Here is a 115,343-nt window from a genome sequence, read left to right as displayed (position 1 = left end):
CATTTCCTCCAGAAATAGCAAATTGATGGTTGGTGGTAATCCCGCTTCTGTAAATCTGATCTTGCCAATCCGTATTTCCACCATTATCTGTAAACGCTACACCTTTATCTGCAATAGCACTTCTATATTGACTTGCAGAAAGTAGATTTAATTTGTTTGCTACTTCATCTATAGCTACATACGTATTGTATTCGATAGTGGTTTTTCCATCTTTACCTCTTTTTGTAGTGATGAAAATTACACCGTTTGCTCCATCTGCACCATAAATTGCGGTTGAAGCGGCATCTTTCAAAATATCATAAGATACAATGTCTTCAGGTGCTATAGCAGTAATATCTACACCTCTGACACCATCAACAACATAAAGAGGACCTCCGCCAGCTGCAAATCCAGCAGCTCCACGAATTCTAACATTGAATCCTGCATTTGGATCACCACCTTGTTTGGTGATAGTTACCCCAGCAGCTTTACCCTGCAATCCTTGAATTGGATCTACTAAAGTACCTTGATTCAAATTTTCGGCAGAAACTTTTGAAACAGCTCCGGTGTTGTCTTTCTTCCTCACAGATCCATATCCAATTACCACAACTTCATCCAATTCAGAAGAATCTTCTTCTAATGAAACCGCGATTTCAGATTGAGAATCATAAACGATGGAATAATCTTTAAATCCAACATAAGAAAAAACGATTTTATCGCCTTTTTTTACATTTGATAATTTAAATTTACCATCAAAATCTGTTGCAGAACCGTTTTGGGTTCCTTCAACACTTACATTTACTCCAGGAAGTGGTAGTCCGGAAGATTTTTCCGATACCGTTCCGCTTAATGTGCTTTGTGCTAGTACACTAAACGGGAGTAGTAGTAATAAAAGTAACAACTTTTTATAAATTGTTTTCATACATTTTGTTTAGGTTAAAAATTGAGTTTTGTTAGTTAAAAACGCCTATAAATCTACTTCGAATGTTAAATTTATGTAAATATTTGGAACTAAAAAATCGTTTTCGCGAAACAGCCTACCGAAAACGTTTTCGTGTTGAAAACTTTAATGAAAATGTAGATTTTCAGGCATTTAAATCAGATTAATAAAAAATAAATTTATCTTTATTCAGAAAACACCATTTAACGAAAATTAGAATGAGAAGAAAAGTAACTTTAAAGCAAATTGCAAAGGAATTGGATGTGTCCATTTCAACGGTTTCAAAATCGTTAAGAGACAGTCCGGAAATCAGTGAAGATACACGTCAAAAAGTGCAGGCTTTTGCCAAATTATACAATTATAAACCCAACTTAATTGCATTAAGCTTAAAGAATAAAAAAACCAAGACCATTGGAATTATTATTCCCGAAATTGTGCACCATTTTTTCGCAACCGTAATCAGCGGAATTGAGCATGTGGCCAATGAACACGGCTATAATGTTATTGTAACTTTATCGGATGAATCCTTTGATAAAGAAGTGATCAATATGGAGATGCTTGCCAACGGAACCATCGACGGTTTCATCATGTCCTTGTCTAAAGAAACCCAGCATAAAAAGGATTTCCATCATATAACGGAAGTTATCAATCAAGGAATGCCCGTTGTCATGTTTGATCGCGTGACGAACGATGTTTTGTGCGATAAAGTAATTATTGACGACAATTTAGCTGCCTTCGATGCGGTTCAAGCCTTGATAGACAAAGGTTTCAAGAGAATCGCCTTGATTACAACTGTAGATTATGTGAGTGTCGGGAAACTTCGAACCGATGGTTATATAAAAGCATTAAAAACCAATGACATCAAGGTTGATCAGGATTTGATTCTAAAAATTGAAGACATAGACAATTGTTCGGATCAAATTGAAAGCTTAATTTCAAATAATGAAATTGATGCTGTTTTTGCCGTAAACGAACTTTTTGCAGTAACCGCCATCAAAGCGGCAAAAGGTATCGGAATAAAAGTCCCTGAAGATTTAGCCATAATTGGTTTTACCGACGGAATTATCTCCAAATATTCGTCTCCAAGTATTACAACTGTAAGCCAGAACGGAATCAAAATGGGAGGGAAGGCTGCAAAAATGTTGATAGAACGATTAGAATCCGAAGAGGAGGAAGAAGAACATTACAAAACGGAAGTCATCGAAACGCATCTTGTGATCAGAGAATCTACGCCAACGTTGTAGTTTTTTATAATTACCTAGCATACAAATATTTAAATTTATTATTTTTTGAATGTTTGAAATGTTAAAGTGCAAAAAATCTGAAATCTGAAATCTAAAATCTAAAATCTTTTATATATTTACAGCAATTATCAAAGCTTATAATTTTACTTCGAAAACAAAATAAAGTTTTGATAAGCAATATCGCTTATCGTAAATCAATTCATTACGATAATGGAAAAGCGTAAATTAAGTTTCTGGGAAATTTGGAACATGAGTTTCGGTTTCTTGGGAATACAGTTTGGTTTTGCTCTGCAGAATGCAAATACTTCCCGAATATTCGAAACCTTAGGGGCAAAAGTCGATGAAATTCCAATTTTATGGATTGCAGCTCCGGTTACAGGTTTAGTTATTCAACCAATTATTGGTTATTTCAGCGACAGAACGTGGACAAGATTAGGAAGAAGAAGGCCTTATTTTTTAATAGGTGCAATTCTTTCCTCAATTGCATTGTTCATAATGCCAAATTCACCAACTCTTTGGATTGCCGCTGGAACCCTTTGGATTATGGATGCCTCCATCAACGTTTCGATGGAACCTTTCAGGGCTTTCGTGGGCGATAATTTGCCAACAAAACAACGAACGCTTGGTTTTGCGATGCAAAGTTTCTTTATTGGAACGGGTGCTGTTGTAGGTTCACTTCTTCCTTATTTATTTACCAATCTTTTTGGCGTTAGCAATACTGCCGCACCTGGAATTATTCCTGATTCTGTAAAATGGTCTTTTTACATCGGTGGAGTAGTTTTTTTACTAGCCGTTTTATGGACCGTTTTTAAATCGAAAGAATATTCTCCCGAAGAACTTCATGCATTTGAACAACAAGAAAAAGAAGCGTTGGGAAAAGTAGAAGTAGAGGATTTTGAAACCAAGAAAAATATCAACAAGCAAATTGGTTTGGGTTTTTTTATGACTTTTATTGGAGCACTTGTTTCTTTATATATTTATGAAGAAAACCTAACCAAGGAACTTTACATCCTCTTTATCGGTTTAATCGTCATCGGAATCCTATTTATTTCGAGTGCTGTAATGCGAAACAAAAAAGTCAAAAATGGTTTTACCATTATCATGACAGATTTGCTTAACATGCCAACAACGATGAAAAAGCTTGCATTGGTTCAATTTTTTTCTTGGTTTGCCTTGTTTTCAATGTGGATTTATACGACTCAAGCCGTTACAGGACATGTTTTTGGAACCACCGATACTACTTCAAAATTGTATAACGATGCAGCCGATTGGGTTTCGGTTTTATTCACTGTTTATAACGGTGTTGCGGCAGCTGTAGCATTTTTACTTCCTGTTGTTGCTAAAAAAGTCGGAATCAGAATGACACATTTATTAGCATTAATTGCTGGAGGAATAGGTTTAATTTCAATTTATTTTATCGGAGATAAAGGTGTTTTGTTACTTCCAATGATTGGAGTCGGAATCGCTTGGGCAAGTATTTTATCAATGCCTTATGCGATGCTTTCAGGATCACTTCCGGCAGCAAAAATGGGTTACTATATGGGTGTTTTTAATTTCTTCGTAGTAATTCCACAGATTGTAGCTGCAACAATTTTAGGGTTTATAGTAAAACAATTTTTTGATGATGAACCTATTTACGCCTTAATTATTGGTGGATTCTCAATGATAATCGCTGGATTACTTACTTTACGCGTTAACGAAAGAACAAAAATTACAATTAATGAATAAAAAAGCATTCATATTCGACCTTGACGGAGTTATTGTAGACACCGCAAAATACCATTATCTGGCGTGGCAGAAAATCGCCAACCAGCTCGGAATCGAATTTACCCCAGAACACAACGAAGAATTAAAAGGTGTCAGCCGTGTTCGATCGCTTGATATCATACTTGAATTAGGAAAAATTGAAGCCGATCAAGAACACAAAGACAAATGGCTGGTTCAAAAAAATGAAGATTATCTGTCGTATTTAGTAGATATGGACGAAAGCGAAATTTTAAGCGGTGTTGTTCCTGTTTTAAAATTTTTAAAAGAAAACAATCAGTTGATTGCTCTAGGTTCTGCTAGTAAGAATGCACGGCCAATTTTAGAAAAAACGGGAATCATCAGCTATTTCGATGCGATTGTGGACGGAAACGATGTTACAAATGCAAAACCTGATCCTGAAGTTTTTTTAAGAGCAGCTCAGCTTTTAAATGTTGCTCCAGAAAACGCCATTGTTTTTGAAGATTCTGTAGCAGGAGTTCAAGCGGCAAACATTGCCAGTATGACAAGCGTCGGAATTGGAGAAGTAAAAGTTTTGCACGAAGCAAAATTTATCTTTCCTGATTTCACACATATTGAAGAACAATTCATCGAATCATTAATCAAATAAATCACTGTTAAAGGTTTAAAGCTTAAGGTTTCAAGTTATGCAACCTTCCACTTTAAACATTAAACTTTAAACAAAAAACACAATGAATCAAGACTATATCATACCAAATAATTGGTCCGTCATAGAAGAAGGATTTGATGCCGAAAGAGTAAAATCGTCCGAAAGCTTGTTCAGCATCGGAAACGGAGCCATGGGACAACGTGCCAATTTTGAAGAAAATTATTCAGGCGAAACCTTTCAAGGAAGCTACATCGCCGGAATTTATTATCCTGATAAAACAAAAGTAGGCTGGTGGAAAAATGGCTATCCGGAATATTTTGCAAAAGTTCTAAATGCTCCAAATTGGATTGGAATTGAAATTGAAATCAATGGAGAAAATTTTGATTTGGCCAAATGCAAATCGGTTTCCAATTTCAAGCGTGAGTTGAACATGAAAGAAGGTGTTTATTACCGATCTTTTGAAGCTGTTTTGCAAAACGGAATTGAAATTTCAGCTAAAATTACCCGTTTTCTTTCGTTGGATAATGACGAATTAGGTGTTATTAATTATGAAATCACACCTTTAAATGCAGATGCAAACATGGTTTTTAAACCATATGTTGATGCTGGTGTTCATAATGAAGATGCCAACTGGGAAGAAAAATTCTGGGAACCACTTGATGTAAAATATTCAGAAAATGAGGCTTTTGTTACGACAAGAACATTCAAGACACATTTTACGGCAACGACTTTTATGCAAAATGCGATTTTGTTGAATGGAGTTGCAGAAAAGCAAAATCCATCAGAAGTTCAGATGACTTCAGATAAAATTCAGTTTTCTTATGAAACAAGGGTGGGAATTACAGAAACAGTTTCCTTTCAAAAATTTGGAGGTTACACGGTTTCTTTAAATCATGAAAATACCCAAACTGCTGCTCAAAACGTAATTGCCGAAGGTTTGAAAATAGGTTATACAACTCTATTGGAAAATCAAAAACAAGCTTGGTCGAAAATCTGGGAAATGTCAGACATTACCATCGATGGCGACGTGAAAGCGCAACAAGGAATTCGTTTCAATATCTTTCAATTAAACCAGACTTATTTGGGCAAAGATTCTCGCTTGAATATTGGTCCAAAAGGTTTCACAGGAGAAAAATATGGCGGTTCTACTTATTGGGATACCGAAGCCTATTGCATTCCGTTTTATATGGCGACAAAAGACCAGCAAGTTGCGAGAAATTTGTTGACTTACAGATACAATCATCTTGAAAAAGCTATAGAAAACGCCGGTAAATTAGGTTTTACAAATGGTGCTGCTTTGTATCCGATGGTGACGATGAACGGTGAAGAATGCCACAACGAATGGGAGATTACCTTTGAGGAAATCCACAGAAATGGTGCGATTGCTTTCGCGATTTTCAACTATTTCAGATTCACCGGCGATTACAGCTACATTCCAGAAAAAGGTTTGGAAGTCTTAATCGGGATTGCCCGTTTTTGGCACCAAAGAGCGACTTATTCTACCAATAAAGACCAATTTGTAATTCTTGGCGTTACAGGTCCGAACGAATATGAAAACAATGTAAACAACAATTTCTACACAAATTATTTGGCGAAATGGTGTATCGATTACACTTTAGAGCAAATTGAAAAAGTAGAAAAAGAATATGCTTCCGACCATTCAAGAATCATGTCTGAAGTCAATTTGGACAAAGGCGAATTGGCACAATGGAAGAAAGTGGCCGACAAAATGTACCTTCCTTTTTCAGAAGAACACGATGTTTATTTGCAACAGGACGGCTTCTTGGACAAGGAATTGGTGAAAGTGCATGATTTGGATAAAAGCCAACGACCAATCAACCAAAAATGGTCGTGGGACAGAATTCTTCGTTCGCCCTACATCAAGCAGGCTGATGTTTTACAAGGATTTTATTTCTTCGAAGATCATTTTTCAAAAGAACAATTGGAGAAACATTTTGATTTCTACGAACCCTTTACTGTTCACGAATCATCGCTTTCGCCTTGTGTTCACTCGATTCAAGCTTCGGTTTTGGGCAGAATGGAACAGGCCTACACCTTCTATTTGAGAACTTCCCGATTGGATTTGGACGATTACAACAAAGAAGTTGAAGAAGGTCTGCACATTACCTCGATGGCGGGAACTTGGATGAGTATTGTGGAAGGTTTTGGTGGAATGCGTGTCAAAGATGATGCCTTGCATTTCGAACCAAGAATCCCAGAACAATGGACGGGTTATTCGTTTAAAATCAATTTTAGAAATCAAATTCTGCAAGTTTCGGTAAAAGCAAATGAAACCCATTTTAATCTGGAAGGCACGAAAGAGCTTACTGTTTTTGTGAACGGAAAAGCTGTTTTGGTCGAGCCGAATACTTTGGTTACAGTTTAAGAAAATTCAACATTATACACCAAAATTAAACCATTAAGGGATTAAGAAAAATTAAGGCAATACTTAATGAAACTTAATTTCTTAATGGTTCAAAACAAGAAAAATTATGACCCAAAAAGAAGTAACGCAATTGTCGTATGAAATAACGGGATTAGCAATTCGAGTTCATAAAATTTTAGGTCCGGGTCTTTTAGAGAGTGTTTACGAACGCTGTTTAAAGTATGAATTAGAATCTAATGGCTACGATGTAAAACAACAATTGATTGTGAAAGTAAATTATGAAGATATTGAATTTGAAACCGATATGAAAATTGATTTACTTGTTAACGATTGCGTAGTTGTAGAATTGAAAACGGTAGAAAATATTTTACCAATTCACGAAGCACAACTATTGACTTATATGAAATTGCTCAGAAAACCGCAAGGTCTTTTAATTAATTTCAATACAACAAATATTACCAAATCAATGAAGCCTTTTGTCAATGAATATTTTTCACGGCTGTATTAAAATTTAAACCATTAAGGTATTAAGAAAAGTTAAGACAGAGCTTAATGAAACTTAATCTCTTAATGGTTCAAAAATTCTTTAAAATGGTTCAAAAACAACAACAATGAAAAAAACAATCCTACTTTTATTTCTATCCCTTTCAGCTTTCGCCCAAATCGATAAAGTAGAACCCCCTTTCTGGTATGCTGGAATGCATAATCCTGAACTACAAATCATGTTCTACGGAAAAAATATCGCACAATATGAAGCATCGGTTTCCAATAATGTCGTGATAAAAAACGTAGTCAAAACCGAAAATCCTAACTACATTTTCATTACCATCGACACGAAAAATCTCCCTGCTTCTGATTTTGTTTTCTCTTTCAAGAACAAAAACAAGGTAGCGTTTACAAAGAATTATTCCCTAAAACAAAGACGTGCCAATTCCGCAGAACGTAAAAGTTACGACTCATCGGATATGATGTACTTGATTATGCCCGACCGTTTTGCAAATGGGAATCCAAACAACGACAGCAACTCCGCTACAACCGAAAAAGCCAACAGAAGTTTACCTGGAGGTCGTCATGGTGGAGATATCGAAGGAATTATTAAAAACCTAGATTATCTTTCTGAACTTGGCGTTACGGCACTTTGGAGCACACCACTTTGTGAGGACAACGACAAGGGTTATTCCTATCATGGTTACGGACAATCGGATGTTTATAAGATTGACCCACGTTACGGAACCAACGAAGAATATTTGAAACTTTCATCTGAACTGAAAAAACGAGGAATGAAATTAATCAAAGATTATGTAACCAATCATTGGGGTGCCGAACATTGGATGTATAAAGATTTACCAACGTATGATTGGGTACACCAATTTCCAGGATATTCACAATCCAATTACCGAATGACGACTCAATTCGACCCGAACGCTTCTGCAATCGATGCTAAAAATTGCATGGACGGTTGGTTCGTTCCGTCAATGCCTGATTTGAATCAATCGAATCCATTGGTGTTGAATTACATCACTCAAAACGCAATCTGGTGGATCGAATATGCAGATTTGGATGGTTTCAGAGTCGATACTTATTCGTATAACGACAAAGTTGGAATCGCAAAATGGACAAAAGCGATCACGGATGAATATCCACATTTCAACATCGTTGGAGAAGTTTGGATGCACGACCAAGCCCAAATGTCCTACTGGCAAAAAGACAGCAAAATCGCTGAAATCCAAAGTTATAATTCCTATTGTCCGAGTGTGATGGATTTCACTTTGCACGATGCTTTCGGAAATGTTTTCAACGAAGACAAAGACGGTTGGAACGACGGGATGATTAAGGTGTACGATAATTTCACGAACGATTTCCTTTATCCAAATGTCAACAATCTTCTAATTTTTGCAGAAAACCACGACACAGGACGTTTCAACCAAAACTATAAAAACGACATCAAGAAATATACGATGGCAATGACTTTGTTGGCTACTGTTCGTGGAATTCCGCAGTTGTATTATGGTTCAGAAATCGGAATGGCGGGTGACAAAGGAAAAGGCGATGCCGATATCCGTCAGGATTTTCCTGGAGGCTGGGAAGGCGACAAAAATAATGCTTTCACAAAATTGGGTAGAACCGAAGAGCAGAATAAATTCTTTGATGTGACGTCAAAATTATTCCAATGGAGAAAAAATAAATCGGTCGTTCACTTCGGGAAGATGATGCATTACATTCCGCAAGAAAATGTTTATGTCTATTTCAGATACGACGAAAAAGAAACCGTGATGGTCGTGATGAACAATTCTGCGGAAGCGAAAACCATCAAAACCAATCGTTTTCAGGAAAGCATCAAAAATTTCAAATTAGGAAAAGATGTACTTTCAGGAAAAACCGTTGAGGTTTCAAATGAAATTTCTTTGGAGGGAAAATCGGTTTTAGTTTTGGAATTGAACTAGAAAAACATTTGAACCATTAAGAAATTAAGAAAAGTTAAGATTGAACTTAATGAAACTTAATACCTTAATGGTGTAAAAATAAAAAGCACAAATCTTCCCGGTTTGTGCTTTTTATTTTGCCGTTTTTTGTCATTCCGACGAAGGAGGAATCTCTTTGAAATAAGCAAATTGTTTTTTTTTGAAACAAAACAAAAGGTATTCTTTAATCCATGTTCCTGCCTTTCCTTCCAAATCTTTTATTTTTTTAAAGAAAAAAAATAAAAGGATTTTCCCTCCAGTCAGGGTTAGAAAAACAATCTTCAGGCTTCTTTTAATCTTTTTGGCCACCTTTGTCGAAAAATCCGTGCAAATTATACAATCCGTGCAAATCATATAATCCGTGGCAAAAAAATAAAAACATTACTTTTGCAAAAAATCTTCCCTTGAAAAAAACACTAAACATCGGACACCGAGGAGCCAAAGGTCACGAACCCGAAAATACTCTTCCTTCCTTCCAAAAAGCATTGGATTTCAATGTTGACGGAATTGAACTTGATGTGCACATTTGCAAAACAGGAGAATTAATTGTCATCCATGATTTCACCGTTGATAGAACTACGAATGGTTCGGGTGCTGTTTCAGAATTATCACTTTCAGAACTAAAAACATTACGAATAAATGATGAAATTGAAGTCCCAACGTTGGAAGAAGTTCTTGATTTGGTCGGAAAAAAATGTTTCATCAACATCGAATTAAAAGGACGACATACCGCAAAACCAGTTTCACATCTGATAGAAAAACACATTCTTGAAAAAGAATATTCCTATAATGATTTTATCGTTTCAAGTTTCCAACGAGAAGAATTAGAAATGATGTTCACGATAAACCCAAACATTCATCTCGGAATCCTGACTCAGGCAAGTGTCAATCAGGCATTGGAATGGGCGAGTACTTTTTCGGCGAAAGCCATACATCCACATTTCAGTCTTTTGACCGAAGAAAATGTCAAAAAAGCACAAGATGAAGGTTTCAAGGTTTATACTTGGACCATCAATGAAACGGAAGATATCGAACGAATAAAAACGTATGAAGTAAACGGAATCATCACCGATTTCCCAGAAAGAATATGAGCCAGAATTTCGACATAATCATCGTTGGCGGAGGAGCCGGAGGTTTTTTTACAGCAATAAATATTGCAGAAAAGAATCCAAAACTAAAAATTGCGATTTTGGAACGAGGTAAGGAAGTCTTGACAAAAGTCAGAATTTCTGGAGGTGGAAGATGCAATGTCACGCACGCTTGTTTCGAGCCAAACGAGTTGGTGAAATTTTACCCTCGAGGCGAAAAAGAACTCCGTGGTCCTTTTCATCAATTCTGTTCGGGTGACACAATCGAATGGTTCGAAAAACACGGTGTGGAATTAAAAATTGAAGAAGACGGACGAATGTTTCCTGTTTCGAATTCCTCCCAAACCATCATCGATTGTTTTACATCGGCTACAAAAAAACTGGGAATTCAAGTCTTGACAGGACAAAGCGTTCAATCGATTTATAAATCGGAAACTCCCGATGGAAATTTCTGGAAAATTGAAACCCAAAACGAACAATATAATTGTGAAAAGTTGGTTTTGGCAACTGGAAGCAACCCGAAAATGTGGGAAATGATTCAAGATTTCGGGCATACAATTGTGAGTCCGGTTCCGTCATTATTTACTTTCAATATCAAAGATTCTCGAATAAAAGAATTGCCTGGCGTTTCTGCACAAGTTTCTGTAAAAGTAAAAGACACGAAACTAACTTCAACCGGACCTTTGTTGGTGACGCATTGGGGAATGAGCGGACCTGCCATTTTGAAATTATCGGCTTGGGGAGCCAGAATTTTATTCGAAAAAAATTATCAATTTACCATTTTTGTAAACTGGCTGAATGATGTCGATTCAGAAGATGCTGAAAAAATTCTGAAGGATTTAAAACAAGAACATTCTAAGAAAACCGTTTCGAAGAAATCGCCTTTTGAATTCCCGAATCGTCTTTGGGAAAGTTTGGTTTTGGCTTCAGGAATTCAAGAAGAAACAAAATGGGCCGATTTGTCTAAAAATCAATTGCAAAATTTATCCAATCAACTTACAAACGGACAATTCCAAGTGAACGGAAAAAGCACCTTCAAAGAGGAATTTGTAACCGCTGGCGGAATCGATTTAAAGGAAATCAATTTCAAAACAATGGAAAGCAAAATCCATGAGAACTTGTTTTTTGCTGGAGAGATTGTAAACATTGATGCCATCACGGGAGGTTTCAACTTTCAGAATGCTTGGACAAGCGGGTTTATTGTGGCAAATTCGATTTAGTTCGATTTGGACTTGTAGGTATTTGAAAATCAATTATATTTGACGAAAATATCTATTTTATGAAAAAAACTTTACTTCATTTTTTTCTTCTTTTTAGTGTGATCAGTGGGTTTGGTCAATGTTTAAATCCTTCAAATCAAGAAGTGTCCAATATCACCAGTACTTCTGCACAAATTAGTTGGCAATCCAATCCAAATCAAACGCTTTGGGAAATTTTTTTGGTTCAAGCAGATAGTCAGCCTCCAACTCCAAACACATTAGGAATAATTACAAATACAAATCCCTATACATTAACAAATCTTCCTTGTAATTCAACCATAACTTTTTATTTAAGAGCTACTTGTAATATGCAAGAATCAGATTGGACGGGGCCTTTTGTTTTTCAAACAGCAAGTTGCGGAACGATGGTTTCGGTTGATACAAATTTTACTCCAACGGAGCTTGTTACTGATGTTTTGCTCAACAATGGCTGTGTTAATGTCAGTAACATTATCACCCAGGGAATTTGTGGCATTGGAGCTTTCGATAATAACGAAGGTAGTTTTCCTTTTGAAAAAGGTTTGGTTATTCGTTCGGGACAGGTTCATTTATCTGCAGGGACTTACACGGGAAACAATAATTCTTCTATCTGTTCAGAGCAGGGTGATGCAGAGTTAAATGCTATCATTGCCGCATCTGGACAACCAGGAACTGTAAATGATGTTTCGTCCATCAAATTTAATTTTACGGCTTTAAGCAATCAATTGAGTTTTAATTTTCTTTTTGCATCAAATGAATATGGATTGTACCAATGTGCCTATTCTGATGTTTTTGGGTTTATCCTAACAGATTTGGAAACGGGTTTAAAACAAAATCTAGCAATAGTTCCAGGTACATCAACGCCAGTTTCAACTACAACTATTAGAAATTCACTTTACAATACGAATTGTAGTGCTGTAAATCAGGAATATTTTGGAAGTTATAACGTAGATAATCCTGATAGTCACATCAATTTTATCGGACAAACTGTTTCAATGACAGCATCGGCTACATTAATCCCTAACAAAGAGTATTCGTTGAAATTTGCTGTTGGCGATTATCAAGACTTCCAATTTGATTCGGCGGTTTTTATTGAAGGAGGGAGCTTTTCTTTTACGAATCAATGTCAGAGTATTCAATTAGTAGCTTTTGTTGATGAAAACAATAATGGCATAAAAGATCCAAATGAAATAAATTACAATAGAGGAACATTCAATTATATCGTCAATGATTCGGAAGTAGAGATTGCAAGCCAAACTTCAAATGGTAATTTTTATATTTTCCCCGAAAATTTGAGTGATAGCTATATCCTAAGCTTCGTTGTCTTTCCTGAACTGCAAGAATATTTTAGCACTGACACTGCATTTGGAAATGTTGTCTATGATAGTGAAAGCACGAATATCTATTATTTTCCAATTGCCAATATCCAACCTTATACAGATGTTGAAGTTTCTATAGTTCCGATTGAAGGACCAGTTCCAGGATTTACGTATGGCAATATCATAAATTATAAAAATAATGGCGTTACAGCTGCTTCGGGAACACTGGAATTTAGTCATGATACGGCTTTAACGCTTTCCAATATTTCACAAGAAGGAACAACATTAACGCCAAATGGATTTACTTATACCTACACCGATCTTCAGCCGAATGAAAGTAGGTCAATAGTAGTAGATTTAACAGTAGTCACGATACCAACGATTAGTTTAGGTCAAGTAGTTTCAAACACAGTTCAATCTATAAATTCTAGCGACATTGAGCCAGACAATAATTCATTCGAGCTAAATCAAATTGTTGTAGGTTCTTATGATCCAAACGATAAATTAGAAGCACATGGTGGAAAAATTGAATTTGATACATTTGATGAAAATGATTACCTGTTTTATACCATCCGTTTTCAAAATACAGGAACTGCCAATGCACAGTTTGTTCGACTTGTTGATTATTTAGATCCACAATTAGACGAAACCACTTTACGAATGATTAACGCAAGCCATGAATATACCTTCACAAGGACTGATGCAAATTTGGTTTGGAAATTTGATGCCATCAATCTTCCTCCAGAAATGAATGATGAAGTTGGTAGTAATGGTTTTGTTCAATTTAAAATAAAACCAAAACCAGGCTTCGTGATTGGGGATATTATTCCAAATACAGCCGAAATTTATTTTGATTATAATCCGGCGATTATTACTAATACGTTCAATACAGAGTTTACACAAACTTTAAAAACACGACAATTTACTGTTGCTGATTTGCTGGTCTATCCCAATCCTTCAAACGGATTGGTTTATATCAATACCCAAAATACAACCGAAAATCTGAAGGGAATTAATTTGTATGATGTGTTGGGGAAACTGATTCTTTCTTCGAAAAACCTATCATCAAGACAAGCAAGTTTAAATGTTGCTCCATTGTCAAAAGGAGTTTATATGATAGAAATTACGACAGAAAATAATTTCAAGCAGACAAAAAAATTAGTGGTGAATTAAAAAAAATATGCAATTTCCAAAAAACCGATTATTACAAATAGTCGGTTTTTGTTTAAAAAAAATCTTACTATTTTAAACTAATATCTACTATACAGCTTATATTTGGCGAATTAAAGCTCCCTTAAAAATTTTTATGAAAAAACAATTACTTTTTTTTATTTTGCTTTTATGCATTGGTTTGCAAATAGGAAATGCAAAAGACAATCCGTTAGTCGTAGTTGAAACAAACCTCACTAACCCCCCAATTAATGATGAATGTGAAAATGCCATTAATGTTGCTATAAATCCCACTTCAGAAATTGTTTCTTTCGTTTCGGGCACTACCGTTGGAGCTACTTATTCAGCCACTTCTGGAAGCTGTGTTGCAAATCAAAATGATATTTGGTATAGTTTTGTAGCTACTTCTACAATGCACTTTTTCAAATTTTATAATGTGGTTTATTTTCAGCCCTCAAATCAATTGAGCTATCAAGTTTTTTCGGGATCTGATTGTGGTACTTTAACACCTGTTGTCTGTGGATATGGAGAAGAAAGTATGGTAAATAATCTAGTGGTGGGACAAGCCTACAAAGTACGTGTTTATTCTTCTATCCAAGTGGTTACTTTTGCGTTTGACTTTGCCATTTTTACTACAGATCCTCTGATAAATGATGAATGTAGCAATGCCATAAATATTCCGGTAAATCCAGATATGACTACTGACTTGTTTTTAAACACCACTGATTTAGGAGCTACTAATTCTGCAAATACTGGCAATTGTTATAACGAGAAAGATACTTGGTATCATTTTACAGCCTTAAGTCCAACTCATAGTGTACGTTTTTTTGATTTGGATAACAATCAAATTTTTAAAACATTTTCATTGTTTACAGGTGAAAATTGTAGCAGTTTAATTCCTGTTGCTTGCATTTCCAATGGCGTTTTAGAAAATCTTACAGTTGGAACAACATACACAATTAAATTGATTAAGAATACTATCCAAAGTCTTTCTCAATCTTCTTTCAAAATCATTATCAATTCCCTTGAAGCTCCTTTAAATGATGACTGCGAAAATGTAATTACGGTTCTTGCAAATCCAGATTTACAAAAAAACTTCTTTGTAGCAGGTTCAACAGCAGGGGCCACTCCATCAAATATGGACAGTACGGATCGAGATGTGTATTATCGATTTATAGCAACTTCAACACAGCATTTAATTTATTTTGACAATATAATCAATACTATTCAATTTGAAATTTTACAGGAAAACTCAAATTGTGCTAATTCCACTTTGCTCTATCCTTTCGAAGGTATGAATTCTACATTTGGGACAGTATATAGTAATTTCATTGTAGGGAATGCTTATGTTATTAGAGTAAAATCGTCTGCTGAAGATTTGTCGGCAGTGTTTGACCTTTCTATAAGAACACATCAACCAGTGACTAATGTAGGATGCTTAAATTCAATTGAAGTGCCTGTTAATCCTACAACGTCCTGTGATGAATTTATAATAACTAACACACAAGCTGGAACTTGGAATTTAAATGGAACTATGCTGCCAAGTGATGCTACGTGGTACCATTTTGTTGCCACTTCAAAAACACATACGATACAATTTGAAGATCTAGACGGTGTATTTTCAGGGCCTAATTTTGTACTTTATAATAATGATGCTTGTGATACGAATCAAGGTATCGGCTACTCTTATGTTCAAGGATTAAAAGGATATTATAATAATCTGATAATTGGAAATGAATATAAAATAAGATTAAATACAGAAAATTACCTAGCACCCGTTTCAGGACAAGTCAAAGTATGTATTACAACGATTCCTCAACCGGAACATGACGAATGTGCAAATGCAATATCACTTCAAGTCAATGCTGTCAATCAAACCGAGTATTTCGTTAATTCATCCACTTTTGGCGCTACAAATTCAGACGTTCCAAACACTTGTAACGATTCGGCCGATGATGATGTTTGGTTTAGCTTTGTGGCAACCTCGAAGTTTCATACCATAACATTGTCAAATGTTAATCCAATAGCCAATAATTTAAAACTTGCAGTTTATGAAGGTGCGGATTGTGCTAGTATGTTTCTCAAGAGATGTGGAAATAATTCAGTCCCCCTAAATACGTTAACTATTGGTCAAAGCTATAAAATTAGAGTATACACTGAAAGTCAAGGCGTAAATATGTTTGCTAGCTTTACGATTGCTGTTTCAACCAATGCATTAGCGGTAAACGACGAATGTTCAAATGCCATTTTGGTTCCCACAAGTACAATTTCAGATCTGAATGCAATTAATGCAAGTGTAAAAGGAGCTACTCAATCGAGCGAAGAAAATAATTGTGTTCCAGAAGCCGATGATGATGTATGGTATGAGTTTATAGCTACTGCAACTCGACATACTATTAATTTCGACTGGTCCAGTAGTTTTGCAATTTTAATAAATTTCGCTGTTTACACCGGTGATTGCGATAATTTGACACAAGTTTTTTGTAGTACTGTTGGAGTAAATACTCTAAACGATTTGATTATTGGTCAAGCGTATAAAATTAGAATTTGGTCAGCAGGTTCCAATCCTACAAATGCCACATATAAACTTATTATTACAAATCAAGATGAACCATTAATTGCCAATACAACTCAATTTACATCCCAAGAATTAATATCGGATATTTTGATTACTGATCCATGTATAGCGGTGTCCAACATTACATCAAGTACCGGGACAAATTTTGGATCGGTCAATGGTATTGGTTATTTTACAAATAACAACCCACTTTTTCCAATAAGTTCAGGAATTATACTGTCTACAGGAAATGCCGCAAATGCTGGAGGACCAAATCCATCCATATCCAGCGAAGGAAATTCATCTGCATGGGCTAATGCTGGTGATGAAGATTTAAATGCGACCATATTAGAGGCAACTGGAACGCCAATAGTTTCAAAAAATGCAACCAAATTAGAATTCGATTTTACAACTCAAAATGACTTTATGAGTTTCAACTTTTTGTTTGCTTCTGAAGACTATGGTGTTTACCAATGCATACCAGGAGATGCATTTGCATTTTTGCTAACAGATTTAACTACTGGAACCATAACCAATTTAGCGGTCGTGCCTGGTACTCAGTTTCCTATATCGGTCAATACAATTAGAGATATGCAATATAATACATCATGTCCCTCAACCAATGAAGGATTTTTTGGTTCTTTATATGGAGGTCTAAACGAAGGTTTGTTTTCTCCTATTAATTTTATTGGGCATACTGCTTTAATGACAGCCTCTGCCTCAATAGTGCCAAATAATCCCTATCATATTAAACTTGTGATTGCTGACCGAGGATTTATTACTTATGATTCAGCGGTATTTATTCAAGCCGGCAGTTTTACCTCAGGACAATCACAATGTTTAGATCGAATAGAATTGGTTGCTTTTATTGATGACAATAATAACGGGATTAAAGAAGACTCAGAAATTAATTTTACCAATGGTTCTTTTGCATACCAAATTAATGATGCTGTAGATAGCATTGAAGTTTCTTCTTCAAATGGCTTGCACACTATTTTTGGTGTGAATCCTTTAGATTCTTATGATATTACCTATAATATCCAATCTGAATTCACCCCCTATTATTCAGGTACGACTTCATTTGATAATATTACAATTCCTGAAGGTAGTGGCACTCAAACTTTGTATTTTCCTATTACTCAAATTGAAGCTTTTACTGATTTATCGGTTTCGATCATTCCTCTCGGACAACCCGTTGCAGGCTCGAGTTATGCGAATAAAGTAGTCTATCAGAATATGGGAAATATCGCTGCATCTGGAATAATAAATTATACTAAAGATGTATCGGTAACCGTTTCTACAGCCGAAAGTGGGGTGGTGCTAACGCCAACTGGTTTTACCTATAATTTTGAAAATCTTACTCCATTTGAAACCCGTTCTTTCATTATTCAAATGAATGTTCCCGCTGGAAGACAAATGATTGAAAGCACTCCTTTGTCAAGTAATATCTCCATTTCTTCCTCTTCCGGTGATATCGATTCAAGTAATAATTCATTTCAAATTTCGCAAGGACTTGTCAGTGAAGAGTCTTTTATTCATAAAACAGAATCGCACGGAAGTCTTTTGGACATCACAACATTTACAGAGGAATCGTATTTATATTATACCATTTACTTCCAAAATAAAGCCACCATAAGTGTGAACAATATTCGTATAGAAGATGTTTTGGATGCTCAATTAGATGAAGAAAGTATACAGACGGTAAGTGCAAGCCACTCCTTCACAATGAAAAGAATAGGAAATGAGGTGACTTGGAACTTTGACTATGTTTACTTGCCAAGTTATTTAGAAAATTCGGATTCTAGTAGCGGTTATGTGACGTTCAAAATTAAGTTAAAACCAGGCTTCGAAGCAGGTGATATCATCCCTAATTCGGCCGAAATTTATTTTGATAACAATCCGCCTATCATCACCAATACTTTTAATTCTACTTTCGAGGAGCAGTTGTCAACACCAGAATTCTCGTCTGGAAACCTCTTAATGTATCCGAATCCTTCAAACGGAATGGTGTACATCAATACCCAAAACACAACTGAAAATTTGAAGGAAATCAATTTGTATGATGTGTTGGGTAAAATAATTCTTTCCACAAAAGACCTTTCTTCAAAACAATCAACTCTGAATGTTGGATCATTAGTAAAAGGCGTTTATATGGTTGAAATTACCACCGAAAATAATTTCAAACAGACAAAAAAGCTCATCGTGAATTAAGCTTGATTAAAGAATCAATAACAAATAAAAAATCCCAATTGCAATAAAGCAGTTGGGATTTTTTCTGTATAAAAACCTATTTCCAATACACCGAAAGAGTTTCCCAATGCACCGAAAGAGCTTCCCAATGCACCGATGGAGTTTCCGATGCACCGAAAGAACTTCCCAATGCACCTAAAGAGTTTACCGATGTTCCGAAAATCCTTTATCGATAATAAGCCAAAAAAAAGCCACTCTTTCGAATGGCTATTGTTTAATAAGGTAAAAAATGTTTCTACATCAAGTCTAAAACCAAAGAAGGGAAAAGACCAATTATAATATTAATCACGATAGCAACTACTGCAACGGAGTAATAAAGGATTGGAGTACCCTTTTTTTTCTCGTTTGGTTCTTTCCCGTACATCGCCAAAATCAATTTGAAGTAATAGCCAATACTGATGATAGAATTCACTACAGCAACAATTACCAAAACAATATAACCCGCTTCAATTGTTTGATTGAACAAGAATAATTTAGCAAAGAAACCAGAAAAAATAGGAATACCACCCATCGATAGCAAGGCTCCGGTCAACACAGCCGCTAATAAAGGATTCGTTTTTCCAAGACCGTGAAAGTTCGTAATATCCTCGTTATCTCTGTTTTTACATACATATAAAATCACAGCAAATGCAGCAATACCCGAAATAGAATAAGCGGCAGCATAATACAATAAGGTAGAAGCCGAAGTGCTTAAAGTCAATAAGGTCATCAACATAAAACCTGCATGCGAAATACCCGAAAAGGCAAGCATTCTTTTTACATTCACTTGACGCAACGCCATAATGTTTCCAACTGTCATCGAAGCAATAGAAAGCACCACAATAACAATCTGGAACGATTCTGAAATGTCAGCATTTAAAACGCTTAAAAGCTTAAATAAAGTAGCCATTGCCACAACCTTTGCCAACGTACTCATTGTTGCAGTGGTTAGGGCAGGAGCACCTTCATAAACGTCTGGAGCCCAAAAGTGAAAAGGAACTACAGCAATCTTGAAAAGCATACCAATCGTCAGCATTATAATTCCGATAAAGAACCAATCGGGTAATTCTGCTGAACGGGATAATTCGCTGATTTCAACAACGTCGAAACTTCCCATTGCTCCGTAAACCAAGCAAATTCCAAAAAGAATAAAACCCGATGCAAAAGCTCCCATCAGGAAGTATTTCATTCCGGATTCATTGCTCTTTAAATTCAAACGGTTACTGGCACATAAAATATACAACGCAATCGATAAGATTTCAATTCCTAAAAAGAACATCGCCAGATTTCCGAAAGAAACCATTGCTACCGCTCCAGAAAGCATAAAAATCTTGATGCCAATAAAGTCGGATATTTTAGTAGCAACTTCGTTGTCATAGAAGTTATGACTCAAGGCAACCAAAAAGATGGTCAACACGATAAACAAACTCGAAAAAGTAACCGAGAAATTATTCACAACCACCATATTGTTATAGAAACTTGCAGTTGTTCCGTAATCGTTAATCGTCAAGGCAAGTGAAGCCAACAATCCAACAATCGTAAAAGGAATAATCCCTTTTCTTAAATTGAAAATTTCAAATAAAAGGCATAAAACACCTAATCCTGTTATAGCTATTAATGTATTCATTTTTTATTTGAGGGTTATCGATTTATTTGTGTTAAGATTTCTTGAAGACTTGGAGTAATCAAGTCAGTAATAGGTTTTGGATAAATTCCGAAGAACAATAAGAATGCTATGATACTAACCAAAACAACCGCTTCATTAGTAGTTACATCTTTAAAAAGTTTCGCATTGGTTTCGCCAAGCATTACGTGTTGGAACATTCTCAACATATAATAAGCTCCTAAAATGATGGTAGTTCCACCAAGGATAGCCCAGATGATTCCAATTTGCGATAAGCTATACAATACCGTAAATTCTCCTATAAAGTTGAATGTTGAGGGCAAAGCAACCGATGCTAGAACCAAAATCATAAACATTGATGTGAATTTTGGCGATTGGCTTCTGATGCCTCCCATTTCGGAGATTTCTCTGGTTTCATATCTTCTGTAGGTGATTTCAGCCACGAAGAATAAACCAACCACTACAAATCCGTGAGCGATCATTTGCAAGACAGCGCCACGAAGTCCGTCAAGGTTTAAGGTATACGTTCCTGCTGCAATCAATCCAACGTGAGCTAGAGAAGAATAAGCCAATAATTTTTTAAGGTCTTTTTGTCTCAAGGCTACAATCGAACCATAGATTACTCCGGCAATTCCCAAAGCAATAAAGATGGTCATGTATTCTTTAGCAGCTGATGGAGCAAGAGGCAATTGCCAACGGATAACGCTGTACAATCCCATTTTTAGCATAATCCCTGAAAGCAACATTGTGCCAACAGTTGGTGCTTTTTGATATACTTTTGCCTGCCAAGTATGAAATGGAATGATTGGAATCTTGATGGCATACGCCAAGAAAAAGGCAAGGAAAATCCAAAGTTGTTCTTGCGAAGAAAGTTCTAATTTGTATAAATCTTCGATCAAGAAGCTTCCCGCTTTTCCATACAAATAAATAAAAGCCGTCAACATAAACAACGAACCAGCCAATGTGTAGATGAAGAATTTTACTACTGCTTTTTTACGTTCTTCGGCATCTCCGTTACCCCAAATCAATGCGATGAAGTAAATCGGAATCAAGGCCAATTCCCAGAATATATAATATAAAAGTCCATCAGAAGCTAGGAAAGTTCCCGCCATTGCAAAGGACATAAATAAGATTAAAGCATAGAAGTTTTTTGCATTTCTGAATTCATTTCCAAAAGCTGAAAAAATAATCAAAGGTGTCAAGGCCGTGTTCAAAAGCAACATTGCCAACGACAATCCATCCGCTTTAAGCGAAAAAGAAATGCTAGGTTTTGTAATCCAAGCCGACATAAAATCAATATTTTGTCCGGCATTGAAGAGGCTCAACAAGTAAACGGAAAATCCTAAGGATACCAATCCGAAAAACAAGGCCACTTTTGGAGCTAGTTTATCTCCAGAAAAATAAGTTGCAAAAGCGCCAATTAAAAGTATAATTAGTATAAAAGATACATCCATTATGTTAGAATTTTTTTTGAGCTAAAATTAAATACGAAACAATGGCACAAAAGCCTATCACGAAAGCGAAAAGGTAAAAACCGATACTTCCATTCTGTAATTTTTTTCCTTGGAAACTTAGTTCGTTGGCCGCTTTTCCGAAACCAAAAACAACTGCAGCCAAAGCGGTTTCAATATAATCCCTAAAGAAACGAGATAGTAAGTTGATTGGTTTTACGATGATGGCATCATAAACTTCATCAACATAGTATTTGTTGTATAGCACTTTAGAGAAACCTGTAATTTTTTCGTCTTCTTCAGGAACTTGAGCCTGCTTTATATATTTCGCATATGCAATTCCAATTCCAACCAAGGCACCAACAGTTGCAATTCCCATAAGCATATATTCAGTTGTTCCCAAATGATGTGCTTCGCGGGCTTTAGCAAATAACGGCTCAAGGTAATGATTCAACCAGCTGTGTCCTGGAAGGCTCAACAATCCGCCAATTGCAGCCAAAATAGCCAAGACAATCAAAGGAAAAGTCAATAATGCTGGACTTTCGTGCAAATGGTGTTTTTGTTCTTCACTTCCGCGGAATTCTTTAAAGAACGTCAAGTACATCAATCGGAACATATAAAAAGCCGTCAAGATTGAAGCAATAGAACCGATTACCCAAAGAACTGGACTTTCGTGGAATGCCACCATCAAGATTTCGTCCTTAGACCAGAATCCAGATAATGGGAAAATACCAGCAATGGCCAAACTTGAAACCAACATTGTTATAAACGTGATTGGCATCGCTTTTCGCAAACCACCCATTTTTCGCATATCTTGCTCGTGGTGCAAAGCATGAATTACCGAACCTGAACCCAAGAACAAGCAAGCCTTGAAGAAAGCGTGCGTGATGACGTGGAAAACGGCAATTTCATAAGCTCCCAAACCTAAAGCCAAGAACATCAAACCTAATTGAGAAACGGTAGAGTAGGCCAATACTTTTTTAATATCATTCTGAACCAGACCGATTGTTGCAGCAACCAAAGCCGTTACAGCACCAATTACGGCAATTATGTCCTGAATTGCTGGAGCCAAATCAAACAAGAAGTTCAATCTTGTAATCATAAAGATACCAGCTGTTACCATCGTTGCCGCGTGAATCAAGGCTGAAACCGGAGTAGGTCCCGCCATCGCATCCGGCAACCAAGTGTATAACGGAATTTGTGCAGATTTTCCAGAAGCTCCAATAAACAAAGCCAATGCCGCAGCTGCAATCCAGTAAGCATCTAAATTATTCCCAGCTAAGATGGTAGCCTTCAAAGCAGCAAAATCCAAAGTATTGAACATGAAACCGATGATAAAAATACCAACAAGGAAACCTAAATCTCCAATTCGGTTCATAATGAAAGCCTTTTTTGCAGCATCATTATAGTTTTGATTTTTATACCAGAAGCCGATAAGCAGGTAAGAACAAAGTCCAACACCTTCCCAACCGATGAACATAATCAACAGGTTGCTACCAATTACAAGCGTAATCATGAAGAAGATAAACAAATTCAAATACGAAAAGAACTTATGCATATTTTCATCTTCATGCATATAGCTGATGGAATATAAGTGAATCAACGAACCGATTCCGGTTACAAACATCAACCAAAGCAACGACAATTGGTCTAATAAAAATCCGAATTCAATATTGAAATTACTGATGGCAATCCAATCAAACAAATGAATACTTATAGGTTGCCCTGTCTGATTAATTTGTAGAAAAAACGAAAGCGTTACGGCAAAAGAAATTGCCACAGCAAGTGTTCCGATAACTCCGGAAACATTCTTGCCTAAACTCTTTCCGAAGAATATGTTTAATAAAAATCCTAAAAAAGGAGCTAATAATAATACTAAAGCTAAATTGGTATCCATTGAAAATTATCCTTTTAAGTTTTTTAAATTAGCTACATCAATCGAACCTAAATTTCTGTAGATCGAAACCAAAATAGCCAAACCTACAGCAACTTCTGCAGCGGCAACAGCCATCGAAAAGAATACAAAAACTTGACCTTGTGCATCCTGATGGTACGTTGAAAAAGCAACAAACAAAAGGTTTACAGCATTCAGCATAATTTCAATCGACATAAAAACGATGATGGCATTTCTTCTATACAACACTCCAAAAACACCAATGCAAAATAGTGCTACTGAAAGGAAGATATAATTTTCGATACCAATTTGGTTTAAAACACTATCCATAATTATTTAGATGATTTTTCTTTTTTAGACAATAATACTGTACCAATCATGGCAACAAGCAATAACACAGATGCGAATTCAAATGGAATCATAAATCCGTTTTCTTCGTCAAGCAACACTTTGCCCAATACTTTTATAGATTGATAATCTTCTCCTGTCGTGTCATAAGGTCCAACGATTGGTTTCGTCTGAACGAAGATGGCAATCAGGATTGAGATGATCAAACAGAATGAAATAACCGCTCCAAGTCTGGTAATCCTAGGTTTATGCACTTCGTCTTCCTTGTTGAGGTTCATCAACATAAGGGTAAACAACATCAAAATCATAATAGCTCCAGAATACACAATAATATGAACCATAGCCAAAAATTGTGCATTGAACAATAAGTAATGACCAGCAATCGAGAAGAAGCAAATTACTAGATAAATAGCACTATGAATAGGATTCTTAGTGAAAATGGTCATAAATGCCGAAGCCAATGTTACAGCGGCAAGAATAGAAAATACGATGAGTATAGTCGACATTAGTTAGCGTTTTTTAATTTACCATTTGCAATTGCAGCTTCAAGCGGCATAACCAATTTATCTTTTCCAAAAATAAATTCTTCCCTGTCGTAATTCGAAGGAACCAAAACTTTAGATTTTGTCAAATAAATCGCCTCTTTCGGACAAGCCTCTTCACACAATCCACAGAAAATACAACGCAACATATTGATTTCATAAATCGAAGCATATTTTTCTTCCCTGTACAAATGTTTTTCCTCAGGTTTTCTTTCCTCAGCTTTCATCGTGATCGCTTCAGCCGGACAAGAAAGTGCACATAATCCACAAGCCGTACAACGTTCACGACCTTCGTCGTCACGCATCAGCATATGTTGTCCACGATACACATCGCTTCGTGTTCTTACTTGCTCTGGATATTTAATCGTTACTTTTCTGGTGAACAAGTGCTTGATTGTAATAAACAAACCCTTGACAATTGCCACAAGATACAAGCTCTCCCAAAAAGTCATCTTCTTGTTCGAAACCTCTTTTTTTCTTCCCGATAATGATATAGTTTCTATACTCATTTTAGATTTCAGATTTTAGATTGGAACATTCCAAACCATCAATTTTAATTTATTTATTTAATGAGCGAATCGTTGTTTTGTGTTTGTAATCCATATTCCCGCTTTCCGTTACAATCTTTTCTTTTTTAAAGAAAAAAAGAAAAGGATTTCCACTTCAATCGGGGCTAGATGATACTCTTTTCGCTCTTTTTTATGCTTTATTTTTTATAACCAATTCTACTTCGTTCCACCTTATTATCCTGCTTGTCCATCAATTCATCAAGATAATTAAAAACCAACTCGATGTTTTTGTCATGATTCGTAAGCTTCTTTTTGATGCTTTCAATCTCTAGTTTCAAGTTCAGATTATCAGTAAAATATTCCCGCATCTTAACAAAAACCTCGATAATCCTAATGCTCGTTTCTACAGCTTTTTCGCTATTTAAAACACTAGCCAACATCATTGTTCCGTGTTCTGTAAAGACATATGGTGATGTTGATGAAAACTTCAGTTTCTTGAGGTGGTCGCAATTTGCGACCACATATTCTTTTTCTACTTCATTCAATTGAAACATAAAATGTTCAGGAAAACGATTTACATTTCTCTTGACTTGCTCGTTCAATCTTTTAGTTGTAACCCCGTAAAGTTCTGCTAAATCACGGTCAATCATTACTTTTTGACCTCTAATGAATAATATTTTATTCATTATTACTTCAGTTGGAACAATACTTTTATCCATAATTATTTTATTTGGCTTATAATTTAATCTTTAAAGTTGCTACTAATTATCAAACAACAAAATAACAATTCCTGTAACCACAATATTCGCTATAGCCAATGGAATCAGCATTTTCCATCCCAAACGCATCAGCTGGTCATAACGAAATCTTGGAATCGTCCATCTTACCCACATAAAGAAGAAGATGAAGAAACATATTTTTGCAAATAAAACAAATATTCCTATCACGTTTGCAATATTCACACCCCAGTTTTCAACCGCCCAAGACATTCCTGGATAGTTGTAAGCACCGAGATATAAAACTGCTAAAATAGTCGAAGAGATAAACATTGCAGCATATTCAGCAAACAAATAGAATCCCATTCTCATTGATGAATATTCCGTATGATAGCCTCCAATTAATTCCGCCTCACATTCTGCCAAATCAAAAGGTGTTCTGTTGGTTTCAGCAAATGAGCAAATCAAGAAAATGATAAAACCAACCGGCTGATAGAAAATATTCCAGTTCATACCACTTTGCTGAGCCGAAATTTCTCTCAAACTTAAAGTTCCAGTCATCATTATCAGTGCAATAATTGAAAGTCCCATAGCAACTTCATAGGAAATCATTTGGGAAGCCGCTCTCATAGCACTCATTAAAGAGAACTTGTTGTTTGAAGCCCATCCACCGATCATAATTCCATAAACTCCAACCGACAGTACTCCAAAAACATATAAAAGGGCAACATCAATGTCAGTTGCCTGTAAAATAATATCTCTGCCAAATAAATGCAATTTGTCTCCCCAAGGAATAACAGCACTGGTCATCAAAGCAACACTCATTGAAATTGCTGGTCCAACAACAAATAAAAATTTATTTGGAGTATCAGGCAAAAACTCTTCCTTTGAGAATAGTTTCAAACCATCTGCCAAAGGTTGTAAGATACCGCCTTTACCAGCTCTATTAGGTCCGATTCTGTCCTGAAGCCAAGCCGCAATTTTTCTTTCGGCAAGGGTTTCATACATTGCAAATAGCATTGTAATAGCAAAAATAACTACAATGAAAATCCCTTTTTCTAAAATAATAGCACTATCCATTGGTTATACGTTTCCGTTTTTAAAAACTGCATTTTCTTCCCTGTCTAATGGAACTGCAGGCATACTGATTTTTTTACGGTCTTCTGGACGACCTTTCAGGATTCCTTCTTCAGTTTCGATAACAACAGTATCTAATTTTCTGGTATAATTATTTTGGTTGATAACCGAATCTTTCTCGAATTTACGAGGTCCTTCAATTGTCCAATCCGAAACTTCTTTTTTGTCAAAACGACAGGTGTTGCAGATGAAATTTTCCACTTCGTGATATTCGTCTTTTCTACCTGTAACTCTTTGGATTTCTCCACCAAACATCCAAACCGTAGTTTTTCCGCAACATCCTGGAGTTGTACATTCTCTATGAGCGTTGAAAGGTTTGTTGAACCAAACTCTCGATTTAAAACGGAACGTCTTGTCTGTCAGAGCTCCAACAGGACAAACATCAATCATATTTCCAGAAAACTCATTATCAATTGCTTTCGAAATACAAGTAGAAATGTTCGAGTGATCACCTCTGTCCATTACACCGTGAACACGATTATCCGTCAATTGGTCGGCAACCATTACACAACGGTAGCAAAGGATGCAACGGTTCATGTGCAATTGAATATTTGGACCGATATTTTCTGGTTCAAACGTTCTTTTTTCTTCGATATAACGGGTTTGTGATTTTCCGTGTTTGAAACTTAGGTTCTGCAAATCGCATTCTCCAGCTTGGTCACAAACAGGGCAATCCAACGGATGGTTGATCAGAAGGAATTCCGTTACCGATTTTCTAGCATCCTGAACTCTTTCAGAAGCTGTACTGTTCACTTCCATTCCGTCCATACAACCTGTTACACAAGATGCCATCAATTTTGGCATTGGTCTTGGATCGGCATCGCTACCTTTTGCAACTTCAACCAAACAGCAACGGCATTTTCCGCCACTGCCTTTTAATTTAGAGTAATAGCACATCGCTGGCGGAACAGATTCTCCTCCAATCATTCGAGCAGCCTGAAGGATGGTGGTCCCTGGTTCTACTTCTATACTTTGACCGTCTATTGTTACTTTCATTCTTATATTTTGTTTGAAAGTTTAAGGTTTAACATTTAAGGTTTTACAACTTTAAATGTTAAACTTCAAACCTATTAAACTGTTTGTTTCGCTACCAAATGCCTCACCTTTTCAAAAGGTTCTGCCACAAAATGGTCTCTATTTTTAATTTTTTCTGGGAAACGGATGTGGTATTCAAACTCCTCTTTGAAATGACGAATAGCTGCTGCAACTGGCCAAGCCGCTGCATCGCCTAACGGACAAATCGTGTTTCCTTCGATTCTGCTTTGAATGCTCCAAAGCAATTCTATATCTTCTTCACGGCCGTGACCATTTTCAATTCTGTGCAATACTTTTTCCAACCAACCTGTTCCTTCACGGCAAGGTGAACATTGTCCACAGCTTTCGTGGTGATAGAATCTTGAGAAATTCCAAGTGTTTCTAACGATACAAGCCGTATCATTATAAACAATAAATCCTCCAGAACCTAACATTGAACCTGTTGCAAAACCACCATCTGATAGCGATTCATAGCTCATCAATCGGTCTTCGCCATTAGCTGTTTTGTAAATTAAATTGGCTGGTAAAACAGGAACAGATGAACCTCCAGGAACAAACGCTTTCAAAGGTCTGTCGTCTATCATTCCACCCAAATATTCATCAGAATTCATAAATTCGTGAACACTTAGTCCCAATTCAATTTCATAAACACCAGGATTTTTGATATGTCCTGAAGCAGAAATTAATTTGGTTCCAGTAGAACGACCGATTCCGATTTTTGCATAATCAGCACCAGAATTGTTTACAATCCACGGCACGGCTGCAATAGTTTCAACATTGTTTACCACTGTTGGATTGGCCCAAAGTCCTGAAACTGCTGGAAATGGTGGCTTGATACGAGGATTTCCTCTTTTACCTTCCAACGATTCAATAAGTGCAGTTTCTTCTCCACAGATGTAAGCTCCACCACCAATTTGAACATATAATTCCAAATCGTATCCTGAACCTAATATGTTTTTACCTAACCAACCTGCATTTTTTGCTTCGGCAATGGCACGTTCTAAAATTTTATACACCCACATATATTCTCCACGGATATAGATGTAGGATAAATTCGCTCCCAATGCATAGCTTGACGTAATCATTCCTTCTATCAAAAGGTGCGGAATGTATTCCATCAAGAACCTGTCCTTGAATGTTCCCGGTTCAGATTCATCGGCATTGCAAACCAAATGTCTTGGCTTTCCTGATTTCTTATCAATAAAACTCCACTTCATTCCGGCAGGAAATCCTGCACCTCCACGACCGCGAAGTCCAGAAGTTTTTACTTCTTCAACCACTTCATCAGGAGTAAGGGTTTTCAAGGCTTTTTCTACAGAAGCATAACCACCTTCACGACGATATACTTCATAGGTCTTGATTCCCGGGACATTGATTTTATCTAATAATATTTTTTGTGACATATTATTTATCGTGTAAAGTAATCTTGTTATCTCTGCAATCTACTATCAGTTGGTCGATTTTTTCGGGTGTTAAATGTTCCTGATAAAAATCGCCTAATTGCATCATTGGGGCATAACCACAAGCTCCAAGGCATTCCACACCACGAACTTCAAACATTCCGTCTTGTGTTGGTTCTCCCACTTTTACACCTAGTTTTTCACAGGTATAATCCATCAGGTTTTCAACACCTCTCAAACAACATGGAGAAGTTTGACAGAATTCAAACATATATTTTCCAATTGGTCTTCTGTTGAACATGGTGTAAAAACTTACCACTTCATAGACTTCCACAGGTTTTATATGCAATATCTCAGCTACTTTGTCTTGCAATTCAATACTCAACCAGTTATCGTGAGCATCTTGTACTTCGTGAAGCACAGGAAGTAAAGCCGATTTTCTTTTATCCTCTGGATAATGACTGATCAGTTCATTGATGCGAGTCATCAAAGCTTCTGTGATATTTATTTCTTGTTTGTATTGTGTTCTTTCCATTTTTATTTCTTTTTGCCACAAAGGCACTAAGTCACAAAGTTTATAAATCTTAAAATCCCAAATCCTTAATCTAAAATTCTAAGCGTCTAATTCTCCTGCAATTACATTCAAACTTGATAAGGTTGCAATGGCATCTGAAAGCATTTGTCCTTGAACCATTTCATTAAAAGCTTGGTAGTATATAAAACAAGGTCTTCTAAAATGTAATCTGAAAGGAGTTCGGCTTCCGTCTGTAATCAAATAAAAACCTAATTCTCCGTTTCCGCCTTCAACAGGATGATATACTTCTGTTACTGGAACTGGAATTTCTCCCATTACAATTTTAAAGTGATAAATCAATCCTTCCATTGTGTTGTAAACATCTTCTTTTGGCGGAAGGTAATAATCTGGAACATCTGCATGAAATGGTCCTTCAGGCATTTTTGCCAATGCTTGTTTGATAATTTTTAAACTTTCCCAAACTTCGCCATTACGAACGCAAAAACGGTCGTACGTATCGCCTGATTTTCCAACAGGGATATCAAATTCAAAATCTTCATACGAACTGTAAGGTTGCATCACACGAATGTCATAATCAACTCCTGTCGCTCTCAAGTTTGGCCCTGTAAATCCATAACTCATGGCTCTTTCGGCAGAAATTGGTCCAACATCAATCGTTCGATCCATGAAAATTCTGTTTCGAGTTAGCAGATTTTCAAATTCAGACCAAATGGCTGGGAATTCTTCAAGAAAAGTATTTAGTTGTTCATATACTTTCGGACTCCAATCTCTTTCGAAACCACCAATTCTTCCCATATTGGTTGTCAAACGGGCACCACAAATTTCTTCGTAGATTTCGTAGATTTTTTCCCTGTATTGGAAAACATATAAGAATCCTGTCAAGGCTCCCGTATCAACACCTAAAACGGAGTTACAAATAATGTGATCGGCAATTCTGGCCAATTCCATTATGATAACTCTCATATATTGTACACGTTTTGGGACTTCTATATTCAAGGCTTTTTCCAAAGTCATCCACCAACCCATATTATTTATAGGTGCTGAACAGTAATTCATCCTGTCCGTCAAAGGCGTGATTTGGTAAAAAGGTCGATTTTCTGCAATTTTTTCGAATGCACGATGAATGTAACCCACAGTTCCTTCGCCATCGATAATCCTTTCTCCATCCATCAATAGAATGTTCTGGAAAATTCCGTGGGTTGCCGGGTGGGTAGGACCTAAATTCAGAATCGAAAGCTCGCTTCCGTCTTCATTTTGCCTTTGTTTGATGATATCGGCATATCGTAATTCTGGTGGTAATAATAAGTCTGACATTTATATCAATATTATTTCAGGTGCATTAGCAATTATCCGTTGTTCTTCCGAAAAATCGGTCGTCTTTGTCTGTTCTTCCGCCATCTTCGAGAGGGAGTTTGTTAACTATTTTTTTTTTTTGAAACTTGATGAATTTTTGAGAACCAAGCATATCTTAATTTTACTGTTTAAATAGAATGTAATCATCCTGCCATGGCATTGTGGGACTTGGCGTCTCTATATCAACATAGTAATTACCAGAATATTGGAAATTTATAAAAGCCTTTATTGCCTGCTGCCCATTGACAACCCTTCTTTTAAGGATCATTTCAGCAGAATGATGTTCCGTAATATCGAATAAACTAAGTATCAATCTTGCCTCTCCCTCCGTGCAGTCTCCACGCGGTGTATAGTAACAATCTTTATGGATAGAATTCCCATAAATTCCATGATTATAATTAAGATTCTGGTTTAAACGAGAGAGTGTATTTATTTTTTCTACTCCATTTTCTATATACTGGTATTCTCCAATCATCAGATCCTCATAACTTTTCCCTTCAAAGTACATACTTTTTTTTACCAAAACAATTTTAAGAGAGGTGTTGCCATTGGTATATACCCAAGTTCCTTCATATTGGTTTAATACATTATTCAAATCTTTATAATAGGCACCAGCTATATTATTTTTATGTGACCCCATTTGTTCTAATGACAATACAGGGGTTTGTGAGTAGCTATACAAACTCAAAAGTACTGTTATTATTGTTAACGTTTTTTTCATGAGTTTTTTTAATTACAGGGTGTTGATTTTATTGTAGAATTATTTGAATTAGGATCGTTTAATTCAAGCTTGTTCCAATTGGTTAGGTTATCGTCTGACGCCTTGTAGATAGAAATCCCAAAATCTTTAAACTCTTTTAAAAAAACACGTTCAAGATTGTTTCTGTCTTTTGTATATTCCTTTTCTATTTCAGAATCTAAATATTTTCTTTTCCTATCATCGTTAGTTCCCTTGGCAGTTGCCCAGTCATTATTTATTTTTACGTTCAGGGCATTAAAGTTGTCGACCTTTAGGGAATATACCGCTCCGTTATGGCACACTATCATTAAAAACACATCTTGTTTGTTATGGTTGCCTGCATTATGATATAAATCTCTTAACGCCTTTAGGTCTGTCCAGGAAAACATTGCATATCTGCTCAAGGGATGTGTGTGTATCTGCCCCATGAAAGAGGGATGTAAATACAGTTTCGCTTCATCTATACCTCCTCCTTCTTTTATTCCTTCAGGAAAATCATAGGTCTTATATTGTTCACCACTATAGGCAAGAGATCTTTTAAAAGTACAATACCATTCCTTGTCAAGATTGGTTTTTGTTCTTAATTGGTCAACCAATGGTTTGATGTTGGCACTCAAAGAATCGGTTTTTGTTAGAGCTTTCAGAGTAGCACATTTAATACTTTCGCTTGTTATTTTTGGAATAACCCCCACAGGAGTTGTAACCAAAGGTGAGCCAGCACCAGAACCACTACCTGAATTAGAGTTTCCCCCTCCGGAAGTACCTGGATTGGAATTTCCGTTTCCAGGCGTTGAACCCGGATTACCAGTACTGCCCGAAGAGCCGCCCCCACCTCCTGAACAATTGCTACTGTCAGCTGACCAGTACAAATCACCCCTGTCCTCTGCAAGGCATCCCCCGCCTGCAGGATGGGGATGATCATAAGGGCACATTAGTGTCATGACAGTACATCCGTCGCTGCTGGTATAACTTATTCTTGCCTGGGTATCATTAAAATTTATAGGTGTAAGTTCGGTTTCAGCATCTATGGTGTAAGAATCGTGTTGGCTCACATAAATGGGTTCTGATAACAGATTGTATTTTATTATATAAGCCTTTGCTGTCTCAAGTGAGTCTATTAAGACAATAAGATTTTCAAAAGAATCGGAATTTTCAACAGTATCATTTTCTCTGCTAATGTGAAAAGTGTATGAAATAACACTTTCAGTAGTAATAACTTTCGCAGGAATATCATCGGAAATGATAAAATTATAATCTTGTTCCATAACCGTTCTAGAAGCAAGATTGTTCGGAAGATTGGATTCTTGTTTTGGTATTTTACTGAATGCCGTTGAGAATGTTTGATCATTCATTAATTCCTTGAGTGTCTTATCTTCTATCTTAACATTTAGCTTGTTTTGCTGCAGTTGTTCCTGGGTAGAATCATCTTGTTGGCAACTGTTTAAAAATACGGTTGCAAAGACTATAAAGAAGAAATTATATTTTATAAAGATTTTTATTTTCATCAATTATTTTTTCTTACGATTTACATCAGACTTTAAATATTTTATTAAAATTAGCAATTATCCGTTGTTCTTCCGAAAAATCGGTCGTCTTTGTCTGTTCTTCCACCATCTTCGAGAGGAAATTCCTTACGCATTGGGAAAGAAGTCATTTCATCCATATTTAAGATTCGCTTCAATTGTGGATGACCTTTAAATATAATTCCGTAGAAATCGTAGGTTTCTCTTTCTTGCCAATTGGCACTCAAGAACAAACTTGTAACGGTATCAATTTCTGGGTTTTCTCCGTCAAGGAAGCATTTGATTCTGATTCTTACATTGTCTCTCCAGTTGTGCATGTGATAAACAACTGCAAATTGCTTGTCTTGAGTTGCATCTGGATAGTGAATTCCGCATAAATCGGTAAGGAAGTTGAAACGCAATGTTGCATCGTCTCTTAAAAACTGCATTACTTCAATGATAGAATTTGCATCTACTTCAAAAGTAAATATGTCGTGTTGTTGAGCAAAGTCGGTTACGATCGTATCGAATTTATCAACTAATTTTGTTTGTATAACGGAGGTTTCTAATGCCATTTATAATTACTTGATGTTATAAGAAGCCAATAATTCGGTGTATTCTGGGGAACTTCTTCGTCTAACGGATTCTGATCGTACTAAATCTTGCAATCTCATAATTCCGTCTAGAATTTGTTCTGGTCTTGGGGGACATCCTGGAACGTAAACGTCAACTGGGATTACTTTATCAATTCCTTGCAAAACTGAATAAGTATCGAAAATCCCACCTGATGATGCACAGGCTCCAACGGCAATTACCCATCTTGGTTCGGCCATTTGTTCGTAAACCTGACGTAGAATTGGGGACATTTTTTTTGCAATAGTTCCCATAACCAGTAGCATATCCGCTTGACGGGGAGAAAAACTCATACGTTCAGAGCCGAAACGTGCCACATCATAATGTGAGGCCATCGTTGCCATAAATTCAATACCGCAACATGAAGTTGCAAAAGGAAGAGGCCAAAGTGAATTGGCACGAGCCATTCCTACAACATCACTTAATTTTGTTGCGAAAAAGCCTTCTCCAGCAATTCCTTCCGGAGCATCTACTATATTTACTTTTGAATCACTCATTTAATTTCTGATTTTAGATTTTAGATTTTAGATTTCAAAAAATCAAAAACTTAAAATACTGTTATCTTTTTTAATTAGTAACCTGAGAATCTAAAATCTAAACTCTCAAATCTAAAATTTTTATTCCCACTCCAATCCTTTTTTCTTCATCACGTAGAAAAAACCTACCACAAGAAGAAACATAAAGATGCCCATTTTGGCTAATCCCATCCAGCCCATTTCTCTAAAATTCACAGCCCAAGGATACATAAAGATTACTTCGACATCAAACAAAACGAAAAGGATGGCTACTAGAAAATATTTTACAGAAAACGGCATACGTGCGTTTCCAACAGATTCGATACCGCACTCAAAGTTCTTGTCCTTATTTTTTGAAGACCTTTTTGGACCCAGAAAACTAGAGCCAATAATGGTTGCCACTACAAATCCTACAGCTAGGACTAACTGCATTAAAATTGGAAAATAATCTAATTGGTCTGATTGCATAATGATATTTTTAGCCAAAAAATTTTGCTTACAAAGATAGGTTTCATCTATTTAAATCACAACCATAAAAAGCAATTTCGTTTTAACTATATCGTTGTAAATAGCTAATTTTTATTGATTATAAATAAGATGAAAAATTGTAAATGTTTTAAACTTATTCGTTTTTCGATAAGAATATTTCGTTCAGTAAACCAAATCGAAGCTAAAAATTATCGATTGAGCCACCAAATTGAACCGTTTAAAATCATTGCAAAACTTACCCAAAGAAGATAGGGAATGAACATATATCCAGCAAATTTATTCAGTTTGTTGAATTTTATGAAGGTTTCGTAGATCATCAACCAAAGGACAATAATTTCGATTAATGCCAATAACGGATTCATCAAACCGAAGAATAAAAACGACCAAAGCGAGTTTAGAGCAAGTTGGATGGCGAAAAAAATCAAGGCAGAACGAACTTCTTCTCTTTTAATTTCGATTTGATTCCAAACCAAGCCAGCTCCAATTCCCATCATGACATAAAGGGCGGTCCAAACAGGGGCAAAAATCCAATTTGGCGGATTAAAGCTTGGTTTTTCGATGGTGGGATACCAAGTTGTGATGCTTGATTGGGTTACGATGCTTGAAAAATAGCCAATTACCAAGCAAGTGGCAACCATTACTAATATTTTGGTGTATTTGTTCATAGTGGGAATTTTGCTCAAAAATAAACATTCTGCTTCAAAAACTGATTCGTTTCCATAATCGAATTCAGTAATTGTTCAAAAAAAGTATCTTTGCAAAAAAAAAATAATAATCAATGATTGTTGCAAGCGATTTTATTCCGTTCAAATATTCTTCGTCTATTGAAAAAGGAGTTTTCAAGTGGAGTGCTCCAAGTAATATCGCCTTGGTAAAATATTGGGGCAAAAAGGAACATCAGATTCCCGCCAATCCATCCATAAGTTTTACTTTGAATAATTGCAAAACGATCACGGAATTGTCATTCGAAAAGAAATCCGTTGCATCCGATGAATTTTCGTTTAATTTGCTTTTTGAAGGACAACCAAAAGAAGATTTTAAGCCAAAAATTCAAAAATTCTTCGAAAGAGTTGTGGTGTATTTGCCTTTTTTAAAAGATTATCATTTTATGATTGATACCCAAAATACGTTTCCACATAGTTCTGGAATTGCATCTTCAGCTTCGGGAATGTCGGCTTTGGCGATGAATTTGATGTCTTTGGAAAAATCATTGAATTCTGAAATGACTGATGATTATTTTTATCAGAAAGCTTCCTTTTTAGCACGTTTAGGTTCGGGAAGTGCTTGTAGAAGTATTAAAGGAAAAATCGTAGAATGGGGAAATCATGCCGAAATTTCAGGAAGTTCAGATTTATTTGGGGTTGAATTTCCAAATACAGTCCATAGTAGTTTTCAGAATTATCAGGATACGATTTTATTAGTTGATAAAGGAGAGAAGCAAGTTTCCAGTACAGTCGGCCACGATTTGATGCACGACCATCCTTTTGCCGAAAGGCGATTTGAACAGGCTCATGAAAATCTCTCCAAAATAAAATCAATTTTAGAAGACGGAAATTTGGAGGACTTCATCAAAATTGTAGAAAGCGAAGCTTTGACATTGCATGCTATGATGATGACATCGATGCCGTATTTTATTCTGATGAAACCTAATACATTGGAAATCATCAACAAGATATGGAAATTCAGAAGCGAAACTCAAATTCCAGTATGTTTTACGCTAGATGCTGGAGCAAATGTGCATGTTTTGTATCCCGAAAGCGTTAGCGAAGCCGTTTTGCAATTTATTAAAGATGAATTGGTTGGCTATTGTCAAAATCGGCAGTATATTTGCGATGTAATTGGAAATGGTGTGGAGCAATTGAAATAATTCGTATATTTATACTAAATTTTGCAGGAATGGACATTCAATTAGAAAAATTAGAGCTTATAAAATTATTGGCAGAAACCGAAAACCCATCGATAATTAAAGCTGTAAAGAAGATTTTCCAAAAAGAAAAGAAAGATTTTTGGGATGAATTGACAGACGAACAGAAGGAGGCGATTGAGGAAGGTTTAGACGATTTTAGACACGGAAGAGTTGTTTCTTATGAAGAAATGAAAAAGGAATTTGGTCTTTTATGAGAGAACTTACTTTTTCCAAAAGGAGTATTAATGAAATTAGAGAAATCTCAGAATATATTGAGGCTAAATTTTCACAAAGAATAAAAATGGAGTTTCTAGAAAAGTTGCAATTGAATTTAGATTATATTGCATCAAATCCTGAAAATTTTCAAAAAGCGGAATATGAAGATTTAAGAAAATGTGTAGTCACAAAACAGACAACAATTTTTTATAAGATTGCCAGTAAAAATAAAATTCACATTGTTTCCATTTTCGATACAAGACAAAATCCTAAAAAGATAAAAAAATAAAATAGCTAAATGAAAGGACCATTATTTTACTCAAAAATTTTACTCTTCGGAGAATACGGAATTATCAGAGATTCTAAAGGTTTATCCATTCCTTATAATTTTTACAACGGAGCTTTGAAAGGTGCTGATGTTTTAGACGAAGCTTCGGCAAATTCCAACCAAAGTCTCAAAAGATTTGTTTCTTATCTTGAAAACTTGCAAGAAGAACAGCCTGATTTAGTTACTTTCGATTTGGCTACTTTAAAAAAGGATGTCGATAACGGAATGTATTTCGATTCCAGTATTCCGCAAGGATATGGAGTAGGAAGTAGCGGTGCATTGGTTGCCGCGATTTATGACAAATATGCCAACAATAAAATAACGGTTTTAGAAAATCTTACCAGAGAAAAACTCTTGACTTTAAAAACAATTTTCTCTCAAATGGAATCTTTTTTCCACGGAAAAAGTTCTGGTTTAGATCCATTGAATAGTTATTTGAGCATTCCAATCCTGATCAATTCTAAAGACAATATCGAAGCAACCGGAATTCCAACTCAAAGTTTTGACGGAAAAGGTGCTGTGTTTTTGTTAGATTCTGGAATTGTGGGCGAAACTGCTCCAATGGTCAATATTTTTATGGAAAACTTGAAAGACAAAGGTTTCCGAGCTATGTTGAAAAACCAGTTCGTAAAATATACCGACGCTTGTGTGGAGAATTTCCTTGGTGGCGACATCAAATCATTATTCTCGAACACCAAAAAGCTTTCAAAAGTCGTTTTGAACAACTTCAAGCCTATGATTCCGGAACAATTCCACGGAATTTGGCAACAAGGAATTGATACAAACGATTATTATCTAAAACTTTGCGGTTCAGGTGGAGGAGGTTATATCCTAGGTTTTACCCAAGATTTAGAAAAAGCAAAACAAACCTTAAAAGATTACAAACTAGAAGTGGTTTATCAATTTTAAAAAGTACTTTTGGATTAAATCCTAACAATCAACATCCAAAATCCATAAAATGCTAAGCAGAAAGAACAAACTTCTCGTAATGAAAATTATCAGTTTGTTCTCTGTCGTGAGAGGCTACAACATTCCGATAATCGTTTTAGCACAGTACCTTTCGGCGATTTTTATATTGGCCAAAAACAAGTCGGCACTCGAAACCCTTTTAGATTTCAATCTTTTCATCATCGTTTTGGCCTCTTCGCTTACGATAGCTTCTGGTTATATCATCAATAATTTCTACGACAGCCAAAAAGATCTCATCAACCGACCACGAAAATCAATGCTCGACCGTTTGGTTAGCCAAAAAACAAAACTTACGGTCTATTTTTCGCTCAATTTTATAGTAGCATTTTTAGCTTTACTCGTTTCGTGGAGAGCTTCGCTGTTTTTCTCGGTTTATATTTTCCTGATTTGGTTCTATTCCCATAAAGTAAAACGCTTCACCATCATCGGAAACCTGATGTCAACCTTAATGGCAATCCTTCCGTTTTTTGCCATCTTTTTAATGTATTATAAAGATATCGAAGACAAAAGTTCCTACGTGGTTATCTTTTCACACGCCACATTTCTATTCCTTTTGCTTCTAATTCGAGAAATGATAAAAGATTTAGAAAATATTATCGGCGATTTTTCAAACGATTATCAAACTATTCCGGTCGTTTATGGCGAGAAAGTATCCAAATACATCATTACGGTTTTATGTTTCCTGACCATCATTCCCGTTTACATTCTCATCGAATTAGACGATGTGGGTTATATGGATATCTATTTTTATGTTTGCCTAATTATCCTAATATTCTTTCTTTTATATCTCTGGAAATCCAAAACCAAAGAAGAATTTCTAAAACTCCATAACGTCCTGAAATTCCTTATCGTTGCTGGCGTTTTCTGCATCGTCCTCATCGATCCAACCGTTTTGTGGAACGGAAGAAACTTACTATTAAAGATATAATTTTTCAGGAGCTCATCCGGCTTTCCACTGCAACTCCTCATTGTGAAAGCTGTTTTTCCAAGCCACAAAAGGAGCTTCCGTTGGTCGCTCTTTTGCATCAGGAAAAACTAGCTTTCACAATTCCGGGGTTTCCGTTACAATCCGGGCTAGTGATTAGCAATCAGCAATTTAGATCCAAATCTGAAATCTAAAATCTAAAATCTACAATTTTAACCTATCTTTGCACAAATTATGTTGATTTATGAATAACAATGGAGGCAATAGTAAGCGAACTGGTTCAAGCAGACCAAGTTCGAACAAGCCAAAACCGGCAATGGACAAGCGTTCTCAAAAACCAAAGAAGAAAGTCGCTGACAAGCCAAAAGTAGAAGACGAGAAAATCGCCAAAAAGCCTAATCAGGCACCAAAAAGAGCAAAAGCTTCAGACGAAATCCGTCTAAACAAGTATATTTCCAATTCAGGAGTTTGTTCGCGACGTGATGCAGATATCTACATCCAATCTGGAAACGTAAAAGTAAACGGGATTCCTGTAACTGAAATGGGTTATCTAGTAAAGTTAACCGACGTCGTGAATTTCGACGGAGTGAATCTTACACCAGAAAAAAAGGAATACATTCTTTTGAACAAGCCAAAAAACTTCACAACCGCCTTCGATGAGGGAACAGAATACCGTAATGTTTTAGAATTGGTAAAAGGTTCTACAACTGCAAAAATTGCTGCTGTTGGAAGGATGGACAAAAACACCACAGGTTTGCTTTTGTTGACAAACGATACGGATATGATTAGAAAATTCAGTCTTCCGAGTCAGAAATCTTCTAAAATCTATCAGGTTTCTTTGGATAAAAATTTGAAGTTTGAAGATTTAGAAAAAATCAGTAAAGGTTTGACGATTGACAATCACAGAATTTTTGTAGAGGAAATCAGTTATATTGAAAAGGAACCAAAAAGCGAAGTTGGGCTTAAATTAAGAAGTTCAAATATCAAGGTGGTTCGTTCAATATTTGAAAACTTCGGATATGATGTTTTGAGAATCGACAGAGTTGCTTTTGCAGGATTGACCAAGAAAAATCTACCAAGAGGAAACTGGAGATTGCTAACCGAACAGGAAATTATCAATTTGAAGAATGTATAATAGCTTCAGAAAAAAATAAAACAAACTCCTCTTTTGAAACTTTTGAAAGAGGAGTTTTTAAATTCAATACATGACACCACAAGTTTTGCAATCCATCGCCTTCAAATGGTTTGATGCCTTCAACAAACACGATCTCGAACAGCTTTTGTCGCTTTATGACGACGAAGCACAACATTATAGTCCAAAACTCAAAATTCGATTGCCGGAAACAAATGGTTTGGTTATTGGCAAAGAAGCCTTGAGAAGTTGGTGGAAAGAAGCCTTCGAGCGTTTGCCAAGCTTGCATTACAAAGTAACTTCGCTAACAGCAAACGAAAACAGGGTTTTTATGGAATACATCCGAACCGTCGAAAATGAAGAAGAAATGCTTGTCGCCGAAGTTTTAGAAGTAAAAGATAATAAGATTGTTTTTTCTAGAGTTTATCATGGATAAACTTCGATTAAAGATTAGGAATTAAAAATTAAAATTGATAATTTTTGGTTTTTGAAATGGAAGAAGAGCAATAAATATTAAAATTACTTCGCCATAAAAAAATCTTTCAAATAAAAAGGTTCAAAGTAAGCGACATCAACAGTGTCGTTTTTTTTGTACTTGTCAAAACTGATTTGGCTCATTTGTTTTGCTGAAGGATAGATTATATTTTCAAGAAAAATAAAGTTTTCTTTTGTCAAAACGGCTTTGCATTTTTCACTACAATCACCTACGAAATAGATGTTTTCTTTGATGTCGTTAAAGCTTTCTTCGGTAATAACTTCTGCTTCTACATCTCTTGTTTTTTCGTGATTGGAATTGAAAATTGCACTATAAACTTCCATTCTTCGGGCATCAATCATTGGAACAATTAAACCATCGGTTTTATCTACTTGTCTAGCAAAAGATTCCAAAGTATCAACAGCAATCAGCGGAATATCCAAAGCAAAGCACAAACCTTTGGCGGCAGAAACGCCAATTCGCAATCCAGTATAAGAACCAGGACCTTGACTTATTGCAATTGCAGTTAAATTTTTAGCAGTAAGATTGCATTCTTCTAGAATTTCTTCAATAAAAACGTGCAATTTTTCAGCATGAGAATAACCTTGTTCTGCAATTTCTTTGCAAAGCAAGGTTACTCCATTTTCTGCAATCGAAACCGAGCAATTTTTTGTTGCCGTTTCAATATTCAAAATATAAATCTTTTCTGAAGCCATAATTTATTGTTCCATTATAGGAATTCCAAAATAGAATTCAACCACTTTTACCCTGAAGATATAATCGTATTTTGTTCTCAAAACATCTGATTGAGCATTTGCAAATAAGGTTTGAGATTGGTTCAAATCGAAGGCATTCATCAAGCCTACAGCAAATCGTTCTTTGGCATAATTGTAGGCTTCTGTTCGTGCATCAAGAGCAATTACAGAAGCTTCATAAGCATTTAAAGCTCCTTTTGCATCTGTGAAAGCAGTGAAAACATTTCGTTCTAAATCCAATTCCTGTTGTTTGAAATTGATTTTTGAACGCTCCAATGCCACTTTTGAACGCTCGACATTATTTCGTACAGAAAAACCATTCAAGATTGGAATGTTCAATTGAAATCCAAACGAGTGACCTTTACTATCGCTAAATTGGTCAAAAATTGGAGCCGGACCACGAAGCGTCAAGTTTCCAAAAGCATCAGTGACTACACGATCACCATCGGTTGCTCTTGCACTAAAACTATAATACCCTTGAAGACTTGGTTGGAAACCACCTCTTGCAATTTTGATGTCTTTTTCGGCAATTTCGAGATTGGTTCTGGCAATTTTCAATTCAACTCTTTGTTCTTTTGCTTTTTCATAGATGGAACTTGGCGTTTGAAGCATCGTTTGACTTTCCGTCACTTCATAACTGTCATCGGCAATATCAAAATTCTGAAAATCTTCCAATTGTAAGAGTTGAGCTAGGCTTAATTTTGAAATCAAAAGCGTATTTTCTGCCGTCACAACAGCTTGCTGGCTTGTTGCAACTGTAGCTTTCATATCAAACAAATCACCTCTAGGAACCGAACCTGCATTCACTAATTCTTGAGATCTTTCCTGTTGTTTTTGATTGTTCAGCAATTGTTCTTTTTGCACTTTTAAATTCTCCTTATTGAAAAGAATCTGCAAGAAGGCATTGGCGACATTCAAGGAAACATCATCTTTTATTTTTGATAATTGATATTGTGAAGCAATTATAGCCAATCTTGAACGGCTCAAACGGTTTTGATTTTGCAGACCTCTATAAATATCAACGCCAACATTCAACCCAACTCCTGTGTTTTGAAAGGTTTGGGTTTCGGCTAAGTTGGTAATCGGATTAAAGTTCAAACCTATGTTCCAGTTGTGGGAAGCACTTGCATTTACTGAAGGAAGGAAATTTCCGAAGGCATCTTTCTTGTCGATAGTGGCAAGTTGAGCATCTAATTCGGTTTGCTGAATGGTGATGTTGTTCTGATAAGCGTGTTCGACACATTCTCGCAAGGTCCATTTTTTTTCTTGTGCCTGTAAAGATAATCCCGAAAAAAGCAGGGTCAAAACGGCTATGTAATTTATTTTTTTCATATTTTGAATAAGAAAGAATCGTACTTTTTTAATGGAATTATTCTACAGCTTGGTTCCAAACTTTGATTTTATCATCTTTGGTTACGCCACTTTTGATTTGAACATAAATTCCGTCGCTAACACCCAAAGTAACATTTCGCTTCTCGAATTTTTGAAATCCAACTTCAACCTCTACAAATGATTTTTTTGTTTTTTCATCAAATTGAACCAAGGATTCTTTGATGGCTAAAACCTTATCAGCTTTTTCAAGAATGATTGAAGCATTTGCACTTAAACCAGCACGGATAAAAGTGTTTTCCTTATTGTCTAAAGTTCCTTTGATTGGGAATTGAACCGCACCGTTTTCTTCAGTTCCTTTTGGAGCGATATAATCCAAAACGGCACTAAATTTTTTATTTTCGATTGCTCCAACTGTAATTTCCAAAGGCAAATTCAATTTGATCTTCCCCACTTCGGATTCATCCAGTTTTCCTTCGAAAATCATACTTGCAACGTCTGCCAAACTAGCAATTGTGGTTCCTTCGTTGAAGTTATTGCTTTCGATTACTTGGTTTCCGGCTTTTACGGGAACATCCAAAACCATTCCGTTAACGGTGGAACGAATCATGGTTTGGGCCACATTGGCCATTCCTTTTGATGTTCCCGTTTTGATGATTTCTACGTTTTGCAAAGCAGCCCTGTAATTTTGCTGTGATTGTTTGTAGCTTGTTTCGGCAACATCAAAATCATTGGCAGAAATCACGCCTTTGTCGAACAATGTTTTTTGGCGGTTGTATAATTTAAGTTGGTTATCCAAATCAATTTTTGCTGTCTGCACTTGGTTTTGAGCTCCATTCAAACTAGAAATATTTGGAACAACTTTGATTTTTGCAATCAAATCTCCTGCCTTTACATCGTCTCCAGCTTCTACATAAACTTCCTCAATGATACCTGAAATGTTTGGTTTAATCAAGACTTCTTCTTTTGGAACAATTTTTCCTGTTGCAACCGTATTTTTTGTGATGGTTTTAATCTCCGCTTTTTCTGTTTTATAAACAATTGGAGATTGTTGGTTTTTTTGGAACAAATAATATAAAGCTCCTCCGAACAATACCGCAAGGAAAATTAAAATGATAATGGTGGTTCTTTTTTTCATATCTAAAAAGTATCTAATTTTTGTTTTTGATGATTTTTTATTCGGTTCTTAATGCGTCAATTGGTTTGGTTTTGATGGCGGTTTGAGCTGGAATAAATCCAGCAATTAATCCAGCAACAACTAGTATGGCTAAAGCAATTACAACAACGACCAAACTGATACTTGGATTAGCAAACATTACTTCTGATTTATCAGGGATTCCATCTAAAACAGCATTTGCAATGGCTATAATTCCAGTAGAAAATATAATTCCAGCCATTCCAGCAAGCAATGATAAAACAACTGATTCTGTTAAAATTTGCACCCGAATGTCCCAAGGTGTTGCTCCAAGAGCTCGACGAATTCCTATTTCTTTGGTTCTTTCCTTAACAACAATCAGCATGATATTGATGATTCCGATAACACCCGAAAGTAAAACCAATCCTCCAACGAAATAGGAGATAGCCGTTAGAATAAAAAACAATCCACTGATTTTTGAAAATTCTGCATATAAATCAAAATTACCAATTGCTCGATCATCTGTTGGATCAATGGTATGCCGGGCTTTTAATAAATCGAAAATTTTTGATTTTAAATCGGTGATTGGAATGCCTTCTTTTGCCGTAATGGCCATCCAACCCACAATATCTCCATAATTAAAGGCTTGCTGAAAACTGGTGAAAGGGGTGAAAATTTGCTTCTGGCTTTCTTCGGCATCACCACCCATATTCGAGATGCTTTTATAAACGCCAACCACCATAAAGTTGACACCGTTGATTTTGACATAACTGCCTAAAACTTCTTCTCCAGGCTTGTACATTTCACGGATAATTCCTTCGCCAATAACTGCAATTTTTCGCCTTTGACTGATGTCTTCGTAATTAAGAAAACGCCCTTTTAGGATTTTCATTGGCTGTTGCATGATGAATTCTGGATAATCGCCATATACATTATAAGCCCCGGTTTTTGTTCCTCTAATCACGTTATTACTTCCACGGAAACCACCTAATTGATTTCGAGGAGATACATACAATAAATCTTTAAATTCTCTTTTTATGGCATCAACATCGCCATTTTTATAATTGAAATATCTTCCTTGTGGTAATCCTTTATAGGGTTTCGAAGTTGAATTTGCCCAAACAAACATTGAATTGGTTGACATTCCGCCAAAACCTTTTTTTACACCGTTTTCCAATCCAGTACTTGCAGATAATAAAATTACTAAAATTGTTATACCCCAAAATACCCCAAATGCCGTAATAAAAGTACGTAATGGTTTTGCCGAAAGGGCTTCAAGTATTTCATTCCATCTGTCTCTGTTGAACATATTATTCGTCTCTAAGTGCTACAATCGGTTTAATTTTTGCCGCTTTATAAGCAGGAATAAATCCCGCAAAACCTCCGGCAACGGTCAACAATATTACGGTTGTTAGTGCAATATTGAAATCAACTTCTGGGTGTGAGAAAAAATCACTTTCAATTAATGGCCCAATTCCTGCCCAAAGTAACAAACCAAATAGCAGTCCCATAAAACCAGAAATTAGAGTTATAAATACCGATTCATGCAATATCATGAAGATAATAGATGCTGGCGAAGCTCCTAATGCTTTCCTGATTCCAATTTCCTTTGTTCGTTCTTTTACAACAATGAGCATGATATTACCAACACCTACAACTCCAGCAATAATGGTCAATATTCCTACAAACCAAAAGAACGCTTGAATAGCATCTGTAAGTTTATAGATATTTTGAGCTTGTTCCAATGAGTTATTGATGAACAATGCACTTTCATCATCTGGAGCAATCATGTGCCGTTCTTTCAAAACTTTTCCAAGTTCTTCGGTGAATTTTTTAGATTCGGCTACAGCCTTATTAAAATTAGTTTCTTTAGGCATCGTAAAAGCCATACTTCTAATGTTATCTCCAGCACTGTAGGCTTTTTGAGCGGTTGATAGCGGAATGAAAACACGGGTTTCTTCTCTTTCGCCACCTGGATCAGTAAAAACGCCAACCACTTTATACATCATCCCTGAAATATTGATGCTTTGTCCGAGAGGTTTTATTCCTTTTTTAAATAAATCAGTTGCTACTTTCTTGCCGATAACAGCGGCTTTTTCATAATGGTCGATATCACTGTAGTTGATAAAACGACCTTCTATAATAGAGGCATTTTCAATAAACTGATAATTTGGATCGACACCTTCAACTCTGTAGGTTCCGGTTTCTTTGCCAAAAACAACATTGCCACTCCAAACCGAATAGATGGCGGATTTGTTATCGATATAGTCTTCAAATTTTTGGGTTACGATTTCATAATCGCGGTTTTTGAGTTTGGTCTCTCTTCCGATTCCTAAACCTTTATATTCTTTTGAAGTATTTCCAGGCCAGATTGAGATTCTATTGGTGGCATCTTGTGCAAACTGGTTTTGGATTCCGTTTTGGATTCCTCTTCCGGCTCCTAAAAGAATCACGAGAATGAAAATTCCAGACGCGACAGAAACCCCAGTAAGAAAAGTACGGAGCTTGTTCTTGCTGATTGCTTCAAATATTTCCTGCCAGCGTTCTATATTAAACATTTGCTGTAACTCTTTGTTGTGTGATGTATTTGTCTTCTACTATTAATCCGTCTCGTAGGATTACGTTTCGTTTGCACATTGCGGCAATGTCTGGTTCGTGGGTCACGATTAGGATGGTTTTTCCTTCGTCGTTAATTCCTTGTATGAGTTCCATCACTTCGTATGAAGTTTTGGTGTCTAAAGCTCCAGTGGGTTCATCGGCTAATAAAACTTTTGGGTGTGAAGCCATGGCTCTTGCAATTGCGACACGTTGTTTTTGTCCTCCTGATAATTCGTTTGGTAAATGATGTGAATGGGATGCAAGTCCTACTTTCTCAAGATATTGCATTGCAATTTCGCTTCTTTCTTTGCTTTTTATTCCTTGATAATATAGAGGCAAAGCAACATTGTCTAAAGCTGATTTATAGTTGATAAGGTTGAAGGATTGAAATACAAATCCGAGAAATTTATTTCGGTATTGAGAAGCTAGGGTTTCGTTTAGATTTTTTATCGGAACGCCATCCAGAACATAGGTTCCAGAATCGGCTTCGTCTAGTATTCCAAGAATATTTAATAAGGTAGATTTTCCTGAACCTGAAGAGCCCATGATTGCAACCAATTCGCCTTCTTTTACACTAAAATTGATTCCTTTTAAAACGTGTAGTTCTGATTTTCCAGTCTTGTAGGATTTGTGAAGGTCTTTGATTTCAATCATTTTCGGATAATTTTAAGGGCAATATTAAGGATTTGAAAAATTGGTTTGTAATAAAAATCTGTTAATAATTTAATTACTTGTTTCTATTAAGACGTAAAAATCTGTAAAATGTTACATTTTAGTTGAATTATATTTCTGGAATGATTCCAAAGTGAATATGGTTTGCCTTTTAGCCCTGATGGTGCCATTGTTTGAGCTCTTGTCTCGTTCTCAAAAACGAGACAAAGCGAGTGGCTCCAGCAGGAACAAAGTTTCCCAAAACGCCTAAAAGATTCGCTTCAAATTTTTATCATTTGTATGGTGCAATTCTCTAATTTTGCGGTTTTAAAAACATCAATCAAAATGCTTACCATCAGATATTTTTTTCTTTCGATAATTTCAGTTTTAGTTGTATCAGCTTGTTCTTCGACCCAGAAAATCGAGGCGTTGAAACCTGAGCCGGATGATGCGACTCCGTTGATTTATGACAACACGCCGTCGTTTATAAGCATGCCCATTACGATAAAAATCAAGGATATCGAGAATCAGACGAACAGGTTGATGAATGGGTTGATTTATGAGGACAACAAGATTGAGGACGACGATTATGAGTTGAAAATTTGGAAACAGGCTCCGATTTCGGTGGAGAATGTGGGCGGAAAAATCAAGACGGTTTTGCCGTTGAAGGCTTATGTGAAATACAGGATTGGAACCGACAGACTTGGAATTGCACTTTATGAAACGAAGGAATTCAATTTTAATGGTGTGGTGACGCTGATGAGTGAGGTGGGTTTGACGAATTGGAAACTGAAAACGAATACCGAATTCAAGTCGGTGGATTGGAAGGAAAGTCCGTCGATGACTATTTTAGGGAAAAATGTTCCGATTACGTATGCCATCAATCCAGCAATCAAGCTTTTTAAATCGAAGATTGAGAAAAGTATTGATGATGCGATTCAGCAATCGTTGGATTTTAAACCGAATGTTTTGGATGCTTTGGAGAAAATTTGCACGCCAACGGAAATGAATGCCGAATATGAAAGCTGGTTGCGAATTGTTCCGGTGGAATTGTATACAACGGAAGCGGTTTTAAAAGGGCAAACCATCAACATGCAGATGGGTTTGAAATGCACGATTGAAACCTTGGTGGGTCAAAAACCTGCGAATAAATTCGATAGGAATAAGATTGTGTTGAAGCCCGTTTCGAAAATGCCGGATAATATTACGGCAAATATCGTTGCGGTTTCGACGTATCAGGATGCTTCGAAAGTGATTACAAAGAATTTTCAAGGGCAGGAATTTGGTTCGGGAAGTAAAAAGGTGAAAGTGATAAAAGTAGCTCTTTGGCACAAAAACGACAAGATGGTTATTGCCTTGGATTTGTCGGGAAGCTTGAATGGAACGGTTTATCTGACGGGTTTTCCTCAATATAATGAAGCGACGAAAGAGATTTATTTCGATAAATTGGATTATGCGATTGATACGAAAAGCAAGTTGATTCGAACTGCAAATTGGTTGGCTTCGGGAACGATTTTAAAAAAAATGGAAGAAAGTTGCCGCTATTCGATCAAGCCAAATCTGGATGAAGGAAAACAAACGATGTTGAAATATATGAACAATTTTTCGCCGATGCCGGGTGTGTTTGTAAACGGCAAAATGGGAGATATTGTTTTTAAAGAAGTGCAATTGACCAACAAAGCGATTATTGCTTTCCTATCTGTAAATGGTGAAGTTAGCGTTACGGTTGATGGCTTGAAGTAAAAATTTAAACCTTCTTTTTTTGTCTCGTTCTGTAAATTACGTAGCCTAAAATTCCAACAAGAATGTAAGGGAAAGCCATTAAATAGACGATTCCGTCGTTTACGGCTTCGGCTTTTACGCCACCTTCTTCGGTTTCTAGAACGGCACGACACATGGCACATTGGGCGTTTACATCTAAAGAAAAGAAGAAAGAAGCAAGAAGAAAGAATGCTTCTGTTGCTACTTTTGGCTTTTGACTTTTGGCTTTTGACTTTTTAGTGAACATAATAAGGAGATATCATTAAATAAACAATAACGCCAGTTACGGCAACATAAAGCCACATTGGATAGGTGATTCTGGCTAGTTTTCTATGCTTGTCGAAACGTTCTGCTAAGGCTCTAACGTAAGTGATCAATACAAATGGAATGATGATTACCGAAAGGACGATATGGGTTAAAAGAATAAAGTAATAGATGTATTTTATAGCTCCTTCGCCACCAAATTTTGTTGAATCAGCGGTCATGTGATAGGCAACATACATTCCTAAAAACGCTACTGAACAAGCGATTGCGGTTTTCATTAGATTTTCGTGCAATTGTCTTTTTCCGTTTTTGATGGCCCAAACTGCAGTAACTAGCAATACAGCCGTGATTCCGTTTATGGTTGCATAGATAGGAGGAAGGAAGGATAGCGGTTCAACATTGTATCCAAAATCTTTTAGTTTCACACCAAATAAAAGTGCTACAACCAAAGGGATTGCTATTGATAGGATGATGATCCATTTTCTGTATTTCAACTCTACTGCATTCAAATTATTCTCCATCTTATTCTTCTAATAATAGTTTGATATCTTCTTTTAAAGCCTTGATTCCTTTTTCTTCGAGTCCGTCGTAATAAAGGATTGGGTTTCCGAATTCGTCCTCACGGCATCTTATATTTCCGTTTTTATCGATTAATGCAAAAAGTCCTGAATGTTCAAAACCGCCGTTTGCTTTTGCATTTTCGCCAGCATACATATTGAAGCCTTTGTTTGCAATCTGATAAATATATTCTTTTTCGCCTGTTAAGAAATGCCAATTCTCAGATGTAAATCCTAATTCTTCGGCGTGTTTTTTCAGCACTTCTGGAGTATCGTTTTCTGGATTGATGGTGATGGATGCAATTCCGAAATTATTATTCCCAGCAAATTCCTGTTGAACGGTTTTTAAATTCGCATTCATCTTCGGGCAGATGGTTGGACAAGTCGAAAAGAAAAATTCCAAGACATATACCTTTCCGGCATAGGTTGAGTTCGATACCTGTTTGTTGTTTTGGTTGGTAAGGATGAATTTTGGTGCAGGACCAATTTTTATCAGATTACTTTCCTTGTGTGTAGAAATCGTATTCAATCTGTCGCCTTTCACGATGTCGTTGTTCTTTACTCTTTCAACAATTTTAGGAACGACAAGAATTCCAAAAATTAAGATGATGAGCGAAACCCAGATGTATGATTTGTTTTTCAAAATAACTCGATTATTAAATTTTTCTTGAGGCGTTGTTGTTCTTTTTCAAAGCAGCTCGGTATTCGTAAAGGATGATTTTGAAATCATCCAGCATTTCGTTGCTTAATTCCGAAATGTGAAACGTACTATAACCTTCCTTGTACTCTTTCTCATCCTGTACTTTTCGTCCTCTCAAATTCCGGTCTTTGTCAACTATATAGACATTTGCAGTTCCTTGATGCTCGTCAAGTTTTTCCCTTAATTTCAATTGATTGTAAAAAGCTTGTATTTCCTGAGGCTCTGCAAAAACGAATTTCCATTGAGCAGTATCTGTTATTTCGCCTAGTTTCTCGATGATGTACTTTACATCCTTTTCAGTTCCTAAAGGACAAACCACAACAAATTGCAAGTCGTTGAATTTATGGTAACGTTGGTAGATTTTTTGATTGAGGTTGAAATAGTTTCCTCTATTCTTAAATATTTCAGTTCCTGAAAAACCTAAAACGGTAATCTTCTTGTCTAATGTCACCTTCTCGCCACTGAGTGATTTCCAATTTCCCAAATCTTGAATTTTTGGAGTCAGGGTTGGTAGTTTTGAAAACGTATTTACACCCGAGGCAAAAAACAGATAAGCTACGATTGGTAAAACAAACAGCGAAAAAAGAACAATATTTTTTTTCATTTTAGATTTGAAATTATTGTAGTGCAAAAATAAAAAAAGGAACGCAAAGCGTCCCTTTTTTTGTGAATTAATATGATGTTAAAAATTCCATTTTATAGTGGCATTTTTAAAAACCTCGTAAATATAATCAGCTTCAACCAAAAGGATGAAAACTAGGTATAGAACTAAAAAGATCAATGGAGCTACAACCGACCATCTAAGGCTTGGTTTTTCGCCTTCCATGTGCATAAAGGCCCAAACAATATAGTAAGCCTTATAGATTGTTAAAAGGATGAAGATCCAGTTTAGTAAATTCATTGACAAGAAATTGTTCATGTGCAATGATTCTGGTTTTATGATACCTAGGATTACCTCTACTGTGGTTACTACAGATAGTAATCCAAAAACCATCCAAATTCTTTTTGTATTAGAAACGTGTTCGTGTGACATAATAATTGCTTTTTTGAAATTAAACTAGGTAGAAGAATGTAAATACAAATACCCAAACTAAATCTACGAAGTGCCAGTAAAGTCCAACTTTTTCTACCATTTCATAGCTTCTTCTCTTTTCATAAGTTCCAAGAATAACATTGAAGAAAATGATGATATTGATAACAACTCCTGAAAATACGTGGAAACCGTGGAAACCTGTAATGAAGAAAAAGAAATCGGCAAACAATTTGCTTCCGTATTCGTTTCTTGTCAAGTTTGCACCTTCAACAACATAATGAGCATTTGCCAACATCGCTTCTGATTCTTCTCTTGTAAGAATAGATTTTTGTTTTTTCTTGCTGTTTAATGTTGGGTGAAGTTTTTTGTCTGCTTTTTGTTCTTTTGAACCTTCATAGATCACCTCGGTTCTAATCAACAATTCAGGATGTGCTTTGAAACCAGCTTGGATTTCGGCAACTGAATAAGTTGGCAAAGAAGCTTCGCTTGAAAACCAAACGCCTTTATCTCTTGTGTCTTGAACTCTGTCTTCTGGAAGAAGTGCGGCGAATTCTTCAAGTTTTACTCTTTTTCCGGTATTGTCTACAAACTGTAAAAGACTTCCACCGTGTGTTTCAACAGCTCCGTATTCTCCTTTGATGAAGTTTTTCCACTCCCAAGCTTGAGATCCAACGAATATCAAACCACCGATGATGGTAAGAAACATGTAAAATGCTACTTTTCCTTTCTTTAAATGGTGACCGGCATCAACTGCCAAAACCATTGTCACAGAAGAGAAAATCAAAATAAATGTCATCAATGCCACATAGTACATCGGTGCATTCACTCCATGCATAAAAGGAAAGTGATTAAAAACTTCATCTGGCAAAGGCCAAGTCTCTATAAATTTAAATCTTGAAAAACCATACGCGGCAAGAAATCCAGAAAAGGTTAAAGCATCCGATACGATGAAAAACCACATCATCAATTTACCGTAGCTGGCTCCCATTGGCTCATTTCCGCCACCCCAAGTTTTACCTTCGCTTTTTGCAGTAGTAACTGTCGTTCCCATAAAATTAATTCGTTAAAAAGTTCCCAAATTTACGTTTTTTTCTTATTTAAAGAAATATAAAAATAAAAACAAATACAGCCACAGAAAATCAAGAAAGTGCCAAAACATCGCACCTAGCTCTAATCCAAGGGTTTGACCTGATTTGTATTTTTGTTTAAAATGATTATAAATTACAACTAAAATAGAAATTAATCCTCCCGCCAAGTGTGTCAGGTGTACAACTACTACTACATATAAGAAAGAAGTTGTTACCGTACTTGTTGGCCCTGTTGGATATAAGCCTATCTTAATTAATTCTTTAAAGCCTTCAAATTGAAGGATAACAAATAAAACTCCTAATGCCAAGGTACTCAAAAGTAGCCAAGTTGTAGTGTTCCTTTTGTCTTTTTCTATCGCTTTTTTTGCCAGATGAAAAGTGAGACTGCTTAACAAGATGACAGCAGTACTAAAAATAAAAGCAGATGGCATTTCGAAACTTTTCCAGTCGGCTCTTGATTTACTTACCACGTAAGCACTTGTAAGTCCAGCAAAAACCATTATCATGCTGATCATGGCAAACCACAAAAGCAGTTTTTTTGAACGGGCATTCTTGTCTTTATGTTCTTGAAAAGTCATTTGCATAATTATCGTAAAAATTTATCTAGAATATAAACAATTTGTAACAGGGTAATGTAGGAAACACTCACAAGCATCAAGGTTTTTGCTGCTTTAGCGGTTCTGGAATTATAGAGCTTTACGGCATAGACCAACATCCAAATTCCGAGTAAAAGTACAATAATTGCTGCAATTGGCGTCAAATATAATCTTCCAGTATAGCCTAAAGCAGGAAGTAGTGAAGCTCCGGTCAGCCAAACCGTGTATAAAATGGTTTGCAAAGCGGTTGTCTTGTCTTTTTTTCCTGTCGGAAGCATGAAGAATCCAGCTTTTTCATAGTCTTCATATAAAAACCATCCGATAGACCAAAAATGTGGAAATTGCCAGAAAAATTGTATAAGGAATAAAGTTCCGGCTTCGATTCCAAAATCATCGGTTGCGGCAACCCATCCCAACATGAAAGGAATTGCTCCAGGAATCGCTCCAACAAAAACAGATAATGAAGTAACGGTTTTCAGTGGAGTATAAGCACTTGTATATAGAAATATCGAAACCGCACCAAACATTGCTGTTTTCGGGTTAATGTTGTATAAAATCGTTAATCCGATAGCGGTTAGGACACAAGCGATAATGAAAGCTGTAGTTGTAGACATTCTTTCGGCAGGAATGGGACGATTCTTGGTTCGGTCCATCAGCTTGTCGAGGTCTTTTTCTATGATTTGATTGAAGGCATTTGAAGCCCCAACCATGCAATAACCTCCAATAGCAAGCATTATTAAGGTAGTCCAGCTCGAAGCATTGAAGTCGAAAACACCCAAAAGATATCCGGCCAAAGACGAAAAAACAACGCTAACTGCCAAACCTGCTTTAGTGATTTCTTTGAAATCAGTAAAAATAGATTTGAGTGAAAGTGTATTTTGCGTAGCGTTCAAGGCTTTCATTTGGTTTTTTAAAACTTGTGCAAAGATACTTTTTCAAATGTGAACTGGCAAAAAAAGAAATCACAAAAATTTTATTTTCATAGTTGAATTTATTGAGGTTGATGTAAAGTGAAATGAATTATTATATTTGCGAATAAACTAAACCAGTAAATTATGAAGATTTTAAAACAATTTTTGTTGATATTCTCATTGTTAGTATGTTCTGGAACAGCATTTGCTCAAAAGCAAAAAACAATAGAGAAAGCACTAATCAAAACAAATATCTATTGCAATCATTGTGCTAAATGCGAAACCTGTGGCGAAAGATTCCAAAAAGTGTTGCTGCGTGAAAAAGGAATTCAGATGGTTACGGTTGATGAAAAAGAAATGACCATCGAGGTGGTTTACAATACAAAAAAAACCGATTTAACGAAAGTTAAAACGGCTATAACCAAGCTTGGCTATGATGCCGATGATTTGGAAGCCGATGTCGCCGCTTATGAAGGATTGGATAATTGCTGTAAAAAATAGGAAAGGCAATCTTTAACTCACGCTTTCAATATTAAAGATAATAAGGCAATTTATACGTTGGTTTTGGTAAGGGCTTGTTGTAAAAAACAATATCCCATTTATGAAAATGAGATATTGAATTGTATATAGTAGTTGTATTATTTGGATTACAACAAAGAATGCCTGTTCATTACTTCAGGTTTTTCAACTCCCATCAAGTTTAGAATTGTTGGAGCAATATCTCCCAAAACGCCATCGTGAATTGATTTCAAATCCTTATCCACCAAAATAATCGGAACTGGATTTGTTGTATGAGCCGTATTCGGGCTTCCGTCAGAATTGATCATCGTTTCGCAATTTCCGTGATCGGCAATTACAATTGTGGTATAATTATGTTCTAAAGCTGTCGTAATTACTCTTTCTGCACATTTATCAACGGCTTCACAGGCTTTAATGGCGGCTTCCATAACACCGGTATGGCCAACCATATCTCCGTTTGCGAAATTCAAGCATACAAAATCAACTTCTTCTTTTTCCAATTCAGGAACTAGGGCATCTGTCAATTCAAAGGCACTCATTTCGGGTTGCAAATCGTAGGTGGCTACTTTTGGAGAGTTTTTCAGGATGCGGCTTTCGCCGACAAAAGGCTCTTCACGACCACCCGAAAAGAAAAACGTCACGTGTGGATATTTCTCTGTTTCGGCAATTCGGATTTGTTTCTTTCCGTTTTTTTCTAAAACTTCTCCAAGGGTTTCGGTGATATTGTCTTTGTCATAAATCACGTGCATTCCTTTATATGTGTCGTCATAGTTTGTCATTGTCACATAATACAAATCATTGAATTTGTGCATGTTTTGTTCGTGACAATCAAATTGCGTCAGGACTTCGGTCAATTGTCGGCCTCTATCGGTTCTGAAATTAAAGAAAACAATCACGTCACCATCCTTGATTTTTGCAACAGGCTGGTCGTTTTCATCAACCATAACAATCGGTTGGATGAATTCGTCGGTAATGTCTTTTTTATAATCGTCCTGGATGCTGTCGATGGCATTTGTAGAATGAGCTCCAACTCCGTTCACAATCAAATCGTAAGCGAGTTTCACTCTTTCCCAACGACGGTCACGGTCCATTGCATAATATCTTCCGATAACCGAAGCCAGTTTTGCAGTAGTGTTTTTGATATGATTTTCTAAATCTGATAAAAAGAAAGTTCCCGATCTAGGATCAACATCACGACCATCTGTAAAAGCATGGATAAATACTTTCTCCAAACCAAAAGTTTGAGTTGCATCAACCAAACCTTTCAAATGTTCGATATGAGAGTGAACTCCACCATCCGAAACCAAACCTAAAAAGTGAACATCCTTGTTGTTGTCTTTTGCATATTGAAAAGCATCCACCAAGGTTTTTTCCTGATTCAAGGTCTTGTTTTGAACCGCAAGATTGATTTTTGCCAAATCCTGATAGATGATTCTTCCGGCTCCAAGATTCATGTGTCCAACCTCGGAATTTCCCATTTGTCCTTCGGGTAAACCAACATTCAAGCCATCGGTTCGGAGTTGTGCACTTGGATATTTTGTATATAAACTGTCAATAAAAGGCGTGTTTGCATTATCAATGGCTGAAACTTTTGGGTCTGGAGATTTTCCCCATCCGTCAAGGATCATAAGGATTACTTTTTTGTTCATTTTTGAAAAAATTTTAAACAAAGATAAAAGATTTCAATGTTAAAATGTGTTGATGCAGAAGTGGATGTTGCTATAAATTACGAAAACCTTATAGTGGCATCAATTAAAGATTAAAAAGTTGTAAATTAAAATAAATGGCTTCCTTTGGGTTAAAAAGCATTTTTTATTGAATTATAATCGATGAAATACCTGAAGCTAACCGAAAAGATGTTGTTAAGATTATTTTCGAATAAATTACTGAAATTATCACGAACACTTTTGTTGATTTCATTGCTGAAATTTGATGCATTATTTCGATACAAAACCGAAAGCTGACTTCCTGGTGCAAACCACCAAGAATAGGATAAATCAAAATTCCAGGTGCTAAAATCATAATTCCTGTTTTCGGTGAAAGTTGAATTAGGAATAAGGACGCCATTTTCCTGAAGTGTCAAAAATTGTTTGTTTTCGGCATAGGACCAATAATAGCGTGAGGATACGTTCACGGTCATTCTTGGGTTGATGGCATATTTCACAGCCAATTGACCTGTAATGGTATTTCGATCCCTTTCAGAAAAAATAATGTCATTGCCATCAAAAGCCACCCAGCCTTTGTCGCTAAATTGGTTATAAAAATCTCCCGAAAGATTCAGCAGCAGTCTGTCGTTAACGCGGTATCGAGGTGCAATGGTAAAGCCAATATTTTCACGATTCCTTTCAGTTGTGGCGGTCGAATAAAAATTTAAATCCAATGCAAAAGGTCGGTTATAATTGGATGAAAAATACAACGAAGTGTAGATGTTCTTCGGAATGTTTACAAATCTTCCGCTAGTTCGTGCTTCATAAAAATCGTAGGTCTGAAGAGGGTTCAGATACACTGCAAGACTGAAATAATCGTTCTGTCTTGTGGTGGAAGTAACATCAATATTCACTTGGGCTTGTTGGGTTCTTCCAGTGGTGTTTTGAAATTCAAGATAGTAATTGGTGTTTATTCTAAACGTATTGAAAATTCCAGAAGGATTGAGGATTCTATAGCCAAAATTCCCATAACCACCGTGATAATTGTTGATGAAAAGAATTCCTAAATCATTGGAATCATATTCATCAGACACATAATTTCCTCCGAGGCTGTATCTCCAATTTCCGCCTTTTTTAGCAAATCCTAAAGTGGTATTGATTCCTTTTTGATCATCAAAATTCCGGAGTTCATTAATATAACTGTATTTCAAATCGCCCGAAAGGTTGTATTTGTTATTTTTGGTATTCAAATCATAAACCAAAGCCGAAACATTTGCATCTCGATAATCTCCGTTTCGGGTTACATTCGTGTTCACAAATGACACAGACGAATTCTGGTTGAAACGTTGGTCCAAAACAAAGACATTGTAATTGGTTAAAGGTTCTACTTCGACGTTGCGGGATTCGCCAGAAACGTTGTTGTTGACAGTTGCAAAAGTTTGCTCTGTAACGGCATTCAAAAATCCAACTCCCAATCCTTTTGAAGTCCTGCCGGAAACTTTTACGGCATTGATTAAATTTACAGAAGCAGGATTTTTAACCTCTTCGTCGGGATTTTCGCTTGAAGCATAAGTGGATGGGCTTCCGCCAATTCGTCTCGAATACAACAATCCTCCTTTATTGAACAAATCGGTTCCTTCGGTAAAAAAAGGCCTGTTTTCATTGAATTGCTGTTCGAACGGACCAAGATTCAATTGCACATTATCGTAAACAGTTTGCCCAAAATCGGGAACCAAAATTGCATCTAAAGTAAAGGAGTCGTTGATGCCATATTTAATGTCCATTCCAGCCTTGAACGTATTGTTTGAAGTATTTTCGTTTCGTTCGTGATAATAGGAAGCATAAGGAATAAAGAACAATCTCACCGGAGGCTTAATATTTTCAATTCCTTGCAAAAGCCCGGCCTGTGGCAAAGTGGCACCAATCTTTAGGTCTATCGGACTCCAAGTATATTTTTGGCGGTCTCTTTTTATTTCGCGGTACAAATTCAATCCCCAGGTTTGCTTTTCTTCTTTTGAAAATCGAAGTGCCGCATAGGGAATTCGCATTTCTACAACCCATCCAAATTCGGTAATATTCACGCTACTGCTCCAAATGGCATCCCAAGAATAATCTTCTTCAGCTTCTGTTGCAATGCAATCCATCTGAACTCCGGATGCACTAACATAAAACCTAAAATCTTGTTGTCCGTCGTTAAAACCATTGATGTAGATCCCAAAATGGTCGGCAGTTCCAAAATTATCCCGTTGGGTCATTTCCTTCAAAATCAAATTAGGCTGGTTGTCGTATAAAAGTGCCGAAACATAAATGGCTTCGTTGTCGTACAGGATTCTAACATCGGTTTTTTTCTCGGGAGCTATTGGAACACCATTATCAGGTTCGAGCATTACAAAATCTGAAGCCACTTTTGCAGTGTTCCAAATGTTTTCATCGAGTTCTCCATCAATCACTATTTTTTCGGAAATAGATTTCGCTTCAACAGTTTTTTTCTGACTGTAGACAAGGTTTGTGGCTAAAAGAGTTAAAGTTAAAAGTGCTCTGAAAAAAGGATGCATATTGTTGGGTTGGGGGAAACAAAAGTAATAATTTAACTAACATTAACAATTTTGTTTATAATAAATTTCAAAAAAAGCCGTTTTATAATATATTCTGCAAATATTACAAGATTGTTAAAGTTTGCTTTCCATTAGAATTTGTAAACTATTTTTCTAATATTTGCCACCGTTAAAAAATTGTATAACCTAAACACATTCAATGATTTATAAAATAACCCCGATTTTATTATTTCTGTTTTCAACGTTTAGTTCAAACGAAATAAAACCTACAGAGCCAAAATTAACAGCAGCAACAACAAAAGTAAGTTTCGCTTCAAAAGCAGAATCATTATACAATAATTTAAATTCAAACAATCTTTCATTGCCTAAATTAGAAAGCTTTACCAAAGCTTTGGAAGGTTTTTATGATTTGAAGGAAAAAGGAAAAATTAAAAGAGACATCTTGACTTTAGTTGATTTCAGCCTTTCTTCAAATACCAAAAGGATGTGGATCATCGATTTGAGCACCAATACCGTTTTATATAATTCCTTGGTTGCACACGGAAGGAACACAGGTGATGAATTTGCAAAATCATTTTCAAATCAGCCGGAATCATATAAAAGCAGTTTAGGTTTTTATGCAACTGGTGAAGTTTATCAAGGAAAACACGGACTTTCATTAAAACTAGACGGACTTGAAAAAGGCGTGAACGACAAGGCAAGAGAAAGAGCCGTTGTGATTCACGGTGCCGATTATGTAGCAGAATCGTTCATCAAGCAAAACAAACGTTTGGGAAGAAGTCTTGGTTGTCCTGCAATTCCAGTTGGAATGACAAAGGAAATCATCAATACGATTAAAGATAAATCTTGTCTTTTTATCTATCATCCTTCTTCAAACAAAAAGGGTTCAATAGGACAGATTTCTTAATTCTACTTTTTAAAAGTTTAAAACGGCATTAATTCTTTATTGAATTAATGCCGTTTTTATTTTTTTAGATTAAAAATTCATCAACAAAATAAAAATGGAATCAATTTCTAATGGTTTTTAAAACTTTTGAAGGGGATTTTGGTTTAAAAAAAGACAGAGATTGGATTGCAACCGCATTCAGATTGATGTTTTTGAGTAGAAATATCGAATTTTTTTAAACCGATAACTTTTTAATTGTAAATGAATTATGTGTTTAAAGTAAATTTAAGAAGCAAAAAGTGATAATTTTTTTAAAAAAAAGCTTGCAGGTAAGAAAAAAGTTTGTGTATATTTGCACCGTTGATAAGCGGAAGTAGCTCAGTTGGTAGAGCTCCAGCCTTCCAAGCTGGTTGTCGCGAGTTCGAGCCTCGTCTTCCGCTCAAAAGCCTCTAACGAAAGTTAGAGGCTTTTTTTATGCTCAAACTTGAAGCGTTCCAAGGAAACTCAAATCGCTTCCGCTTTCCAATTCTTCTGGAATTTGATTTTGCTTGAAAAGTCGGGCTGTCAATGTTCCTTTTAAAACTATTTTATCACCTTTTACATCCAGCCAGCTTCCTTCCCTCAAACCTAGAACCGGAATGCTGTTGAACTGATGAAACTCTTTAATTCTTGTTTCACGCGTTTCGCCCATATGTGTTGAATTCGTATCTGGGTCTAAATAATGCGGATTCAAATTAAACGGAATCAATCCCAATGTTTGAAAACTTGGCGGATAAATGATGGGCATGTCATTTGTGGTTTGCATCGAAAGTCCCGTGATATTGCTTCCAGCACTTGTTCCCAAATACGGAATTCCATTTTTTACAGCATCAGCCAAAACCGTCATCACATTGAATTTATACAATTGCGAAACCAGCAAAAACGTATTTCCTCCACCCGTGAAAATTCCTTCTGCTTTGTTGATGGCTTCGACAGGATTTTCAAATTCGTGAAGTCCTTTTACATCCAGATTTATTTTGGCGAAAACCGATTTAACTTTTTCCGTATAATCGTCGTGCGAAATTCCGCCTGGACGGGCAAAAGGGATGAACAGAATTGATTTGCAATTTTGAAAATGAAGTTCTAATTCAGGTAGAATATACTCCAGATAATCGCCTCCGTGAAGGGTTGAAGTACTGGCTATGATAAGGTTTTTCATATAAGGAATTAAATTTTGGTTAAAGATAAAAATCTTGAATTTCATTTTGGAAGTAATTAACCCTTTTTTAATTAACATAACTTTACAAATGCATTAATAATTAATTTGGAAGGGTTTGGGATACTTTTACCAAAAACAATTACACCTTTCTGAAAATGAAAAGATTTCCGTTGAGTTTGATTTTCTTCCTAGCTGTTTCGCATACTATGTGTTCACAGGAAGTTGCGAGGAAAAATCTGAACGGGAAAGTTCTGGCCGATCTCTATAATCTTGAAGACATCGACGTAATAAATATTCAAACAGAGAAATTCAAAAGAACCCAAACGGGAGGTTATTTCTCTATTGATGCCAAGGAAGGCGATACTTTGATGTTTTCCGGAACCAATATAAAAGGTTTGAAAATATTGATTTGCGAAGAAGATTTGCAGAAGGATTTATTGTTTGTGAAACTCGAAACCGTTGCCAGGGAATTGAATGAAGTTGTCGTTGTGAATTATAATCACATCAATGCGGTTTCACTCGGAATTGTTTCTCCAAATCAAAAAAAATATACTCCAGCCGAAAGGAAATTAAAAACGGCCAGCAAAGGATTTTTATCGGTTGATCCGATACTAAATATGTTTTCGGGCAGAACGGCAGAATTGAAACGAAATGTCGAAACCGAAAAAAAAGAATCTTGGATAAAGCAAATCGAAGAACTATTTGAAGACGTGGTTTTGATTGATAAATTGAATTTGCCATCGGAATATATTAAAGGTTTTCAATATTTTTTAGTCGAAAACAAAAGATTTGTACAATTATTGGAAGGAAATAATGCAGTTGTACGTGATTTTGCCTTGGCAGAATTGGCGGTTAAATACAAAAAGTTGATTGCCTATGAAGAGTAATTCTACTTTCCAAATTTTTTTATTTTTCGTTTCCCAATTTGTTTTCTCGCAAAGCGAAAAGCTTCTTTATGGCAAAATTTCAGTAAAAGACGCCACGCCTCAAGGTGTTCATATTCTTAATTTGATGAACGAAAAAGAAACCGTTTCCGATAGTAAAGGTGCTTTTTTGATTGAAGCAAAACCTGATGATTTGTTGGTATTTTCGGCGAATCATTTGGATTATATGAGAAAAATTATCGAAACTTCGGATTACAATTCTCCTGTTTTGATAATTGAAATGACTTCCAAGATAAATGAACTCGATGAAGTAGAAGTTAGAAATTATTCTCATCTCAATGCGGAAAGTTTAGGTATTACTAATGGTGTTAAAACCTATACTCCAGCCGAACGAAAACTAAAAACAGCCGGTGATTTCAAACCCATACATTTGTTGAGTATTTTGGGTGGTAGTTTGCCTGTTGACCCAATCCTTAATGCCATAAACGGAAGAACAAAAAGGTTGAAGGAGGAAATCAAGATTGAGAAAAAAGAAAGGTATCTTTCCAAGCTGGAAGAGCTTTACAGTGGAACTTTTTACACAGAAAAATTAAAAATAAATGCTGATTATGTGGATGGTTTCAAATATTATCTAATTGATAATGATGAATTTATTGCTGTTTTGAATAGAAGCAATGAAGCACAAATCTCGTTTTTGATGAGCCAACTTTCTGTGGAATACAATAATTTAATTTCAAATGACAAGAACTAGCCTTTTATTTTTTTTGATTTTCATATCCCAATTCACTTTTTGTCAGGAGGAAAAAATTATCAATGGAAAAATCACGGTAAAAGATGCGAAAACGAGCGAAATACATGTCATTAATCTAACAAAAGACAAAGAAACCATAACAAATAGTCAAGGAGAATTCACTATATTAGTAAGTCAAGATGATCTACTGGTTTTTTCGGCCGGACATTTGGACTATATGCGAAAAATAGTGGAACAAAAGGAATACGATTCGGGAACTTTGAAAGTGGAAATGACTTCCAAAATCAATCAGCTTGAGGAAGTAGAAGTGAAGAATTATTCAGGTATAAATGCCGTAGCCTTGGGAATTTTGGAGAAACCTGCAAAATCCTATACTCCGGCAGAACGAAAACTCTATGGTGCTACAAGTTCTCCGCTTGATGCTTTGATCAACATTCTTTCGGGAAGGACAAAGATGCTTGAGAATGGTGTTGAAATTGAGAAAAAAGAGTTTTTGTTAGAGAAATTGGATGGTTTATACACAGATCAATTCTATTTGCAAGAGCTTGGTATCGAAAAGGAAAACATCAAGGGATTTCATTATTATCTCGTAGAAGACAGTAGATTTGGCGAAGCATTGGATGCAAAGAATAAAACGCTTGCTACTTTCTTAATTATAGAAATCGCTCAAAAATACAATCTGATCAATGAGAAATAATATTCTTTTAGTTTTTTTGATGCTCACACAATTCATGTTTTCTCAAGAAGAAAAGCTTATAAAGGGAAAAGTTGTCGTGAAAGATGCCATGGTGAAAGGCATTCGAGTGGTGAATCTTGTGAGCGAAAAAGAAGTATTGACGGACAATAAAGGCGAATTCAGTATTTGGGTAAAACCCGAAGATTTACTGGTTTTTTCGGCGAAGCATTTGGATCATATGCGTAAATTTATCGAGGAGGAAGATTATAATTCATCGCTTATAACCATCGAAATGACTTCTAAAATTACACAACTTGATGAAGTGGAAGTTCGTAATTATTCTAACATCAATGCCGTGAGTTTAGGAATACTTTCCAAACCGGCAAAAGTTTATACGCCAGCCGAAAGGCGATTGCAAACTGCCACAGGACTGTATCCAACGGCAAATGTAGGAACAATGATGGGAGGTTCCATCGGGCTTGATCCTTTATTAAATTGGATGTCTGGACGAACATCAATGCTCAAGAAAGAAGCAGAGGTAGAGAAAAAAGAATTCTTGCTTCATAAGCTCAAAAACTTATTTGAAGAAAGTTATTACACAGAGAAATTAAAAATTAAAAAAGAGGCCATCAAGGCTTTTCAATATTACATCATTTATGATGAACGTTTTATAAATGCACTCAATTCCAAAAACAAACTTTTGGCAACTTTCCTAATTGGCGGACTTGCTCAAGAATTTAAAAAAATTTCAAATGAAAAATAGTACCCTTACCATCGTTTTGCTCTTTATCTCGCAATTGTTTTTTGCACAGCAACTTCCGCGAGAAATTCTTCACGGACAAATTATTGCCGATTCAATCTCGGTTGAAGGGATTACCATAACCAATAAAACAACCAACCGATATTCCGTTTCGGACAATGAAGGAAATTTCAGCTTGTATGCTAGGGAAAAAGACACCTTGGTTTTTTCGAGTATGAATTATTCTTCAAAATCGGTTGTTTTGAATTCATCCGATTTAAAAATGAAGGTCTTAAAGATAAAATTGGAAAGCCATATAACGGAATTGGATGAGGTTGTGATTGACCCAAATTCGCTTACTGGAGATTTGGATAAGGACAGTAAGAATATAAAAGTGACGCAAATCGACCCAAAGATCAATATGAAGGATGCTCTTGCAACTCAATATGAAGCGGATGGAATAACGGCAGTTTATAACAAAGCGATGGAAGGACCTGGAGCGATTGCACCTTTGTTTCAACCCGATTTGATTAAAATTGTAAAGATGTTTGGTTTGTTTAAAGACAAAAAAGAGGATAAGAAAATAGCCTACACTTCTACGAAAATATTCCCGGAAGCCGTTCAGGAAAAATTGCCGGAAAGTTTTTTCTTGGATACATTGAAATTGAAGAAAGATCAAATCGGACTTTTCTTGGCCTATTGCGAAAATGATTCCAGAGCTCAAGGTTTGTTGTATGCCAATAAGGAATTTGAATTGGTAGATTTCTTGATTTCTAAAAAACCGGAATACATCAAATCACTTGAAAAGAAATAGTATTTTTGACAGATGAAAAAGAAAGGTTTTCTATTGTTTTTAGCTGTTTTATTCGTGAGTTTGTCTTCTTTCGGACTGCATAAATTCTATGTTTCGATTTATCAGATTAATTATGTTCCGGAGAAGAAAATGCTTCAAATCACATCCAGAATCTTTATGGACGATTTGAATTTTGTTCTTGAAAAAAACTTCAAGAAAAGAGTCAATATCGGAGAACCTATCGAAAGCGAGGAAGATGTTTCGATGATGAAAAAATACATCAACGACAATTTCTCCATCAAAATCAATGGAAAGCAAAAACAGATTCATTTTCTAAGCAAGGAAATTGATAATAATGTAGTGGTTTGTTATTTCAACATAAAAGATATTTCAAAAATCAACTCGATTGAAATACAAAATAAAGTCCTTCTTGATTTGAATTCCGATCAGCAGAACATCATCCAAACCAATATCTACGGAAAAAAGAAAAGTCTTATGTTTGAAGGAGAAGATTATTCAGGTATCTTAAAATTTTAAAAATTCAAACAAAATAATTACTTTTAGCCTTTTGGTTTTTTAAAAGCCACAATTCATTCCCTATGAAAAAATACACCTTCCTATTGTTTTTATTGGTTGCTCAATTTTCAATTGCACAGCAAAAAGAAGCAAACACCCAGAAACCAGAAGCGAATACCGATAAATTCCGCCAGATGTATGATCTTTTGGCAACTCCAAATATGTATCGAACTGCTTCGGGAGCTCCGGGTCCAGAATATTATCAGCAACAAGCCGATTATAAGATGGACCTTGAGTTGGACGATAAAAAAGCACGGTTGGATGGTGTAGAAACCATTACGTATCACAACAACGCCAAGGAACAGCTCGATTATTTGTGGATTCAATTGGACCAGAATTCGCATAATCCAAAATCGGTAACCAAAAAGAGAAACAGCAATTCGGTTGATCCTGCAATCAGTGTCCAAGGATTTTCAAAAACCTATTTAGAAGAAAAATTTCAAGGAGGTTTCAATATTGAACATGTAAAAGATGCCAACGGAAAAGCCTTGGCTTATACCATAAACGAAACCATGATGCGGATTGATTTGCAAAAACCTTTGTTGCATGGCGAAAAGATTTCGTTTTCGATAAAATGGTGGTACAACATTAACAATTACATGGTGGAAGGTGGGCGTTCAGGTTATGAACGTTTTGAAGATGGCAATAATTTATATGTTTTGGCTCAATTCTATCCAAGAATGGCGGTTTATAATGATGTTCAAGGTTGGCAAAACATGCAGTTTTGGGGCAATGGCGAATTCGCCCTGACTTTCGGAAATTATGAAGTCAACATTACCGTTCCAGCCGATCATATTATGGAAGCGACAGGAGTTTTGCAAAATAGAAAAGAGGTTTTCACGGCAGAACAATTAAAAAGATATGTCCAAGCCGAAAAATCCTATGACAATCCTGTAATTATTGTAACCCAAGCCGAAGCAGAACAAGCTGAAAAATCATTTTCTGATAAAAAGAAAACCTGGAAATTCAAGGCCGAAAATGTTCGAGATTTCGGAATTTCAACCTCCCGCAAATTCATTTTTGATGCAATGGCAGTCAAGCTTGGCGAAAAGGATGTCATGGCAACTTCGGTTTATCCAAAAGAGGGAAACCCTTTGTGGGAACAATATTCTACAAGGGTTGTGGCTCATACGCTGAAAAGCTATTCAAAATATACGTTTGATTATCCCTATCCAAAAGCAGTTTCGGTAAATGCTAGAGACCAAGGGATGGAGTATCCGATGATTTGCTGGAATTTTGGTCGACCAGAAAAAGACGGAACTATTCCGGAAAGCACCAAATACGGAATGATTGGTGTAATCATTCACGAAGTGGGACATAATTATTTTCCGATGATTGTCAATTCCGACGAACGCCAATGGACTTGGATGGACGAAGGGTTGAATACTTTCCTTCAGTATCTTGCAGAACAAGAATTTCAAGCAGATTTTCCTGTAAGGAGAGGTCCAGCAAAATTGATTGTTCCTTATATGAGTGGCGATCAATCGGATTTGGAACCCATTATGACCAACTCCGAAAGTATCCGTCAATTTGGTAATAATGCTTATGCAAAACCTGCAACCGGACTCAATATTTTAAGGGAAGTTGTGATGGGGAAAGAATTGTTTGATTTTGCTTTTAAAACCTATGCCAACCGATGGAAATTCAAACATCCGACACCGGAAGATTTTTTCAGGACGATGGAAGACGCTTCGGCAGTTGATTTGGATTGGTTTTGGAGAGGATGGTTTTATACCACTTGGGTGAACGATATCGGAATCAAAGAAGTGAAAAGCTTTGTAGTAACCGATAAGGCTCCAGCCGGAATAAAAGTAGAACAACCTTCCCGAAGAAACAGATTCAACCGTGAAGGAACGATGGTTTATATGGTGGAAGATAGTAATGTCGGGAAAACAAAAGCATTAAAAGTAGAAGACATCAAACCATTGGAAGAATATCTAAAATCAAATTTTTCTGAAGAAGAAAGAAGCAAATTAAAAACACCAAAGTATTTCTATCAGGTTGCTTTCGAAAAACCAGGCGAATTGGTAATGCCTTTATTAGTTGAACTTACGTTCGAGGACGGAACTACCGAAAATCATTCTTTTCCAGCACAAATCTGGCGAATGAACGACAAGGAAGTAAGTCGGGTTTTTGCAACCGAAAAGAAGATTTCCAAAATCACCATAGATCCAAAATTATTGACGGCCGATATTGACACCACAAATAACACTTGGCCAAAACAAGAAATAAAATCGAAATTTGATTAATCGAAATTTGGTTTAAATAGGAAAATCTTAAGAGAATTGGCAAAGCCCAAAACCATTTTTTAGTTAACTTTGCAACCTCAAAAAGAAGTAAGATGTTTGGAATAGGCGGTTCAGAAATAATTTTCATAATATTGATTGTCGTGATGCTTTTTGGTGCCGATAAAGTGCCGGATATTGCAAGAACATTAGGCAAAGGAATGGCTCAATTGAAAAATGCAACCAACGACATCAAAAGCGAAATCCAAAGAAGTGCAGAAGACAACGGTTTCGATAAAAAAAGCTTAACTGGCGGATTTACAGAAGAAATTGATAATGTCAAGCAAGGTTTCAATAAAATGATTGGCGAAAATACTGCCGAAAACCCATTAAACATTAGCTCTGTTACTGGTGATATCGAATCTGAAATCAACAAAGCCAAGGAAAATATAGAAGACATGACGGGACCAATCAAAAGACAGCGATAATGTTGCAAAATTTAATAGAACTTGATCGGGAATTATTTGTCTATTTGAACGGTTTGGGTTCCGAAAATTGGGATGATTTTTTCGTATACATTACCAAACAACTCAATTGGTGGCCCTATTTTTTACTACTTATATTTTTATTACTCAAAAAAATAACCCCAAAACAGTTTCTATTATTGATTTTGGTTTTGGCGGTTTTCTTCCTTTTTACCGATCAGATGACCAATTTAATCAAAAACACCGTTCAGCGTTTCCGTCCGGTTAATGATCCGGATTTAAAAGATATGATTCGAATTGTCAAAGGGAGTAATAGTTGGAGTTTCTTTTCGGGTCATGCCTCTAATTCAAGTGGTTCGACCCTAATTTTGTTCTTGATTTTAAGGAAATACTACAAATATGCCTTCCTGATGTTCCTTTTTCCATTGCTTTTTGCCTATACCCGAATTTATTTAGGATTGCATTTTCCGGGAGATATTTTAGCGGGATATGCCTTCGGATTGATGAGCGGATTTGGTTTTTATAAGTTATTCTGCTATCTCAACACAAAATACAAATTGACCGATAAACAAAATAAGAACGCTTTCATCTAGAAGGTGTTTTTTGGTTTTTAAAGAACTCTACTAACCGTCAAACCATCTCTGATTGGTAATAAAACCGTTTCTACTCGGGGGTCTTCTTTTAATTTTTTATTATATTCCAGCAAGACATTTGTACTCAAATCCTTCGGGTTTGGCGTTTCTAAAACTTTACCGCTCCATAAGACATTATCAGATAAAATGATTCCTCCCTTATTCATTTTAGGCAAGATGATTTCGAAATACGTCAGATAATTTTCCTTGTCGGCATCCACAAAAACCAAATCATATTTTTTATCGAGATTTGGAATGATTTCAGTTGCATCTCCCAAATGCTGGAATATCTGACCTTTCCAATCGGATAAATCAAAATATTTTTTCTGGAAATCCATCAACTCTTCATTGATGTCGATGGTGTCAACGGTTCCGTTTTCTTTCATTCCTTCACAAAGGCATAAAGTTGCATAACCGGTATAAGTACCAATTTCCAAAATATTCAAAGGACGGATCAATTTTGAAAGCATGCTCAAAACACGACCCTGAAAATGACCGCTCAACATTCTCGGTAATAAAATCTTTTGATGAGTTTCTCGGTTTAAAGCCGACAAAAGTGCTGGTTCATTTTCGGAATGATGGGAAACGTAGTCTTCTAGTTCTTGGGATATGAAATGCATTGCTTGAATTTTTTGGTAAAGATAAAAAATGCGTCATTAAAATTTTAGTTCTCGACTTTTTTTGTTTTATTTACAAAATATATAATTAAATTGTTAAAAAATGAAATTGAAGATTTCCATTTTGTGTATATTGTTCTCTGTTTACGGAATAAATGCACAAGTTACAAATGAAGGTAAACCCGCAAGTTGGAGCCTAAGAAATACAACTAAATTAGCCCCAATAGTTCTTCCTGAAATTGATTTAGAGAAATTAAAAGCAGAAGATTTGGTAAACGATCAGCAAAAAGATATTCCTTGGCGTTTTGGGCAAGAAATCATTGTAGATTATAATCTAGGAAATTCAGGACAATGGACTACACTTGAAAACGGAGATAGAATTTGGAGAATCCGCTTCAAATCGAACGGTGCAAAAACGATGAATTTTATTTTCAGCGATTTTTATATGCCTGAAGGAGCTACGCTATATCTTTACAACAACACCAGAACAGATTTATTGGGAGCTTACGACGCTAAACAAAATAATGATGAAAGGGTTCTAGGAACATGGCTGGTAAGCGGAGAAGATATTTTCTTGGAATATTATGAACCACAAAGACAGCTCAACCAAGGAAAATTGGAAGTTTTCAAGGTAATTCACGGATATAGAACTTCAGATGAAAACTTAAAAGCAGTTGACGATGACTTGAATTCTGCAGGAAAATGCAATTACGACGTTGATTGCGTTATGGGAACTATCGATGCCTTGAAAAACGTCAACAAAAAATCCGTTGGATTAATGATAACAAGCGGGAATAGTTTTTGCACTGGAGCTTTAATAAACAATACCAGTAATGACGGAACTCCTTATTTTTTAACAGCTGATCATTGCTATTCTAATCCGGCTACTTGGTCGTTCAGGTTCAAGTGGATCAGCCCTAATCCGGTTTGTGCTCAAAATTTACCGAGTACCAACATGACAGGACATTTAACCATAAGTGGAGCAACTTTAAAAGCAAGTCGAGAACAATCCGATTTTTGTTTGGTTCAAATCAATTCGGCAATACCTTCAACTTGGGATGTAAAATGGGCAGGATGGGACCGAAGTACAACTGCACCACCATCTGTTTTCGGAATTCACCATCCATCTGGAGCAATCATGAAGGTGTGTCTTGATAATGGAGCGCCAACCTCCATGAACTCTGGTGGGAATGTTTGGAGAGTTAACGATTGGACACAAGGTGTCACAGAAGGAGGGTCCTCTGGTTCGCCACTATTCAACAATCAAGGTAGAATTATTGGTCAGTTATGGGGAGGTTCTGCTGCATGTAGCGGACTTTCGGACAATGGAGGTTATGATGATTACGGAAGATTCAATACATCTTGGAACACAGGAACAACTGCTGCAACACGATTGAGAGATTGGCTAGATCCAACCAATACAGGTGCCATGACAGCTGATGTATATCCAGCGAATGTGGTTTTCCCTATTAATGCTTCAGCATCAATAGTAGGATTAAACACTATTGTTTGCGGAAGTCAGATTAGTCCTTCTATTAAGATAACCAATAACGGATCAACCACTTTAACATCGGCTACAATTAAGTATAATTTGAATACGGGTGCTCAAACCACAATAAACTGGACAGGAAATTTACCGCAAGGACAAAGTATTGATGTAGCTGTAGGACAATTGAATATTGCCAGTGGCGAAAGCACTTTTAATGCAGTCATCGAAAATCCAAACAACACAACCGACGGTTTTCCAAATGATAATTCCGCATCAGTTGCATTTAGTGTTGCCACTTCATATGAAACGACTCAAGTAGTTTTCCAATTGAATACTGATAATTATGGCGATGAAGTATCTTGGAATATTACAAATGCAAATAGTGTGATAATTGCATCAGGAAACAATTATGCAAATAATATCACGTTCAACCAGACGATTGATTTGCCAGCTGATGGATGCTACACATTTTCAATTAACGATGAAGAAGGAGACGGAATCTGTTGCGGTTATGGAAATGGAAGTTATTCATTAAAAACACCAAACAATACCATCATTATCCAAGGAGGTAATTATGGAAGCGGAGAATCTATAACGTTTGGAGCTTTCGAAAACCTTTCAACAGATGATTTTGCTTCTGCAGATTTCATAAAAGTATATCCAAATCCATCAAAAGGAATCTTCAATTTAAAATTTGATGCTACTTTAGATTTTCAATATGAAGTATATAATCTATTAGGACAAACCATCAAAAAAGGAAGCTCAAATAGCAACCAGCATCAAATTGATTTGTCTGGAAATGCAGAAGGGGTTTACCTTTTGAAGTTAACCGATGTAACTTCTAATAAGACCAAGAATTTCAAACTTATAAAAGAATAACACAAAAAGGGAGCATTTTAGCTCCCTTTTTTATGCAAAACAATTTCAGTACTTTTGCACCATGCAAATCGAGAAAAAAGACATCAGAGCATTATCAAAAGACCAATTGCGCGAATTTTTTGTTTCCAATGGAGACAAAGCCTTTCGTGGCAACCAGGTCTATGAATGGCTTTGGAGCAAAGGAGCTCATCAATTTGATGACATGACCAATGTGGCAAAACCAACGCGTCAGATGCTCGAAGAACATTTTGTCATCAACCACATCAAGGTCGACCAAATGCAACGAAGCGAAGACGGAACCGTGAAAAACGCCGTTCGCCTTCATGATGGTCTTGTGGTAGAATCCGTTCTGATTCCAACAGCAACCCGAACAACAGCTTGTGTTTCAAGCCAAGTAGGTTGCAGTCTAGATTGCAATTTCTGTGCAACAGCACGATTAAAAAGAATGCGAAACCTCGGTCCGGACGAAATCTATGACCAAGTCGTAGCCATAGACCGTGAAAGCCGTTTGTACCACAATCATCCACTTTCCAACATCGTTTTTATGGGAATGGGAGAACCGTTGATGAACTACAACAACGTCCTCAAGGCTATCGAAATGATCACTTCACCAGAAGGTTTAGGAATGTCGCCAAAACGCATCATGGTTTCCACATCCGGAGTTCCGAAAATGATTAAAAAGTTGGCAGACGATGAAGTAAAATTCAAACTAGCAGTTTCTCTACATTCCGCAATCGACGAAATTAGGGCGAGAATAATGCCCTTTAGCAAGAATTTTCCTTTGGCGGATTTGCGTGAAGCATTAGAATATTGGTACCGAAAAACCAAAAGCAAGGTTTCCTACGAATACGTGGTTTGGAAAGGCATCAACGACAACAAGGAATCCATCGATGCACTCGTGAAATTCTGCAAATACGTTCCCTGCAAAGTCAACCTAATCGAATACAATCCAATAGATGATGGCGAATTCCAGCAAGCCTCCGAAGAATCCATAAATGCCTACATCAAGGCACTCGAAGCCACCGGAATCGTAGTAAAAGTACGTCGTAGTCGCGGAAAAGACATTGATGCCGCTTGTGGTCAATTGGCCAATAAAGAAGCATAGTTTTTTTTTGTGGGAGCAAATCTTAGGGTATTTATTCAATCCATGTTCCCGCTTTCCGTTCCCAATCTTTTCTTTTTTTAAAGAAAAAAAAGAAAAGGATTTCCACTTCAATCGGGGCTATGATAAAAACTTTAGGCATTCTTTAAACTTTCATTTCAAAACCGTTATCAATTCCGAAACCGCTATAAACTCCGTCAGAGTTTCAAACTCTGACGGAGTTTATAAAAAAATCCCTCAATCCTTCCATCCCCGAATCTTTAAATCCTTCAATCTTTTAATCTTTAAATTTTCAATCATTAGCCGTATATTTGCCATCGATGAAAATTACCGAGCAAATAAAACAACCCATTCAACAGGAAATGGAACTTTTCGAAAAGAAGTTTCAGGACTCCATGACTTCAAAAGTGGCTTTGCTCAACCGAATTACCTATTATATCGTCAACAGAAAAGGAAAACAAATGCGACCAATGTTCGTTTTTCTAACTGCCAAAATGGTTTCCGGCGGAACAGTAAACGAAAGAACCTATCGTGGTGCTTCGGTCATTGAACTCATTCACACCGCAACTCTAGTTCACGACGATGTGGTAGACGACAGTAATCGCCGAAGAGGATTTTTCTCCATCAATGCACTTTGGAAAAACAAGATTGCCGTTCTAGTTGGCGATTATCTGCTTTCCAAAGGATTACTACTTTCCATAGACAATGGCGATTTCGATTTATTGAAAATCATCTCCGTGGCCGTTCGCGAAATGAGTGAGGGTGAGTTACTTCAGATAGAAAAAGCACGCCGTCTGGACATCACCGAAGACATCTACTACGAAATCATCCGACAAAAAACCGCTACATTAATCGCAGCTTGTTGTGCTCTTGGTGCAAAATCGGTCATTGAAGATGAAGTTCAGGTAGAGAACATGCGAAAGTTCGGCGAACTAATTGGAATGGCTTTTCAAATCAAGGACGACTTATTTGATTATACAGACGAGGCCATCGGCAAACCAACAGGAATTGACATCAAGGAGCAAAAAATGACGTTGCCTCTGATTCACGTTCTCAACAACTGCACAAAAAAGGAAAAGGACTGGCTCATCAATTCCATTAAAAACCATAATAAGGATAAAAAAAGAGTGAAGGAAGTTATTGCATTTGTAAAAAACAACAACGGACTTTCTTATGCCGAAGATAAAATGGTAGAATTCCAACAGGAAGCATTATCTCTAATCGGAAATTATCCAGATTCTCCATACAAAGACGCTTTGACCTTGATGGTCAACTACGTTATCGAAAGAAAAAAATAAAAGGTAATTTGAAAATTTGTCAATTTGATTATTCTTAATGATAATCCATTGTAAATCTGTTATTTATGTTTAAATGCGTGGTTTTTTAATTTTTAATTCATAATTTTTAATTACTCCATGCAACCATTTTTCAACCATTGTCGTCTATACTAATAGAAATCAAATTTACTGGTTAGGTTTTGGAAAAATCCTAATTCGTAAATCCCAAATCAAAAAATGAAGGTAATTAACTTACATCAAGACGAAAAGGATTTGATCCGACTGGCTGCCGAAAATAATAGGCATGCTCAGCATCAGATTTATTCTAAATTTTCGCCTAAAATGTTAAGCGTTTGCCGTCAATATATAAAAGATGTTCATCAAGCAGAAGACATTATGATTACTGCTTTTATGAAAGTTTTTACCAACCTTAAGAATTTTGAAAGCAAAGGAAGTTTCGAAGGTTGGATCAGAAGAATCATGATAAATGAAAGTATTTCGTTCATCAGGGCACAAAAAAGGGTAAGCTTTCTGGAAGACGAATATTATAAGGAAGAAAGTTTCAACAACATCGAAAGTAATTTTTCGGTAGAAGATATTCAGTCGCTGATAGATAGTTTGCCGGATGGTTACAAGATGATTTTCAACCTTTATGCCATCGAAGGTTATAAGCACAAGGAAATTGCAGAGATGTTGAATATTAACGAAGGAACATCAAAATCACAGTTATCGCACGCCAGGAAAATGTTGCAGGAGCAGATTAACAAATTAAAAAATTATGAAAATGGAACCGAATAACAATATAGAAAACCAGTTTAGAGAAAAACTAAACAATAGGGAAATCAAGCCTTCTGAAAATGCCTGGGATCGTTTGGATGCGATGCTGACAGTTGCTGACTCGAACAATACTGTAGAGGAAAAGAAAAAAACAAAAAGAAGTTTTGGCTGGATGTCCCGAAGCTTCGGGATTGCGGCAAGCTTTCTAGTATTTATAATGATTGCAACATTTTTCCTAAGTCAGACTGAAGAATTAATTGATGTTGAAAAATCACCAATTGTGAACGAGACAATCGCTATACCTTCTCAAGAGGAAGTGATCAAAACGGAAAATATCACTCCGAGAGAAAAAGAATCAACTATTGCAACTACTGAAAATAAATCGAACAATACTAAAAAATCAATCATCAATCAAAATTTAATTAACCAAAATCAAACAGTTGTAAATCCTCAAAACGAAGTTGCCGTTCATCATCAACCGACAACCGACAACCGACAACTGACAACTGAAAATTCCCAACTTAAATCTGACTACGCCAATGTTGACGAACTTTTGGCAGCGGTTAAGAAAAACAAGACCGACAAGCTTTTCCAAGACAAAGCAACTGTTAGAGTAAATTCAAACGATTTGCTTTCGCAAGTGGATGGCGAATTGGAGCTTTCCTTCAGGCAAAAAGTAATTAAATCCGTGAGCAAAAACTACCAGGAAGTAAAAGTTGCTTTGAGTACCAGAAACCAAGAATAAATCATCAATCATTTTAAAACAAAATCAACCATGAGAAATTTAACCATTTACTTAGCAGTAACGGCATGTCTTTTAGCAACCAAAATGGTAGCACAAGATACTTTTGACGAAAGAGTTCGCGACATCGCTCAAAAAATTGAACTGGTAACAAAAGAAGAAAAAGCGTTGCTTAAAAAAGAAGTTGACCAGGTTAACAAAGAAGTTGAAGAAGGAAAACTAACCTATAAAGAAGGCGATGCAAAGAAATTGCAACTTGCCGAAATCAGATCGAACAATATCGAAACCAAAGTAGCTCAATATGAATTAGAATTAAAAGATATCGTACAGAAAAAAGTGGACGGAAAGATTAAAGATCCTGACACGCTTAAAAGATTTCATTTTGTTTGGCGTAGCAGCAGCTGGAAAAAAGATGCAAGAAAAAGAGATTCTATACAGCACATAACATCTGAAAGCAGAACGACCTCGCAATTTGTCTTTGCGGCAGGTATCAATAATTTAGTAACAGATGGAGCTGTGGCCAATTCAGATTTCAGATATATGGGTTCGCATTTTTATGAGTGGGGAACCGCTTGGAACACACGTTTGGCAAAAAACAACAACCTTTTGCACTTGAAGTACGGAATTTCGGTGATGTACAACAACCTTCGTGCTACTGATAATCGATTGTTTGTGGATAATGGAAATACAACGGATTTAGAAACTTCGCCTGTAAACATGGAAGATTCCCGTTTCAGAAATGTAAATCTTGTGGTTCCAGTTCATTTGGAATTCGATTTTACGCCAAAGAGAGAACACGACGGAAAGCAAATCTTCAAGACGCATAAAACTTTCCGTTTTGGAATTGGTGGTTATGCAGGGGTTAATGTGAAATCAAAACAAATCATCAAGTACGAACTTGACGGATACAAAAGTAGGGAAGTGACAAAAGGAAACTTCAACGTGAATGATTTTGTGTATGGTGTGAGTGCCTATTTTGGCTACAGCGAAACGAGTCTCTACATCAAATACGACCTGAATCCGATGTTCAAAGACAATGCCATCGACCAGAATAACATTTCCTTGGGAATTCGTTTCGATTTGAATTAAAGTTTGGTTAGTTACTAGTTTATAATGCAAAGTGCTTCTTTCGGGAGGCACTTTTTTTATTTGAAGCAAATGGTTAGGGCATTTTCAGAAACCATTTTCCCGCTTTCCGTTTCAATCTTTTTTCAATAGCCTTGGGTTAAAACCCAAGGCCATTGAAAAAAGGATTTTCTCTCCAATCGGGGCTAAATAATAAATGTAAATCGCTCTTAAAAACTACCCAATCGTATTAAAAAAACTTTTCCACAACCAAACTCAAAACATCATAACCTTTGTATCTTTGCAACCTTGCAACTTTTCCATAAATGATTTCCAAAAATACCATAGATACTGTTTTCGAAACCGCCCGAGTAGAGGAGGTTATCGGCGATTTTGTTCAGCTTAAAAGAGCCGGAAGCAACTTTAAAGGATTGAGTCCGTTCTCGAACGAGCGTTCTCCGTCGTTTATGGTATCGCCTGTCAAGCAGATCTGGAAGGATTTTAGCTCTGGAAAAGGAGGGAATTCCATCGCCTTTTTGATGGAGCACGAACATTTTACCTATCCGGAAGCCATTCGCTATTTAGCAAAGAAATACAACATCGAAATTGAAGAAACCGAACAGACCGAAGCCGAAAAAGCCAATGTTGACTTAAAGGAAAGCATGTTTCTGGTTTCGGAATTTGCACAAAAATATTTTCACGACACGCTTTTGCATTCGGATGAAGGCAAGGCCATCGGGCTTTCGTACTTCAAGGAAAGAGGATTTTCTAACGAAACCATCAAGAAATTCGGTTTGGGATATTCGCCTGAATCTTGGGATGCATTTTCAAAAGAAGCTTTAGGAAAAGGCTATAAATTAGAATTCCTTGAAAGTACAGGTTTGACGATTGTAAAAGACGATCAAAAATTATTGGATCGTTTTCGTGCACGTGTGATGTTCCCAATACAAAGTATGTCCGGGAGAACATTGGGTTTTGGTGGTAGGATCTTGACGAATGATAAAAAAGCGGCAAAATACCTCAATTCACCCGAAAGCGATATCTATCATAAGAGTAAAGTTTTATACGGAATTTATCAGGCCAAGCAAGCCATTGCCAAGCAAAATAATTGTTTTTTGGTCGAAGGTTATACCGATGTTATCCAATTCAATCAAGCCGGAATTGAGAATGTTGTGGCTTCTTCGGGAACCGCTTTAACTCCGGATCAAATTCGTTTAATCAATAGATTGACCAAAAACATTACGGTTCTTTTTGATGGAGATGCTGCCGGGCTTCGGGCTTCCATCCGAGGAATCGATTTGATTTTGGAGGAAGGAATGAATGTGAAGGTCTGCACTTTTCCAGATGGAGATGACCCGGATAGTTTTGCACGAAAAACTTCCTATGAAGATTTGATTGCTTATTTGGACACTAATGCAAAAGATTTCATACAATTCAAGGCCTCGCTTTTGATGGATGATGCCAAGAATGATCCGGTAAAGAAAGCCGATTTGATTCGGGAAATAGTAGTCAGTATTTCTAAAATTCCAGATCGAATTCAAAGAGAGATTTATATTCAGGAATGTTCCCGAATCATGGATATTTCTGAACAAGTTTTGGTGAGTACATTGGCACAACTCGTTCAAAAAGACATTGCTGAAACTGGAAAGAAATTCAAGCAAGAACAGAAGGCGTTTGAAGTAGTTAAGAATGAAGATCCAACTTATACACCAGAAAAGATTGACATTCTTTATGGTTTAGAACGAAAAATAATCGAGATTTTGTTGCTTTACGGAAACGTTGAGGATGAATTTGAAGACGTTTTGATGAAAGCAAATGAAGAAGGCGAGATTGAAACCGTTACTGAAAAGAAAAATTATAAAGTCTATCAGAGAATTTATTTGAGCCTACAAGAAGATGAGGTAGAGCTTGCCAATCCTTTATTTAGGGATATTTATAATGACCTTATTAATTATTTTCATCAAGCAGAAAATTTTAATATGGAACATTATCTGATGCAACTGAACCAGGATTTTGCCCAAGAAGTAACCGATATTTTAATGGAAGATGAAAAAGTGACGCTCCATAATTGGGAAGCTCAGAACATCATCGTAAAACAAAAAAACCAATCGATAAGTCAGTATGTTTCTGAAACAATACTGACTTTACGATGGTTTTTAGTGGATAAAATAATCGAAGAATTGAAAGGAGAAATATCCCCAGAACCGAATGCTGACAATTCTGAAACCCTTTCAACCGCTATGGATTATTATAAATTAATTAATTCTTTTTCGTCTAAATTAGGAAGAGTAATGTCTCGCTACCATTAAACGATATCCAAAGTTTTGGCTTTGTTTACCAAATCTACAAGATTGGTTACGTTCAGTTTGTTAAGCAATCGAAGCTTGTAAGTACTGATTGTTTTTTCGTTTAATCCAAGGATTTGAGATATTTCGTGGTTCTTTTTTCCGCCACTCAAATACCTTAGAACCTCAAGTTCCCTTGTAGATAATTTTCTGTAGAGTCTTTCGCTTTTGTGAAGTTTAGCTGCCATAGCAATGTTTCTTTTCACTGTTTCGCTGAAAACAACTTCGCCTTTAGAGGCTTTGATTATTGCAGATTCTAAAGTTTCAAGACTTTCTGATTTATGTATGAATCCTGCAACTCCAGTTTTCAGGAGATTAGGAGCATACATTGTTTCTGAAAGATTTGTATAAATGACAACCTTGGTGCTAGGAAAATCCTTAACCATTGTTTTTACCACATTTACACTTTTTAAACCTTCAAATTCTAAATCAAGAACCAGAACATCAACATCTTTGTTTTTCAAAGTATCCAATACTTCTGAAAAATCGTGGCTTTCGCCAGAAATGTTAATTTCTGAATGATTTTTAAAATAAGACTTAATTCCAAATCGAACCACCGGCTGATTATCTGCTATAATTACTTTGGTCATAATAATAAATTTAAGAAACGTTAATCAATTCGGGCACGTAAAGTTAAATAAAAAAAATATATATTGTTATAATAATGTTAAAAAAATGTCGTTTTATTACTTGGGAATTTCACAAACAGGAATAGGATTCATCTTATGTTGATTTAGTGTATTTAATTTCTTATATATTTCAAATACAATTTTTTCTCTACCAGAAAAATCCGTTGCTGTTTTCCCTTCCTCATCAGCCAACATAGCCCACTCCAATTCATCATAACTCGCTCCAAGTTGGTCTTCATCCGTTCGGTCGTCGCCAAACAAACCATCGGTTGGAGCTGCATTCAAAATGGATTCTGGAATTTCAAGATATTTGCCCAAAGCATACACATCGCTCTTCATTAAATCGGCAATCGGACTCAAATCAACACCTCCATCGCCATATTTTGTAAAGAAACCTACACCAAAATCTTCGACTTTGTTACCTGTTCCCGCAACCAAAAGACCTTGGATTCCTGCAAAATAATATAACGTTGTCATTCGTAAACGTGCCCTCGTATTGGCGAGCGATAGGTTTAGTTTTGCCAAGTCATCCGTTTCATCAACTGAACTTTTAAAAGTTTCAAAAGTTGAAGTCAAATCCGCGATTGCATTGCTGACATTTGCAAATCGATTTTTCAATTTTTCAATATGTTCTCTTCCACGGCTCACTTGTTTGGGATCCTGATGAATTGGCATTTCAACGCACAAAACCTTTAAGCCGGTTTGAGCACAAAGTGTTGAAGTAACCGCTGAATCCACACCACCTGAAATTCCTACAACAAAACCGTTTACTTTTGCGTTAAGAGCATACGTTTTCAACCAATTTACAATATGTTCGTTAATTTTTTCAGCATCAATTGTATTCTTTTTTTGCATAATATTTTGATATGTAAAAAAACAGCGGTGTATATTTGCACTGTATTTCCAAGTTGGTAAAATTATAAAAAGCAAAAATACTGAATGTTATACAATTTCAGTATTATTTTAAAATATTTCAGTACTTGAGAGTTGACACAAATAATATATGAAAAAAATAAGTCTAGTTAGTTTGTTGGTCTTTCTTTTGGTTTCTTGCGATAAGAAAACTAAAGTAGAGAAAGAAGTCGAAGAAATTCCACTTGAAATAAAAGTAGAACGTTTTGACAAGATTTTTTTTGAATCTCCAGTTGAAGAACTTCCAAAAATCAAGAAAGCATACCCTGAGTTTTTTCCAGAAGGTGTTGAAGACCAGGTTTGGATTGAAAAAATGACCAATCCGATGTGGAAAGAGCTTTATTCGGAAGTTCAAAAAGCCTTTGGCGATTTTGGTTCGGAAAAAGCTGATATTGAGGATGTGTTTCGTCATGCGAAATATTATTTTCCTGAAACTCAAACTCCAGAAGTAATTACTGTGATTGGAGAAATGGATTATAATAATAAGGTAATCTATACAGGCGATTTACTTTTGATTTCAATGGAATTGTATCTTGGTAAAGACCATGAATATTATCAGAGTGAATTCCCAGCTTATATTCGTCAGAATTTCGAGAAACAGCAGTTGATGCCGGATATTGTTTCGGCTTTTACAACCGGAAAAATTGCGGAACCAACAAACAAGAATCTTTTGTCGCAAATGATTTATGCTGGAAAAGAACTTTATATTAAGGATTTGTTGCTTCCAAAAGTTTCCGATGCTGATAAAATTGGCTATACTCCAGAACAAATTACGTGGTGCGAAGAAAATGAGGAATATATGTGGAGGTATTTCGTGGAAGGAAATCTTTTGTATGATTCAGATTCTAAGTTAGGAAACCGCTTCATCAACAAAGCACCCTTTTCAAAATTTTATCTTGAAATTGATAATGAATCTCCGGGAAGAATCGGAACTTGGGTTGGATGGCAAATCGTTCGCTCTTTTATCAAAAAGAACGATGTTAGTTTGGAGCAATTCCTGCAAATGGATGCTGTAGAAATTTTTAATAAGTCGAAATATAAACCAAAGAAATAATGGCCAATACAATTACTTCAGAAATAAAATTCCTAGTTGAACTAGACGAAAATAGGGTTCCCGAAAAATTAAGCTGGACAGCTCAAGACGGCGGTGTTGATGCTGAAGAGGCAAAAGCACTGATGTTGTCTATTTGGGACAGTAATGCCCAAGAAACATTAAGAATCGACTTGTGGACGAAGGACATGCCAGTTGATGAAATGAAAAAATTCTTTCATCAAACGCTTGTTGCCATGGCCGATACTTTTCACCGTGCAACCGATGATGAAAAAATGACTGATACGATGAAGGATTTCTGCGATTATTTTGCAGAAAAGATGGAGTTGAAGGGATAGAAAAGCAATAGGGATTAAACATGAATTGCACCAATTTCCACGTTATGGTTAATTTTAAAACGACACAATGAAACTATTCGGGTTCTTTAAAAATAAGGAAAATGACACGTTTGGGATAACGGAGCCTGACAGACTATGGGTTGAAGATAATTTTAGATGGTTAATCAAAGTTTTTGGTTACCCTTACCGAGAAAGTGAACAGATTCTACTTTCGGAAAACTACTTTGCAAAGACCTTTAAAGGTGACAGAGTTTTAATTGAAAATATAATTAAAGACCTGTGTTCACTTCTTCAAATTCAAGAAGACAAGATTGCTTTTGAAGTCGTTTCCGATATTAGAGATATTTATGGTATGCCTTATCAAATTGAAGGAAGGCTATTTGAAACAGAGTTAGAAATAGAAGAAGAAAAGTATAAAATCCATATTGCAAATAGTCTTCAAAAACACCCAAAAAGACTTATATACAGTTTAGTCTATGAATTTATAAGAATCAAACTTACCGAAAACAAACTTCAATATGACACAGGAGATGATACAGACTTGTTCATATACCTAGCAGGAATATATTTTGGCTTTGGTGTTTTACTTTCACAAAACCTAAAAGACACAGGAAGGGTTGATGATGGTTTTTGGGAAACCAAATGGAATTACATTTCTGAAATGCCAAATGAAATAATGGCATTTGCCCTTGCAACATATTCAAAACTAATCGAGCAAGACACACCAAAATGGAAAGATGATTTGCCAAGTGATTTGAAAAGCCAATTTGGGAAAGCGATAAAATACTTAAACGACAACCCAAGTGAACTTTATGACAAGCAAGAATTAGAAGCAAATGAACTCTTTAAAATTGCTTACGACCAATATCTAAAAAATGAATTTGAAGAAGCAATTGACAACTTGCAAAAAATACTTTTCCTGACAAATGATGATGTAATGAAAGCAGATGTATACAACAACTTAGGCTATTACAATATCAGGCTTAGGAATTATGAAGAATCAGTATCTTACTTCAAAAGTTCTATTAAAATAATCCCGGACTACGGTTATGCAAATGACAATTTAGGATATGCTTTAATTCAACTAGGCAAGTTGGAAGAAGGAAAGGAGTTTTTAGAAAAAGCATTGAAGACAGAAAACAACGACATTGCTTATACTTATAGAAATTACGCTCTTTACTATCAAGCTAAAGGAGAGCTAAACAAAGCCGAAGATTATTTTAAAAAGTCATTTGAATCTATAACTGAATCAGTTGACCTTTTAGAGTATCATTATTCGGACTTTTTAATAAAGAACGGTGAGACAGAAAAAGGACTTGAATTTTTAAATAAAGCAGTTGACAAAGGAGAACCCGAAGCAATTGAAAAACTGAATGAAATCAAGAAAAACTAACCATAACAGCACCTACCCAAAAGTGGCGGTTCAGTGGTTAAATCAAGCTTTGAGCTTCTATCAAAGTTTGTGCTTGGTTGACAGTGAAGTGCTTCGAAATCGCCACCTTCGGGTAGCTACGAAACGAATTAATTTGTGAAAATTGGTGCAATTCGTGTAAAAGTTATTTTGCTACAACAAGTTGTTCTTGAACATATCTTCGTTGATTTCTCCGATGTATCCTAAAAGCTCTTCTCTTCCAATTGCATCAAGAGCCGATGTAACAAAATACGGAGGCATTTCGGCCCAATTGTTAGCAAACATTTGCTTTTTGTATGCTGCAATGTGTGAATCAATTTTGGTCTTACTAATCTTGTCTGCTTTTGTAAAAACAATGCAAAAAGGAATTTCGCTTTCGCCCATATAGCTCATAAATTCAATATCGATATTCTGAGCTTCATGACGAATGTCAATCAATACAAAAGCACAAACCAATTGTTCTCTTGTTTCAAAATAATCAGTAATAAATTGCTGAAAAACGGACTTTGTTTTCTTTGAAACCTTTGCATATCCATAACCTGGTAAATCGACCAAAAACCAATTATTATTAATCTTAAAATGATTGATAAGCTGTGTTTTACCTGGTCTTCCAGAAGTTTTTGCCAAATTCTTATGGTTTGTCAGCATGTTAATCAGCGAAGATTTCCCAACGTTAGATCTCCCAATAAAAGCATATTCCGGAATTGGATCTTTTGGGCACTTTGCAACTTCAGAATTGCTGATTATAAATTCGGCAGTATTAATTTTCATTACTTCAATAGATTTTGGCAAAGTTAGTCAAAAAAAATGGCCACTACTTTTCTGAATCAAATTCAGTAAAATAGTGGTCGTTTATCTGTTTTGGATCTACAAATTGGCTTTTTTCAACCAGTCGTGCATCACTTCGTTAAATTCGTCCGGATGTTCCATCATGGCGGCGTGGCCACATTTGTCAATCCAATATAGGGAAGAATTTGGCAATAATTTATCAAATTCAACCGCAACTTCTGGTGGTGTTACTTTGTCGTTTTTACCCCAAATGATGCAAGTTGGAACATGCATTTTCGGTAAATCCTTTGCCATATTATGACGAATCGCACTTTTGGCAATGGTTAAGGTCTTGATCAGTTTTATTCTGTCATTGGCCATTGTATAAACCTCGTCAATGATTTCTTTGGTGGCAATTTTTGGGTCATAAAAAACATCTTCAGCTTTCTTTTGGATGTAGTCATAATCGCCTCTTCTTGGATAACTGTCGCCCATTGCATTTTCATATAGTCCTGAACTTCCTGTAATTATAAGTCCAAGCATTTTTTCAGGATACATTTTGGTGTGATACAGAGCGATGTGTCCTCCAAGTGAATTTCCTAAAAGAATTACTCTTTCAAAACCCTTATAGGTAATGAAATCTTTCACATACCGGGCGAAAGCCTTAACGTTGGTTTTCAGAATGCTTTGCGTATAAATTGGCAATTCTGGAATTACTACTTTATAACCGTGTTTCGGAAAATAATCGGCAACTCCGTCAAAATTGCTCAAGCCTCCCATTAACCCATGTAGGATGATGATTGGGGTACCTTCTCCGGCTTCGTAATATTTGTATTTTCCTTCTTTTTTTAAGTCGTGTTCCATTCTTGTTTTGGCATTTTTATCCCGAATCTTCGAGAACAACAAATATATGATTTTATAGACAAAAACCATTTTTTCCTCATTTTTTATTTATGATTTACAAAGATTTCAAAAGGACGTTTTTTGTAAATTTTTAACAATACAATTTTCAGGAGTTATAATATTTGATGTAATTGCTGTAAATCAATTTCTTGCAGATAAATTAAAATTCAATCGATTTCTTTCTTTTTGCTGATGATTCTTTTGAGTTTTTAAAATATCACTAAAGTATCTACAAGCATTTCTAATAATCTGAAATCGAACATTTAAGCTTTTTGAAGCCAAAGTGGTAAAACTTATCAACAAAGTGGGATAAAGTGGTAAAATGTGGTATTATTTTTTATATTTTTGTCCTTAAACAAATCAGAACGAGTTGAATTCAATAATCGGGACATACGAATGTAAAGTTGATGCTAAAGGAAGGCTGATGTTGCCATCGCCTTTAAAGAAGCAATTAACGGCGTCTTTGCAGGAAGGTTTCGTGCTAAAACGTTCAGTGTTTGATGCTTGTCTGGAGCTTTGGCCGATGTCTGAATGGAATTTGATGATGCTCAAAATCAATAAACTGAATCGCTTTAACAAGAAGAATAACGATTTCATCCGAAAGTTTATGGCGGGTGTAAAAGTGATTGAAATAGATGATCTGGGAAGATTATTGATTCCAAAAGACCTTGTGGCGTTCAGTAAGATTTCAAAAGATGTGGTGCTTTCATCAAAAGTGAACATCGTGGAGATTTGGGACAAGGATTTATATGAAAAATCAATTGGCGATGATGATGTTGATTTTGGAGATTTGGCAGAAGAAGTAATGGGGAATTTAAATGACGACGACAATGGAATATCATAATCCAGTTTTATTGAAGGAAACTGTTGATGGTTTGAATATCAAACCTGACGGGGTTTATGTGGATGTGACTTTCGGTGGTGGTGGTCATTCAAAAGAAATCTTGAGCAGATTGGGTCCAAACGGAAAATTATATGCTTTTGACCAAGATGAAGATGCTTTGGCGAATGCCTTGCCAGATGAGCGTTTTACATTGATCAATGAAAATTTCAGATTCATAAAAAGATTTTTACGTTTCCACGGAATTAAATCGGTTGATGGAATTCTTGCCGATTTAGGCGTTTCGTCTCATCAATTTGATGTGGCCGAAAGAGGTTTTTCTACTCGTTTTGATGCCGAATTAGATATGAGAATGAGCCAGAAAAATGATTTGAGTGCTTATAAGGTTGTGAATGAATATGATGAGGCAAATCTTCGTCGTGTGTTTTTGGATTATGGCGAATTGAAAAATGCTCCAGCAATTGCAAGAGTGATTTTGGAAGCAAGAGAAAAAGAGGAAATTAGGAATACCGAGCAATTGAAAACGGTTTTAAGTCGATTTCTTCCGGCTCATAAAAGTCATAAGATTCTAGCCCAAATGTATCAGGCCATCCGAATTGAAGTGAATCAAGAAATGGATGTTTTAAAAGAATTTTTGGAGCAATCATTAGAAATTTTAAATCCAGAAGGAAGATTGAGTGTGATTTCCTATCATTCTTTAGAGGATCGTTTGGTGAAAAGATTCATCAAAAACGGAATGTTTGAAGGTGAGCCGGAACGTGATTTCTTCGGAAATTTTTCAGTTCCATTCAAAACCATTGGAAAATTAATTGTTCCAGGAAACGAGGAAATCCGAATCAACAACAGAGCAAGAAGTGCAAAATTGAGGATTGCTGAAAAAATATAGTTTAAGCTTAAAAAACACTTGGCGTCTTAGCGTCTTTGTGGCAAAATAAAAATGAAAGGCGGAATTTACAACATATTAAAAGCCAGATTTCTTGTAAACGAAGATGCCAATAGGAATTGGAGGTTCATCGTTTTTGTGATTCTTCTAGCGATTGTTATGATTGCAAATACGAATCGATACGAAAGAAAGATTTTCAAAATCAAGGCTTTAGAAGAGGAAGTAAAAGAATTAAGGTCGGAATTTGTGGACAGACGTTCAGAGTTGATGGAGCTTAAACTCGAATCGACCATTGAGAAGAAGATGTTAGAAAAAGGAATCATCCCATCGTCGGTTCCACCGGTAAAAATAAAAGTAGTCAAAGAAGAAGAAAAAAGTTGGTATAAAAAATTATGGCAGTAGAAGATAAAAATATCTCTTATAGAATTTATCTGTTTGCATTTGCAATACTGCTGATGGCGTCTGCAATTGTCATAAAATTAACTAACATTCAATGGGTTGAAGGTGATTATTACAGAAAATTAGCCAAGGATCGCTCGGTTAAGAAATTTGTAATTCCAGCCAACAAGGGTAATATTTATTCTTCGGATGGAAGTTTGCTTGCCACATCGATACCTAATTATTATATAAGGTTTGATGCATTGGCGCCAACGTCTGAAAATTTTCAAAAAAACATAGAGCCTTTGGCAGATTCGCTTTCGGTTTTATTGGGCAAGCCAAAAAGTTTCTACGAAAGAGAATTAACACGTGCCAGAACCAATAAAAACAGGTATTACCTGATTGCTCGAAATTTGAGTTATACCGAATATGTAAAGATTAAAAGTTTTCCATTGTTCAATCTTGGAGTTTACAAAGGAGGAATTATCGTTGACCAACAAACGGTTCGGGAACATCCAATTGGAAAAATTGCCGAAAGAACAATTGGTTATGAAAGAGTTAATCCAGACGGAACTCCAGATGGAAAAGGAATAGAGTGGGCTTTTCGTAAATATCTAAATGGTAAAGACGGCAAAATTTTAAAGCAAAAAATAGCAAAAGGACAATGGAAGCCTATTCGCGATGTCAATGAAGTGGAGCCTCAAGATGGTTATGATGTGATTTCAACAATCGATGTTTACATTCAGGATATTGCACATCATGCCTTGTTGAAACAGTTGGAGCTGTATGAAGCAGAACACGGTTGTGTGGTAGTAATGGAAACCAAAACGGGTCATGTGAAAGCCATTTCAAACCTCGGAAGAGCAAAAGATGGGTCCTATTATGAAACAACAAATTATGCCATTGCAGAATCGCATGAGCCAGGTTCTACTTACAAATTAGCCGATTTGATGGCTTTGCTAGAAGATAAAAAAGCCGATACGAGTGATGTTTATAATTCGTTTGGTGGAATTGTAACCTATTCGGGAAAGAAAGTTCGCGATTCTAAAGAAGGTGGTTACGGAAAGATTTCGCTTGCAAGAGGTTTTGAGGTTTCTTCAAACACTGTTATGGTTCAGGCGGTTTATAATGCTTATAAAGACAATCCGACTCAATTTGTGAATCATTTACACAATTATGGTTTGAACAAGCCGTTGGGATTGCCTTTTAAAGGGGAAGGTATTCCTTATATTCCGCATCCAAAAGACCCAAAATGGAGTGCTATTGCTTTGCCTTGGATGGCATTTGGATATGGAGTTTCTATCACCCCTTTGCAAACCTTGACCTATTATAATGCAGTTGCAAATAATGGAGAAATGGTAAAACCACAGTTTGTTTCAGAGATTAAAGCATGGAATAAAACCATCAAGAAATATGATAAAGAAGTAATCAACCCAAAAATATGTTCGGATGAAACTTTAGCAAAAGTAAAAGCAGTGTTGGAAAATGCAGTGAAAAAAGGAACTGGGGCAAAATTGTATTCAAAAGATTTTTCGATGGCTGGAAAAACAGGAACAGCTCAAGCCAATTACGGAAAAAATGGCGGTTCAGAGAAACATTATATTTCATCATTCGTAGGTTATTTTCCTGCAGATGAACCAAAATATTCTTGCATTGTCGTGGTTCATGAACCCAATACAGCAAAAAACAATTATTACGGAGCCGATGTTGCTGGACCGGTTTTTAAAAGAGTTGCCCAAAAGATTTTTACGGATTCGCCAACAACTAACGAAGTGAAAAATCTTCAAAAGAAAGATAAGATTCAGGAAAAAAACTACAGTACTTATTACGCGAAAGCAGAAACAAAAACTAGTTTGGTTCCGAATGTTCACGGAATGTCAGGAATGGATGCTGTAGCGTTGTTAGGAAATCTTGGATTGAAAGTAAAAGTAATCGGAATTGGGAAAGTGAAAAAACAATCCCTTTCCGCAGGAGAAAGATTAGAAAAAAATAAAACTATAACACTCGAATTATCGTGATTGTTTTAAAAGACATATTATATAAAGTAGCAATTGAGTCGGTTCACGGAACGACCGAAACCGCTGTGAACAAAATCGAATTCGATTCACGAAAAGTGGAAGAGAATGATGTTTTTGTTGCCATTCGCGGAACCGTTTCTGATGGACACGATTTCATTGAAAAAGCTATAAACCTTGGTGCAATCGCCATTGTTTGTGACACTTTGCCAGAAATAATTGTTACAGGAATTACCTATATCCAAGTAAAAGATACCAATTCGGCTTTGGCTTTTATGGCTTCGAATTACTATGAAAATCCTTCGAGAAACCTGAAGCTGATTGGAATTACGGGAACAAATGGTAAAACCACGATTGCTTCACTTTTATATCAGTTATTCAAAAAAGCAGGTTACAAAGTGGGTTTGCTTTCAACCGTGAAAATTTTGGTGGATGATATCGAATATAAAGCAACTCACACCACTCCAGATTCGTTGACCATCAATAAATACTTGAAGGAAATGAATGAATCTGGTGTTGAATATTGCTTCATGGAAGTAAGCTCTCACGGAATTCATCAAAAAAGAACTGAAGGTTTGCATTTTGAAGGAGGCGTTTTTACGAATCTTTCGCACGACCATTTGGATTATCATCCGACGTTTGCAGAATATAGAGATGTGAAGAAATCGTTCTTTGATAATTTACCAAAAACAGCCTTTGCTTTATCCAATATTGATGATAAAAACGGTACGGTAATGTTGCAGAATACAACTGCAAGAAAATTGACGTATGCTCTAAAAACGTATTCGGATTATAAAGCTCAAATTCTTGAAAATCAACTTTCAGGTTTGTTGTTGAGAATTAACGATAACGAGGTTTGGGTACGATTGATTGGAACTTTCAATGCCTATAATTTACTGGCGATTTATGGAACTGCCGTTGAATTAGGTTTGGACAAGTTAGAAGTTCTGAGATTATTATCAGAATTAGAAAGTGTTTCGGGAAGATTTCAATTCATCATTTCAAATGAAAAAATCACGGCGATTGTGGATTATGCACATACACCTGATGCTTTGGAAAACGTATTGAAAACCATCAATGATATACGTACAAAGAACGAGCAACTAATCACAATTGTAGGATGTGGTGGCGATAGGGATAGAACAAAAAGACCAATTATGGCAAATATAGCTTCATCGATGAGCGACAAAGCCATCATCACTTCTGATAATCCTAGAACGGAAGACCCAGAAGCCATCATTGCCGAAATGGAAAAAGGAGTGGAACCACAGAATTTTAAAAAAACAATTTCGATTACCGATAGAAAACAGGCGATTAAAACTGCTTGTCAATTGGCTCAGCCAAATGATATTATTCTAATTGCAGGAAAAGGTCACGAAACCTATCAGGAAATCCAAGGCGTTCGATATGATTTTGATGATATGAAAATTGTTAAGGAATTTTTAGAAACAATGGGAAAATAATAATTTTTGATTTCGATTTTAATTCTTTTCAGAAATCTAAAATCTAAAATCTAAAATCTAAAATTAAAGAAATGCTGTATTATTTATTCGAATACCTAGACAAGACACTCGATGTTCCAGGAACGGGAGTTTTTCAATATATCACTTTTAGATCAGCTTTGGCAATATTGCTATCGTTGCTTATTTCTACCGTTTTTGGTAAAAAAATTATCAATTTCTTGAGAAGACAACAGGTTGGTGAAACCGTGAGAGAACTTGGTTTGGCAGGTCAAAACGAAAAAGCAGGAACGCCAACAATGGGTGGTTTGATAATTATCATGGCCACATTGATTCCGGTTGTCTTGCTAACCCGACTGGATAATATTTACATTGTTTTGCTTATCGTTACCACTTTATGGATGGGAACTATTGGTTTCATAGATGACTATATTAAAATCTTCAAAAAGGATAAAGAAGGTCTAAAAGGAAAGTTCAAGGTTATAGGGCAAGTTGGTTTAGGATTGATAGTTGGACTTGTTTTGTATTTCAATCCAGGTGTTACAGTTAGACAGGATACAGGCGGAAGTTTTACCTATAAAGCACAAACTGAAAATGTGATCTCGCAAACGCCAATTGAAGAAAAATCAACGGTTACGACAATTCCGTTCTTTAAAAATAATGAATTTGATTATGCCGAATTATTGGCTTGGACAGGAGACGATTACCATAACTTGGCTTGGCTAATTTTCATACCGATTGTGATTTTTATCATCACAGCAGTATCAAATGGAGCCAATTTAACTGATGGAATAGATGGACTTGCAGCAGGAACTTCGGCGATTTCGGTCTTGGCACTTGGGATTTTTACCTTCGTTTCGGGTAATATCGTTTTTTCGAATTATCTGAACATAATGTACATCCCCAATTCGGGAGAGATGACGGTTTTTATTGCCGCTTTCGTTGGAGCTTTGGTGGGATTCCTTTGGTATAATTCCTATCCGGCCGCTGTTTTTATGGGAGATACAGGAAGCTTGACCATTGGTGGAATCATTGCAGTCTTGGCAATTGCCGTTAGGAAAGAAATGTTACTGCCGGTTTTATGTGCGATTTTCTTTGCCGAAAATCTATCGGTAATCCTTCAGGTAAGTTATTTTAAATATACGAAGAAACGCTTTGGCGAAGGCAAGAGGATTTTCTTAATGTCGCCATTACACCATCATTATCAGAAAAAAGGATACCACGAAAGTAAGATTGTAACCCGATTCTGGATTGTTGGAATTTTATTGGCCATTTTATCAATTGTCACTCTGAAACTGAGATAATGAAAAGACTCGTGATACTTGGCGGTGGAGAAAGTGGCGTTGGAACGGCAATTCTCGGAAAGAAAAAAGGATATGATGTTTTTGTATCCGATTTTGGAAAGATAAAAGAAAATTATAAAGAAGTTCTTACGATTAATAAAATTGCTTGGGAAGAAGAGCAACATACAGAAAAGCTGATTCTGAATGCCGATTTGGTAATGAAAAGCCCAGGAATTCCAGATAAAGCATCAATAGTAAAAAAGCTCCTTGAAAAGAAAATCCCAGTGATTTCTGAAATTGAATTTGCAGCTTCGTGGACGGATGCAACCCTAATCGGAATAACGGGAAGCAACGGAAAAACGACCACAACAATGCTGACTTATCATTTGCTGAAATCAGGAGGATTGAATGTAGGATTAGGTGGAAACATAGGAAAGAGTTTTGCTTGGCAGGTTGCCGAAGATAAGTTTGAAGCCTACGTTCTGGAATTGAGTAGTTTTCAATTGGATGGAAATTACACGTTCAACCCACATATTGCAGTAATTACAAATATAAGTCCCGACCATTTGGATAGATATGAATACAAATATGAAAACTATATCAATTCGAAGTTCAGGATTACGATGAATCAGACAAAGGAAGATTTTCTGATCTATGACGATGATGACGAAGCCATTTCAGGATGGTTTCAAAACAACAAAACAAAAGCACAAAAAATACCTTTCTCAATTTCAAGAGAACTTGAAAAAGGAGCCTCAATAAAAGACAAGACAATGAAAATAAACATCAAAGACGAAGAATTTACAATGGACACCACACATCTGGCACTCGAAGGGAAGCACAATATGAAAAATGCAATGGCGGCTGCTTCTGTAGCTCAATTGATGAAAATCAGAAAGCAGACCATCAGAGAAAGCCTGTCGAATTTTCAAGGTGTGGAGCATCGTTTGGAAAAGGTATTGAAAATCCAGAATGTACAATACATCAACGATTCTAAAGCTACGAATGTGAATGCTACATTTTTTGCCTTGGATAGTATGACCGTTCCAACGGTTTGGATTGTAGGTGGTGTTGATAAAGGAAATGATTATTCAGAATTGATGTCTTTGGTGCGTGAAAAAGTAAAGGCGATTGTGTGTCTTGGTGTTGATAATAAAAAAATAATTGATGCTTTCGGAAATGTTGTCGATGTGATGGTGGAAGTTTCGAATATGTCAGATGCAGTGAGAACTTCACAAAGGTTGGCGGAAAAAGGAGATGCCGTTTTATTATCTCCAGCTTGTGCAAGTTTTGATTTGTTCGAAAATTACGAGGATAGAGGGAAACAATTCAAACAGGCAGTTCAGAATTTATAATTGTAGATTTTAGAGTTCAGATTTTAGATTTAAGAAAGGATTATGACAACGGAAGAATTAAAATTAAGAACAAAGAAATTTTCAATTGAAATAATAGACTTAGTTGAAAAACTACCAAACTCAAATACAATAAGAGTAATTGGAAATCAAATTGTAAGAAGCGGAACATCTGTAGGTGCTAATTACAGAGCAGTTTGTAGAGCTAGAAGTGATAGGGAATTTGTTTCCAAAATGAATATTGTTTTAGAAGAAGCTGATGAAACTTTATTTTGGTTAGAGATTATAAGAGAAAAAAAATGGGTGCTCGAAGATGAATTAGAAAAAGTTTGGAAAGAAGGAAATGAGTTAACAGCAATTTTTGTAAGCTCTCTAAAAACAGTAAATAATCGAATTAATAACAAGCAATCCTAAGCAATCTAAAATCTGAACTCTAAAATCTAAAATTAAAAATGAAAGGATTAATAAACAGTTTAAGAGGAGACAAAGGCATTTGGTCATTCGTGGCCTTATTGGCCCTGTTTTCCTTTATGCCTGTTTTTAGTGCAAGTAGTAATTTAGCCTATATGGGCGGAAAAGGTACCGGAAATACCATTGGCTATTTAGTGAAACACGGAATCAGTATCTTGACAGGATTTGTAATCATCTATCAGATGCACAAAATTCCCTACCATTATTTTAGGGGAATTTCCCGAATTGCATTGCCAGTTGTTTGGCTATTGTTGGCTTACACATTATTGAAAGGAACCGTTATTGATGGAGCAAATGCAAGTCGATGGATTCAAGTGCCTTTCGTTGGGATTACATTTCAAACCTCCACATTGGCATCTATTGTATTGATGATTTTTGTGGCGAGATACCTATCTAAAACAAGAGAAACTCCGGTAACATTCCAAAACTCATTGTGGGAACTTTGGACACCAGTAGGAGTGACGTTAATGTTTATACTTCCAGCAAATTTCTCAACCGCAGCCTTGATTTTTGCGATGGTTTTGCTGTTGGTTTTTATTGGAAAATATCCATTGAAATATATTGGGTTTGTAGTTGGAATAGGAATTCTTTCACTTGCCTTTTTTGTTTTAGTAGCTAAAGCTTTTCCAGATGCTTTCAATAATCGGGTTGATACTTGGGAGAAAAGGGTGGAAAATTTTTTTAGTGATAAGCCGGGTGAAGACGACTATCAAATTGAAAAAGCAAAAATTGCAATAGCATCCGGTCAAATATATGGTTTGGGTCCAGGCAAAAGTGTTCAGAAAAATTTTCTGCCCCAATCTTCTTCCGATTTTATTTTCGCCATTATTGTCGAAGAATACGGATTGATTGGTGGTTTGGGTGTTTTGACATTGTATTTATTATTGTTCTTCAGATTCATAGTTGCCGCTCATAAGTCGAATTCGATTTTTGGAAAATTATTGGTTGTAGGATTAGGATTCCCGATCATCTTTCAAGCATTGATTAATATGGGAGTTGCTGTGGAATTATTACCTGTTACGGGACAGCCCTTACCGTTGATAAGTAGTGGAGGTAGTTCGGTTTGGATGACTTGTATCGCCATCGGAATCATTTTGAGCGTGACCAAGAAGGAAGAAGAAATTGCAGCAGAATTGGACGAAAAACAAAAACGAGAAGAAGCCTTGAAACGCTTAATCGACAAACAATTGGAAGAAGAGGAAATGGCTGAAAATACAATTCTTTCGGAAGATGAAAACGATGAAAAAGAATATTCGATTACGGATAATCCGATGAATGCAGTTCTAAATAAAAAATAAAACTTAGATTCTTAGTGCCTTTTTGGCAAAAAAATAAAATGGCAAATTTAAAATTCATATTAAGTGGTGGCGGAACAGGTGGACATATCTACCCAGCAATCGCTATTGCAAATGAATTAAAATCACGCTTTCCAGATTGCGAAATCCTCTTTGTAGGTGCAAGGGACAAGATGGAAATGCAAAAAGTACCGCAAGCCGGATATAAAATTAAAGGTTTGTGGATTGCCGGAATTCAACGAAGATTCACTTTTGATAATTCACTTTTCCCAGTAAAATTATTGGATAGTTTGTTAAAGTCAAGAACAATTATAATCGATTTTAAACCAAATGTTGTGATAGGAACTGGAGGTTTTGCAAGTGGTCCATTATTGAGGGTTGCAGGTTTTGCGGGAATTCCAACCGTTATCCAAGAACAGAATTCTTATCCTGGAATTACAAACAAATGGTTGAGCAGAAAAGCCAGCAAGATTTGTGTTGCTTATGAAAATTTGGAACAATTTTTTCCAAAAAATAAAATAGTTCTCACAGGAAATCCAGTTCGTCAGGATTTGATTGACATCAAGAATAAAAGAAAAGAAGCCCAGGAATATTTCGGTCTAGCCGAAGATAAAAAAGTGGTTTTGGTACTTGGCGGAAGTTTAGGCGCGAGAAGAGTAAATCAGCTTATTGCAAAAGAATTGGTGAATTTCACTTCGCAAAATGTTCAAGTGATTTGGCAATGCGGAAAATTATATTTCGACGAATACCAACGCTTCAATGAAAATGAAAACGTTCAGGTTTTGTCGTTTATAGATAGAATGGATTTGGTGTATGCTGCTGCAGATATCGTGATTTCAAGAGCTGGAGCTTCTTCAGTTTCGGAATTATGCATCGTTGGAAAACCGGTTATTTTTATTCCGTCTCCAAATGTCGCAGAAGACCATCAGACGAAGAATGCCAATGCAATTGTTGAAAAAAATGGAGCTTTGATGGTGAAGGAAGTGGAGTTGGATACAAAATTCACCACCACTTTCAATAATTTGTTGAATGATGAGAATTTGCAAAAAAGCTTATCCGAAAACATCGAAAAACTAGCAAAAGTGAATGCCACAAAAGATATCGTAGACGAAATAGTAAAATTGATAAAAAAATAATAACAATATCAATGACAATATCAAAAATCAAGGTTAGAATTGAAATTTGAAATTGAAATTGAATTTTGCCATTGAAAATGAATTTAAATCAGATACATAACGTTTATTTCATCGGAATCGGAGGAATCGGAATGAGTGCTCTTGCTCGTTATTTCAAGACCTTGGGGAAAAATGTATCGGGTTATGACAAAACACCAACGACATTAACAGATGAGTTAATAGAAAGCGGAATTGATATTCATTTTGAAGACAGCATCAATTTGATTCCGAAGGATTATTACATCGAAAATACACTTGTGGTAATCACACCAGCGGTTCCAAAAACACATTCGGAGTGGAACTATTTCTTGGAAAGAGATTTTAAAATCAAGAAAAGAGCTGAAGTTTTAGGGATCATAACTAAAGATACGTTCTGTTTTGCAGTTGCTGGAACTCACGGAAAAACAACAACTTCTAGCATTTTAGGTCATATTTTGTATGAAAGTGGAGCTGATGTAACGTCGTTCCTTGGCGGAATTGTAGAAAATTATAATTCTAATTTGATAGGAAACGGAAAAACCGTAACCGTTGTCGAGGCAGACGAATTCGACCGTTCATTTTTGCATCTGCATCCAAATATCGCCTGCATCACGTCAATGGATGCTGACCATTTGGATATTTATGGCGACAGTGCTTCAATTGAGGCTTCGTTCGTTGAATTTGCAGATAAAATTGAAGACAAATCGAAATTGTTTATTGCAAAAGATTTGCCTTTAGAAGGAGTTATTGTAAGTACAGACAACTCTGTCAGGGTTTCAAACCCTGACAGAGTTCAATTTACAGCAGTGAATATACGAATTGAAAACAGCCAATATGTTTTTGATGTAGAAACGCCATCGGAAACAATACAAAATATAAAATTCGGATTACCAGGAAAGCACAATCTGACGAATGCCTTGATGGCTTTGGCTATGGCCAAAACCTACGGAACTTCAAACGAAGCGATTATTTCAGCTTTAGCTTCTTTTAAAGGAATCAAAAGGAGATTTTCCTATCAAATCAAAACGGATAATTTGGTGTATATCGACGATTATGCCCACCATCCAACCGAAATAAATGCCGTACATCAGGCGGTTTCTGAATTGTATTCAAATGAAAAAGTGCTGGCGATTTTTCAACCGCATTTGTTCAGTAGAACGCGAGATTTTATAGATGATTTTGCAAAAAGTCTTTCGGCTTTTGATGAAGTAATCCTGTTGGATATTTATCCAGCTCGTGAACTTCCAATTGAAGATGTAAATTCAGCTTGGCTTTTAGGAAAAATGACAAATGCAAACAAGAAATTAGTTTTAAAAGAAAATTTAATTTCAACGATTTTAAAGAGTGACGCAAAGGTTATCGTAACCATTGGTGCAGGAGATATTGGTGAGTTGGTAAAACCGATTAAAGAAGCATTGAATGAAAAAGCTTAATTGGAGAAATATTTGGACAAATGTACGGTTACTGCTAATGTTTGCAGTGATTGTGTTCTTGTATTCCTTTACTTCTAAACGAAACGAAGATCGAAAAATCAAGAAACCTGTAGTCGAATTTCTCGATGAAGGAAGTCTTTTTTTGACGCACGAATCGGTTAATAAATTGTTAATAGAAAATAATGGAGACCGACAAACTATTGGGAAAGTTAATTTAGATTTGAATAAACTGGAAAAATCCATCAATGAACACAATATGGTTGAGAAATCAGAAGTATTTGTGAGTATCGATGGTGTCCTAAAAGCAGTCGTAAAACAGAAAACCCCAATCGCGAGAGTGTTTGATGAAAATGGATCTTTTTACATTGATTTAGAGGGGGATAGGATGCCCTTGTCTGAAGTGAATACAGCAAGAGTTCCATTGGTTTCTGGTGAAATTGAAGAAGCGAATAGTAAGGATTTACACGAATTGCTGAAGGTTATTTACAACGACGATTTTTTGAAAAAAAACATCATCGGTATTCAAGTTTTGCACGGAGGTAGCGTTAAAATGGCGAACCGAAATTTTAATTATGTCATCGATTTTGGAAAAACAAAAAACATAGAGAAGAAATTCAACAACTATAAGGCGTTTTTTCAAAAGGCAGTTCAAGATAGTTCGATTAGTAAATACAAGGAAATAAATCTGAAGTTTACGCAACAGGTAGTGTGCACAAAATAAAATGGTTATGGAAAAAGAAAATATTGCTGTTGGTTTAGACATTGGGACAACAAAGATTGTTGCAATGATTGGCAAGAAAAATGAATATGGAAAATTAGAGATTTTGGGCGTTGGAAAATCCAAAAGTCTTGGTGTGGCGAGAGGTGTTGTAAATAACATTACGCAAACCATCCAGTCGATCCAACAAGCGATTGCAGAAGCGGAAGCGAATTCAGGTTACAGGATTAAAGATGTTGTGGTGGGAATTGCAGGACAGCACATCCGAAGCATTCAACACAGCGATTACATCAGCAGAAATAATCCTGAAGAAGTAATTGGAGATAAGGATATTGATTTGTTAATCAATCAAGTACATAAATTGGCAATGCTTCCGGGTGAAGAAATCATCCACGTTTTGCCACAGGAATTTAAAATCGACGGACAATCGGAGATCAAGGAACCAATCGGAATGTATGGCGGAAGATTGGAATCTAGCTTTCACGTTGTGGTAGGTCAGGCTTCTTCTATCAGAAATGTGGGAAGATGCATCCAAAGTTCAGGAATTGAATTGTCTGGATTGACGTTGGAACCTTTGGCTTCGGCCGATGCCGTTTTAAGTCAGGAAGAAAAAGAAGCGGGTGTTGCCTTGATTGATATCGGTGGAGGAACAACAGATTTGGCCATTTTCAAAGACGGAATCATTCGCCATACGGCAGTAATTCCTTTCGGTGGAAATGTGATTACAGAAGATATAAAAGAAGGATGTTCAATCATCGAAAAACAAGCCGAATTATTAAAAGTGAAATTTGGATCGGCTTGGCCAGGAGAAAATAAAGACAACGAGATTGTTTCAATTCCAGGTTTGAGAGGAAGAGAACCAAAAGAAATTTCGTTGAAAAACTTGTCGAAAATCATTCACGCACGTGTGGTTGAAATCATCGAGCAGGTTTTTGCCGAAATAAAAGCATATGGTCACGAAGACCCAAGAAAAAAATTGATTGCAGGAATTGTTTTGACTGGTGGTGGAGCTCAATTGCAACACATCAAGCAATTAGTAGAATACATCACAGGAATGGACACCAGAATTGGATATCCAAACGAACATTTAGCGGGTAATTCAAGCGAGGAAATTTCTAGTCCGTTATATGCTACAGCAGTTGGATTGGTTATGAATTCTATCCAAAACAATACAAAAAGTGCCGTTGCTATTGAGGTTGAAAAAGAAGTTAAAGTGGTTTACAGACAGCCGGAACCTCAAGTGCAAACACAATATGAAGAAGAAGTGCAAGTGCAGGAACAAGAACGTCCAGCAGCAAAAGCAAAAGAGCCTGAATCTACAGAAACTAAAATCAGAAAATCATTTTTTGATAAATATGTAGACAAGATCAGGGACTTTCTGGACAATGCAGAATAATGATTTTAGATTTAAAACTTAAAATCATTTTAAAATTAGATTAAAAGAAAAAGAACAAAAATTAGCTATAAAAAAGAAAAAGAACTAAAAATTAAATACCAAATAATATGACAAGCAACTCAGATTTTGGAAGTATTTCATTTGATTTACCTAAGAACCAATCAAATGTTATTAAAGTAATCGGTGTTGGTGGTGGCGGAAGTAATGCCATCAACCACATGTTCCAGCAAGGCATCAAAGGAGTAGATTTCATCGTTTGTAATACTGATTCTCAGGCATTGCAAAACAGTTCTGTTCCTAATAAAATTCAGTTAGGTGTAAACCTTACCGAAGGTCTTGGAGCTGGAGCAAACCCGGAAGTTGGACAACAATCAGCAATCGAAAGCATTGCCGATATCGAGAAGATGCTAGACAGCAACACCAAAATGGTTTTCATTACCGCAGGAATGGGTGGTGGAACTGGAACTGGTGCTGCTCCGGTAATTGCTCAATTGGCAAAAGAAAGAGACATCCTAACGGTTGGTATCGTGACCATTCCTTTTCAATTTGAAGGGAAAGTGCGTCAGGATCAGGCACTTTTAGGCGTTGAGAGATTAAGAAAACAAGTAGATTCGCTTATCGTTATCAACAATAACAAATTAAGAGAAGTTTACGGAAATCTTGGTTTCAAAGCTGGTTTCTCCAAGGCCGACGAAGTTTTGGCAACTGCATCTCGCGGTATTGCCGAAGTAATCACGCACCACTATACGCAAAACATCGATTTAAAAGATGCTAAAACCGTATTGTCAAACAGCGGAACTGCCATCATGGGTTCTGCAATTTCAAGTGGCGAAAACAGAGCGAAAGAAGCGATTATTTCTGCTCTAGACTCCCCATTATTGAACGACAACAAAATCACAGGAGCCAAAAACGTATTGTTGCTTATCGTTTCTGGAACCAATGAAATCACGATCGACGAAATCGGAGAAATCAACGACCATATTCAGGTTGAGGCAGGTCACAATGCCAATATCATTATGGGAGTTGGTGAAGATGAGTCTTTGGGAGATTCAGTTGCCGTTACCATTATTGCTACAGGTTTCAATGTCGAACAACAAAATGAAATAGTAAATACAGAGCCAAAAAAGATTATCCATTCTTTGGAAGATGAGCAAAAATTGACACACAATTTGTCTCAAAAAGTGATTGAGTCATTCGACTTTTCAGCCCCAATTCCATCAGCAAAGAATGAGGATAAAATCGTTCACGATTTGATGGAAGACGAACCAACTTTCGAACAGCCTCTAATTGTAGAAGCTGTAAAAGAACAACCGCTTTTCGATATGCCTCTATTTACAGAGCCAGTTGCTAAAGAAGAGCCAGCTTTTGAATACAATTTGGTTCCAACAACCGAGTTCATCAAGAATTTGGATGTGACGTTTGAAATCGTTTCGCCATCGGCTTCAAAGCCAATTTCTTCAGATGATTTCTATTTCACTTCACCAGAAGTTAAGGAAATCGAAGTTCGTGAGCCAGAATTCGTAGTGCGTGAGGAAGAGCAAATCACATTTTCGTTCGATTTGCCAATCAGCAAGGTTGAAAAACCAAACGAAGACAGAATGCTTTTTGAATTGACAAATGAAACACGTGAAATCAAGGTAAACCAACCCGTTCAAGTAGTTCCAATGACCGAGTTGAACGAAAATGGCGTAATCCGTTATTCGCTAGAAGAATATATGGAAGTCGAAAACAGCCTTTTGGAGTCAAAACCAGTTGCAAAAGTAGCCGAGCCAGAAAGCGAAGAGCTGAAAATCACGATGAAAGTGAACGAGCCTTCTAATTTTGGAAACAACTACGAAGCCATCTCGCCAACCGAAATGTCTCTCGAAGAGGCATCAAGATTAAGAGCCGACGAAAGAAGAAGAAAGCTGAAAGAATTCAACTATAAATTCCACAACAATCCGTCAAGAGTAGATGAATATGAAAAAGAGCCAGCCTACAAGCGTCTCGGAATCGATATTTCAAGCACTCCTGCAAACAATAATAAATCCCGAACCTCATTGGGGACTGATAGTAACGACGACATTCAGTTGCGTTCCAATAATTCATTCCTTCACGACAACGTGGATTAATTAACTCAAACCAAACTCCAATAGCCCGAAAAATCCCTGTGATTTTCGGGTTATTTTTTTTATCTTCGCATCCGGTTTGTGTAGAATAATTAGGAGCGAAAGGTTAGGGCATTTGTTTAATCCATTTTCCTGCTGGAGCCACTCGCTTTAAAACTGTTAGTCACAGTTTTAAGAGCTCAAACAATGGCACCATCAGGGCTAGAGGGCAAATCATAAACTGCGAAGCGACAATCTAAAATCTAAAATCAACAATCTAAAATAAAAAGAATGAGTCTTTCAGAAAGAATAATGGACGAAATTAAAAATGCAATGCGAGCCAAAGACACCGTTGCATTAGAATCTTTAAGATCTATAAAATCCGAATTGCTTTTAGCACAAACGGCATCAGGTTCAAAAGAGGAAATCACTGAAGACGAAGAAATAAAAATCCTGCAGCGTCTAGTAAAAACAAGAAAAGAAAGTGCAAGAATCTTTACAGAGCAAAACCGTATGGATTTGGCAGAACCAGAGTTAGCACAAGTTGCAGTAATCGAAAAATTCCTTCCACAACAACTCTCTGAAGCAGAAGTAGAAGCGGTTATCGCAAAAATCATTGCCGAAACCGGAGCTTCTGGAATTGCATCAATGGGAAAAGTAATGGGACTTGCTTCAGCACAATTAGGCGGAACAGCAGAAGGTAAAACCATTTCAACAATCGTAAAAAAATTATTGACATAGGAAATTTTAGATTTTAGAGTTCAGATTTTAGATTTGTTTACAATCTTAAATCTGAACTCTAAAATCTGAAATAAAATGGCTGCGTAGTTCAACTGGATAGAATATCAGATTTCGGCTCTGAGGGTTGGGGGTTCGAATCCCTTCGCGGTCACAAGTTTAAATGCAGGTAGTTTCAAAAGCCTATAAGTCTAAGGATTTATAGGCTTTTTTGTTTTGGAAGGATACTTTTGATATTTTTTTTTCTAGAAAAAATTATTAACACGATATAAATAATCTTCACTATAGCAAAATTCAAACTGTGGTCTTTTTTCATAACTTCGTATTATTAAAACAAACCAAATGAAAGTAGAAATATGGAGCGACATCATATGTCCTTTCTGCTACATCGGAAAAAGGAACATTGAAACAGTATTATCGCAATTCCCCGAAGCAAAAAGCATTGAAATAGAATGGAAGAGCTTTCAACTCGACCCAACCTTTCCACAAATAGCCACCGATAATCACGAAGAATACCTCGCCAAACGAAAAGGATTTCCTGTTGAGCAGGTAAAAGTTATGTTGCAGAATGTTACCAACACCGCCAAGCAAGCAGGACTAGATTTTCATCTGGAGCAATCGGTTATCGTGAACTCCTACAATGCACATCGATTGATACAGTTTGCCAAAACAAAAGGACTTGGAGACGAAGCTGAAGAAAGATTCTTTAAGGCCTATTTCACCGAAGGAAAAGATATGGCAAACCTTGAAATCCTTACGGCATTAGGAAAGGAAATCGGTCTTGATGAAGAGGAACTGCAAGTGGCTTTTACTGATAATCAATATGCCGAAAAGGTAAATCAAGACATCGACGAAGCAAGGGCAATTGGAGTAACAGGCGTTCCATTTTTTGTGTTCGATAGAAAATATGCTATTTCTGGAGCACAACCACCACAAGCTTTCCTCCAAGCGTTAGAAAAATCATTTGGAGAATGGCAACAGCAAAATCCAAAAGCAAAGCTGGAGGTCTCAAATGGCGAGTCTTGTGATGTTGACGGAAATTGTGAGTAAAAAAAACTCAATAGAAACTATGAATTTCAAAACAATAAAAATACTAGGGCTGTTTCTTCTAATAAGCGGACTGACCTATGCCCAAAAAGATTCACGCAATTGGAACGGTAAAAAATGTGCCGTAGTCCTCACGTATGATGATGCCTTGAATGTGCATTTGGATAATGTTGTTCCTTCGCTTGACGCGTATGGCTTTAAAGGGACTTTTTATGTAATCGCTTCCGCTCCAGTAATAGCCAACAGACTTGAAGAGTGGAGGAAGATAGCCCAAAATGGTCACGAACTTGGCAATCATACCCTCAACCACCCATGTGATGGGAGTTTGTCTGGTAGAGAATGGGTAAACCCCGAAGCTGACCTTTCGCGTTATTCGATTGAAAGGGCGGTTCACGAAATCAGGATGACGAATACCTTCCTGAAAGCATTAGACGGCAAGACCGAACGTACTTTTGCTTATCCGTGTGTGGATTTTACCATTAACGGAAAACCTTTTTATAATCTCGTAGAAAATGAATTTGCAGGTGCAAGAGGTGCTACTCCAGAATATCCGTCTGCAAAGCAAGTAAACCTTTCCAATATTACAGGTTTCGTAGAAACTGGAACTACTGCTCAGCAAATGATTGCCGAGATTGAAAAGGCAGAAAAAGCAGGCTCTTTGGTTGTTTTTATTTTTCATGGAGTAGGAGGTGAACATCCGATGAATGTTGAAGTAAACGAACATCAGAAGCTTTTGATTATCTGAAGAAAAGAGAAAAGGATGTTTGGGTGGCTACAATGGTTGATGTGGCGAAGTATATTAAGAAGGAACAGGTGAGATAATTTATTATTTATTTCTACCCGTTGGGTGTAATTCGGTTTAAGACTTTTTTTGTCATTCCGACGAAGGAGGAATCTCCGTTAGGAGCTCCATATTGCAGAGTTTCCTCCTTCGTCGGAATGACAAGTTTGGGTAAATTGCCTACTTTTTCTAAAATAATTCGCAAAAATCGTAAAATGGGTTTATTTCTATTTTTTATTTCAGATTCCGAGCATAATAATTACTCATCAACGTAACAAAGCTAACAATGGTTATCGTGCTCAAAGGCATAATTATAGCAGCAACGAGTGGCAATAGATTTCCAGTAACGGCAAAGCTCAATCCCACTACATTATACAAAATCGAAACCACAAAACTCATCTTGATCGTTGTCATCGCTTTATGCGAAAGCTTTAAAAAGTAATGCAGTTTCTGAAATTCTCCAGCATCCAAGATTGCATCACAGGCAGGAGAAAATACATTCACATTCTCCGAAATCGAAATTCCGACATTGCTTTGTGCCAAGGCTCCGGCATCGTTGAGTCCGTCGCCAATCATCATTACGTTTTTTCCTTGTTCCTGTAGTTTTTTGATGAATTCCAGCTTCTGTTCGGGTTTTTGGTTGAAGATGAGTTCGGTTCCTTTTGGGATTAATTTTTCTAAAGTTTCCCGTTCACCTTCGTTATCGCCTGATAGAATCTTGAGTTCATATTGAGAAGATAAACTCTTAAAAAGTTCTTGTAAACCTTCACGGTATTGGTTGTTGAAAACATATTTACCCAAATATTTTTCATTGATTTTAATATGAACCGTAGTTTGTTGGACACTATTTTCTTCCATCTTCTCTATAAAAGACGCCGACCCAATTTTAATACTGCTTCCGTTAATGGAAGCTTCAATTCCCTTTCCGGTAATTTCCTTGAAGTCATCGGTTTTTTGTTTGATGGTTTCTGGCAGAAAATCATATAATATTCGGCTTAACGGATGATTGGAAGCCCGAAGCGTGTTTTTAATTAGAATTTGATCATCTTCAGAAATAATTTCCCCTTCATAAAAAATGTTTGATTTTTTATTGGTCGTAATGGTTCCTGTTTTATCAAATACCAAAGTATCTACCTTCGCCAGTTGTTCAATTACAAGAGCATTTTTAAGATAGAATTTCTTCTTGCCTAAAATTCGCAATACATTTCCCATCGTAAAAGGGGCGGTCAATGCCAAAGCACAAGGACAGGCTACAATTAAAACCGCAGTAAAGACATTAAACGCCGTATTAGTATCGAAGAAAATCCAATAACCAAAACCTGCAAACGAAATCAGTAATAAGATAGGAGTAAAGTAACGACTGATACTATCGGTTATAGTTTTATAATTCTGATCGACTTTCTTCTGGAAGACATCATTGCTCCACAATTGCGTAAGGTAGCTTTGCGAAACCGAACTCAAGACTTCCATCTCAACGACTTTTCCCATTTGTTTGCCTCCTGCGAAAATCTTATCACCGGAGTTTTTTGTGATGGGAATGGCTTCACCCGTTACAAAGCTATAATCGATGGAGGCTTTTTCGCTGATAAGGATGCCATCAACGGGAATCAATTCTTCGTTGCGAATCAACAACCTGTCGCCTTTTTGGATGTCGTAAATAGGAACACTTTCTTCAGTATCGGCATTTATTTTTGTTACAGCAATCGGGAAATACGACTTGAAGTCTCTTTCAAAACTCAAGAAACTATAGGTTTTAATCTGGAACATTTTGCCCAAGAGCATAAAGAAAACCAATCCCGTAAGGCTGTCAAAGAATCCCTGACCGTAATCAAAAACGATGTCAACCGTACTTCTAACAAACATTACGATGATTCCCAAAGCAATCGGAATATCAATGCTTAACATCCTTGCCTTGATGCTTTTGTAAGCCGAAACATAATAACCGCTGGCCGAATAAAAGAAACTCGGAAGCGAAAGGGCAAACACCAACCACCTGAAAAAGCCTTTGTAATGGTCTAGCCAAAATTCCGTAGATTCAAAGTACTCGGGAAACGATAAAAGCATTATGTTTCCGAAGCAGAAAAAGGCAACGCCTAATTTGTAGGTTAGGGTTCTATCGGTAACAGTTTTTCCTGTTTCGTAATTTTCTAAACTGATGTAAGGTTCGTAGCCAATCTTGCTTAAAAGATCTACAATCTCTTTTAGCGAAAGCGTTTCGGGATTAAAGATAATCCTGACTTTTTTCTCCGGAAAGTTCACTTGTGAAGAACTTATCTCCTTTTGAAGACGTTGTAGGTTTTCTAGAATCCAAATACAGGAACTGCAATGGATATGTGGAATATTGAGGGAAACAATCGCCGTTGTGTCTTCCCTGAATTCCAATAGCTTTTCAACTATCTTTTCATTGTCTAAAAAATCATATTTCCCTTTGATGTCCTGTGGAGTCGCACCTGGCGATCTCTCAAAATCATAATAGCAAGTCATGTCGTTGAGACTGAAAATTTCATACACCGTCTTGCAACCCTGGCAACAAAATTTCTTTTCGTCAAAAACAATCGCTTCTTCTATAATATCAAGTCCACAATGGAAACATTTTGCTGTGTCCATAACTTTGCTCATTTACCTGCGGCAAAGTTCATAAAAGACCTCTGATTAATATATGATATATGTCATATAAAGTCGTAAATTTGACCACCCTTAAACCCTTTTTTAAATGAGTAAATGTGAACAATGTATCGTTAGAGAATTCAGTTCCCTGAAGGCACTCGGTAAAGACGAGTTGCTCAAGATGGCCGAATGCAAGACATCGATGCAGGTAAAAAAGGGCGATATTATTTTTGAAGAAGGCGAGAATGTGAATGGTGTTTTCTGTGTGAAAGATGGCGTTTGCAAGATGACCAAATTGAGTCAGAATGGAAAAGACCAAATCGTGAAGCTGGTTAAAAAGGGTGAACTCTTGGGCCAACGTTCTATGATTAGTGACGAGCCAGCCAATCTTTCGGCAGTTGCCCTAGAGGATATGCAGGTTTGTTTTATCCCGAAAAGTGAAATCATGGGCTTCTTCAATCAGAACAATAATTTCTCGATGAACGTAATGAAGACCATCTGTGGCGATTTGAAAGAAGCCGATGATATTTTGGTTGGATTGGCACAAAAAACTGTTAAGGAAAGATTGGCTCATACATTATTGTATTTGGAAGAAACCTTCGGAATCAATCCTGATAAATCATTAAAATTGCAATTGTCCCGTGAAGAAATTGCAGGAATGATTGGTACTGCTACTGAAAGCTGTATTCGTTTACTATCGGAACTTAAAAAAGAAAATGCAATAGAGTTGGTCGGCAAAAAAATCATCATTACCGACAGGAATAAGCTACTTCGAATAGGGAATTGAATAATCCTGTAACCTTTTACTACAATCGTGTAAAATTTTCCTTTATAAAATCTTGAACTTTGATTGAACTTAAATCCTAAAATCAAACGTCATGGAAGATTTACGTAAAGAAGACAGCAAAGAACAATTAAAAGATTTTGATTCCACTAAAAATCCTCTTGACACTTCCGTAGAAGGAATTGCCGAAGATGAGACAACTGGAAGCGGTTATAATGAAGCCGAAAGAGCTTCCAAAGATGCAACAAATATGGATTTACAACATAAAGGAAGTCGTGAGCTCATCGATAAATACAACATCAACGACCAAGCCCATTCAGACAGTAGCAAGGATAATTTTGTGAAAACTATATCCAACAACAATCACGCTGACGGTTCTAAAAATACGAGTGGGAAATAATATTTACTTGAAAGGATTTCGCTCTTTCCATTCGGTTTTAGGTTCCAAATAATCAAAGATCACATCCATTTTTTTGTTGATAAGTGAATTGCTGTGTTTGATGTAACCGTACATTTCTACAGGCTTTGCCCCAATAGAGCTCTTGATTTCCAATGCTGTTCTTGCAAAAACAACTTCCTTGAACCCCTTGTTGATGGAGTAGGCCACCATATCATATAGCATGTTGAGATACAGCATTTTTTCTCGTTGGATGGTTTCATCGTAGCCTAGGAAATAAGTATCCATCGAGTTGCCATTCTTGATCAAAGTATTGAAGCCAATTAGTTTCTCCTCTAAAAAATAACCATAAAAAAGAAACTTCTCTTTCAGCATTTCCTTGAAAACCCTGAAGTGATTTTTTGCTAAAAAGAACGTATTGAACGGAGCATTTTGGGCAACATGAAAATACAACTCATAAATTGTTTCTTCATGTTTTATAATGTCTTCCAAGTGCATTTTTCGTTTTTCGATACCCTCGGATTTCTTCCTGCTTCGTTTGTATTGGTCGCGGTATTTTTTGTTGAGATCGGAAATATAATCATCAAATGAAAGCCATTTTTCCTTGATTTCAAAAACCATATTCGGTTGGATGCAAAACTTATAATACTCCCTGAATCCGATGTTTTCAAAAGCTATTATTTCTTCGTTGGTAAAATCCTTAAACGAAGTTAGGTGCACTTTTTTCCCTTTTTTTGTAAAGATGAGTTGCAAGGCGTCGGAAGCTTTTTTCAAAGTTTTCAGAGCTTCATTAGTATTTATTTCTTCTAAAAAATAAAAAGCATTTTGCCCCGTCAGCATATTATTTCCGATAAACAACACGTGAGAACTAAAGTTTTTAAATAAAAAATTACGAACTGAAGTTTTTACACAGCGATCCCTTTCTCCAAAAGATTTCAATTGATTGACATCTAAAAACTGTGATAATGCAATCCCAACAAGACTTTCTTTTTTGAAGAAGCCAATGAAATGGCATGTCATATTTTCTGGTCCCGATTGTTCCAATACTTGAAGATAGTCTTTGGAAAGGAAAATGTTTTCAACCGCCAAATCATTCCAGTTTTCAGGAAGTTCGGTGGTTGAGGTGAAAATTTTATACGTAAGTGTTGTATTCAAATCAAAAAAAATCGCCCCACAAAAGTAGAGCGATTGTAGTATAATTAAATGTTAATTATTTCCATCCGCAGATAATGGCTCCCATAAGGGTCATCACAATTACCCAATATCCAGAAGTTATAGCCACATATTTAAACGATTTTTGCTCAAAAAGAGCATTGGTTGCAATTACGGGTAATACAATAAACAAAGAGGCAATACAACCGTGTAAGGCGCCGTGTTTAAAGGTTCTAAAAGCTTCTCCGTGAACCTGCATATAGGCTAGAAAAGCTTCGTCATTTGCATTTCCGCCAGCAAGTTGCATTGCTCCAACTTGATGAATTACAAGAGTTGGCATCATAAAAGCAAGCATAAAAGCAAATACAAACGTAAGCCCGAAGACCTTAACCATATTCGACTGTCGGGCTTTTTCCTCTGTCATCCCGATTTCCCTCATCCAAATAGTTCCAAAAACTTTTGGATTATACCAGATAAAACCCACTACAAAACTTGATAAAGCGGCCACTAAAATGGCTAAAAAATTTGGTTCCATAAATTTTTTTTTTGATTTTGATAATCAAATGTAATTATTTTTTATTAAAAAATTAACAATTGTTTATTTTATCTTGTAAATTTCAGGATGTTGATTATTTAAGATCAGAAATGGGTTATATACATTTAATTGTATTAAATTTAAAATAAAAATAAAATGGAAATTTACAACTCAAAAGAAGCAGAAAAAGAATTGTCAAAAATAAATGGATGGTCGTTCAAAAAAGATGGAATTGAAAAAGAATTTGAATTTGAGGATTTTATCGAAGCATTTGCATTTATGACTAAAGTCGCAATTTTATCCGAAAAGGAAAATCATCATCCTGAATGGTCTAATGTTTACAATAAGGTTACTATTAGATTGGCTACACATGATGATGCAGGTGGTTTAACTGATAAAGATTTTAAATTGGCGGGGAAAATTGAAAGTGTTTTGGTTTAATAAAGGAAAACAAAAAAAAGCCTCATATTTCTATGAAGCTTTTCCTTTGTAGCGGGAATTGGACTCGAACCAATGACCTTCGGGTTATGAGCCCGACGAGCTACCTACTGCTCTATCCCGCGATGTGCGTTTGTATTCTCAATATTTTTTTGTTTACTAAAATCAGTAAAACCTAGTAGCGGGAATTGGACTCGAACCAATGACCTTCGGGTTATGAGCCCGACGAGCTACCTACTGCTCTATCCCGCGATGTTTCGAGTGCAAATTTACGACGATTATCTTGAAAAACAAGCATTTTGATGAAAAATGTTTTATTTCATCTATTCGGCTGATATGATTACCTTTGCAGAATATAAATAAAGAATAAATGTCACATAAAGCAGGTTTTGTAAATATTATCGGTAATCCAAATGTTGGAAAATCGACCTTGATGAATGCTTTCGTCGGGGAAAGATTGTCCATTATTACTTCAAAAGCACAAACAACACGTCACAGGATTTTAGGGATTGTAAACGGAGATGACTTTCAGGTTATCCTTTCGGACACGCCAGGAATCATCAAGCCGGCTTATGAAATGCAGGAATCGATGATGAATTTTGTGAAATCGGCTTTTGAAGATGCTGATATCCTGATTTATATGGTGGAGATTGGCGAACAGGCTTTGAAAGATGAAGCTTTTTTTAATAAGATCATCCACGCCAAGATTCCGGTTTTGCTTTTGTTGAACAAGATTGACAATTCGAATCAGGAACAATTGGAAGAGCAGGTTGCTTTTTGGACGGAGAAAGTGCCCAATGCTGAAATTTTTGCGATTTCGGCTTTGCAGAATTTTAATGTAAAAGAAGTTTTTACGAGAATTATTGACTTGCTTCCAGAATCGCCCGCTTATTATCCGAAAGATACTTTGACGGACAAACCGGAACGTTTCTTTGTAAACGAAACCATCCGTGAGAAAATCCTTTTGAATTACAGTAAGGAAATCCCGTATGCGGTTGAAATTGAAACGGAGGAATTTTTGGAAGATGAAAATATAATTAGAATCCGTTCGCTTATCATGGTGGAACGCGATACTCAAAAGGGTATTATCATTGGGCATAAAGGTTCGGCTTTGAAAAAAGTGGGGATGGAAGCCAGAGCTGATTTGGAGAAATTCTTCGGGAAACAGATTCACATTGAAATGTATGTGAAGGTGAACAAGAATTGGAGAAGCAATGCGAATATGTTGAAGCGATTTGGGTATAATCAGTAGGGAGTTGGGAAGTTTAGGAGTTCGGAGAAGTTGAAAAAATGCCTGAAGATGGAGTTCTAGCCCCAACTGGAGGGATCTCGTCTTTTAGGACGAGAGGAAGGAAGGCGGGAACCTGTCTGCCGACAGGCAGGTATGGTTTCTGGAAAAGCCTTTAGTTTCGCTCCTAAAAATTATAAGAAATAATCACGTCAAAGGGTTGCTGTGAACTGTGAAGTAAAAAGAGTACCTTTGCAAAAAATATAAGATGCGGTTTTTAGAATCTAAAATCTAAAATCTACATTCTAAAATAAAGAAAATGAATAACATTGTTGCCATTGTAGGAAGACCAAACGTAGGGAAATCGACGTTGTTTAACCGATTGATTAAGAGAAGAGAAGCTATCGTTGACTCGGTTTCGGGTGTGACCCGTGATAGAAATTACGGAAAAAGTGAATGGAATGGGAAAGAGTTTTCTGTGATTGATACGGGTGGTTATATCCGAGGTTCGGAAGATGTTTTTGAAGCAGAAATCAGAAAACAGGTGGAGCTTGCTATTGATGAGGCCGATGTAATTATTTTTGTGGTGGATGTTGAGGAAGGTATCACGCCAATGGATGATACTGTTGCGAAGTTGTTGCGTAAAGTGACCAAGCCAGTTTTATTGGCTGTGAACAAGGTGGATAACGCCATGCGTGAGAAAGATGCTATAGAATTTTATAACCTTGGATTAGGCGAATATTATACGTTTGCAAGTATTTCGGGAAGCGGAACTGGGGATTTGATGGATGCATTGATTGATGCTTTTCCAGAAAAACCACAACCAACCCAGGAAGAAATCGAATTGCCTCGCTTTGCAGTTGTTGGTCGACCAAATGCTGGAAAATCAAGCTTTATCAATGCTTTGATTGGTAAGGAAAGATTTATGGTGACGGATATTGCTGGAACAACTCGTGATGCAATTGATACCAAATTTGACCGTTTTGGTTTTGAATTCAACTTGGTGGATACTGCGGGAATTCGTAGAAAAGCCAAAGTGAAGGAAGATTTGGAGTTTTATTCGGTAATGCGTTCTGTTCGTGCAATTGAACATGCCGATGTTTGTATCTTGATTATTGATGCAACCCGCGGATTTGAAGGGCAAGACCAAAGTATATTTTGGTTGGCTGAAAAAAACCGTAAAGGTGTTGTGATTTTGGTAAACAAATGGGATTTGGTGGAGAAAGACACGATGTCAACGCGTGATTATGAAGCTAAAATTAGGGAAGAATTGATGCCGTTTACGGATGTGCCAATTCTTTTCGTATCGGCTTTGACAAAACAACGTTTGCTGAAAGCTTTGGAAGCGACGGTTCAGGTTTTTGAAGCTAGAAAGCAGAGAATCCCGACTTCAAAATTCAACGATTATATGTTGAAAGTGATTGAAGGTTATCCGCCACCGGCTTTGAAAGGGAAATATGTGAAGATTAAATATTGCATGCAATTGCCAACGGCAACGCCACAGTTTGTGTTTTTTGCCAACTTGCCACAGTATGTGAAGGAAGCCTATAAGCGTTTCTTGGAAAATAAAATTCGTGAGAATTGGGATTTTTCGGGAGTGCCGATTGATATTTATATTAGGGAGAAATAGATTTCCCGAAATTATGGTTTAAATTTGAGTAGTAGATTTTTTGATTATGAAAATTCAATTTCAAACTAAAGACGAAAGCAATAAGAAGCAATTGGAAGATTTCTTGAAACTTTCCAAGGGTGAACGAGTTTATAGTTTTTTGAGATTGATGTATCAGATGAAACAGTTTCCAATGAAGGAAGAACCGTCGAAATCAGGAAATTTTGTAATCACTATAAAATCGAAATAATGTCTCAACCCTGGGAAGAAAACATTGAAAGCTTTGTAAGATTGGCCAACAAACATAAAGTTCGTATGTTGATGGTTGGTGGTGGAGCTGTCAATTTTCACGGTTATCAAAGACATTCTGCCGATGTTGATTTTTGGATTGAAACTACAGATGAAAATTTCAGAAAACTTGTGATAGTTTTTAATGAAATGGGATATGAGATACTCGATTTTCCTGAAGCTGTTAAAAATCAAGAGCAAAATATTTCGATAAAGTTTTCGCCATTGGATTTGGATTTAGAACTAATCACCAATTTTTCTGTCAATAAATCATTTGATGAAGCTTATAATGATAGTGAAAAAGTTACAGTAAAAAACAATGACTTTTTAAGCTGGAATGTACTTTCGCTAGAAGATTTAATCACTAGTAAAGTCAAAGCCAGCCGACCGAAAGATTTACTGGATATTCAGCAACTGAGAGAGATCAATAAAAAATAGCTAAACCCGAAACGAAAGTTTCGGGTTTTTTGTTAATGCAAATTTGACTTTTTTCAATTATCAACTTTATATTTTCGGTATCAATAATTTATCATAAATGTAATTCTGTTAAATTTTGTGTAAGAAATTATTTCTTTTAATACTAAATCACTTAATTCGCAGTTAGCATTCAAAACAAAAACAAAAAAACACATATTTATGCACAGAGTTTACCCAGCCCTGCTCTTATTTTTATTGGTTAGCTTTTCCAGTTTCGGACAAAGCACGATTACCATTAAAGGAAAAGTAATTGAAGATACTTCGAAACTTCCGTTGGAATCTGCTACAGTTTATCTGACTTCTGCACAAGATTCGACCATTATCGATTATACGATTTCGGACAAAAACGGAAATTTCTCTTTATCAACCAAAAAAATAACCAAACCGGCCTTGTTGAAGGTTTCTTTTATGGGTTTTGAGGATTATACTCAAGAAATCAATGAGCTTTCTACGAATAAAGATTTTGGTGTATTGAATATTAAAGACCAGCCAAATAGCTTGAACGAAGTTGTTGTGAAAGGACAGGCTCCACCGGTTAGAATTAAGCAAGATACTTTAGAGTTTAATGCATCTTCTTTTAAAGTTCGTCCAGATTCGAATGTGGAAGCCTTGCTGAAACAATTGCCTGGTGTTGAGGTTTCTTCTGATGGAAAAATTACGGTAAACGGAAAAGAAGTCAACAATATCTTGGTAAACGGAAAGCCCTTTTTTGGTAAAGATGGAAAAGTGGCCACTCAAAATTTACCAGCCGATATTATTGATAAAGTGCAGGTTTCGGATACTAAAACCAAAGAAGAAGAACTGTCGGGTCAAGCGGCAAGTTCCGAAGAGAAAACCATCAATTTGACGATACAGGAAGATAAAAATAAAGGCTTGTTTGGGAAATTTA

General features: G+C 36.3%; 108 protein-coding genes and 4 tRNA genes (2 of these 112 running past the window's edge). 66 read left to right on the top strand and 46 right to left on the bottom strand.

Features of this window, described 5'->3' with window-relative positions; all coding sequences use genetic code 11:
* Positions 1-901 carry the 5' end (the start) of a SusC/RagA family TonB-linked outer membrane protein gene (locus J2X31_RS02525; RefSeq protein WP_310024144.1) on the bottom strand. It extends 2,090 nt beyond the left edge of the window, so 901 of the gene's 2,991 nt are visible here — the first part of the coding sequence; the start codon lies at positions 899-901; its stop codon lies off the left edge, out of view.
* 236 nt (positions 902-1,137) lie between these two features.
* Here J2X31_RS02525 and J2X31_RS02520 point away from each other — a divergent pair, with 236 nt between their 5' ends.
* The 10 genes from J2X31_RS02520 to J2X31_RS02475 all read left to right on the top strand — a co-directional run bounded on the left by J2X31_RS02520 (position 1,138) and on the right by J2X31_RS02475 (position 18,968).
* Complete coding sequence (locus J2X31_RS02520; protein ID WP_310024142.1) at positions 1,138-2,163, top strand: LacI family DNA-binding transcriptional regulator; 1,026 nt, start codon at positions 1,138-1,140, stop codon at positions 2,161-2,163.
* Between the two features lie 210 nt (positions 2,164-2,373).
* Complete coding sequence (locus J2X31_RS02515; RefSeq protein WP_310024140.1) at positions 2,374-3,891, top strand: MFS transporter; 1,518 nt, start codon at positions 2,374-2,376, stop codon at positions 3,889-3,891.
* The gene (gene pgmB / locus J2X31_RS02510; protein ID WP_310024137.1) at positions 3,884-4,537 is read left to right on the top strand and encodes a beta-phosphoglucomutase; all 654 of its coding nucleotides are present in this window, start codon (positions 3,884-3,886) and stop codon (positions 4,535-4,537) included. The genes J2X31_RS02515 and pgmB overlap by 8 nt, the downstream gene beginning before the upstream one ends.
* An 82-nt stretch (positions 4,538-4,619) precedes the next feature.
* Complete coding sequence (gene mdxK, locus J2X31_RS02505; RefSeq protein ID WP_310024136.1) at positions 4,620-6,923, top strand: maltose phosphorylase MdxK; 2,304 nt, start codon at positions 4,620-4,622, stop codon at positions 6,921-6,923.
* A gap of 106 nt (positions 6,924-7,029) precedes the next feature.
* Complete coding sequence (locus J2X31_RS02500) at positions 7,030-7,431, top strand: GxxExxY protein (protein ID WP_310024134.1); 402 nt, start codon at positions 7,030-7,032, stop codon at positions 7,429-7,431.
* A gap of 103 nt (positions 7,432-7,534) precedes the next feature.
* Positions 7,535-9,367, top strand: a complete 1,833-nt coding sequence (locus J2X31_RS02495) for a glycoside hydrolase family 13 protein (protein ID WP_310024133.1) — start codon at positions 7,535-7,537, stop codon at positions 9,365-9,367.
* Between the two features lie 422 nt (positions 9,368-9,789).
* Entirely contained in the window at positions 9,790-10,476 is a 687-nt protein-coding gene (locus J2X31_RS02490) for a glycerophosphodiester phosphodiesterase (RefSeq protein WP_310024132.1), read from the top strand.
* Positions 10,473-11,693: a BaiN/RdsA family NAD(P)/FAD-dependent oxidoreductase gene (locus tag J2X31_RS02485; protein WP_310024131.1), complete on the top strand. Its 1,221-nt coding sequence runs from the start codon at positions 10,473-10,475 to the stop codon at positions 11,691-11,693. Before J2X31_RS02490 ends, J2X31_RS02485 begins: the two co-directional genes overlap by 4 nt.
* A 59-nt stretch (positions 11,694-11,752) precedes the next feature.
* On the top strand, positions 11,753-14,203 hold the full coding sequence (locus J2X31_RS02480; RefSeq protein ID WP_310024129.1) for a DUF7619 domain-containing protein: 2,451 nt from the start codon (positions 11,753-11,755) through the stop codon (positions 14,201-14,203).
* Positions 14,204-14,336: 133 nt separating this feature from the next.
* Positions 14,337-18,968, top strand: a complete 4,632-nt coding sequence (locus J2X31_RS02475; protein WP_310024128.1) for a T9SS type A sorting domain-containing protein — start codon at positions 14,337-14,339, stop codon at positions 18,966-18,968.
* Between the two features lie 274 nt (positions 18,969-19,242).
* On the opposite strand, the gene J2X31_RS02470 is transcribed toward J2X31_RS02475, so the two are convergent.
* The 18 genes from J2X31_RS02470 to J2X31_RS02385 form a co-directional block, all read right to left on the bottom strand.
* Positions 19,243-20,613: an NADH-quinone oxidoreductase subunit N gene (locus tag J2X31_RS02470; protein WP_310024125.1), complete on the bottom strand. Its 1,371-nt coding sequence runs from the start codon at positions 20,611-20,613 to the stop codon at positions 19,243-19,245.
* A gap of 14 nt (positions 20,614-20,627) precedes the next feature.
* Complete coding sequence (locus tag J2X31_RS02465) at positions 20,628-22,064, bottom strand: complex I subunit 4 family protein (protein ID WP_310024123.1); 1,437 nt, start codon at positions 22,062-22,064, stop codon at positions 20,628-20,630.
* Positions 22,065-22,068: 4 nt separating this feature from the next.
* Positions 22,069-23,958, bottom strand: coding sequence for an NADH-quinone oxidoreductase subunit L (gene nuoL / locus J2X31_RS02460; protein ID WP_310024121.1), 1,890 nt, complete (start codon positions 23,956-23,958; stop codon positions 22,069-22,071).
* Positions 23,959-23,964: 6 nt separating this feature from the next.
* Positions 23,965-24,285 carry an NADH-quinone oxidoreductase subunit NuoK gene (gene nuoK, locus J2X31_RS02455; RefSeq protein WP_310024120.1) on the bottom strand — a complete coding sequence of 107 codons (321 nt, stop codon included), beginning with the start codon at positions 24,283-24,285 and terminating at the stop codon, positions 23,965-23,967.
* A 2-nt stretch (positions 24,286-24,287) separates the two neighbouring features.
* Positions 24,288-24,809, bottom strand: a complete 522-nt coding sequence (locus J2X31_RS02450) for an NADH-quinone oxidoreductase subunit J family protein (RefSeq protein WP_310024119.1) — start codon at positions 24,807-24,809, stop codon at positions 24,288-24,290.
* On the bottom strand, positions 24,809-25,354 hold the full coding sequence (locus J2X31_RS02445; RefSeq protein WP_026704560.1) for a NuoI/complex I 23 kDa subunit family protein: 546 nt from the start codon (positions 25,352-25,354) through the stop codon (positions 24,809-24,811). Before J2X31_RS02445 ends, J2X31_RS02450 begins: the two co-directional genes overlap by 1 nt.
* Before the next feature lie 197 nt (positions 25,355-25,551).
* Positions 25,552-26,073 carry an ORF6N domain-containing protein gene (locus tag J2X31_RS02440; protein WP_310024116.1) on the bottom strand — a complete coding sequence of 174 codons (522 nt, stop codon included), beginning with the start codon at positions 26,071-26,073 and terminating at the stop codon, positions 25,552-25,554.
* Between the two features lie 42 nt (positions 26,074-26,115).
* Positions 26,116-27,150 carry an NADH-quinone oxidoreductase subunit NuoH gene (nuoH, locus tag J2X31_RS02435; RefSeq protein WP_310024115.1) on the bottom strand — a complete coding sequence of 345 codons (1,035 nt, stop codon included), beginning with the start codon at positions 27,148-27,150 and terminating at the stop codon, positions 26,116-26,118.
* A gap of 3 nt (positions 27,151-27,153) precedes the next feature.
* The gene (locus J2X31_RS02430; RefSeq protein ID WP_310024113.1) at positions 27,154-28,203 is read right to left on the bottom strand and encodes an NADH-quinone oxidoreductase subunit G; all 1,050 of its coding nucleotides are present in this window, start codon (positions 28,201-28,203) and stop codon (positions 27,154-27,156) included.
* A gap of 74 nt (positions 28,204-28,277) precedes the next feature.
* Positions 28,278-29,645, bottom strand: a complete 1,368-nt coding sequence (gene nuoF / locus J2X31_RS02425; protein WP_310024111.1) for an NADH-quinone oxidoreductase subunit NuoF — start codon at positions 29,643-29,645, stop codon at positions 28,278-28,280.
* Position 29,646: 1 nt separating this feature from the next.
* Positions 29,647-30,177 carry a complex I 24 kDa subunit family protein gene (locus J2X31_RS02420; RefSeq protein ID WP_310024110.1) on the bottom strand — a complete coding sequence of 177 codons (531 nt, stop codon included), beginning with the start codon at positions 30,175-30,177 and terminating at the stop codon, positions 29,647-29,649.
* Positions 30,178-30,255: 78 nt separating this feature from the next.
* Positions 30,256-31,491, bottom strand: a complete 1,236-nt coding sequence (locus J2X31_RS02415; RefSeq protein WP_310024109.1) for an NADH-quinone oxidoreductase subunit D — start codon at positions 31,489-31,491, stop codon at positions 30,256-30,258.
* A 160-nt stretch (positions 31,492-31,651) separates the two neighbouring features.
* A complete protein-coding gene (locus tag J2X31_RS02410; protein WP_310024107.1) occupies positions 31,652-32,251 on the bottom strand; it encodes a DUF6705 family protein in 600 nt (199 codons plus the stop codon).
* 8 nt (positions 32,252-32,259) lie between these two features.
* Positions 32,260-33,774, bottom strand: coding sequence for a hypothetical protein (locus tag J2X31_RS02405; protein ID WP_310024106.1), 1,515 nt, complete (start codon positions 33,772-33,774; stop codon positions 32,260-32,262).
* Between the two features lie 50 nt (positions 33,775-33,824).
* Positions 33,825-34,346 (bottom strand): NADH-quinone oxidoreductase subunit C, encoded by a 522-nt coding sequence (locus tag J2X31_RS02400; RefSeq protein ID WP_310024104.1) that lies wholly within the window; start codon positions 34,344-34,346, stop codon positions 33,825-33,827.
* A gap of 6 nt (positions 34,347-34,352) precedes the next feature.
* Positions 34,353-34,901: an NADH-quinone oxidoreductase subunit B gene (locus J2X31_RS02395; RefSeq protein ID WP_310024102.1), complete on the bottom strand. Its 549-nt coding sequence runs from the start codon at positions 34,899-34,901 to the stop codon at positions 34,353-34,355.
* A gap of 120 nt (positions 34,902-35,021) precedes the next feature.
* Entirely contained in the window at positions 35,022-35,387 is a 366-nt protein-coding gene (locus J2X31_RS02390; RefSeq protein ID WP_310024100.1) for an NADH-quinone oxidoreductase subunit A, read from the bottom strand.
* A 209-nt stretch (positions 35,388-35,596) separates the two neighbouring features.
* The gene (locus tag J2X31_RS02385) at positions 35,597-36,073 is read right to left on the bottom strand and encodes a TspO/MBR family protein (protein ID WP_310024098.1); all 477 of its coding nucleotides are present in this window, start codon (positions 36,071-36,073) and stop codon (positions 35,597-35,599) included.
* 113 nt (positions 36,074-36,186) lie between these two features.
* On the opposite strand from J2X31_RS02385, the gene J2X31_RS02380 reads away from it, so the two are divergent.
* From J2X31_RS02380 to J2X31_RS02350, 7 genes are all read left to right on the top strand, one after another.
* The gene (locus J2X31_RS02380; RefSeq protein WP_310024097.1) at positions 36,187-37,275 is read left to right on the top strand and encodes a diphosphomevalonate decarboxylase; all 1,089 of its coding nucleotides are present in this window, start codon (positions 36,187-36,189) and stop codon (positions 37,273-37,275) included.
* A gap of 29 nt (positions 37,276-37,304) precedes the next feature.
* Positions 37,305-37,529, top strand: coding sequence for a hypothetical protein (locus J2X31_RS02375; protein WP_310024095.1), 225 nt, complete (start codon positions 37,305-37,307; stop codon positions 37,527-37,529).
* Positions 37,526-37,819 carry a type II toxin-antitoxin system RelE/ParE family toxin gene (locus J2X31_RS02370; protein ID WP_310024093.1) on the top strand — a complete coding sequence of 98 codons (294 nt, stop codon included), beginning with the start codon at positions 37,526-37,528 and terminating at the stop codon, positions 37,817-37,819. The genes J2X31_RS02375 and J2X31_RS02370 overlap by 4 nt, the downstream gene beginning before the upstream one ends.
* Before the next feature lie 9 nt (positions 37,820-37,828).
* A complete protein-coding gene (locus J2X31_RS02365) occupies positions 37,829-38,767 on the top strand; it encodes a mevalonate kinase family protein (RefSeq protein ID WP_310024091.1) in 939 nt (312 codons plus the stop codon).
* Positions 38,768-38,816: 49 nt separating this feature from the next.
* Positions 38,817-39,755, top strand: coding sequence for a geranylgeranylglycerol-phosphate geranylgeranyltransferase (locus J2X31_RS02360; RefSeq protein ID WP_310024089.1), 939 nt, complete (start codon positions 38,817-38,819; stop codon positions 39,753-39,755).
* 241 nt (positions 39,756-39,996) lie between these two features.
* Complete coding sequence (locus J2X31_RS02355; protein ID WP_310024088.1) at positions 39,997-40,887, top strand: pseudouridine synthase; 891 nt, start codon at positions 39,997-39,999, stop codon at positions 40,885-40,887.
* A gap of 70 nt (positions 40,888-40,957) precedes the next feature.
* Positions 40,958-41,320 carry a nuclear transport factor 2 family protein gene (locus J2X31_RS02350; RefSeq protein WP_310024087.1) on the top strand — a complete coding sequence of 121 codons (363 nt, stop codon included), beginning with the start codon at positions 40,958-40,960 and terminating at the stop codon, positions 41,318-41,320.
* Between the two features lie 83 nt (positions 41,321-41,403).
* Here the strand turns inward: J2X31_RS02350 and tsaB are convergent, their stop codons facing one another.
* Genes tsaB through J2X31_RS02320 form a run of 6 tightly spaced genes read right to left on the bottom strand, consistent with a single transcriptional unit; the run spans position 41,404 to position 47,830 of the window.
* Positions 41,404-42,075 carry a tRNA (adenosine(37)-N6)-threonylcarbamoyltransferase complex dimerization subunit type 1 TsaB gene (gene tsaB, locus J2X31_RS02345; protein WP_310024084.1) on the bottom strand — a complete coding sequence of 224 codons (672 nt, stop codon included), beginning with the start codon at positions 42,073-42,075 and terminating at the stop codon, positions 41,404-41,406.
* A 3-nt stretch (positions 42,076-42,078) separates the two neighbouring features.
* The gene (locus J2X31_RS02340; protein ID WP_310024082.1) at positions 42,079-43,446 is read right to left on the bottom strand and encodes a TolC family protein; all 1,368 of its coding nucleotides are present in this window, start codon (positions 43,444-43,446) and stop codon (positions 42,079-42,081) included.
* A 37-nt stretch (positions 43,447-43,483) separates the two neighbouring features.
* The gene (locus tag J2X31_RS02335; RefSeq protein ID WP_310024080.1) at positions 43,484-44,581 is read right to left on the bottom strand and encodes an efflux RND transporter periplasmic adaptor subunit; all 1,098 of its coding nucleotides are present in this window, start codon (positions 44,579-44,581) and stop codon (positions 43,484-43,486) included.
* A gap of 37 nt (positions 44,582-44,618) precedes the next feature.
* A complete protein-coding gene (locus J2X31_RS02330) occupies positions 44,619-45,887 on the bottom strand; it encodes an ABC transporter permease (protein ID WP_310024078.1) in 1,269 nt (422 codons plus the stop codon).
* Position 45,888: 1 nt separating this feature from the next.
* Positions 45,889-47,136, bottom strand: a complete 1,248-nt coding sequence (locus tag J2X31_RS02325) for an ABC transporter permease (protein WP_310024077.1) — start codon at positions 47,134-47,136, stop codon at positions 45,889-45,891.
* Positions 47,129-47,830 carry an ABC transporter ATP-binding protein gene (locus J2X31_RS02320; protein ID WP_310024075.1) on the bottom strand — a complete coding sequence of 234 codons (702 nt, stop codon included), beginning with the start codon at positions 47,828-47,830 and terminating at the stop codon, positions 47,129-47,131. The genes J2X31_RS02325 and J2X31_RS02320 overlap by 8 nt, the downstream gene beginning before the upstream one ends.
* Positions 47,831-48,172: 342 nt before the next feature.
* Here J2X31_RS02320 and J2X31_RS02315 point away from each other — a divergent pair, with 342 nt between their 5' ends.
* Positions 48,173-49,570 carry a DUF4403 family protein gene (locus J2X31_RS02315; protein ID WP_310024073.1) on the top strand — a complete coding sequence of 466 codons (1,398 nt, stop codon included), beginning with the start codon at positions 48,173-48,175 and terminating at the stop codon, positions 49,568-49,570.
* Between the two features lie 4 nt (positions 49,571-49,574).
* On the opposite strand, the gene J2X31_RS02310 is transcribed toward J2X31_RS02315, so the two are convergent.
* From J2X31_RS02310 to cyoE, 8 genes are all read right to left on the bottom strand, one after another.
* Positions 49,575-49,835, bottom strand: a complete 261-nt coding sequence (locus tag J2X31_RS02310) for a CAMCR motif-containing small membrane protein (RefSeq protein WP_310024071.1) — start codon at positions 49,833-49,835, stop codon at positions 49,575-49,577.
* On the bottom strand, positions 49,825-50,373 hold the full coding sequence (locus J2X31_RS02305) for a DUF420 domain-containing protein (RefSeq protein WP_310024070.1): 549 nt from the start codon (positions 50,371-50,373) through the stop codon (positions 49,825-49,827). The genes J2X31_RS02310 and J2X31_RS02305 overlap by 11 nt, the downstream gene beginning before the upstream one ends.
* Position 50,374: 1 nt before the next feature.
* The gene (locus tag J2X31_RS02300; protein WP_310024205.1) at positions 50,375-51,055 is read right to left on the bottom strand and encodes an SCO family protein; all 681 of its coding nucleotides are present in this window, start codon (positions 51,053-51,055) and stop codon (positions 50,375-50,377) included.
* Between the two features lie 10 nt (positions 51,056-51,065).
* The gene (locus tag J2X31_RS02295; protein WP_310024069.1) at positions 51,066-51,713 is read right to left on the bottom strand and encodes a hypothetical protein; all 648 of its coding nucleotides are present in this window, start codon (positions 51,711-51,713) and stop codon (positions 51,066-51,068) included.
* A 78-nt stretch (positions 51,714-51,791) separates the two neighbouring features.
* The gene (locus J2X31_RS02290; RefSeq protein ID WP_310024068.1) at positions 51,792-52,142 is read right to left on the bottom strand and encodes a cytochrome C oxidase subunit IV family protein; all 351 of its coding nucleotides are present in this window, start codon (positions 52,140-52,142) and stop codon (positions 51,792-51,794) included.
* Positions 52,143-52,161: 19 nt separating this feature from the next.
* Positions 52,162-53,193 carry a cytochrome c oxidase subunit 3 gene (locus tag J2X31_RS02285; protein ID WP_310024067.1) on the bottom strand — a complete coding sequence of 344 codons (1,032 nt, stop codon included), beginning with the start codon at positions 53,191-53,193 and terminating at the stop codon, positions 52,162-52,164.
* A 42-nt stretch (positions 53,194-53,235) separates the two neighbouring features.
* Positions 53,236-53,814, bottom strand: a complete 579-nt coding sequence (locus J2X31_RS02280) for a cytochrome c oxidase subunit 3 (RefSeq protein ID WP_374725205.1) — start codon at positions 53,812-53,814, stop codon at positions 53,236-53,238.
* 2 nt (positions 53,815-53,816) lie between these two features.
* The gene (gene cyoE, locus J2X31_RS02275; protein WP_310024203.1) at positions 53,817-54,719 is read right to left on the bottom strand and encodes a heme o synthase; all 903 of its coding nucleotides are present in this window, start codon (positions 54,717-54,719) and stop codon (positions 53,817-53,819) included.
* Positions 54,720-54,881: 162 nt separating this feature from the next.
* Between cyoE and J2X31_RS02270 the strand changes: the two genes are divergently transcribed.
* Positions 54,882-55,238, top strand: a complete 357-nt coding sequence (locus tag J2X31_RS02270) for a heavy-metal-associated domain-containing protein (protein WP_310024065.1) — start codon at positions 54,882-54,884, stop codon at positions 55,236-55,238.
* A 146-nt stretch (positions 55,239-55,384) separates the two neighbouring features.
* Here the strand turns inward: J2X31_RS02270 and gpmI are convergent, their stop codons facing one another.
* A complete protein-coding gene (gpmI, locus tag J2X31_RS02265) occupies positions 55,385-56,905 on the bottom strand; it encodes a 2,3-bisphosphoglycerate-independent phosphoglycerate mutase (RefSeq protein WP_310024064.1) in 1,521 nt (506 codons plus the stop codon).
* Positions 56,906-57,054: 149 nt separating this feature from the next.
* The gene (locus tag J2X31_RS02260) at positions 57,055-59,457 is read right to left on the bottom strand and encodes a DUF5916 domain-containing protein (protein WP_310024063.1); all 2,403 of its coding nucleotides are present in this window, start codon (positions 59,455-59,457) and stop codon (positions 57,055-57,057) included.
* A 199-nt stretch (positions 59,458-59,656) separates the two neighbouring features.
* On the opposite strand from J2X31_RS02260, the gene J2X31_RS02255 reads away from it, so the two are divergent.
* Together J2X31_RS02255 and J2X31_RS02250 are read left to right on the top strand one after the other, a co-directional pair.
* Positions 59,657-60,364 carry a murein L,D-transpeptidase catalytic domain family protein gene (locus J2X31_RS02255; protein ID WP_310024062.1) on the top strand — a complete coding sequence of 236 codons (708 nt, stop codon included), beginning with the start codon at positions 59,657-59,659 and terminating at the stop codon, positions 60,362-60,364.
* Between the two features lie 346 nt (positions 60,365-60,710).
* Positions 60,711-60,783 (top strand) — tRNA-Gly (locus tag J2X31_RS02250).
* Between the two features lie 38 nt (positions 60,784-60,821).
* On the opposite strand, the gene pepE is transcribed toward J2X31_RS02250, so the two are convergent.
* The gene (gene pepE, locus J2X31_RS02245; RefSeq protein WP_310024061.1) at positions 60,822-61,541 is read right to left on the bottom strand and encodes a dipeptidase PepE; all 720 of its coding nucleotides are present in this window, start codon (positions 61,539-61,541) and stop codon (positions 60,822-60,824) included.
* Between the two features lie 155 nt (positions 61,542-61,696).
* On the opposite strand from pepE, the gene J2X31_RS02240 reads away from it, so the two are divergent.
* The 9 genes from J2X31_RS02240 to J2X31_RS02200 all read left to right on the top strand — a co-directional run bounded on the left by J2X31_RS02240 (position 61,697) and on the right by J2X31_RS02200 (position 69,263).
* On the top strand, positions 61,697-62,428 hold the full coding sequence (locus J2X31_RS02240) for a hypothetical protein (RefSeq protein ID WP_310024060.1): 732 nt from the start codon (positions 61,697-61,699) through the stop codon (positions 62,426-62,428).
* On the top strand, positions 62,418-63,176 hold the full coding sequence (locus J2X31_RS02235; protein WP_310024057.1) for a hypothetical protein: 759 nt from the start codon (positions 62,418-62,420) through the stop codon (positions 63,174-63,176). The genes J2X31_RS02240 and J2X31_RS02235 overlap by 11 nt, the downstream gene beginning before the upstream one ends.
* Positions 63,163-63,873 (top strand): hypothetical protein, encoded by a 711-nt coding sequence (locus tag J2X31_RS02230; protein ID WP_310024053.1) that lies wholly within the window; start codon positions 63,163-63,165, stop codon positions 63,871-63,873. Before J2X31_RS02235 ends, J2X31_RS02230 begins: the two co-directional genes overlap by 14 nt.
* Positions 63,863-64,615: a hypothetical protein gene (locus J2X31_RS02225; protein ID WP_310024051.1), complete on the top strand. Its 753-nt coding sequence runs from the start codon at positions 63,863-63,865 to the stop codon at positions 64,613-64,615. The genes J2X31_RS02230 and J2X31_RS02225 overlap by 11 nt, the downstream gene beginning before the upstream one ends.
* Complete coding sequence (locus J2X31_RS02220; protein ID WP_310024050.1) at positions 64,605-65,405, top strand: BamP family beta-assembly machinery protein; 801 nt, start codon at positions 64,605-64,607, stop codon at positions 65,403-65,405. Before J2X31_RS02225 ends, J2X31_RS02220 begins: the two co-directional genes overlap by 11 nt.
* Before the next feature lie 12 nt (positions 65,406-65,417).
* Positions 65,418-65,921 (top strand): DUF6702 family protein, encoded by a 504-nt coding sequence (locus tag J2X31_RS02215; protein WP_310024047.1) that lies wholly within the window; start codon positions 65,418-65,420, stop codon positions 65,919-65,921.
* A gap of 62 nt (positions 65,922-65,983) precedes the next feature.
* A complete protein-coding gene (locus tag J2X31_RS02210; protein ID WP_310024045.1) occupies positions 65,984-68,209 on the top strand; it encodes a M1 family metallopeptidase in 2,226 nt (741 codons plus the stop codon).
* A gap of 92 nt (positions 68,210-68,301) precedes the next feature.
* A complete protein-coding gene (locus J2X31_RS02205; RefSeq protein ID WP_310024043.1) occupies positions 68,302-68,673 on the top strand; it encodes a Sec-independent protein translocase subunit TatA/TatB in 372 nt (123 codons plus the stop codon).
* On the top strand, positions 68,673-69,263 hold the full coding sequence (locus J2X31_RS02200; protein WP_310024041.1) for a phosphatase PAP2 family protein: 591 nt from the start codon (positions 68,673-68,675) through the stop codon (positions 69,261-69,263). The genes J2X31_RS02205 and J2X31_RS02200 overlap by 1 nt, the downstream gene beginning before the upstream one ends.
* Positions 69,264-69,280: 17 nt before the next feature.
* Here the strand turns inward: J2X31_RS02200 and J2X31_RS02195 are convergent, their stop codons facing one another.
* The gene (locus J2X31_RS02195; RefSeq protein WP_310024040.1) at positions 69,281-69,922 is read right to left on the bottom strand and encodes an O-methyltransferase; all 642 of its coding nucleotides are present in this window, start codon (positions 69,920-69,922) and stop codon (positions 69,281-69,283) included.
* Positions 69,923-70,022: 100 nt separating this feature from the next.
* Between J2X31_RS02195 and J2X31_RS02190 the strand changes: the two genes are divergently transcribed.
* The 7 genes from J2X31_RS02190 to dnaG all read left to right on the top strand — a co-directional run bounded on the left by J2X31_RS02190 (position 70,023) and on the right by dnaG (position 79,559).
* Positions 70,023-72,287 carry a T9SS type A sorting domain-containing protein gene (locus J2X31_RS02190; protein WP_310024038.1) on the top strand — a complete coding sequence of 755 codons (2,265 nt, stop codon included), beginning with the start codon at positions 70,023-70,025 and terminating at the stop codon, positions 72,285-72,287.
* Positions 72,288-72,348: 61 nt separating this feature from the next.
* Positions 72,349-73,392 carry a dual-specificity RNA methyltransferase RlmN gene (rlmN, locus tag J2X31_RS02185; protein ID WP_310024035.1) on the top strand — a complete coding sequence of 348 codons (1,044 nt, stop codon included), beginning with the start codon at positions 72,349-72,351 and terminating at the stop codon, positions 73,390-73,392.
* 317 nt (positions 73,393-73,709) lie between these two features.
* Positions 73,710-74,687, top strand: coding sequence for a polyprenyl synthetase family protein (locus J2X31_RS02180; RefSeq protein WP_310024033.1), 978 nt, complete (start codon positions 73,710-73,712; stop codon positions 74,685-74,687).
* 216 nt (positions 74,688-74,903) lie between these two features.
* Positions 74,904-75,464 carry an RNA polymerase sigma factor gene (locus tag J2X31_RS02175; RefSeq protein WP_310024031.1) on the top strand — a complete coding sequence of 187 codons (561 nt, stop codon included), beginning with the start codon at positions 74,904-74,906 and terminating at the stop codon, positions 75,462-75,464.
* Entirely contained in the window at positions 75,451-76,188 is a 738-nt protein-coding gene (locus J2X31_RS02170) for a hypothetical protein (protein ID WP_310024030.1), read from the top strand. Before J2X31_RS02175 ends, J2X31_RS02170 begins: the two co-directional genes overlap by 14 nt.
* 30 nt (positions 76,189-76,218) lie before the next feature.
* Positions 76,219-77,274 (top strand): hypothetical protein, encoded by a 1,056-nt coding sequence (locus tag J2X31_RS02165; protein ID WP_310024029.1) that lies wholly within the window; start codon positions 76,219-76,221, stop codon positions 77,272-77,274.
* A gap of 302 nt (positions 77,275-77,576) precedes the next feature.
* Positions 77,577-79,559 carry a DNA primase gene (gene dnaG, locus J2X31_RS02160; protein WP_310024027.1) on the top strand — a complete coding sequence of 661 codons (1,983 nt, stop codon included), beginning with the start codon at positions 77,577-77,579 and terminating at the stop codon, positions 79,557-79,559.
* Here the strand turns inward: dnaG and J2X31_RS02155 are convergent.
* Positions 79,556-80,185, bottom strand: coding sequence for a LuxR C-terminal-related transcriptional regulator (locus J2X31_RS02155; RefSeq protein WP_310024025.1), 630 nt, complete (start codon positions 80,183-80,185; stop codon positions 79,556-79,558). The genes dnaG and J2X31_RS02155 overlap by 4 nt on opposite strands.
* 96 nt (positions 80,186-80,281) lie before the next feature.
* Positions 80,282-81,079 (bottom strand): NAD(+) synthase, encoded by a 798-nt coding sequence (gene nadE / locus J2X31_RS02150; protein ID WP_310024023.1) that lies wholly within the window; start codon positions 81,077-81,079, stop codon positions 80,282-80,284.
* A gap of 148 nt (positions 81,080-81,227) precedes the next feature.
* Here nadE and gldB point away from each other — a divergent pair, with 148 nt between their 5' ends.
* The 3 genes from gldB to J2X31_RS02135 all read left to right on the top strand — a co-directional run bounded on the left by gldB (position 81,228) and on the right by J2X31_RS02135 (position 83,918).
* The gene (gldB, locus tag J2X31_RS02145) at positions 81,228-82,190 is read left to right on the top strand and encodes a gliding motility lipoprotein GldB (protein ID WP_310024022.1); all 963 of its coding nucleotides are present in this window, start codon (positions 81,228-81,230) and stop codon (positions 82,188-82,190) included.
* Complete coding sequence (gene gldC, locus J2X31_RS02140; protein ID WP_310024021.1) at positions 82,190-82,525, top strand: gliding motility protein GldC; 336 nt, start codon at positions 82,190-82,192, stop codon at positions 82,523-82,525. The genes gldB and gldC overlap by 1 nt, the downstream gene beginning before the upstream one ends.
* Positions 82,526-82,592: 67 nt before the next feature.
* A complete protein-coding gene (locus J2X31_RS02135; protein WP_310024020.1) occupies positions 82,593-83,918 on the top strand; it encodes a tetratricopeptide repeat protein in 1,326 nt (441 codons plus the stop codon).
* Between the two features lie 171 nt (positions 83,919-84,089).
* Here the strand turns inward: J2X31_RS02135 and yihA are convergent, their stop codons facing one another.
* Entirely contained in the window at positions 84,090-84,707 is a 618-nt protein-coding gene (gene yihA, locus J2X31_RS02130) for a ribosome biogenesis GTP-binding protein YihA/YsxC (protein ID WP_310024018.1), read from the bottom strand.
* Positions 84,708-84,803: 96 nt separating this feature from the next.
* Positions 84,804-85,568 (bottom strand): alpha/beta fold hydrolase, encoded by a 765-nt coding sequence (locus J2X31_RS02125; protein WP_310024016.1) that lies wholly within the window; start codon positions 85,566-85,568, stop codon positions 84,804-84,806.
* A gap of 409 nt (positions 85,569-85,977) precedes the next feature.
* Between J2X31_RS02125 and J2X31_RS02120 the strand changes: the two genes are divergently transcribed.
* The 18 genes from J2X31_RS02120 (at position 85,978) to J2X31_RS02035 (ending at position 104,903) form a co-directional block, all read left to right on the top strand.
* Complete coding sequence (locus tag J2X31_RS02120; protein ID WP_310024015.1) at positions 85,978-86,451, top strand: division/cell wall cluster transcriptional repressor MraZ; 474 nt, start codon at positions 85,978-85,980, stop codon at positions 86,449-86,451.
* Positions 86,426-87,334 (top strand): 16S rRNA (cytosine(1402)-N(4))-methyltransferase RsmH, encoded by a 909-nt coding sequence (rsmH, locus tag J2X31_RS02115; protein WP_310024013.1) that lies wholly within the window; start codon positions 86,426-86,428, stop codon positions 87,332-87,334. The genes J2X31_RS02120 and rsmH overlap by 26 nt, the downstream gene beginning before the upstream one ends.
* Before the next feature lie 51 nt (positions 87,335-87,385).
* Positions 87,386-87,733 (top strand): FtsL-like putative cell division protein, encoded by a 348-nt coding sequence (locus J2X31_RS02110; RefSeq protein ID WP_310024012.1) that lies wholly within the window; start codon positions 87,386-87,388, stop codon positions 87,731-87,733.
* Positions 87,724-89,727, top strand: coding sequence for a PASTA domain-containing penicillin-binding protein (locus J2X31_RS02105; RefSeq protein ID WP_310024011.1), 2,004 nt, complete (start codon positions 87,724-87,726; stop codon positions 89,725-89,727). The genes J2X31_RS02110 and J2X31_RS02105 overlap by 10 nt, the downstream gene beginning before the upstream one ends.
* Positions 89,724-91,187 (top strand): UDP-N-acetylmuramoyl-L-alanyl-D-glutamate--2,6-diaminopimelate ligase, encoded by a 1,464-nt coding sequence (locus J2X31_RS02100; RefSeq protein WP_310024009.1) that lies wholly within the window; start codon positions 89,724-89,726, stop codon positions 91,185-91,187. Before J2X31_RS02105 ends, J2X31_RS02100 begins: the two co-directional genes overlap by 4 nt.
* Positions 91,188-91,258: 71 nt before the next feature.
* Positions 91,259-92,488: a phospho-N-acetylmuramoyl-pentapeptide-transferase gene (gene mraY, locus J2X31_RS02095; protein ID WP_310024008.1), complete on the top strand. Its 1,230-nt coding sequence runs from the start codon at positions 91,259-91,261 to the stop codon at positions 92,486-92,488.
* Complete coding sequence (gene murD, locus J2X31_RS02090; protein WP_310024007.1) at positions 92,488-93,822, top strand: UDP-N-acetylmuramoyl-L-alanine--D-glutamate ligase; 1,335 nt, start codon at positions 92,488-92,490, stop codon at positions 93,820-93,822. The genes mraY and murD overlap by 1 nt, the downstream gene beginning before the upstream one ends.
* Before the next feature lie 42 nt (positions 93,823-93,864).
* A complete protein-coding gene (locus tag J2X31_RS02085) occupies positions 93,865-94,233 on the top strand; it encodes a four helix bundle protein (RefSeq protein ID WP_310024005.1) in 369 nt (122 codons plus the stop codon).
* Positions 94,234-94,271: 38 nt separating this feature from the next.
* Positions 94,272-95,588 (top strand): FtsW/RodA/SpoVE family cell cycle protein, encoded by a 1,317-nt coding sequence (locus tag J2X31_RS02080; protein WP_310024004.1) that lies wholly within the window; start codon positions 94,272-94,274, stop codon positions 95,586-95,588.
* 38 nt (positions 95,589-95,626) lie between these two features.
* Positions 95,627-96,721 (top strand): undecaprenyldiphospho-muramoylpentapeptide beta-N-acetylglucosaminyltransferase, encoded by a 1,095-nt coding sequence (gene murG, locus J2X31_RS02075; protein WP_310024003.1) that lies wholly within the window; start codon positions 95,627-95,629, stop codon positions 96,719-96,721.
* Between the two features lie 77 nt (positions 96,722-96,798).
* A complete protein-coding gene (gene murC, locus J2X31_RS02070; protein WP_310024001.1) occupies positions 96,799-98,172 on the top strand; it encodes a UDP-N-acetylmuramate--L-alanine ligase in 1,374 nt (457 codons plus the stop codon).
* The gene (locus J2X31_RS02065) at positions 98,159-98,893 is read left to right on the top strand and encodes a cell division protein FtsQ/DivIB (RefSeq protein ID WP_310023998.1); all 735 of its coding nucleotides are present in this window, start codon (positions 98,159-98,161) and stop codon (positions 98,891-98,893) included. Before murC ends, J2X31_RS02065 begins: the two co-directional genes overlap by 14 nt.
* Positions 98,894-98,900: 7 nt before the next feature.
* Positions 98,901-100,286 carry a cell division protein FtsA gene (ftsA, locus tag J2X31_RS02060; protein ID WP_310023996.1) on the top strand — a complete coding sequence of 462 codons (1,386 nt, stop codon included), beginning with the start codon at positions 98,901-98,903 and terminating at the stop codon, positions 100,284-100,286.
* A gap of 107 nt (positions 100,287-100,393) precedes the next feature.
* Positions 100,394-102,397, top strand: coding sequence for a cell division protein FtsZ (gene ftsZ, locus J2X31_RS02055; RefSeq protein ID WP_310023995.1), 2,004 nt, complete (start codon positions 100,394-100,396; stop codon positions 102,395-102,397).
* 267 nt (positions 102,398-102,664) lie between these two features.
* Positions 102,665-103,114, top strand: coding sequence for a GatB/YqeY domain-containing protein (locus J2X31_RS02050; protein WP_310023993.1), 450 nt, complete (start codon positions 102,665-102,667; stop codon positions 103,112-103,114).
* 77 nt (positions 103,115-103,191) lie between these two features.
* Positions 103,192-103,265: transfer RNA gene (locus J2X31_RS02045), tRNA-Arg, on the top strand.
* Between the two features lie 188 nt (positions 103,266-103,453).
* A complete protein-coding gene (locus J2X31_RS02040; RefSeq protein WP_310023991.1) occupies positions 103,454-104,161 on the top strand; it encodes a DsbA family oxidoreductase in 708 nt (235 codons plus the stop codon).
* A 19-nt stretch (positions 104,162-104,180) separates the two neighbouring features.
* Positions 104,181-104,903 (top strand): polysaccharide deacetylase family protein, encoded by a 723-nt coding sequence (locus tag J2X31_RS02035; RefSeq protein ID WP_310023990.1) that lies wholly within the window; start codon positions 104,181-104,183, stop codon positions 104,901-104,903.
* Positions 104,904-105,173: 270 nt separating this feature from the next.
* On the opposite strand, the gene J2X31_RS02030 is transcribed toward J2X31_RS02035, so the two are convergent.
* Positions 105,174-107,546, bottom strand: coding sequence for a heavy metal translocating P-type ATPase (locus J2X31_RS02030; protein ID WP_310023989.1), 2,373 nt, complete (start codon positions 107,544-107,546; stop codon positions 105,174-105,176).
* Between the two features lie 106 nt (positions 107,547-107,652).
* Between J2X31_RS02030 and J2X31_RS02025 the strand changes: the two genes are divergently transcribed.
* Positions 107,653-108,333: a Crp/Fnr family transcriptional regulator gene (locus J2X31_RS02025; protein WP_310023987.1), complete on the top strand. Its 681-nt coding sequence runs from the start codon at positions 107,653-107,655 to the stop codon at positions 108,331-108,333.
* A 91-nt stretch (positions 108,334-108,424) separates the two neighbouring features.
* Complete coding sequence (locus J2X31_RS02020; protein WP_310023985.1) at positions 108,425-108,730, top strand: hypothetical protein; 306 nt, start codon at positions 108,425-108,427, stop codon at positions 108,728-108,730.
* Between the two features lie 3 nt (positions 108,731-108,733).
* Here the strand turns inward: J2X31_RS02020 and J2X31_RS02015 are convergent, their stop codons facing one another.
* Both J2X31_RS02015 and J2X31_RS02010 read right to left on the bottom strand, forming a co-directional pair.
* A complete protein-coding gene (locus tag J2X31_RS02015) occupies positions 108,734-109,882 on the bottom strand; it encodes an 8-amino-7-oxononanoate synthase (RefSeq protein WP_310023983.1) in 1,149 nt (382 codons plus the stop codon).
* Between the two features lie 55 nt (positions 109,883-109,937).
* Entirely contained in the window at positions 109,938-110,414 is a 477-nt protein-coding gene (locus J2X31_RS02010; protein WP_310023981.1) for a DUF1761 domain-containing protein, read from the bottom strand.
* Between the two features lie 156 nt (positions 110,415-110,570).
* On the opposite strand from J2X31_RS02010, the gene J2X31_RS02005 reads away from it, so the two are divergent.
* Positions 110,571-110,855, top strand: a complete 285-nt coding sequence (locus tag J2X31_RS02005; protein WP_310023979.1) for a 4a-hydroxytetrahydrobiopterin dehydratase — start codon at positions 110,571-110,573, stop codon at positions 110,853-110,855.
* A gap of 49 nt (positions 110,856-110,904) precedes the next feature.
* Here J2X31_RS02005 and J2X31_RS02000 read toward each other — a convergent pair.
* Positions 110,905-110,977 (bottom strand) — tRNA-Met (locus J2X31_RS02000).
* Positions 110,978-111,031: 54 nt separating this feature from the next.
* Positions 111,032-111,104 (bottom strand) — tRNA-Met (locus J2X31_RS01995).
* Positions 111,105-111,222: 118 nt separating this feature from the next.
* Between J2X31_RS01995 and era the strand changes: the two genes are divergently transcribed.
* The 5 genes from era to J2X31_RS01970 all read left to right on the top strand — a co-directional run.
* Positions 111,223-112,104 carry a GTPase Era gene (gene era, locus J2X31_RS01990; protein WP_310023977.1) on the top strand — a complete coding sequence of 294 codons (882 nt, stop codon included), beginning with the start codon at positions 111,223-111,225 and terminating at the stop codon, positions 112,102-112,104.
* 295 nt (positions 112,105-112,399) lie between these two features.
* Positions 112,400-113,710 (top strand): ribosome biogenesis GTPase Der, encoded by a 1,311-nt coding sequence (gene der / locus J2X31_RS01985; protein ID WP_310023976.1) that lies wholly within the window; start codon positions 112,400-112,402, stop codon positions 113,708-113,710.
* Between the two features lie 46 nt (positions 113,711-113,756).
* Positions 113,757-113,939, top strand: a complete 183-nt coding sequence (locus J2X31_RS01980; RefSeq protein ID WP_310023975.1) for a hypothetical protein — start codon at positions 113,757-113,759, stop codon at positions 113,937-113,939.
* Complete coding sequence (locus tag J2X31_RS01975) at positions 113,939-114,415, top strand: nucleotidyl transferase AbiEii/AbiGii toxin family protein (protein WP_310023974.1); 477 nt, start codon at positions 113,939-113,941, stop codon at positions 114,413-114,415. The genes J2X31_RS01980 and J2X31_RS01975 overlap by 1 nt, the downstream gene beginning before the upstream one ends.
* Before the next feature lie 198 nt (positions 114,416-114,613).
* A protein-coding gene (locus J2X31_RS01970; RefSeq protein WP_310023972.1) for an outer membrane beta-barrel protein crosses the window boundary here: on the top strand, positions 114,614-115,343 show its 5' end (the start). It continues 2,042 nt past the right edge of the window; 730 of the gene's 2,772 nt are visible here — the first part of the coding sequence; its start codon is at positions 114,614-114,616; the stop codon falls past the right edge of the window.

This window comes from Flavobacterium arsenatis, from assembly GCF_031456785.1.
In the GTDB taxonomy this organism is placed as follows: domain Bacteria; phylum Bacteroidota; class Bacteroidia; order Flavobacteriales; family Flavobacteriaceae; genus Flavobacterium; species Flavobacterium arsenatis.
The sequence above is the reverse complement of the archived record's forward strand: the minus strand, read 5'-3'. Positions and strand labels throughout refer to the sequence as shown.

What these genes read in the sequence shown, in the direction of transcription:
- J2X31_RS02520 (WP_310024142.1), top strand. Translation starts at nt 1,138, where the DNA reads ATGAGAAGAAAAGTAACTTTAAAGCAAATTGCAAAGGAATTGGATGTG.
- J2X31_RS02515 (WP_310024140.1), top strand. Translation starts at nt 2,374, where the DNA reads ATGGAAAAGCGTAAATTAAGTTTCTGGGAAATTTGGAACATGAGTTTC.
- pgmB (WP_310024137.1), top strand. Translation starts at nt 3,884, where the DNA reads ATGAATAAAAAAGCATTCATATTCGACCTTGACGGAGTTATTGTAGAC.
- mdxK (WP_310024136.1), top strand. Translation starts at nt 4,620, where the DNA reads ATGAATCAAGACTATATCATACCAAATAATTGGTCCGTCATAGAAGAA.
- J2X31_RS02500 (WP_310024134.1), top strand. Translation starts at nt 7,030, where the DNA reads ATGACCCAAAAAGAAGTAACGCAATTGTCGTATGAAATAACGGGATTA.
- J2X31_RS02495 (WP_310024133.1), top strand. Translation starts at nt 7,535, where the DNA reads ATGAAAAAAACAATCCTACTTTTATTTCTATCCCTTTCAGCTTTCGCC.
- J2X31_RS02485 (WP_310024131.1), top strand. Translation starts at nt 10,473, where the DNA reads ATGAGCCAGAATTTCGACATAATCATCGTTGGCGGAGGAGCCGGAGGT.
- J2X31_RS02480 (WP_310024129.1), top strand. Translation starts at nt 11,753, where the DNA reads ATGAAAAAAACTTTACTTCATTTTTTTCTTCTTTTTAGTGTGATCAGT.
- J2X31_RS02475 (WP_310024128.1), top strand. Translation starts at nt 14,337, where the DNA reads ATGAAAAAACAATTACTTTTTTTTATTTTGCTTTTATGCATTGGTTTG.
- J2X31_RS02470 (WP_310024125.1), bottom strand. Translation starts at nt 20,613, where the DNA reads ATGAATACATTAATAGCTATAACAGGATTAGGTGTTTTATGCCTTTTA.
- J2X31_RS02465 (WP_310024123.1), bottom strand. Translation starts at nt 22,064, where the DNA reads ATGGATGTATCTTTTATACTAATTATACTTTTAATTGGCGCTTTTGCA.
- nuoL (WP_310024121.1), bottom strand. Translation starts at nt 23,958, where the DNA reads ATGGATACCAATTTAGCTTTAGTATTATTATTAGCTCCTTTTTTAGGA.
- nuoK (WP_310024120.1), bottom strand. Translation starts at nt 24,285, where the DNA reads ATGGATAGTGTTTTAAACCAAATTGGTATCGAAAATTATATCTTCCTT.
- J2X31_RS02450 (WP_310024119.1), bottom strand. Translation starts at nt 24,809, where the DNA reads ATGTCGACTATACTCATCGTATTTTCTATTCTTGCCGCTGTAACATTG.
- J2X31_RS02445 (WP_026704560.1), bottom strand. Translation starts at nt 25,354, where the DNA reads ATGAGTATAGAAACTATATCATTATCGGGAAGAAAAAAAGAGGTTTCG.
- J2X31_RS02440 (WP_310024116.1), bottom strand. Translation starts at nt 26,073, where the DNA reads ATGGATAAAAGTATTGTTCCAACTGAAGTAATAATGAATAAAATATTA.
- nuoH (WP_310024115.1), bottom strand. Translation starts at nt 27,150, where the DNA reads ATGGATAGTGCTATTATTTTAGAAAAAGGGATTTTCATTGTAGTTATT.
- J2X31_RS02430 (WP_310024113.1), bottom strand. Translation starts at nt 28,203, where the DNA reads ATGAAAGTAACAATAGACGGTCAAAGTATAGAAGTAGAACCAGGGACC.
- nuoF (WP_310024111.1), bottom strand. Translation starts at nt 29,645, where the DNA reads ATGTCACAAAAAATATTATTAGATAAAATCAATGTCCCGGGAATCAAG.
- J2X31_RS02420 (WP_310024110.1), bottom strand. Translation starts at nt 30,177, where the DNA reads ATGGAAAGAACACAATACAAACAAGAAATAAATATCACAGAAGCTTTG.
- J2X31_RS02415 (WP_310024109.1), bottom strand. Translation starts at nt 31,491, where the DNA reads ATGTCAGACTTATTATTACCACCAGAATTACGATATGCCGATATCATC.
- J2X31_RS02410 (WP_310024107.1), bottom strand. Translation starts at nt 32,251, where the DNA reads ATGAAAAAAACGTTAACAATAATAACAGTACTTTTGAGTTTGTATAGC.
- J2X31_RS02405 (WP_310024106.1), bottom strand. Translation starts at nt 33,774, where the DNA reads ATGAAAATAAAAATCTTTATAAAATATAATTTCTTCTTTATAGTCTTT.
- J2X31_RS02400 (WP_310024104.1), bottom strand. Translation starts at nt 34,346, where the DNA reads ATGGCATTAGAAACCTCCGTTATACAAACAAAATTAGTTGATAAATTC.
- J2X31_RS02395 (WP_310024102.1), bottom strand. Translation starts at nt 34,901, where the DNA reads ATGAGTGATTCAAAAGTAAATATAGTAGATGCTCCGGAAGGAATTGCT.
- J2X31_RS02390 (WP_310024100.1), bottom strand. Translation starts at nt 35,387, where the DNA reads ATGCAATCAGACCAATTAGATTATTTTCCAATTTTAATGCAGTTAGTC.
- J2X31_RS02385 (WP_310024098.1), bottom strand. Translation starts at nt 36,073, where the DNA reads ATGAACAAATACACCAAAATATTAGTAATGGTTGCCACTTGCTTGGTA.
- J2X31_RS02380 (WP_310024097.1), top strand. Translation starts at nt 36,187, where the DNA reads ATGATTGTTGCAAGCGATTTTATTCCGTTCAAATATTCTTCGTCTATT.
- J2X31_RS02375 (WP_310024095.1), top strand. Translation starts at nt 37,305, where the DNA reads ATGGACATTCAATTAGAAAAATTAGAGCTTATAAAATTATTGGCAGAA.
- J2X31_RS02370 (WP_310024093.1), top strand. Translation starts at nt 37,526, where the DNA reads ATGAGAGAACTTACTTTTTCCAAAAGGAGTATTAATGAAATTAGAGAA.
- J2X31_RS02365 (WP_310024091.1), top strand. Translation starts at nt 37,829, where the DNA reads ATGAAAGGACCATTATTTTACTCAAAAATTTTACTCTTCGGAGAATAC.
- J2X31_RS02360 (WP_310024089.1), top strand. Translation starts at nt 38,817, where the DNA reads ATGCTAAGCAGAAAGAACAAACTTCTCGTAATGAAAATTATCAGTTTG.
- J2X31_RS02355 (WP_310024088.1), top strand. Translation starts at nt 39,997, where the DNA reads ATGAATAACAATGGAGGCAATAGTAAGCGAACTGGTTCAAGCAGACCA.
- J2X31_RS02350 (WP_310024087.1), top strand. Translation starts at nt 40,958, where the DNA reads ATGACACCACAAGTTTTGCAATCCATCGCCTTCAAATGGTTTGATGCC.
- tsaB (WP_310024084.1), bottom strand. Translation starts at nt 42,075, where the DNA reads ATGGCTTCAGAAAAGATTTATATTTTGAATATTGAAACGGCAACAAAA.
- J2X31_RS02340 (WP_310024082.1), bottom strand. Translation starts at nt 43,446, where the DNA reads ATGAAAAAAATAAATTACATAGCCGTTTTGACCCTGCTTTTTTCGGGA.
- J2X31_RS02335 (WP_310024080.1), bottom strand. Translation starts at nt 44,581, where the DNA reads ATGAAAAAAAGAACCACCATTATCATTTTAATTTTCCTTGCGGTATTG.
- J2X31_RS02330 (WP_310024078.1), bottom strand. Translation starts at nt 45,887, where the DNA reads ATGTTCAACAGAGACAGATGGAATGAAATACTTGAAGCCCTTTCGGCA.
- J2X31_RS02325 (WP_310024077.1), bottom strand. Translation starts at nt 47,136, where the DNA reads ATGTTTAATATAGAACGCTGGCAGGAAATATTTGAAGCAATCAGCAAG.
- J2X31_RS02320 (WP_310024075.1), bottom strand. Translation starts at nt 47,830, where the DNA reads ATGATTGAAATCAAAGACCTTCACAAATCCTACAAGACTGGAAAATCA.
- J2X31_RS02315 (WP_310024073.1), top strand. Translation starts at nt 48,173, where the DNA reads ATGCTTACCATCAGATATTTTTTTCTTTCGATAATTTCAGTTTTAGTT.
- J2X31_RS02310 (WP_310024071.1), bottom strand. Translation starts at nt 49,835, where the DNA reads ATGTTCACTAAAAAGTCAAAAGCCAAAAGTCAAAAGCCAAAAGTAGCA.
- J2X31_RS02305 (WP_310024070.1), bottom strand. Translation starts at nt 50,373, where the DNA reads ATGGAGAATAATTTGAATGCAGTAGAGTTGAAATACAGAAAATGGATC.
- J2X31_RS02295 (WP_310024069.1), bottom strand. Translation starts at nt 51,713, where the DNA reads ATGAAAAAAAATATTGTTCTTTTTTCGCTGTTTGTTTTACCAATCGTA.
- J2X31_RS02290 (WP_310024068.1), bottom strand. Translation starts at nt 52,142, where the DNA reads ATGTCACACGAACACGTTTCTAATACAAAAAGAATTTGGATGGTTTTT.
- J2X31_RS02285 (WP_310024067.1), bottom strand. Translation starts at nt 53,193, where the DNA reads ATGGGAACGACAGTTACTACTGCAAAAAGCGAAGGTAAAACTTGGGGT.
- J2X31_RS02280 (WP_374725205.1), bottom strand. Translation starts at nt 53,814, where the DNA reads ATGCAAATGACTTTTCAAGAACATAAAGACAAGAATGCCCGTTCAAAA.
- J2X31_RS02270 (WP_310024065.1), top strand. Translation starts at nt 54,882, where the DNA reads ATGAAGATTTTAAAACAATTTTTGTTGATATTCTCATTGTTAGTATGT.
- gpmI (WP_310024064.1), bottom strand. Translation starts at nt 56,905, where the DNA reads ATGAACAAAAAAGTAATCCTTATGATCCTTGACGGATGGGGAAAATCT.
- J2X31_RS02260 (WP_310024063.1), bottom strand. Translation starts at nt 59,457, where the DNA reads ATGCATCCTTTTTTCAGAGCACTTTTAACTTTAACTCTTTTAGCCACA.
- J2X31_RS02255 (WP_310024062.1), top strand. Translation starts at nt 59,657, where the DNA reads ATGATTTATAAAATAACCCCGATTTTATTATTTCTGTTTTCAACGTTT.
- pepE (WP_310024061.1), bottom strand. Translation starts at nt 61,541, where the DNA reads ATGAAAAACCTTATCATAGCCAGTACTTCAACCCTTCACGGAGGCGAT.
- J2X31_RS02240 (WP_310024060.1), top strand. Translation starts at nt 61,697, where the DNA reads ATGAAAAGATTTCCGTTGAGTTTGATTTTCTTCCTAGCTGTTTCGCAT.
- J2X31_RS02235 (WP_310024057.1), top strand. Translation starts at nt 62,418, where the DNA reads ATGAAGAGTAATTCTACTTTCCAAATTTTTTTATTTTTCGTTTCCCAA.
- J2X31_RS02230 (WP_310024053.1), top strand. Translation starts at nt 63,163, where the DNA reads ATGACAAGAACTAGCCTTTTATTTTTTTTGATTTTCATATCCCAATTC.
- J2X31_RS02225 (WP_310024051.1), top strand. Translation starts at nt 63,863, where the DNA reads ATGAGAAATAATATTCTTTTAGTTTTTTTGATGCTCACACAATTCATG.
- J2X31_RS02220 (WP_310024050.1), top strand. Translation starts at nt 64,605, where the DNA reads ATGAAAAATAGTACCCTTACCATCGTTTTGCTCTTTATCTCGCAATTG.
- J2X31_RS02215 (WP_310024047.1), top strand. Translation starts at nt 65,418, where the DNA reads ATGAAAAAGAAAGGTTTTCTATTGTTTTTAGCTGTTTTATTCGTGAGT.
- J2X31_RS02210 (WP_310024045.1), top strand. Translation starts at nt 65,984, where the DNA reads ATGAAAAAATACACCTTCCTATTGTTTTTATTGGTTGCTCAATTTTCA.
- J2X31_RS02205 (WP_310024043.1), top strand. Translation starts at nt 68,302, where the DNA reads ATGTTTGGAATAGGCGGTTCAGAAATAATTTTCATAATATTGATTGTC.
- J2X31_RS02200 (WP_310024041.1), top strand. Translation starts at nt 68,673, where the DNA reads ATGTTGCAAAATTTAATAGAACTTGATCGGGAATTATTTGTCTATTTG.
- J2X31_RS02195 (WP_310024040.1), bottom strand. Translation starts at nt 69,922, where the DNA reads ATGCATTTCATATCCCAAGAACTAGAAGACTACGTTTCCCATCATTCC.
- J2X31_RS02190 (WP_310024038.1), top strand. Translation starts at nt 70,023, where the DNA reads ATGAAATTGAAGATTTCCATTTTGTGTATATTGTTCTCTGTTTACGGA.
- rlmN (WP_310024035.1), top strand. Translation starts at nt 72,349, where the DNA reads ATGCAAATCGAGAAAAAAGACATCAGAGCATTATCAAAAGACCAATTG.
- J2X31_RS02180 (WP_310024033.1), top strand. Translation starts at nt 73,710, where the DNA reads ATGAAAATTACCGAGCAAATAAAACAACCCATTCAACAGGAAATGGAA.
- J2X31_RS02175 (WP_310024031.1), top strand. Translation starts at nt 74,904, where the DNA reads ATGAAGGTAATTAACTTACATCAAGACGAAAAGGATTTGATCCGACTG.
- J2X31_RS02170 (WP_310024030.1), top strand. Translation starts at nt 75,451, where the DNA reads ATGGAACCGAATAACAATATAGAAAACCAGTTTAGAGAAAAACTAAAC.
- J2X31_RS02165 (WP_310024029.1), top strand. Translation starts at nt 76,219, where the DNA reads ATGAGAAATTTAACCATTTACTTAGCAGTAACGGCATGTCTTTTAGCA.
- dnaG (WP_310024027.1), top strand. Translation starts at nt 77,577, where the DNA reads ATGATTTCCAAAAATACCATAGATACTGTTTTCGAAACCGCCCGAGTA.
- J2X31_RS02155 (WP_310024025.1), bottom strand. Translation starts at nt 80,185, where the DNA reads ATGACCAAAGTAATTATAGCAGATAATCAGCCGGTGGTTCGATTTGGA.
- nadE (WP_310024023.1), bottom strand. Translation starts at nt 81,079, where the DNA reads ATGCAAAAAAAGAATACAATTGATGCTGAAAAAATTAACGAACATATT.
- gldB (WP_310024022.1), top strand. Translation starts at nt 81,228, where the DNA reads ATGAAAAAAATAAGTCTAGTTAGTTTGTTGGTCTTTCTTTTGGTTTCT.
- gldC (WP_310024021.1), top strand. Translation starts at nt 82,190, where the DNA reads ATGGCCAATACAATTACTTCAGAAATAAAATTCCTAGTTGAACTAGAC.
- J2X31_RS02135 (WP_310024020.1), top strand. Translation starts at nt 82,593, where the DNA reads ATGAAACTATTCGGGTTCTTTAAAAATAAGGAAAATGACACGTTTGGG.
- yihA (WP_310024018.1), bottom strand. Translation starts at nt 84,707, where the DNA reads ATGAAAATTAATACTGCCGAATTTATAATCAGCAATTCTGAAGTTGCA.
- J2X31_RS02125 (WP_310024016.1), bottom strand. Translation starts at nt 85,568, where the DNA reads ATGGAACACGACTTAAAAAAAGAAGGAAAATACAAATATTACGAAGCC.
- rsmH (WP_310024013.1), top strand. Translation starts at nt 86,426, where the DNA reads ATGACGACGACAATGGAATATCATAATCCAGTTTTATTGAAGGAAACT.
- J2X31_RS02110 (WP_310024012.1), top strand. Translation starts at nt 87,386, where the DNA reads ATGAAAGGCGGAATTTACAACATATTAAAAGCCAGATTTCTTGTAAAC.
- J2X31_RS02105 (WP_310024011.1), top strand. Translation starts at nt 87,724, where the DNA reads ATGGCAGTAGAAGATAAAAATATCTCTTATAGAATTTATCTGTTTGCA.
- mraY (WP_310024008.1), top strand. Translation starts at nt 91,259, where the DNA reads ATGCTGTATTATTTATTCGAATACCTAGACAAGACACTCGATGTTCCA.
- murD (WP_310024007.1), top strand. Translation starts at nt 92,488, where the DNA reads ATGAAAAGACTCGTGATACTTGGCGGTGGAGAAAGTGGCGTTGGAACG.
- J2X31_RS02085 (WP_310024005.1), top strand. Translation starts at nt 93,865, where the DNA reads ATGACAACGGAAGAATTAAAATTAAGAACAAAGAAATTTTCAATTGAA.
- J2X31_RS02080 (WP_310024004.1), top strand. Translation starts at nt 94,272, where the DNA reads ATGAAAGGATTAATAAACAGTTTAAGAGGAGACAAAGGCATTTGGTCA.
- murG (WP_310024003.1), top strand. Translation starts at nt 95,627, where the DNA reads ATGGCAAATTTAAAATTCATATTAAGTGGTGGCGGAACAGGTGGACAT.
- murC (WP_310024001.1), top strand. Translation starts at nt 96,799, where the DNA reads ATGAATTTAAATCAGATACATAACGTTTATTTCATCGGAATCGGAGGA.
- J2X31_RS02065 (WP_310023998.1), top strand. Translation starts at nt 98,159, where the DNA reads ATGAAAAAGCTTAATTGGAGAAATATTTGGACAAATGTACGGTTACTG.
- ftsA (WP_310023996.1), top strand. Translation starts at nt 98,901, where the DNA reads ATGGAAAAAGAAAATATTGCTGTTGGTTTAGACATTGGGACAACAAAG.
- ftsZ (WP_310023995.1), top strand. Translation starts at nt 100,394, where the DNA reads ATGACAAGCAACTCAGATTTTGGAAGTATTTCATTTGATTTACCTAAG.
- J2X31_RS02050 (WP_310023993.1), top strand. Translation starts at nt 102,665, where the DNA reads ATGAGTCTTTCAGAAAGAATAATGGACGAAATTAAAAATGCAATGCGA.
- J2X31_RS02040 (WP_310023991.1), top strand. Translation starts at nt 103,454, where the DNA reads ATGAAAGTAGAAATATGGAGCGACATCATATGTCCTTTCTGCTACATC.
- J2X31_RS02035 (WP_310023990.1), top strand. Translation starts at nt 104,181, where the DNA reads ATGAATTTCAAAACAATAAAAATACTAGGGCTGTTTCTTCTAATAAGC.
- J2X31_RS02030 (WP_310023989.1), bottom strand. Translation starts at nt 107,546, where the DNA reads ATGGACACAGCAAAATGTTTCCATTGTGGACTTGATATTATAGAAGAA.
- J2X31_RS02025 (WP_310023987.1), top strand. Translation starts at nt 107,653, where the DNA reads ATGAGTAAATGTGAACAATGTATCGTTAGAGAATTCAGTTCCCTGAAG.
- J2X31_RS02020 (WP_310023985.1), top strand. Translation starts at nt 108,425, where the DNA reads ATGGAAGATTTACGTAAAGAAGACAGCAAAGAACAATTAAAAGATTTT.
- J2X31_RS02010 (WP_310023981.1), bottom strand. Translation starts at nt 110,414, where the DNA reads ATGGAACCAAATTTTTTAGCCATTTTAGTGGCCGCTTTATCAAGTTTT.
- J2X31_RS02005 (WP_310023979.1), top strand. Translation starts at nt 110,571, where the DNA reads ATGGAAATTTACAACTCAAAAGAAGCAGAAAAAGAATTGTCAAAAATA.
- era (WP_310023977.1), top strand. Translation starts at nt 111,223, where the DNA reads ATGTCACATAAAGCAGGTTTTGTAAATATTATCGGTAATCCAAATGTT.
- der (WP_310023976.1), top strand. Translation starts at nt 112,400, where the DNA reads ATGAATAACATTGTTGCCATTGTAGGAAGACCAAACGTAGGGAAATCG.
- J2X31_RS01980 (WP_310023975.1), top strand. Translation starts at nt 113,757, where the DNA reads ATGAAAATTCAATTTCAAACTAAAGACGAAAGCAATAAGAAGCAATTG.
- J2X31_RS01975 (WP_310023974.1), top strand. Translation starts at nt 113,939, where the DNA reads ATGTCTCAACCCTGGGAAGAAAACATTGAAAGCTTTGTAAGATTGGCC.